Annotated in this window: 105 protein-coding genes, 1 tRNA gene and 1 riboswitch (2 of these 107 running past the window's edge); of the genes, 46 read left to right on the top strand and 60 right to left on the bottom strand. The window is 71.4% G+C overall.

Annotation, left to right across the window (positions count from 1 at the left end):
• From hpaD to ABXJ56_RS10485, 7 genes are all read left to right on the top strand, one after another.
• Positions 1-759, top strand: the 3' portion of a protein-coding gene (hpaD, locus tag ABXJ56_RS10515; protein ID WP_353999616.1) for a 3,4-dihydroxyphenylacetate 2,3-dioxygenase. The gene continues 387 nt to the left of window position 1, outside the view; the window shows 759 of its 1,146 coding nt (coding positions 388-1,146); its start codon lies off the left edge, out of view; it ends in the stop codon at positions 757-759.
• Between the two features lie 2 nt (positions 760-761).
• Positions 762-1,544 (top strand): 2-keto-4-pentenoate hydratase, encoded by a 783-nt coding sequence (locus tag ABXJ56_RS10510; protein ID WP_354000003.1) that lies wholly within the window; start codon positions 762-764, stop codon positions 1,542-1,544.
• Positions 1,529-2,308: an HpcH/HpaI aldolase/citrate lyase family protein gene (locus ABXJ56_RS10505; RefSeq protein ID WP_353999615.1), complete on the top strand. Its 780-nt coding sequence runs from the start codon at positions 1,529-1,531 to the stop codon at positions 2,306-2,308. The genes ABXJ56_RS10510 and ABXJ56_RS10505 overlap by 16 nt, the downstream gene beginning before the upstream one ends.
• A 34-nt stretch (positions 2,309-2,342) precedes the next feature.
• Entirely contained in the window at positions 2,343-3,140 is a 798-nt protein-coding gene (locus ABXJ56_RS10500) for a transglutaminase-like domain-containing protein (protein WP_353999614.1), read from the top strand.
• A gap of 128 nt (positions 3,141-3,268) precedes the next feature.
• The gene (locus ABXJ56_RS10495; RefSeq protein WP_353999613.1) at positions 3,269-4,123 is read left to right on the top strand and encodes an ABC transporter substrate-binding protein; all 855 of its coding nucleotides are present in this window, start codon (positions 3,269-3,271) and stop codon (positions 4,121-4,123) included.
• Positions 4,120-4,962, top strand: a complete 843-nt coding sequence (locus ABXJ56_RS10490) for an amino acid ABC transporter permease (RefSeq protein WP_353999612.1) — start codon at positions 4,120-4,122, stop codon at positions 4,960-4,962. Before ABXJ56_RS10495 ends, ABXJ56_RS10490 begins: the two co-directional genes overlap by 4 nt.
• Positions 4,959-5,693, top strand: a complete 735-nt coding sequence (locus ABXJ56_RS10485; protein ID WP_353999611.1) for an amino acid ABC transporter ATP-binding protein — start codon at positions 4,959-4,961, stop codon at positions 5,691-5,693. The genes ABXJ56_RS10490 and ABXJ56_RS10485 overlap by 4 nt, the downstream gene beginning before the upstream one ends.
• Here ABXJ56_RS10485 and ABXJ56_RS10480 read toward each other — a convergent pair.
• Genes ABXJ56_RS10480 through glyA form a run of 3 tightly spaced genes read right to left on the bottom strand, consistent with a single transcriptional unit; the run spans position 5,683 to position 8,191 of the window.
• A complete protein-coding gene (locus ABXJ56_RS10480; protein ID WP_353999610.1) occupies positions 5,683-5,991 on the bottom strand; it encodes a hypothetical protein in 309 nt (102 codons plus the stop codon). The two genes, ABXJ56_RS10485 and ABXJ56_RS10480, sit on opposite strands and share 11 nt — an antisense overlap.
• 38 nt (positions 5,992-6,029) lie before the next feature.
• Positions 6,030-6,920: a bifunctional methylenetetrahydrofolate dehydrogenase/methenyltetrahydrofolate cyclohydrolase gene (locus tag ABXJ56_RS10475; protein ID WP_353999609.1), complete on the bottom strand. Its 891-nt coding sequence runs from the start codon at positions 6,918-6,920 to the stop codon at positions 6,030-6,032.
• Positions 6,917-8,191, bottom strand: a complete 1,275-nt coding sequence (gene glyA, locus ABXJ56_RS10470; RefSeq protein ID WP_353999608.1) for a serine hydroxymethyltransferase — start codon at positions 8,189-8,191, stop codon at positions 6,917-6,919. The genes ABXJ56_RS10475 and glyA overlap by 4 nt, the downstream gene beginning before the upstream one ends.
• Positions 8,192-8,250: 59 nt before the next feature.
• Positions 8,251-8,333: riboswitch (ZMP/ZTP riboswitch) on the bottom strand.
• 46 nt (positions 8,334-8,379) lie between these two features.
• Between glyA and ABXJ56_RS10465 the strand changes: the two genes are divergently transcribed.
• The 4 genes from ABXJ56_RS10465 to ABXJ56_RS10450 are packed head-to-tail and all read left to right on the top strand — an operon-like array spanning position 8,380 to position 12,989.
• On the top strand, positions 8,380-9,927 hold the full coding sequence (locus tag ABXJ56_RS10465; RefSeq protein ID WP_353999607.1) for a family 20 glycosylhydrolase: 1,548 nt from the start codon (positions 8,380-8,382) through the stop codon (positions 9,925-9,927).
• Positions 9,924-11,087, top strand: a complete 1,164-nt coding sequence (nagA, locus tag ABXJ56_RS10460; RefSeq protein ID WP_353999606.1) for an N-acetylglucosamine-6-phosphate deacetylase — start codon at positions 9,924-9,926, stop codon at positions 11,085-11,087. The genes ABXJ56_RS10465 and nagA overlap by 4 nt, the downstream gene beginning before the upstream one ends.
• Before the next feature lie 10 nt (positions 11,088-11,097).
• Positions 11,098-11,580, top strand: coding sequence for a YrdB family protein (locus ABXJ56_RS10455; RefSeq protein WP_353999605.1), 483 nt, complete (start codon positions 11,098-11,100; stop codon positions 11,578-11,580).
• Positions 11,577-12,989 (top strand): FAD-binding oxidoreductase, encoded by a 1,413-nt coding sequence (locus ABXJ56_RS10450; protein WP_353999604.1) that lies wholly within the window; start codon positions 11,577-11,579, stop codon positions 12,987-12,989. Before ABXJ56_RS10455 ends, ABXJ56_RS10450 begins: the two co-directional genes overlap by 4 nt.
• Positions 12,990-13,002: 13 nt before the next feature.
• Here ABXJ56_RS10450 and ABXJ56_RS10445 read toward each other — a convergent pair whose 3' ends face one another.
• The 6 genes from ABXJ56_RS10445 to ABXJ56_RS10420 form a co-directional block, all read right to left on the bottom strand.
• Positions 13,003-13,782 (bottom strand): glucosamine-6-phosphate deaminase, encoded by a 780-nt coding sequence (locus ABXJ56_RS10445; protein WP_353999603.1) that lies wholly within the window; start codon positions 13,780-13,782, stop codon positions 13,003-13,005.
• On the bottom strand, positions 13,775-14,749 hold the full coding sequence (locus tag ABXJ56_RS10440; protein WP_353999602.1) for an ROK family protein: 975 nt from the start codon (positions 14,747-14,749) through the stop codon (positions 13,775-13,777). Before ABXJ56_RS10440 ends, ABXJ56_RS10445 begins: the two co-directional genes overlap by 8 nt.
• Positions 14,746-15,717 carry a carbohydrate ABC transporter permease gene (locus tag ABXJ56_RS10435; RefSeq protein WP_353999601.1) on the bottom strand — a complete coding sequence of 324 codons (972 nt, stop codon included), beginning with the start codon at positions 15,715-15,717 and terminating at the stop codon, positions 14,746-14,748. Before ABXJ56_RS10435 ends, ABXJ56_RS10440 begins: the two co-directional genes overlap by 4 nt.
• Entirely contained in the window at positions 15,714-16,649 is a 936-nt protein-coding gene (locus ABXJ56_RS10430; protein WP_353999600.1) for a carbohydrate ABC transporter permease, read from the bottom strand. Before ABXJ56_RS10430 ends, ABXJ56_RS10435 begins: the two co-directional genes overlap by 4 nt.
• Positions 16,650-16,726: 77 nt before the next feature.
• A complete protein-coding gene (locus tag ABXJ56_RS10425; RefSeq protein WP_353999599.1) occupies positions 16,727-18,019 on the bottom strand; it encodes an extracellular solute-binding protein in 1,293 nt (430 codons plus the stop codon).
• Positions 18,020-18,097: 78 nt separating this feature from the next.
• Complete coding sequence (locus ABXJ56_RS10420; RefSeq protein WP_353999598.1) at positions 18,098-19,276, bottom strand: ROK family transcriptional regulator; 1,179 nt, start codon at positions 19,274-19,276, stop codon at positions 18,098-18,100.
• A 187-nt stretch (positions 19,277-19,463) separates the two neighbouring features.
• On the opposite strand from ABXJ56_RS10420, the gene ABXJ56_RS10415 reads away from it, so the two are divergent.
• Positions 19,464-20,927: a L,D-transpeptidase family protein gene (locus ABXJ56_RS10415; protein WP_353999597.1), complete on the top strand. Its 1,464-nt coding sequence runs from the start codon at positions 19,464-19,466 to the stop codon at positions 20,925-20,927.
• A gap of 105 nt (positions 20,928-21,032) precedes the next feature.
• Positions 21,033-22,001: an acetylxylan esterase gene (locus ABXJ56_RS10410; RefSeq protein ID WP_353999596.1), complete on the top strand. Its 969-nt coding sequence runs from the start codon at positions 21,033-21,035 to the stop codon at positions 21,999-22,001.
• Positions 22,002-22,088: 87 nt separating this feature from the next.
• Here ABXJ56_RS10410 and ABXJ56_RS10405 read toward each other — a convergent pair whose 3' ends face one another.
• A complete protein-coding gene (locus ABXJ56_RS10405) occupies positions 22,089-24,308 on the bottom strand; it encodes an NADP-dependent isocitrate dehydrogenase (RefSeq protein ID WP_353999595.1) in 2,220 nt (739 codons plus the stop codon).
• A 153-nt stretch (positions 24,309-24,461) separates the two neighbouring features.
• On the opposite strand from ABXJ56_RS10405, the gene ABXJ56_RS10400 reads away from it, so the two are divergent.
• The gene (locus ABXJ56_RS10400) at positions 24,462-24,914 is read left to right on the top strand and encodes a GNAT family N-acetyltransferase (protein WP_353999594.1); all 453 of its coding nucleotides are present in this window, start codon (positions 24,462-24,464) and stop codon (positions 24,912-24,914) included.
• Between the two features lie 244 nt (positions 24,915-25,158).
• On the opposite strand, the gene ABXJ56_RS10395 is transcribed toward ABXJ56_RS10400, so the two are convergent.
• From ABXJ56_RS10395 to sucC, 12 genes are all read right to left on the bottom strand, one after another.
• Positions 25,159-26,976 (bottom strand): ABC transporter ATP-binding protein, encoded by a 1,818-nt coding sequence (locus ABXJ56_RS10395; RefSeq protein ID WP_353999593.1) that lies wholly within the window; start codon positions 26,974-26,976, stop codon positions 25,159-25,161.
• Complete coding sequence (locus ABXJ56_RS10390; RefSeq protein WP_353999592.1) at positions 26,973-28,769, bottom strand: ABC transporter ATP-binding protein; 1,797 nt, start codon at positions 28,767-28,769, stop codon at positions 26,973-26,975. The genes ABXJ56_RS10395 and ABXJ56_RS10390 overlap by 4 nt, the downstream gene beginning before the upstream one ends.
• A gap of 275 nt (positions 28,770-29,044) precedes the next feature.
• The gene (locus ABXJ56_RS10385) at positions 29,045-29,572 is read right to left on the bottom strand and encodes a methylated-DNA--[protein]-cysteine S-methyltransferase (RefSeq protein WP_353999591.1); all 528 of its coding nucleotides are present in this window, start codon (positions 29,570-29,572) and stop codon (positions 29,045-29,047) included.
• Entirely contained in the window at positions 29,569-31,086 is a 1,518-nt protein-coding gene (locus ABXJ56_RS10380) for a DNA-3-methyladenine glycosylase 2 family protein (RefSeq protein WP_354000002.1), read from the bottom strand. The genes ABXJ56_RS10385 and ABXJ56_RS10380 overlap by 4 nt, the downstream gene beginning before the upstream one ends.
• An 82-nt stretch (positions 31,087-31,168) precedes the next feature.
• Positions 31,169-32,773, bottom strand: a complete 1,605-nt coding sequence (gene purH / locus ABXJ56_RS10375) for a bifunctional phosphoribosylaminoimidazolecarboxamide formyltransferase/IMP cyclohydrolase (RefSeq protein ID WP_353999590.1) — start codon at positions 32,771-32,773, stop codon at positions 31,169-31,171.
• Between the two features lie 30 nt (positions 32,774-32,803).
• Positions 32,804-33,406 carry a phosphoribosylglycinamide formyltransferase gene (gene purN, locus ABXJ56_RS10370; protein WP_353999589.1) on the bottom strand — a complete coding sequence of 201 codons (603 nt, stop codon included), beginning with the start codon at positions 33,404-33,406 and terminating at the stop codon, positions 32,804-32,806.
• A gap of 9 nt (positions 33,407-33,415) precedes the next feature.
• Positions 33,416-34,855, bottom strand: coding sequence for a cell division protein PerM (locus ABXJ56_RS10365; RefSeq protein ID WP_353999588.1), 1,440 nt, complete (start codon positions 34,853-34,855; stop codon positions 33,416-33,418).
• A 31-nt stretch (positions 34,856-34,886) separates the two neighbouring features.
• Entirely contained in the window at positions 34,887-36,479 is a 1,593-nt protein-coding gene (locus ABXJ56_RS10360) for a polysaccharide deacetylase family protein (protein WP_353999587.1), read from the bottom strand.
• Positions 36,476-37,084, bottom strand: coding sequence for a hypothetical protein (locus tag ABXJ56_RS10355; RefSeq protein ID WP_353999586.1), 609 nt, complete (start codon positions 37,082-37,084; stop codon positions 36,476-36,478). Before ABXJ56_RS10355 ends, ABXJ56_RS10360 begins: the two co-directional genes overlap by 4 nt.
• Before the next feature lie 55 nt (positions 37,085-37,139).
• Positions 37,140-37,580: a nitroreductase family deazaflavin-dependent oxidoreductase gene (locus tag ABXJ56_RS10350; RefSeq protein WP_353999585.1), complete on the bottom strand. Its 441-nt coding sequence runs from the start codon at positions 37,578-37,580 to the stop codon at positions 37,140-37,142.
• Between the two features lie 99 nt (positions 37,581-37,679).
• Complete coding sequence (gene sucD, locus ABXJ56_RS10345) at positions 37,680-38,582, bottom strand: succinate--CoA ligase subunit alpha (RefSeq protein ID WP_353999584.1); 903 nt, start codon at positions 38,580-38,582, stop codon at positions 37,680-37,682.
• A gap of 25 nt (positions 38,583-38,607) precedes the next feature.
• Positions 38,608-39,774, bottom strand: coding sequence for an ADP-forming succinate--CoA ligase subunit beta (gene sucC / locus ABXJ56_RS10340; protein WP_353999583.1), 1,167 nt, complete (start codon positions 39,772-39,774; stop codon positions 38,608-38,610).
• A 154-nt stretch (positions 39,775-39,928) separates the two neighbouring features.
• Between sucC and ABXJ56_RS10335 the strand changes: the two genes are divergently transcribed.
• The 5 genes from ABXJ56_RS10335 to ABXJ56_RS10315 all read left to right on the top strand — a co-directional run bounded on the left by ABXJ56_RS10335 (position 39,929) and on the right by ABXJ56_RS10315 (position 45,027).
• Positions 39,929-40,600 (top strand): TetR family transcriptional regulator, encoded by a 672-nt coding sequence (locus tag ABXJ56_RS10335; protein WP_353999582.1) that lies wholly within the window; start codon positions 39,929-39,931, stop codon positions 40,598-40,600.
• A 273-nt stretch (positions 40,601-40,873) separates the two neighbouring features.
• On the top strand, positions 40,874-42,109 hold the full coding sequence (locus tag ABXJ56_RS10330) for an acyl-CoA dehydrogenase family protein (protein WP_353999581.1): 1,236 nt from the start codon (positions 40,874-40,876) through the stop codon (positions 42,107-42,109).
• 35 nt (positions 42,110-42,144) lie between these two features.
• A complete protein-coding gene (locus tag ABXJ56_RS10325; RefSeq protein WP_353999580.1) occupies positions 42,145-42,681 on the top strand; it encodes a GNAT family N-acetyltransferase in 537 nt (178 codons plus the stop codon).
• Positions 42,682-42,773: 92 nt separating this feature from the next.
• Positions 42,774-43,925, top strand: coding sequence for an AI-2E family transporter (locus ABXJ56_RS10320; protein ID WP_353999579.1), 1,152 nt, complete (start codon positions 42,774-42,776; stop codon positions 43,923-43,925).
• 58 nt (positions 43,926-43,983) lie between these two features.
• Positions 43,984-45,027, top strand: coding sequence for an ATP-dependent DNA ligase (locus tag ABXJ56_RS10315; RefSeq protein WP_353999578.1), 1,044 nt, complete (start codon positions 43,984-43,986; stop codon positions 45,025-45,027).
• 12 nt (positions 45,028-45,039) lie between these two features.
• On the opposite strand, the gene ligD is transcribed toward ABXJ56_RS10315, so the two are convergent.
• From ligD to ABXJ56_RS10295, 4 genes are all read right to left on the bottom strand, one after another.
• Positions 45,040-46,068, bottom strand: coding sequence for a non-homologous end-joining DNA ligase (gene ligD, locus ABXJ56_RS10310; protein WP_353999577.1), 1,029 nt, complete (start codon positions 46,066-46,068; stop codon positions 45,040-45,042).
• Positions 46,069-46,135: 67 nt separating this feature from the next.
• Positions 46,136-47,212, bottom strand: coding sequence for an SseB family protein (locus tag ABXJ56_RS10305; RefSeq protein WP_353999576.1), 1,077 nt, complete (start codon positions 47,210-47,212; stop codon positions 46,136-46,138).
• A gap of 63 nt (positions 47,213-47,275) precedes the next feature.
• The gene (locus tag ABXJ56_RS10300) at positions 47,276-49,138 is read right to left on the bottom strand and encodes a sunset domain-containing protein (RefSeq protein ID WP_353999575.1); all 1,863 of its coding nucleotides are present in this window, start codon (positions 49,136-49,138) and stop codon (positions 47,276-47,278) included.
• 156 nt (positions 49,139-49,294) lie between these two features.
• On the bottom strand, positions 49,295-51,802 hold the full coding sequence (locus ABXJ56_RS10295; protein ID WP_353999574.1) for an ATP-dependent helicase: 2,508 nt from the start codon (positions 51,800-51,802) through the stop codon (positions 49,295-49,297).
• A 74-nt stretch (positions 51,803-51,876) separates the two neighbouring features.
• Here ABXJ56_RS10295 and ABXJ56_RS10290 point away from each other — a divergent pair, with 74 nt between their 5' ends.
• The 4 genes from ABXJ56_RS10290 to ABXJ56_RS10275 all read left to right on the top strand — a co-directional run bounded on the left by ABXJ56_RS10290 (position 51,877) and on the right by ABXJ56_RS10275 (position 54,930).
• Positions 51,877-52,260, top strand: a complete 384-nt coding sequence (locus ABXJ56_RS10290) for a DUF6507 family protein (protein ID WP_353999573.1) — start codon at positions 51,877-51,879, stop codon at positions 52,258-52,260.
• Positions 52,261-52,899: 639 nt separating this feature from the next.
• On the top strand, positions 52,900-53,967 hold the full coding sequence (locus tag ABXJ56_RS10285) for a hypothetical protein (RefSeq protein WP_353999572.1): 1,068 nt from the start codon (positions 52,900-52,902) through the stop codon (positions 53,965-53,967).
• The gene (locus tag ABXJ56_RS10280) at positions 53,960-54,457 is read left to right on the top strand and encodes a hypothetical protein (RefSeq protein ID WP_353999571.1); all 498 of its coding nucleotides are present in this window, start codon (positions 53,960-53,962) and stop codon (positions 54,455-54,457) included. The genes ABXJ56_RS10285 and ABXJ56_RS10280 overlap by 8 nt, the downstream gene beginning before the upstream one ends.
• A 65-nt stretch (positions 54,458-54,522) precedes the next feature.
• Positions 54,523-54,930 carry a YccF domain-containing protein gene (locus ABXJ56_RS10275; RefSeq protein WP_353999570.1) on the top strand — a complete coding sequence of 136 codons (408 nt, stop codon included), beginning with the start codon at positions 54,523-54,525 and terminating at the stop codon, positions 54,928-54,930.
• Positions 54,931-54,966: 36 nt separating this feature from the next.
• On the opposite strand, the gene ABXJ56_RS10270 is transcribed toward ABXJ56_RS10275, so the two are convergent.
• Positions 54,967-55,926, bottom strand: a complete 960-nt coding sequence (locus tag ABXJ56_RS10270) for a hypothetical protein (RefSeq protein WP_353999569.1) — start codon at positions 55,924-55,926, stop codon at positions 54,967-54,969.
• Between the two features lie 88 nt (positions 55,927-56,014).
• Between ABXJ56_RS10270 and ABXJ56_RS10265 the strand changes: the two genes are divergently transcribed.
• Positions 56,015-56,491 (top strand): heme-degrading domain-containing protein, encoded by a 477-nt coding sequence (locus ABXJ56_RS10265; protein ID WP_353999568.1) that lies wholly within the window; start codon positions 56,015-56,017, stop codon positions 56,489-56,491.
• 2 nt (positions 56,492-56,493) lie between these two features.
• Here the strand turns inward: ABXJ56_RS10265 and ABXJ56_RS10260 are convergent, their stop codons facing one another.
• Positions 56,494-56,910 carry a hypothetical protein gene (locus ABXJ56_RS10260; protein WP_353999567.1) on the bottom strand — a complete coding sequence of 139 codons (417 nt, stop codon included), beginning with the start codon at positions 56,908-56,910 and terminating at the stop codon, positions 56,494-56,496.
• An 88-nt stretch (positions 56,911-56,998) separates the two neighbouring features.
• On the opposite strand from ABXJ56_RS10260, the gene ABXJ56_RS10255 reads away from it, so the two are divergent.
• Both ABXJ56_RS10255 and ABXJ56_RS10250 read left to right on the top strand, forming a co-directional pair.
• A complete protein-coding gene (locus tag ABXJ56_RS10255; protein ID WP_353999566.1) occupies positions 56,999-57,610 on the top strand; it encodes a MerR family transcriptional regulator in 612 nt (203 codons plus the stop codon).
• Positions 57,611-57,697: 87 nt separating this feature from the next.
• Positions 57,698-57,770: transfer RNA gene (locus tag ABXJ56_RS10250), tRNA-Met, on the top strand.
• 24 nt (positions 57,771-57,794) lie between these two features.
• On the opposite strand, the gene ABXJ56_RS10245 is transcribed toward ABXJ56_RS10250, so the two are convergent.
• The 5 genes from ABXJ56_RS10245 to ABXJ56_RS10225 are packed head-to-tail and all read right to left on the bottom strand — an operon-like array spanning position 57,795 to position 61,877.
• Entirely contained in the window at positions 57,795-58,100 is a 306-nt protein-coding gene (locus ABXJ56_RS10245; protein ID WP_353999565.1) for a biopolymer transporter Tol, read from the bottom strand.
• Positions 58,097-58,612 (bottom strand): metallophosphoesterase family protein, encoded by a 516-nt coding sequence (locus ABXJ56_RS10240; protein ID WP_353999564.1) that lies wholly within the window; start codon positions 58,610-58,612, stop codon positions 58,097-58,099. Before ABXJ56_RS10240 ends, ABXJ56_RS10245 begins: the two co-directional genes overlap by 4 nt.
• A gap of 31 nt (positions 58,613-58,643) precedes the next feature.
• Complete coding sequence (locus tag ABXJ56_RS10235; RefSeq protein ID WP_353999563.1) at positions 58,644-59,747, bottom strand: ABC transporter permease; 1,104 nt, start codon at positions 59,745-59,747, stop codon at positions 58,644-58,646.
• Positions 59,744-60,826, bottom strand: coding sequence for an ABC transporter ATP-binding protein (locus tag ABXJ56_RS10230; RefSeq protein ID WP_353999562.1), 1,083 nt, complete (start codon positions 60,824-60,826; stop codon positions 59,744-59,746). Before ABXJ56_RS10230 ends, ABXJ56_RS10235 begins: the two co-directional genes overlap by 4 nt.
• Positions 60,827-60,830: 4 nt before the next feature.
• On the bottom strand, positions 60,831-61,877 hold the full coding sequence (locus ABXJ56_RS10225; protein WP_353999561.1) for a glycerophosphodiester phosphodiesterase family protein: 1,047 nt from the start codon (positions 61,875-61,877) through the stop codon (positions 60,831-60,833).
• A gap of 136 nt (positions 61,878-62,013) precedes the next feature.
• Here ABXJ56_RS10225 and ABXJ56_RS10220 point away from each other — a divergent pair, with 136 nt between their 5' ends.
• Positions 62,014-62,940, top strand: a complete 927-nt coding sequence (locus tag ABXJ56_RS10220) for a Bax inhibitor-1/YccA family protein (RefSeq protein WP_353999560.1) — start codon at positions 62,014-62,016, stop codon at positions 62,938-62,940.
• Positions 62,941-63,051: 111 nt separating this feature from the next.
• A complete protein-coding gene (locus ABXJ56_RS10215) occupies positions 63,052-65,031 on the top strand; it encodes an alpha/beta hydrolase (protein WP_353999559.1) in 1,980 nt (659 codons plus the stop codon).
• Here ABXJ56_RS10215 and ABXJ56_RS10210 read toward each other — a convergent pair.
• The gene (locus tag ABXJ56_RS10210) at positions 65,021-65,566 is read right to left on the bottom strand and encodes a TetR/AcrR family transcriptional regulator (RefSeq protein ID WP_353999558.1); all 546 of its coding nucleotides are present in this window, start codon (positions 65,564-65,566) and stop codon (positions 65,021-65,023) included. The two genes, ABXJ56_RS10215 and ABXJ56_RS10210, sit on opposite strands and share 11 nt — an antisense overlap.
• Positions 65,567-65,645: 79 nt before the next feature.
• Here ABXJ56_RS10210 and ABXJ56_RS10205 point away from each other — a divergent pair, with 79 nt between their 5' ends.
• Positions 65,646-66,359, top strand: coding sequence for an MBL fold metallo-hydrolase (locus ABXJ56_RS10205; RefSeq protein ID WP_353999557.1), 714 nt, complete (start codon positions 65,646-65,648; stop codon positions 66,357-66,359).
• On the opposite strand, the gene ABXJ56_RS10200 is transcribed toward ABXJ56_RS10205, so the two are convergent.
• The 6 genes from ABXJ56_RS10200 to ABXJ56_RS10175 form a co-directional block, all read right to left on the bottom strand.
• The gene (locus tag ABXJ56_RS10200; RefSeq protein WP_353999556.1) at positions 66,341-67,786 is read right to left on the bottom strand and encodes a carotenoid oxygenase family protein; all 1,446 of its coding nucleotides are present in this window, start codon (positions 67,784-67,786) and stop codon (positions 66,341-66,343) included. The two genes, ABXJ56_RS10205 and ABXJ56_RS10200, sit on opposite strands and share 19 nt — an antisense overlap.
• On the bottom strand, positions 67,783-69,342 hold the full coding sequence (gene crtI / locus ABXJ56_RS10195; protein WP_353999555.1) for a phytoene desaturase family protein: 1,560 nt from the start codon (positions 69,340-69,342) through the stop codon (positions 67,783-67,785). Before crtI ends, ABXJ56_RS10200 begins: the two co-directional genes overlap by 4 nt.
• 87 nt (positions 69,343-69,429) lie before the next feature.
• Positions 69,430-70,896: a glycosyltransferase gene (locus ABXJ56_RS10190; RefSeq protein ID WP_353999554.1), complete on the bottom strand. Its 1,467-nt coding sequence runs from the start codon at positions 70,894-70,896 to the stop codon at positions 69,430-69,432.
• Complete coding sequence (guaA, locus tag ABXJ56_RS10185; protein ID WP_353999553.1) at positions 70,893-72,473, bottom strand: glutamine-hydrolyzing GMP synthase; 1,581 nt, start codon at positions 72,471-72,473, stop codon at positions 70,893-70,895. Before guaA ends, ABXJ56_RS10190 begins: the two co-directional genes overlap by 4 nt.
• Positions 72,470-73,000, bottom strand: coding sequence for a DUF3817 domain-containing protein (locus ABXJ56_RS10180; RefSeq protein ID WP_353999552.1), 531 nt, complete (start codon positions 72,998-73,000; stop codon positions 72,470-72,472). The genes guaA and ABXJ56_RS10180 overlap by 4 nt, the downstream gene beginning before the upstream one ends.
• 159 nt (positions 73,001-73,159) lie before the next feature.
• Complete coding sequence (locus tag ABXJ56_RS10175; protein WP_353999551.1) at positions 73,160-73,951, bottom strand: SDR family NAD(P)-dependent oxidoreductase; 792 nt, start codon at positions 73,949-73,951, stop codon at positions 73,160-73,162.
• 86 nt (positions 73,952-74,037) lie between these two features.
• Here ABXJ56_RS10175 and ABXJ56_RS10170 point away from each other — a divergent pair, with 86 nt between their 5' ends.
• Complete coding sequence (locus tag ABXJ56_RS10170) at positions 74,038-74,916, top strand: AraC family transcriptional regulator (RefSeq protein ID WP_353999550.1); 879 nt, start codon at positions 74,038-74,040, stop codon at positions 74,914-74,916.
• 35 nt (positions 74,917-74,951) lie between these two features.
• On the opposite strand, the gene ABXJ56_RS10165 is transcribed toward ABXJ56_RS10170, so the two are convergent.
• The 4 genes from ABXJ56_RS10165 to guaB all read right to left on the bottom strand — a co-directional run bounded on the left by ABXJ56_RS10165 (position 74,952) and on the right by guaB (position 79,211).
• Positions 74,952-75,797 carry an SURF1 family protein gene (locus ABXJ56_RS10165; protein ID WP_354000001.1) on the bottom strand — a complete coding sequence of 282 codons (846 nt, stop codon included), beginning with the start codon at positions 75,795-75,797 and terminating at the stop codon, positions 74,952-74,954.
• Positions 75,798-75,874: 77 nt separating this feature from the next.
• The gene (locus ABXJ56_RS10160) at positions 75,875-76,993 is read right to left on the bottom strand and encodes a GuaB3 family IMP dehydrogenase-related protein (RefSeq protein ID WP_354000000.1); all 1,119 of its coding nucleotides are present in this window, start codon (positions 76,991-76,993) and stop codon (positions 75,875-75,877) included.
• Between the two features lie 16 nt (positions 76,994-77,009).
• The gene (locus ABXJ56_RS10155; RefSeq protein WP_353999549.1) at positions 77,010-77,654 is read right to left on the bottom strand and encodes a TMEM175 family protein; all 645 of its coding nucleotides are present in this window, start codon (positions 77,652-77,654) and stop codon (positions 77,010-77,012) included.
• A 54-nt stretch (positions 77,655-77,708) separates the two neighbouring features.
• A complete protein-coding gene (gene guaB / locus ABXJ56_RS10150) occupies positions 77,709-79,211 on the bottom strand; it encodes an IMP dehydrogenase (protein WP_353999548.1) in 1,503 nt (500 codons plus the stop codon).
• Positions 79,212-79,546: 335 nt separating this feature from the next.
• Here guaB and ABXJ56_RS10145 point away from each other — a divergent pair, with 335 nt between their 5' ends.
• The 4 genes from ABXJ56_RS10145 (at position 79,547) to ABXJ56_RS10130 (ending at position 83,635) form a co-directional block, all read left to right on the top strand.
• A complete protein-coding gene (locus ABXJ56_RS10145; protein ID WP_435404975.1) occupies positions 79,547-80,908 on the top strand; it encodes an ABC transporter permease subunit in 1,362 nt (453 codons plus the stop codon).
• 9 nt (positions 80,909-80,917) lie between these two features.
• The gene (locus ABXJ56_RS10140; RefSeq protein ID WP_353999547.1) at positions 80,918-81,895 is read left to right on the top strand and encodes a branched-chain amino acid ABC transporter permease; all 978 of its coding nucleotides are present in this window, start codon (positions 80,918-80,920) and stop codon (positions 81,893-81,895) included.
• A gap of 85 nt (positions 81,896-81,980) precedes the next feature.
• Entirely contained in the window at positions 81,981-82,856 is an 876-nt protein-coding gene (locus ABXJ56_RS10135; protein WP_435404992.1) for an ABC transporter ATP-binding protein, read from the top strand.
• Complete coding sequence (locus ABXJ56_RS10130; protein WP_353999545.1) at positions 82,853-83,635, top strand: ABC transporter ATP-binding protein; 783 nt, start codon at positions 82,853-82,855, stop codon at positions 83,633-83,635. The genes ABXJ56_RS10135 and ABXJ56_RS10130 overlap by 4 nt, the downstream gene beginning before the upstream one ends.
• Positions 83,636-83,738: 103 nt before the next feature.
• On the opposite strand, the gene ABXJ56_RS10125 is transcribed toward ABXJ56_RS10130, so the two are convergent.
• Complete coding sequence (locus tag ABXJ56_RS10125; protein ID WP_353999544.1) at positions 83,739-85,022, bottom strand: ABC transporter substrate-binding protein; 1,284 nt, start codon at positions 85,020-85,022, stop codon at positions 83,739-83,741.
• Between the two features lie 237 nt (positions 85,023-85,259).
• Between ABXJ56_RS10125 and ABXJ56_RS10120 the strand changes: the two genes are divergently transcribed.
• The 3 genes from ABXJ56_RS10120 to ABXJ56_RS10110 all read left to right on the top strand — a co-directional run bounded on the left by ABXJ56_RS10120 (position 85,260) and on the right by ABXJ56_RS10110 (position 88,140).
• Complete coding sequence (locus ABXJ56_RS10120) at positions 85,260-85,475, top strand: heavy-metal-associated domain-containing protein (protein WP_353999543.1); 216 nt, start codon at positions 85,260-85,262, stop codon at positions 85,473-85,475.
• 62 nt (positions 85,476-85,537) lie between these two features.
• Positions 85,538-87,829 carry a heavy metal translocating P-type ATPase gene (locus tag ABXJ56_RS10115; RefSeq protein WP_353999998.1) on the top strand — a complete coding sequence of 764 codons (2,292 nt, stop codon included), beginning with the start codon at positions 85,538-85,540 and terminating at the stop codon, positions 87,827-87,829.
• A complete protein-coding gene (locus ABXJ56_RS10110) occupies positions 87,826-88,140 on the top strand; it encodes a metal-sensitive transcriptional regulator (protein ID WP_353999542.1) in 315 nt (104 codons plus the stop codon). The genes ABXJ56_RS10115 and ABXJ56_RS10110 overlap by 4 nt, the downstream gene beginning before the upstream one ends.
• A 33-nt stretch (positions 88,141-88,173) precedes the next feature.
• On the opposite strand, the gene rarD is transcribed toward ABXJ56_RS10110, so the two are convergent.
• A complete protein-coding gene (rarD, locus tag ABXJ56_RS10105) occupies positions 88,174-89,139 on the bottom strand; it encodes an EamA family transporter RarD (RefSeq protein ID WP_353999541.1) in 966 nt (321 codons plus the stop codon).
• Positions 89,140-89,164: 25 nt separating this feature from the next.
• A complete protein-coding gene (locus tag ABXJ56_RS10100) occupies positions 89,165-89,749 on the bottom strand; it encodes a helix-turn-helix domain-containing protein (RefSeq protein ID WP_353999540.1) in 585 nt (194 codons plus the stop codon).
• Between the two features lie 87 nt (positions 89,750-89,836).
• On the opposite strand from ABXJ56_RS10100, the gene speB reads away from it, so the two are divergent.
• From speB to ABXJ56_RS10080, 4 genes are read left to right on the top strand one after another with little or no spacing between them, the layout of a single operon-like run.
• A complete protein-coding gene (gene speB / locus ABXJ56_RS10095; protein WP_353999539.1) occupies positions 89,837-90,829 on the top strand; it encodes an agmatinase in 993 nt (330 codons plus the stop codon).
• Positions 90,826-91,233, top strand: coding sequence for a YybH family protein (locus ABXJ56_RS10090; protein ID WP_353999538.1), 408 nt, complete (start codon positions 90,826-90,828; stop codon positions 91,231-91,233). The genes speB and ABXJ56_RS10090 overlap by 4 nt, the downstream gene beginning before the upstream one ends.
• A 45-nt stretch (positions 91,234-91,278) precedes the next feature.
• The gene (locus ABXJ56_RS10085) at positions 91,279-92,691 is read left to right on the top strand and encodes a purine-cytosine permease family protein (RefSeq protein ID WP_353999537.1); all 1,413 of its coding nucleotides are present in this window, start codon (positions 91,279-91,281) and stop codon (positions 92,689-92,691) included.
• A complete protein-coding gene (locus ABXJ56_RS10080) occupies positions 92,684-93,319 on the top strand; it encodes a cyclase family protein (RefSeq protein ID WP_353999536.1) in 636 nt (211 codons plus the stop codon). Before ABXJ56_RS10085 ends, ABXJ56_RS10080 begins: the two co-directional genes overlap by 8 nt.
• 179 nt (positions 93,320-93,498) lie before the next feature.
• On the opposite strand, the gene groES is transcribed toward ABXJ56_RS10080, so the two are convergent.
• On the bottom strand, positions 93,499-93,795 hold the full coding sequence (gene groES / locus ABXJ56_RS10075) for a co-chaperone GroES (protein ID WP_053548534.1): 297 nt from the start codon (positions 93,793-93,795) through the stop codon (positions 93,499-93,501).
• A 480-nt stretch (positions 93,796-94,275) separates the two neighbouring features.
• Here groES and ABXJ56_RS10070 point away from each other — a divergent pair, with 480 nt between their 5' ends.
• The 4 genes from ABXJ56_RS10070 to ABXJ56_RS10055 are packed head-to-tail and all read left to right on the top strand — an operon-like array spanning position 94,276 to position 100,268.
• Positions 94,276-96,081, top strand: a complete 1,806-nt coding sequence (locus ABXJ56_RS10070; protein ID WP_353999535.1) for an Hsp70 family protein — start codon at positions 94,276-94,278, stop codon at positions 96,079-96,081.
• Positions 96,082-96,091: 10 nt separating this feature from the next.
• On the top strand, positions 96,092-98,704 hold the full coding sequence (locus tag ABXJ56_RS10065) for a LuxR C-terminal-related transcriptional regulator (protein WP_353999534.1): 2,613 nt from the start codon (positions 96,092-96,094) through the stop codon (positions 98,702-98,704).
• Between the two features lie 27 nt (positions 98,705-98,731).
• The gene (locus ABXJ56_RS10060) at positions 98,732-99,556 is read left to right on the top strand and encodes an IniB N-terminal domain-containing protein (RefSeq protein WP_353999533.1); all 825 of its coding nucleotides are present in this window, start codon (positions 98,732-98,734) and stop codon (positions 99,554-99,556) included.
• Entirely contained in the window at positions 99,543-100,268 is a 726-nt protein-coding gene (locus ABXJ56_RS10055; RefSeq protein ID WP_353999532.1) for a hypothetical protein, read from the top strand. Before ABXJ56_RS10060 ends, ABXJ56_RS10055 begins: the two co-directional genes overlap by 14 nt.
• On the opposite strand, the gene ABXJ56_RS10050 is transcribed toward ABXJ56_RS10055, so the two are convergent.
• From ABXJ56_RS10050 to ABXJ56_RS10035, 4 genes are all read right to left on the bottom strand, one after another.
• Positions 100,200-101,720, bottom strand: coding sequence for a dynamin family protein (locus tag ABXJ56_RS10050; RefSeq protein WP_353999531.1), 1,521 nt, complete (start codon positions 101,718-101,720; stop codon positions 100,200-100,202). The genes ABXJ56_RS10055 and ABXJ56_RS10050 overlap by 69 nt on opposite strands.
• Positions 101,717-103,636 (bottom strand): dynamin family protein, encoded by a 1,920-nt coding sequence (locus ABXJ56_RS10045; RefSeq protein WP_353999530.1) that lies wholly within the window; start codon positions 103,634-103,636, stop codon positions 101,717-101,719. The genes ABXJ56_RS10050 and ABXJ56_RS10045 overlap by 4 nt, the downstream gene beginning before the upstream one ends.
• Positions 103,633-103,869, bottom strand: coding sequence for a hypothetical protein (locus ABXJ56_RS10040; protein WP_353999529.1), 237 nt, complete (start codon positions 103,867-103,869; stop codon positions 103,633-103,635). The genes ABXJ56_RS10045 and ABXJ56_RS10040 overlap by 4 nt, the downstream gene beginning before the upstream one ends.
• A 118-nt stretch (positions 103,870-103,987) precedes the next feature.
• On the bottom strand, positions 103,988-105,028 hold the full coding sequence (locus ABXJ56_RS10035) for a hypothetical protein (RefSeq protein WP_353999528.1): 1,041 nt from the start codon (positions 105,026-105,028) through the stop codon (positions 103,988-103,990).
• Positions 105,029-105,224: 196 nt separating this feature from the next.
• On the opposite strand from ABXJ56_RS10035, the gene ABXJ56_RS10030 reads away from it, so the two are divergent.
• Positions 105,225-106,430, top strand: coding sequence for a class I SAM-dependent methyltransferase (locus ABXJ56_RS10030; protein ID WP_353999527.1), 1,206 nt, complete (start codon positions 105,225-105,227; stop codon positions 106,428-106,430).
• A gap of 249 nt (positions 106,431-106,679) precedes the next feature.
• Here ABXJ56_RS10030 and ABXJ56_RS10025 read toward each other — a convergent pair whose 3' ends face one another.
• The 8 genes from ABXJ56_RS10025 to ABXJ56_RS09990 form a co-directional block, all read right to left on the bottom strand.
• Positions 106,680-107,468, bottom strand: a complete 789-nt coding sequence (locus tag ABXJ56_RS10025; protein ID WP_353999526.1) for a DUF4190 domain-containing protein — start codon at positions 107,466-107,468, stop codon at positions 106,680-106,682.
• Positions 107,465-108,604, bottom strand: a complete 1,140-nt coding sequence (tsaD, locus tag ABXJ56_RS10020) for a tRNA (adenosine(37)-N6)-threonylcarbamoyltransferase complex transferase subunit TsaD (RefSeq protein ID WP_435404991.1) — start codon at positions 108,602-108,604, stop codon at positions 107,465-107,467. Before tsaD ends, ABXJ56_RS10025 begins: the two co-directional genes overlap by 4 nt.
• A 32-nt stretch (positions 108,605-108,636) precedes the next feature.
• Positions 108,637-109,158 (bottom strand): ribosomal protein S18-alanine N-acetyltransferase, encoded by a 522-nt coding sequence (gene rimI, locus ABXJ56_RS10015; RefSeq protein WP_353999525.1) that lies wholly within the window; start codon positions 109,156-109,158, stop codon positions 108,637-108,639.
• Positions 109,155-109,826, bottom strand: coding sequence for a tRNA (adenosine(37)-N6)-threonylcarbamoyltransferase complex dimerization subunit type 1 TsaB (gene tsaB, locus ABXJ56_RS10010; protein WP_353999524.1), 672 nt, complete (start codon positions 109,824-109,826; stop codon positions 109,155-109,157). The genes rimI and tsaB overlap by 4 nt, the downstream gene beginning before the upstream one ends.
• 69 nt (positions 109,827-109,895) lie before the next feature.
• Positions 109,896-110,396, bottom strand: a complete 501-nt coding sequence (gene tsaE / locus ABXJ56_RS10005; RefSeq protein ID WP_353999523.1) for a tRNA (adenosine(37)-N6)-threonylcarbamoyltransferase complex ATPase subunit type 1 TsaE — start codon at positions 110,394-110,396, stop codon at positions 109,896-109,898.
• 41 nt (positions 110,397-110,437) lie between these two features.
• Complete coding sequence (gene alr / locus ABXJ56_RS10000) at positions 110,438-111,562, bottom strand: alanine racemase (RefSeq protein WP_353999522.1); 1,125 nt, start codon at positions 111,560-111,562, stop codon at positions 110,438-110,440.
• Complete coding sequence (locus ABXJ56_RS09995) at positions 111,559-111,963, bottom strand: holo-ACP synthase (RefSeq protein WP_353999521.1); 405 nt, start codon at positions 111,961-111,963, stop codon at positions 111,559-111,561. The genes alr and ABXJ56_RS09995 overlap by 4 nt, the downstream gene beginning before the upstream one ends.
• A gap of 292 nt (positions 111,964-112,255) precedes the next feature.
• A protein-coding gene (locus ABXJ56_RS09990; protein WP_353999520.1) for an LPXTG cell wall anchor domain-containing protein crosses the window boundary here: on the bottom strand, positions 112,256-113,728 show its 3' end. The gene runs 3,879 nt beyond the window's last position; 1,473 of the gene's 5,352 nt are visible here — the last part of the coding sequence; its start codon lies beyond the right edge, outside the window; its stop codon occupies positions 112,256-112,258.

Here is a 113,728-nt window from a genome sequence, read left to right as displayed (position 1 = left end):
GTCACGGGCATCGGCGACGCGGTGCGGGTCACCGACCCCCTCGGCTTCCCCTACGAGTTCTTCTTCCAGGCCGAGCACGTCGAGCGGCTGTCGTGGCGCTACGACCTGCACACCCCGGGCGAGCTCGTGCGTCTCGACCACTTCAACCAGGTGACCCCCGACGTGCCGCGCGCGGTGAACTTCATGCAGTCGCTCGGGTTCCGGGTGACCGAGGACATCCAGGACGACGAGGGCACGGTCTACGCGGCGTGGATGCGCCGCAAGCCCACCGTCCACGACACCGCGATGACCGGCGGCGACGGCCCCCGCATGCACCACGTCGCGTTCGCGACGCACTCGACGCACAACATCCTCGCGATCTGCGACAAGCTCGGGGCGCTGCGCCGGTCGGACGCGATCGAGCGCGGGCCCGGCCGCCACGGGGTGTCCAATGCGTTCTACCTGTATCTGCGCGACCCGGACGGGCACCGCGTGGAGATCTACACGCAGGACTACTACACCGGCGACCCCGACAATCCCGTCATCACCTGGGACGTCCACGACAATCAGCGTCGCGACTGGTGGGGGAACCCCGTGGTGCCGTCCTGGTACACCGAGGCATCGCTCGTGCTCGACCTCGACGGCAACCCGCAGCCGGTGACCGCGCGTACGGATTCGAGCGAGATGGCCGTCACCATCGGCGCGGACGGGTTCTCGTACACGCGTCCGGCCGAGGGCGCGGCATCCGTCCCCGAGTACAAGCTGGGCAACCAGCTGTGAGCCTGCCTCCGGAGACCATCGCCCGACTCGCCGACGAGCTCGCCGAGGCCGATCGCACGCGCACGCTCATCCCCCGGATCACGGCGCGGCACCCGGACGCGACGGTCGAGGACTCCTACGCCATCCAGGGGGTGTGGCGCGACCGCATGATCGCCGACGGGCGCCGGCTCGTGGGCCGGAAGATCGGGCTCACCTCCCGGGCGATGCAGCAGGCGACGGGGATCACCGAACCGGACTACGGCGTGATGTTCGACGACACCGTCTACCGCTCGGGCGACGAGATCCCCGTCGAGCGCTTCTCGAACGTCCGCATCGAGGTCGAACTCGCGTTCGTGCTCGGCCGTCCCCTCGAGGGCCCGGACTGCACGCTCGCCGAAGCTCTCGCCGCCGTCGATTCGGTCGTCCCCGCGCTGGAGGTCCTCAACTCCCACATCGAGTTGGCGGGACGGACGATCGTCGACACGATCAGCGACAACGCCGCCTACGGCGCGATGGTGCTCGGGGACGCGCGCGTCCGGCCCGGGGAGGTCGATCTGCCCTGGGTGCCCGGCGTCCTCAGCCGCAACGGCGAGATCGAGGAGACCGGGGTCGCCGCCGGCGTCCTGGGCCATCCCGCGCGGGGCGTGGCGTGGCTCGCGAACAAGCTGCACCAGCACGACGCCCGCCTGGAAGCCGGAGAGATCATCCTCGCCGGCTCCTTCACCCGCCCGATGTGGGTGGAGCCGGGCGACGCCGTCCGGTGCGACTACGGCCCCCTGGGAGTGATCGAATGCCGTTTCGTCTGACCCCGACCTTCCGTGAGACCCTGGCCGCGGCATCCCGCCCCCTCGCGGGCATCTGGGTCTGCTCCGGCTCGCCGCTGGTCGCCGAGATCTGCGCCGGTGCGGGCCTGGACTGGACGCTCATCGACACGGAGCACTCCCCGCACAGCCTGGACTCCGTTCTCGCGCAGCTGCAGGCGGTCGCGGCGTACCCGATCACCCCGGTGGTGCGGGTGCCGGTCGGCGACGTCGTGACCATCAAGCAGGTGCTCGACCTCGGCGCGCAGAACATCCTGGTGCCGATGATCTCCTCGGTGACGGATGCCGAGCGGGCGGTGTCCGCGGTCCGCTATCCCCCGCGCGGCGTGCGCGGTGTGGGGTCGGCCCTCGCCCGGTCCGCCCGGTGGAACCGGGTGGACGGATACCTCGACGACGCCGACGGCCACGTGTCGCTCGTCGTGCAGATCGAGACGCGAGAGGGCGTGGAGGCCGCGGCCGAGATCGCCGCCGTCGACGGCGTGGACGGCGTCTTCGTCGGACCGTCCGACCTCGCCGCGTCGATGGGTCTCCTCGGCCAGCAGACGCATCCGGACGTCCGCACCGCGGTCCTGCGGACCTTCGACGCGGTGCGGGCAGCGGGAAAGCCCGTCGGGGTGAATGCGTTCGACCCCGACGTCGCCGACGGATATCTCTCCGCCGGAGCGACCTTCGTCCTCGTCGGCGCCGATGTGACCCTCCTCGCGCGCGGGTCGGAGGCCCTCGCGGCCCGGTTCGTCCCCCAGCCCTGACGTCGCCGGACCCGGACGTGCCATGCTGGCGGGCATGAAGAGAGATGTCGCGAGCCGGATCGAGCTGGACGTCACGGAGCCGGCGGAGCTGGTCTTCTCCACGGCGGTCAGCGGCCACCACACCCCCGTCACCGAGCACGTGTCGTTCACGGTCGACGGCGAGCCCGTGGCGTTCGAGCGGATCCCCGACGCCCACGGCACGCGGCTGTTCACCGTCGCGAGTCCCGCCGGGCGGCTCGTCGCCTCGTACGACGCCTCCCTGGAGGGGCTCGCGTCGGGCACCGTCGCGACCGCGACCGACCTCATCACCTACCGCCGGCCCAGCCGGTACGCCGAGTCCGATGCGCTCGCGCCGACCGCGTTCGCCGAGTTCGGTGCGATCACCGACCCCGCCGAGCTCCTCGCCGCCGTCTCGTCGTGGGTCGGCACGCGCCTCGCGTACGTCAGCGGCTCGAGCCTCCCGACCGACGGCGCGGTCCGCACCCTCCTCGGCCGCCAGGGCGTCTGTCGCGACTACGCGCACTTGACCGTGGCGCTGCTGCGCGCCCTCAATGTGCCGGCACGCCTCGTGTCCGTCTACGCCCCGGGCCTGCATCCGATGGATTTCCACGCCGTGGCCGAAGCGTGGGTCGAGGGCGGCTGGCACGTCGTGGATGCGACGACCCTCGCACCGCGCTCGACGCTCGTGCGCATCGCGACCGGACGGGATGCCGCCGACACGGCGTTCCTGACCGTGGTCTCGGGCCGCGCGGACCTGGTGGACATGACGGTCACGGCGGTCGCAGACGCGCTCCCCGACGACGATCTGAACACCCTGACGCAGATCAACTGACCCTCCGACGTGTGAAGAACCTGTAACAGAGCGTCTCGCGCGTGCACCGGATGCCCGCGGGACAGGGAAGATGGAGGGTGGGCTCGGCGCCGACAGCACGGCCCGCCCACCCCGATCTGGAGGCCCCCATGCACCGTCGTCGCTCCCTGTCCGCCGCCCTGGCGGGTGTCGCGCTCACCGCCCTCGCCCTGACCGGCTGCGCCGGCGGAACGGATGCCGGCGCAGGCGCCGGCGAGACGCCCGCCGCCGATGAGGGGTACCTCACCCCGGGGAAGCTCACCATCGCCACCGGTGAGATCGCGTACGAGCCCTACGTGGTCGACGACGACCCGGCCTCGGGCGAGGGGTTCGAGGCCGCGATCGCCTACGCGATCGCGGACGAGCTCGGATTCGCCCCCGAGGATGTCGAGTGGGTGCGGACGAGCTTCGAGGCGGCGATCGCCCCGGGTCCGAAGAACTTCGACTTCAACATCCAGCAGTACACGATCACCGATGAGCGCAAGCAGGCCGTGGACTTCTCCTCGCCCTACTACTCCGCGAGCCAGGCCGTCGTGGGCATCAACGGCGGCGCCGCCGACGGCGTCGACTCGATCGACGGCCTCAAGGACCTGACCCTCGGCGCGATGGCGGGTTCCACGAGTGCGCAGACGATCGAGGACGTCATCCAGCCGAACGTCGACCCGCTCCTCTACGGGTCGAACGAGGACGCCGTCGCCGCCTTCAACGCCGGCCAGTTCGACGCGTTCGTGATCGATCTGCCGACGGCCTACCTCGCGACCGCGATCTACATCGACGACTCGTTCATCGTCGGGGAGCTCCCCGCCGGCGGCGTGGCCGACGAGTGGGGCGTCGTCCTCGGCAAGGACTCGCCGCTGACCGACCGGGTGTCCGCGGCCATCGACACGCTGCGGGAGAACGGCACGCTCGCCGAGATCACCGACGAGTGGCTCGGCGCGGGCCAGGGCGTCACACTGTTGCAGTGACGCACACCCCCAGCGCTCTCGAGCTCGAACGACGGGCCTTCCGGGCACGGCAGTCCCAGCGGTCGGTCCTGGTGGCGATCGCCTCGTCGCTGGCCTTCGCGGGCATCGTCTGGCTGACGGTCGTGAACACCCCCGGGTGGGCCGCCGTCCAGCAGTCGTTCTTCAACGTCGAGATCGCCCTGGACTCCCTCCCCGAGGTGTGGGAGGGATTCCTGCTCAACCTGCAGGTGCTGGGCTGGTCTCTCGTGACGGTGTCGGTCGTCGCGGTCACGATCGCCGTGATGCGCACCCTCCCGGGTCCGGTCTTCCTGCCGCTGCGCGCCCTCGCGGCGGCGTACACCGACATCTTCCGCGGGCTGCCGTTCATCATCGTGCTCTACCTCGTGGGGTTCGGCATCCCGACCCTCCTGAACGAGCGGATCAACCTGATCTTCCTCGGCACGCTCGCCGTGACGCTGACCTACTCGGCGTACGTCGCGGAGGTCATCCGGGCGGGTATCGAAGCCGTGCACCCGTCGCAGCGACTCGCCGCCCGCGCGCTCGGGCTCGGGTACACGCAGACCCTGCGCCGCGTCGTGCTGCCGCAGGCGCTGCGGAAGATCACCCCGCCGCTCATGAACGACTTCGTCGCGATGCAGAAGGACGTCGGCCTCATCTCCATCCTCGGCATCACCGACGCGGTGCTCGCCGCGCGCATCGCATCGTCGCAGACGTACAACTTCACGCCGTACGTGGTGGCCGGCATCCTGTTCATCCTCCTGGCGATCCCCACGATCCGCCTCACCGACTGGTACGCCGCGAAGCTGCGCGCCCGCGAGCAGAGCGGGGCGATCGTATGAGCACGGTCCTGCGCGCCGCGGGCGTCTGGAAGTCCTTCGGCGAGCGCGAGGTGCTCCGGGGCGTCGACGTGGAGCTGGCGGCGCACGAGGTGGTCGCGCTCATCGGCGCCTCCGGCTCGGGAAAGTCCACGCTCCTTCGCTGCCTCAACCTCCTCGAGCCGATCGACGACGGGCAGATCTTCCTCGGCGACGAGGACATCTCGGATCCCCGCGTGAACGCCAACCGCATCCGGGCGCGCCTCGGGGCGGTGTTCCAGAGCTACAACCTCTTCCCGCACCTGTCGGTGCTCGACAACGTCACCCTCGCCACGCGCGTCGTGCACCGCGTCGGCAAACGCGATGCCGAGGCGCGCGCTCTCACCCTGCTCGAGCGGGTCGGACTCGCCGACAAAGCGCGAGACCACCCCGACCGGCTCTCCGGCGGACAGCAGCAGCGCGCCGCGATCGTCCGCGCCATCGCGACCGACCCGGAGGTGCTGCTCCTCGACGAGATCACCTCGGCGCTCGACCCGGAGCTGGTGGGCGAAGTGCTGGAGCTCGTGCGCCAGCTCGCCGCCGAGGGCACGACGATCCTCATGGCGACGCACGAGATGGCGTTCGCGCGCGATGTCGCGCACCGCGTGGTGTTCCTGGACGCCGGCACGATCGTCGAGCAGGGGCCGCCCGCGGACGTCTTCCGCGCGCCGCGCGAGGCGCGCACGCGCGCCTTCCTCTCCCGCTTCACCGCCTGAGATCGCCCTCGCCGAACAGGCGGTCCTGCCTCTCGAGCGAGGTCACCTGCACCGTCGTCGCGGCGACGCTGGCGTAATCCACGCTCAACCGGGTGAGGATGATCCGAACCTGAGGGAGCACCCACGCCTGCGCCTCGAGCGCGACCCGCTCGATCTCGGTGCGGGTCCGCAGCCACACCACGGGCGCGCCGTCCGGCGCCGGGAGCCAGTGCGCGTCGATGACGCCCCACGCGCCGATGGACGCGACCATCGGCAGCAGAGCCTGATCGATCGCGCGCCGCCTGGCCGCGTCGTCCACGGCACCACGCTAGCGCCCCGGTGAGGCGGGCGGCCCGATCAGGCCGAGGTCGCCACCGCGCGCTCGGCGGCCTCGACGACGTTGGTCATGAGGAGCGCGACGGTCATCGGCCCCACCCCGCCGGGGTTGGGCGAGACGAAGCCCGCGACCTCGGCGACGTCGGGGGCGACGTCGCCGAAGACCTTCGCCTTCCCCGTCTCCGGGTCGTCCTCACGCGTGACGCCGACGTCGAGCACGGCGGCTCCCGGCTTCACGTCCGCGGCGGTGATGAGGTGCTTCACTCCGGCCGCTGCGACGATGACGTCCGCCTGGCGGAGGTACTGCCCGGCATCCTTCGTCCCGGTGTGCACGAGGGTGACCGTCGCGTTGTACTCGCGGCGGGTGAGGAGGAGCCCGATCGAGCGGCCGATCGTCACGCCCCGCCCGACGACGACGACGTGCGCGCCGTCGAGGTCGTAGCCGTTGCGGACGAGGAGCTCGATGACGCCCCGCGGCGTGCACGGCAGCGGCGTCGTGATCGGCGCGTTGACGTTCAGCACGAGCCGGCCGAGGTTGGTCGGATGCAGGCCGTCGGCGTCCTTCGCCGGATCGATGCGCTCGAGGATCGCATCGGTGTCGAGGTGCTTCGGCAGCGGCAGCTGCACGATGTAGCCGTGGCACGTCGGGTCGGCGTTCAGCTCGTCGATCACCGCCTCGACCTCGGCCTGGGTGGCGTCGGCGGGAAGCTCGCGCTGGATGGAGTTCATGCCGATCGCCTCGGACTGGCGGTGCTTCATCCCCACGTACAGCTGCGACGCGGGATCTGCCCCGACGAGCACCGTGGCGATGCCGGGGACCACCCCCTGCGCGCGCAGTGCCGCGACCCGCTCGGTCAGCTCGGCCTTGATGGCCGCGGCTGCGGCCTTCCCGTCCAGGATCGTCGCGGTCACTGCTGCAGGCCCGGGTACAGCGGGAAGGCGTCGGTGAGCACCGCGACGCGCGCGCGGAGCGCCTCGACGTCGGCGTCCGGGAGGAGGGCCTGGGCGATGATGTCGGCCACCTCGGCGAACTCCGCGTCGCCGAACCCGCGGGTGGCGAGCGCCGGCGTGCCGATGCGCAGGCCCGAGGTCACCATCGGCGGCCGCGGGTCGTTCGGCACCGCGTTGCGGTTGACGGTGATCCGGATGTCGTGCAGGAGGTCTTCGGCCTGCTTGCCGTCGATCGCGGCCTCGCGGAGGTCGACCAGCACCAGGTGCACGTCGGTGCCGCCCGAGCGGACCGAGATGCCCGCGGCGGCGACGTCCGGTTGGGTGAGGCGCTCGGCGAGCAGCTTCGCGCCGCGGAGCGTGCGCTCCTGGCGGTCGCGGAACGCCGGCTGCGCGGCGAGCTTGAACGCCGTGGCCTTGGCCGCGATGACGTGCATGAGCGGTCCACCCTGCTGACCGGGGAAGACGGCGGTGTTCAGCTTCTTGGCGAGGTCGGCGTCGTTGGTGAGGATGATCCCCGACCGGGGTCCGCCGATGGTCTTGTGCACGGTCGAGGAGACCACGTGCGCGTGCGGCACGGGCGACGGGTGGACCCCGGCGGCGACGAGCCCGGCGAAGTGGGCCATGTCGACCCACAGGTACGCGCCGACCTCGTCGGCGATCTCGCGGAAGGCGGCGAAGTCGAGCTGACGCGGGTAGGCCGACCAGCCGGCCACGATGACCTTGGGGCGGTGCTCGCGCGCCAGGCGGCGGACCTCGTCCATGTCGATCAGCGAGGTCTCGGCATCCACCCCGTAGGCGACGATGTCGTAGAGGCGGCCGGAGAAGTTGATCTTCATGCCGTGCGTGAGGTGACCGCCGTGATCGAGCGACAGCCCGAGCAGCGTGTCGCCCGGACGGGCGAGGGCGTGCAGCACCGCGGCGTTGGCCGTGGCGCCCGAGTGCGGCTGGACGTTGGCGAACGCGGCGCCGAAGAGCGACTTCGCGCGCTCGATCGCGAGCTCCTCGGCGACGTCGACCTCTTCGCAGCCGCCGTAGTAGCGACGCCCGGGGTACCCCTCGGCGTACTTGTTCGTGAGCACGGATCCCTGCGACTGCAGCACCGAGACGGGCACGAAGTTCTCGGAGGCGATCATCTCGAGGAAGCCCTGCTGCCGGGCGAGCTCCCGGTCGAGGACGGCGGCGATCTCGGGATCGACCTCGGAGAGGGGGGCGGTGAAGGACGGATCGGTCATGGCGAACTCCTGACGACGGTGGGCGTGTGTCGAGGGCCGTCGCGAGGCGACGGCGGTCGAGGCCCGGCCCAGGCGTGCGGTCGATGCCGTGTCGGTCGCTCCCCGGTGGGTACCCACCTCAACGCCAGTCGCGACGCCACGAGCATAACGGATGCCGCGGGCCCAGGGTTTTTGTTAGGGTGCCTTACATGAACCTCGAGCTGGTTCCGGTCCCGCGCGCGGTCGCCGAGACCGAGGGTGCGCCCTTCCGCCTCCACCCCGATACGCCCGTTCTCGGTGACGCGCGGTCGGTCGCGGACGTGGTGGCGTGCATCGCGCGACGCACCGGGCTCGACCTCCCCGCGGCAGGCTCCGGCGCCGGGCGTCCCGGCATCCGGATCGAAATCACCGCGGACGGCGTTCCCGAGGGCTATCGCCTGTCGATGGACGACGGCGGGGTGCGCGTGCGCGCGCACGACGCGGCGGGGGCGTTCTACGCGGTCCGGACCCTCGAGCAGCTGCTCCGCGCGGATGCCGCGGGCTGGGTGCTGCCCGCCGCAGAGATCGACGACGCACCGCGGTTCGCCTACCGCGGCATGATGCTCGACGTCGCCCGCCACTTCTTCCCGGTCGACACGGTCGTCGCCGTCCTCGATCGCGCCGCGTCGCTCAAGCTCAACCACCTCCATCTCCACCTCAGCGACGACCAGGGCTGGCGACTCGCGCTGCGGGAACGACCGGCACTCACCGCGCGCGCGTCGGCGAGCGCCGTCGGCGGCGACGCGGGCGGGTTCTACTCGCGCGAGGACTACCGCACGATCATCGCGGCCGCGGCCGACCGCCACATCGTCATCGTCCCCGAGATCGACGTGCCCGGCCACACCCATGCCGTCGGCGTCGCCTACCCGGAGCTCGCCGCGGATCCGGTCATCTCCGACGACGTGCGCGAGACCGTCACCGCCTTCGGCGGCGGTCTCCCCCGCGCCGGAGAGCCCTACACGGGGCTGGCTGTCGGGTTCTCGTCGCTGCGCATCGACGATCGCGCCACCGACGACTTCCTCGCGGACGTCTTCGGCGAGCTCGCCGGACTCACCCCGGGTCCGTACCTGCACTTCGGCGGCGATGAGGCGCTCGGCACCGACCCGGTGGAGTACGCCGCCTTCGTGGCTCGCGCGAGCACGCTCATCGCCGACCTCGGGAAGATCCCCGTCGCCTGGCACGAGGCCGGCGCGGCGTCCGACCTGCATCCCGACACCGTCGGCCAGTACTGGGGGTTCGTCCGCCCCCGGGACGGCGCCGACGACCTCGCGCGCGCCTTCGCTCCGCGCGGCGGAGTGATCCTCTCCCCCGCCGACGCCGTCTACCTCGACATGAAGCCGCGCGACGACGCCGCTCTCGGACTCACGTGGGCCGACGGCGCGACGAGCCTCGCGCGCGCCTACGCGTGGGAGCCGGCGGATGTGGTCCCCGGACTGAACGAGGCGGACGTCCTCGGCGTCGAGGCGCCGCTGTGGACGGAGACGGTGCGCACCCTCGCCGACATCGACGCCCTCGCCTTCCCGCGCCTCGCCGCCGCCGCGGAGGCGGCCTGGTCGCCGGCCACGGGCGTCCATCCCGACCGCACGTGGGATTCGTTCCGTGCGCGGGTGCGGGCACTGCGCCCCCTGTGGGACGCCGCGGGCATCGCCTACGACGCAGCGACGCTGGACGACGCCTCGGCCGACGAGGGCGACGAGACCCGGGGCCTGCGACCGTGAGCACTCTCGTCCGGGACGTCCGCCTGGTCGACCGCGGCGTGATCGTCGAGGACGCGTGGGTGCGCTTCACGGACGGACGCGTCTCCGCCCGCGGCACGGGCCGGCCGCCGGCGGAGGTCGACGGGACCGTCGTCGACGGCGACGGCGGCGTGCTCACCCCGGGATTCATCGACATCCACGGGCACGGCGGCGGCGGTTCCGCGTTCGATGACGGGATGGATGCCGTCCGACGGGGCCGGGCGTTCCATCGCCGCCACGGCACGACCCGCGCCGTCGTCTCGCTCGTGACCGCGGGCCCGGCGGACCTCCTCGCACGACTCGCGATGATCGCCCGCCTCGCCGCCGAGGACGACACCATCCTCGGCTCCCACCTGGAGGGGCCGTTCCTGGATCCGGGCCACCACGGAGCGCACGACCCCGATCTCCTGCGCGCGCCCGCACCCGCCGCCGTGGAGGACCTCCTGCGCGCCGGGGCGGGCACGATCCGGCAGGTCACCCTCGCCCCGGAGCTCCCCGGAGCGGATGCCGCGATCGCGCGGCTGCGGGGCGCCGGCGTGACCGTGGCCGTCGGGCACACCGATGCCGACGCCGAAACCGCCGCACGAGCCTTCGACGCCGGGGCGCGCGTGCTCACCCATGCCTTCAACGCGATGCGGGGCATCCACCACCGTCACCCCGGTCCGGTGGTCGCCGCCCTCCGCGACGACCGGGTCGTGCTGGAGGTCATCGCGGACGGCGTGCACGTGCATCCCGACGTCGTCGCGATGCTCTTCGCCACCGCCCCCGACCGCATCGCGCTGATCACCGACGCGATGGCCGCTGCCGGCTCACGCGACGGCTCTTACACGCTCGGCGCGCTCGCGGTCGACGTCCGGGGCGGGGTCGCGCGCCTCCACGGCACCGACACGATCGCCGGCTCGACGCTGACGCAGGACGCCGCCCTCCGCCGCGTCGTCGCCGCGGGAGTCGCCCTCCCGGCGGCGGTGACCGCGCTCACCGCGACACCGGCCCGCACGGTCGGTCGGGACGACCTCGGTCACCTCGACGTCGGCTCGGCGGCCGACGCGGTGCTGCTGGACGCCGACCTCCGGGTGCGGCGGGTGTGGACCGCCGGTGTCGCCGATGCCGCGGCCGGGATCGAGCGGGACATCGCGCCGTAGACTGGAAGGCATGTCGGACGCCGCACGCCCCCCGGTCCCCGGCGCCGCAGACAGCGCCGCCGCACCGGTCCCCGCCACCGCGCCCTCGGCCGCCGCTGCGACCCCCGCCCCTGCACCTGCCGCCGCTTCCGCGCCGGGCGAGCTTCCCGCCGGCACCCGAGCACCCCTCTCGGCGGTCGACCTCCTCGCCTTCGCGTGCGAGCTGTTCGCCTTCGTCACCCTGGCGATCTGGGGCTTCGCGATGTGGCCGCTCCCGTGGAACATCGTCGTCGGCATCGGCGCGCCGGTCGCGGCGATCCTCGTCTGGGCGCTCTTCGTCTCGCCCCGCGCGGTCGTGCCGGTGCACCCCTTCGTCCGCGGCTTCGTCGAGCTGCTCGTCTACGCCTCCGCGACCGTGGCATGGTGGGGCATGGAGCAGCCCTGGGTCGGCGTCATCTTCGCGGTCATCGCGGTCACCGTGGGCGTGATCTCCGGACGCCGCCGCCTGGCATGAGCACCCCCGACGTCCGGTCCGCCGGTTCCTCGGACGTCGTCGACCTCCTCCGGGCGGCTCTGGGCGACCGTGTCGACACCGACCCCGCCGCACTCGATGCCGCGCGTGCGGACAAGTCCGGGCACGCCGCCCGAGGCAGCGCGCTCGCCGTCGTTCACGCCGAGAGCGTCGGGGACGTGCAGGAGACCCTGCGCATCGCCTCCGCCACCGCCACCCCTGTCGTCACGCGGGGCGCCGGCACCGGGCTCGCGGGCGGCGCCAACGCGGGAGAGGGCGAGATCGCCCTCTCGGTGCGGCGCATGAACCGGATCCTCGAGGTGCGGCCCGACGACCTCGTCGCGATCGTGGAGCCGGGCATCATCAACGCGGACCTCAACGCCGCGCTCGCCCCGCACGGACTCTGGTGGGCGCCCGACCCCGCGAGTCGGGCGATCTCGACCGTCGGCGGCAACATCGCCACCGGCGCGGGCGGGCTCCTCTGCGCCAAGTACGGCGTCGTCCGCGACGCGGTGCTCGGGGTCGACGTCGTCCTCGCCGACGGACGACTGCTGCACCTCGGACGCGGCACGGTGAAGGGGGTCACGGGGCTGGACCTCACGTCGCTCCTGATCGGCTCGGAGGGGACGCTCGGCGTCATCGTCGGCGCGACCCTGAAGCTGCGCCGTCGTGTGCCGGGCGAGGTGCGCACCCTCGCCGCGACGTTCGCCCGCGTGGGCGACGCCGCACGCGCGTCGGCGGCGGTCACCGCAGCCGGCATCCAGCCGGCCGTCATGGAGCTGATGGATGCCGCGGCGCTGGGCGCCGTCCACGATCTCCTCGCCCTCCCCGCGCCGACCCCGGGGGCTTCGCAGCTCACGGTGCAGACCGACGGCCCGGCGGCAGACGAGGAGGCGCGGGCGATCGCGGACGTCCTGCGCGCGGCCGGGGGGACCGTCGTCGTCGCCGCGGACGCGGCGGAGGGAGAACGGCTCCTGGCGGTCCGGCGGTCGCTGCATCCGGCGATGGAGCGCCTCGGCACCACGCTGATCGAGGACGTCTGCGTGCCGCGGAGCGCCCTTCCGGCGATGTTCGATGAGATCGCCCGCATCGAACGCGAGCGGGGCCTGCGGATCCCGACGGTCGCCCACGCGGGTGACGGCAACCTGCACCCCAACTTCATCTTCCACGCCGCCCCCGGGCTCGACGGCGTCGTGGAGGTGCCCGCCGAGATCTGGGAGGCGGCGGACGCGCTCTTCCGCGCCGCCCTCCGTCTCGGCGGCACCCTCACCGGCGAGCACGGCGTCGGCGTGCTGAAACGGCGATGGCTCGCCGACGAGCTCGGCGAGGATCAGTGGCGGCTGCAGCGGGACATCACCGCGGTCTTCGATCCCGCCGGCATCCTCAATCCGGGGAAGGTCTTCCCCGCCTGACGACCGGCGCCGGTCAGATGCCCTGCCAGTCCGGCTTGTGCGCCCACGCCTCGCGGTAGTACGCCGCACCCCGCAGGTCTCGCGCCGCGGCCTCATCGACGATCACCGTCGCTCGTGGATGCAGCTGGATCGCGGACGCGGGGACCCACGCGGTGAGCGGACCCTCGACGGCGGCGGCGACCGCGGCGGCCTTCCCTTCGCCGAACGCCAGGAGCACCAGGTGCCCGGCCCGCAGGATGGTGCCGAGCCCCTGGGTGATGCAATGCCGCGGCACCTCCTCCCCCGCGGCGAAGAAGCGCGCGTTGTCTCTCCGGGTCTGCGCCGTCAGCGTCTTGACCCGGGTGAGCGACGCGAACGACGACCCCGGCTCGTTGAATCCGATGTGCCCGTCGGTTCCGATCCCCAGGATCTGCAGGGCCACACCGCCCGCACCGCGGATCGCCCGCTCGTAGGCCTCTCCCGCGCCTCGAATGCGGGCGGGGTGCCCGTCGGGCACGTGGACGCGGCCCGCATCCAGCCCCAGCGGCACGACGACCTCGCGGTCGATCACCGAGCGATAGCTCTCGGGGTGCGCGGGATCGAGGCCGACGTACTCGTCGAGCGCGAACCCGCGCACGCGCGACAGGTCCACCCCCTCCCGGCGCGCGGCCAGCGCGCGATACACCGGCAGGGGCGTGGATCCGGTCGCCAGCCCCAGCACCGTCTCGGGGTCTTCGCGGACCCGGCGCACGATCTCGTCGGCGACCAGCGCTCCGGCGGTCTCCGGCGCGTCGACGATCACGACCTCAGCCACGGACCAGCTCCTCCCGCCGCCCACGCTCGGGCTCTCCGTTCGCGCCGACGAGCGCCGCGCCGAGAGCGGCCGCGGGAGAGTCCGCGGGGAGGAGTTCCAGCCGCTCGGCGAGGTGCAGCGACCGGAGGAACGCGGATGCCGTGGCGCTGTCGTCGAGCGCTGCGACGACGTCGCTGCGCAACCGCTCCCCCAGCGCGGTGAGGCCCCCGCCGAGCACGACCGTGTCCGCGTCCGCGGTGAGGACGAGGACGCGCACCGCAGCGGATACGCCGTGCGCGAGACCGCGGCGGAGCGCCAGGGCCTCGGGATCGCCGGCGTCGGCGGCATCGAAGACGTCGAGGACGGGGAGCGCGCAGGCCCGCCCCCAGCGCGCCGCGATCGCACCGCCGCCGGCGAGCGCTTCGATGCAGCCGCGCTGTCCGCACCGGCAGAGCGGGCCCGCGGGGTCGACCGAGATGTGGCCGATCTCCCCCGCGGCGCCGTTCGCGCCGCGCCAGAGCTCGCCGTCGACCACGAGACCCGCCGCCACCCCGGTGCCGAGGTTCAGGTACGCCAGGGATGCCGGTGCGGCGCTCGGCCGCAGCGGCGCGCGGAGCGCCTGCGCGCCGAAGGCGGCGGCGCGGACGTCGTTCTCCGCCCGGACCGGGACGCCGAGGACGACCCCCACCTGCGCGCGCAGGTCCAGGTGCGCCACCCCGAGGTTCACCGCGTGGCGGATGCGTCCGGTGCCCGGCTCGACCTGTCCCGGCATCCCGATCCCGATGGACCGCAGGGCGCGCGGCGCGATGCCCGCCTCCGTCGTGAGCGCGCGCACGACGCGGAGGATGGTCTGCACGACGGCGTCGGGACCCCACCCCGTCGCCTCGCGGCGACGGGCGATAACGACTCCGCCGTCGTCCACGAGCACGGCGTCGGTCTTGGTGCCCCCGACATCGAGTCCGATGCGGAGGCCGGAGATGTCGATCATCCCTTCACCGCCCCCGAGACCAGACCCCCGGTCATCCGTCCCTGCACGATGAGGAAGAAGATGATGACCGGCAGGGCGATGAGGGTGGACCCGGCCATGACGGCGCCCCAGTTCACCGCTCCGCCGACCGACGAGGACTGGAAGGCGTTCAGCCACGGCATCAGGGTCAGGTTGTACCCGCGCATGAGCAGCAGCGCCATGGTGAACTCGTTCCAGGCCTGGATGAACGCGAAGATGCCGGTGGCGACGAGCCCGGGGGCCAGAAGCGGGAAGGTGACGCGCCAGAACGCCTGCGATTTCGTGCAGCCGTCGATCATCGCGGCCTCCTCGAGGTCGGCGGGGACACCGGCGACGAAGCCGCGGAGGGTCCAGATCGTGAACGGGATCACCGCGGCGACGTAGACGATGCCGAGGCCGACGAGGGTGTTCATGAGGCGCCAGTCGTCGATCATCCCGTAGATGGTGAACATCATCGCCTCACCCGGGATCATCTGGACCACCAGCACCGACACGATGAAGGCCCGGCGCCCGCGGAAGCGGAAGCGCGCCACCGCGACGGAGGCGAGGAACGCGAACAGCAGGGTGGCGACGAGGACGCCGGCGGTGACGGTGACCGTGGTCCCGAGCGCGTGCGGGAAGTCGGTCTGACCGGGGGCGGCTTCGCGGTTCCACGCGGTGAGGTAGTTCTGCACCGTGAAGCTCCACGGGAAGAAGCTCGGGTCGCGCGAGACGATCTGGTTGTTCGGGGTGAACGACATGTTCACCATCCAGTAGACGGGGAACACGCTGAAGGCGAAGACGATCGCGGCGGCGATGTTCAGCAGCGTCCGGGTGAGGACCTTCCTCGTCGCGGGACGCCGGATCTGCAGCGAGCGGGTCCGGGGTGCGCGCGGCGCTCCCCCGTCGCCGAGGACCTCCTCGACACCGAGTGTGCCCAGCTGGTTGGCGGCGTTGATCTGCGTGCTCACAGCTCCTCCTCCTTGAGGGTGGTGCGGACGTAGCCCCACGACAGCGTCAGCAGCAGGATGACCATGACCACGCCGATGGCCGCCGTCGCGCCGAACTCCCCCACACCCTGGCGGAACAGGTACGTGCCGAGGACGTTGGTCTCGGCGGCGATGCCGCCGCGGCTCTGCAGCGCGTACACCTGAGTGAAGATGCGGAGGTTCCAGATGATCTGCAGGACGAGCACGACGGTGAGGACGCTGCGCAGATACGGGAAGACGATGAGGCGGAACCGCTCGAGCCCCGTCGCGCCGTCGAGGGAGGACGCCTCCAGGACTTCGGCGGGCACCTGGCCGAGTCCGGCGAACGTGGTGAAGGCGACGAACGGGACGCCCTGCCAGACGACGATGATCGTCAGCACGAAGAAGAAGGACCACGGGTTCAGCAGCCACGAGTGGTTCGTCCAGTCCGTTGTGCCGGTGAGGGCGTTCAGCGCCCAGTTGACGACGCCGTACTGCGTGTCGAAGATCCAGCCCCACACCACCGTCGCCGTCAGCGGCGGCATGGCCCACGCCAGCAGCAGGCCGACGGACACGGTGATACGCCATCCCCGCCCGAGCCGCGTCATCAGGACGGCGACGAGGATGCCGAACAGCATGATCAGCACCGTCAGGACCACCATGAGCCCGAGGCTCCGCATCAGCACGGCGGGGAAGTCGGACTGCGAGAACAGCGCGATGTAGTTCTCCAGACCGACGAAGGCGGGGAGCGTGCCCTGCACCTTGTTGCGGACGGTGTAGTCGGTGAAGGACTGGATCACCATCAGCACGGCGGGGTAGGCGACCATCACGCCGAGGATGATCAGGGACGGACCCAGGAGCACCAGCGCCCCACGGGTCTCCCGTCGTCCGCGCGCCCGCTCACGGGACCGCGCGAGCGTCAGCGTCTCGCTCATGTTCACTCCGGTTTCCGGGAAGACGGAGGGGTCCGATCCGGTGGACCGGACCCCTCGCGTCGCGTCGGGGGGACGACTCAGCCGTTGAGGATCGCCTCGATGGCGGCATCCAGCTCGGTGGCGATCTGGGTGACGTCACCGCCCTGGGCGATCTTCACCAGAGCATCGGGGATGATCTGCGCGGCCTCGACCTCGGCCCACTTCGGGCTGGTCGGGGTGGACTTCGAGTTCGCGAGCGCTTCGGCCTGCGCGGTGGCGATCGGGGTGTCGGGCAGGTACTGCGCCGCCGACAGGATGCCGGGGGTCAGGCCCTGCTCGGCGAGGAGCTGCTGATAGCCCTCGGACAGCATGATCGTCAGCGCGGCCTTGGCCTTCGCCGGCGCGTCGCTCTTCGTGGCGACGGCGACGTTCGAGCCCCCCGCGAAGATCGGCGCGGTCTCGCCGGCCTCGAGGCCCGGCAGCGCGAACGCGGCCAGGTCCTTGCCGAATGTGTCGGGGCACCCCTCGGAGACCTCTTCACCCGCAGCCTCGTCGCCCCAGGGCCAGTCGCCGGTGATGTTGCCGGCCGCCCACGCGGGGCTGGAGAGGAAGCCGACCTCGCCCGCGCAGAACGCGATGTTGCCGAGACGCTCGTTGCCGTCCACGGGTGCGACGGACGCGTCCGTGTAGACCGACTGCAGGAGCTCGAGGCCCGCCACGCTCTCGGAGCTGGAGAGCTGCGCATCCCAGGTGTCGCCGTCGGCGACGGCGATCTCCCCGCCGTAAGCCCAGACGTAGGGCAGCGCGTTGTACCAGTCCTTGCCGGGCGCGTAGATGCCCGACACGGTGTCGGTGGTCAGCGCGATCCCCTCGGCGACGTAGTCCTCGAGGGTCTCCGGCACCGCGTCCCCGACGACCGCAGGGCTGTAGAAGACGATGCGACCGCCCGCGTAGTAGGGCGCCGCGTACAGGGCCCCGTCGTAGGTCCCGGCATCCACGAGACCGGGGAGGAGGTCGTCGGCGCCGTTGCCGAGGTCGCCCTCGATGTCGCTCAGGTCCGCGAACAGGCCCGCATCGGCGAAGCCGAGCGCCTGGGTGTTGCCCACCTCGACGACATCGGGGGCGTCGTTGGAGCTCAGCGCTGCGGTGTAGGTGTCCGAGACGTCGGCCCAGGTCTTCTCCTCGATGGTGAGGGTCCATCCCTCGTTCTCGGACTCGAAGGTCTCCTTCAGATAGTCCCTGGCCGTCTGCGGGGTGTCCGCGCCGACGAGCCACACCGTCAGGTCGCCGGTCTCCGGCTCGCTGGGGGCGGCGCCGCTGCCGCCGGCACATCCGGCGAGCACGACAGCCGAAGCGCCGACGAGCGCGAGGGCTCCGAGCTTGGTGTTCATGTGTCTTCCTCTGTGTTCTCTTTCGTGGTGACGATGGGTCGGGTGACCCATCCGGGGGGGTCTGAGGGCGGGGAGTCGCTACGACACCCCGAGCTGGCCGGAGAGGACCATCACGGCCGCTCCCCGCAGGACGATGTCCTCGCCCTGGGCGCTCATGCGCACCCGCAGGCGGTCGTGGAACGGTGCGAGCGTGCGGGAACGGAGCGTCTCGGCCGTCTGGATCGCGAGCACCCCGTCGAGGAGCTCGGCCGGGCCGGACAGGACGATCTCGGACACGTCGAGCGCGCCGACCACGGGCGCCAGCGCGATCCCGAGGCGCTCACCGGCGTCGCGGAGGACACCGTCGCGCTCATCGGAGGTCGCCTCTGCCAGGCGCGCGGTCAGCGAGGGCACCGACAGCCAGGCCTCGAGGCAGCCGACCTTGCCGCAGACGCACTGCGGTCCGCCGTCGGTGCCGACGGTCACGTGGCCGATCTCCCCGGCGGCGAATCGGCTCCCCCGCATCGGCTGCCCGGCGGCGAGGAGCCCCGATCCGACACCGCGACCCACCTTGACCAGGAGGACGTCGTCGGCGGCCTCGCCGAAGGTGTACTCCGCCAGCACGGCGGCGTTCGCGTCGTTCGCCACCAGGACCGGCAGGTCGAGCGCCTCGCGGAGGGCGCCCTCGAGGTCGAAGCCCGCCCAGCCGAAGTTCGGGGCGGTGAGGATGACGCCGCGGTCGTCCACGACGCCGGGTGTGCCCACGCCGACGCCGAGGACCGGGGCGTGCGCATCGGCGACGAGATCCCGGGCGAGCGCCACGACGGTCTGGACGACGGTGTCGTGCGGAGGGAGGGGAACTTCGCGGCGGGCGACGACCTCGCCGTCGAAGGTGAGGACGGCGCCGATGATCACGTCGCTGCCGGAGAGGTCGATGCCCACGATCCGGTGCCCGTCGCGGTCGAGGTCGATCAGGATGGCGGGCTTCCCCGGCCCCGACGCCTCGCGCGTGCCGATCTCCGCGATGAACCCGTCCGTCATCAGCTCGGCGACGAGGTCGGAGATGGTGACCCGAGTGAGGCCGGTCTCCCGCGACAGGTCGGCGCGGCTCATCGCGCCCTGGTGGAACAGCGTCTGCAGGAGCAGCGCCCGGTTGTGGGCGCGGGCGTGCTCGGGCAGCACCTTGCGGCCCTGCCGAAGCGTCCGGCCGGGCGCGAAGGCCCCGGAGGAGGCGGTCGGGTCGAGAACGGCGCCGCGCGAGGCCTCGGTCGTGGTCATGTTTGTTAGTAGACCTTACGAACATGGTGGACGCAAGCGTTCGCGCCATTTTGCTCGGGGTGTTTACAAAACCGTTACGCACAAGCGCCCGGCCCGCCGCACAGGGGCGGACGCACCGTGATCTCGCCGTAACCTGCCGTCCCTTACCATGGAACGACACTGCGCGCAGAACCGGGGGGTGAATGACGTGACAGATCTCACGACCAGGACCGACACGGACGACTCCGTCGAGTCGGACCGGACCGACGGCGTCGACGCCTCGGGCGGCGACGCCGACGCTCCCGTCTACGCCTGGGCTCCCGCCGAGCCCGCGCCGCGCAAGCGCCGCACCGGCCTGTGGATCGGGGTGGGCGCCGCGGTCGCCGCCGTCGGTCTCGTCGTCTCGTCGCTCTTCCTCGTCGCCCCGGGGGCCGCGGTGGGCGGCGTCGGCGTGGGTCTGCACACCCCGGGCGCCGCCGTCGACGCCGTGAATCAGCGCCTCGCCGAGACCACCGTCGTCCTGACGGGCGCGGGCGGCGACGTCGAGGTCACCGGAGCCGACCTCGGGGCATCCGTCGACGCGGCGGCCCTCGTCGACGCGGCCTACGCCGCCTCGCCCGCGTGGAACCCGACCGCGTGGTTCCCGGCATCCGTCGACGCTCCGGTGGAGATCGACCCGATCGCCGCGACCTCCGCGCTCCGCGATGCCGCCCCCGACCTCTACACCGACCCGGTCGAGGCCACCCTCGCCTTCGACGCCGGCTCGACCACGTACGTCACGACCCCCTCCGCGGAGGGGACGGGGATCGACGTCGAGACCGTCCGCCTCGCCCTCCAGGACGCCTTCGCGGCCGGAGAGAGCAGCGTCAGCCTCGAGGCCGTCGCCGCTCCCGTGGACGCGATCACCACCACCGCGGCGGCCGATGAGGTCGCCGCGCGCCTCAACGGCATCCTCGACACCGCCGGCTTCTACGTCGGCGAAGAGCGCGTCGTCCCCGTCGACCGCGCGGTCGCGGCCTCATGGCTGACCGTCACCCCCGATGGCGCCGGCTCGTTCACGATCGACGCCGACGCGTCGGCGATCGAGGGCATGGTCGGGGGCCTCCCCGAGGCGGTGAACCGCGCCGCCGTCGACGCCCGCGTCATCACGAACTCCCGCGGCGACGTGCTGCGCGAGGAGATCGCCGGCGTCACGGGCCGCGAGCTCGGCGAGACCGCCGGCATCGCCGAGGACTACGCCGCGCAGCTCGCGGCGGGCGAGGGTGCGTTCGCCCTGCCGGTCACCGAGACGGAGTTCGCCACGACCTCGCTGGCCCGCACCATCGAGGTCAACCTCAGCTCGCAGATGACCTACATGTTCGAGAACGGCGAGGTCGTCTCGTCGTACCCGATCTCCTCGGGTCTGCCGGGGACGCCCACCCCCACCGGTCGCTTCGAGGTCTTCGCCCACGTGTCCATGCAGGACATGGGCTGCTTCGAGGGCGCCGAGTACTGCACGGAGAACGTGCCGTGGGTGGTCTACTTCGCCCCCGACATCGCCTTCCACGGCGCGTACTGGCACAACAGCTTCGGGCAGCAGATGAGCCACGGCTGCGTCAACCTCCCGGTCGCCACCGCCAAGTACCTCTACGACTGGACGCCCACCGGCACCGAGGTCTGGGTGCACTATTGACGCGTGCCGGATCAATGCCGCGCAGCGGCGTTGACGCGGCGCGGGTCAAGATCGAGTAGCCGCCAGAGGCGGCGTATCGAGATTCGTCCGTCCTAGAGTGGCGGGGTGCCCCGATTCGACCTGCCGCTCGACGAGCTCCAGTCCTATTACCCCGACATCCCAGAGCCGTCGGACTTCGACGCCTTTTGGACGGATACGCTGACCGCCGCGCGCAGCCATGACGCGCCGGCGACCGTCGCGCCTCACGCGACGCCGCTGACGCAGCTCGAGGTCTTCGACGTCACCTTCCCGGGATTCGCCGGCGACCCCGTCCGAGGCTGGCTGACCGTCCCCGCCGGGGCGGACGCCCCGCTCCCCGCCGTCGTCGAGTTCAACGGCTACGGCGGTGGACGCGGACTGCCCGTCGAGCGGCTCGCGTGGGCGGCATCGGGCTACGCGCACTTCTTCATGGACACCCGCGGCCAGGGAAGCGTATGGGGCACCGGCGGCGACACCCCCGATCCGCACGGGACGGGGCCGTCCGTCCCGGGCTTCATGACCCGCGGTATCGACGACCCCGCCGACTACTACTACCGGCGCGTGTTCACGGACGGTGTCCGCGCCGTCGACGCCGTCCGCACGCTCCCCGGCATCGATGCGGGCCGCGTGGCGGTCACGGGCGGCAGCCAGGGTGGCGGGATCGCCCTGGCCGTCGCAGGGCTGAGCACCGGTCTTCGCGCCTGTATGCCGGACGTGCCGTTCCTCTGCCACTTCCGGCGGGCTGTGGGGCTCACCGATCGCGACCCGTACCAGGAGATCGTGCGGTACCTCGCCGTCCACCGTGGCGCGGAGGAGCGTGTGTTCCGCACGCTGTCCTACTTCGACGGCGCGGCCTTCGCCCAGCGGGCCACCGCACCGGCGCTCTTCTCTGCGGCCCTGATGGATCTCACCTGTCCCCCGTCGACGGTGTTCGCGGCGTTCAACCGTTACGCGGCATCCGACAAGGAGATCCGGGTGTACTCGTTCAACGACCACGAGGGCGGACAGAGCCGCCAGTGGCTGGAGCAGGCCGCGTTCCTCGCGACGCGGATCTGACGACGCTCGAACACCACCACCGCGCGAACGCGGAAACGGTCGCCCGCGAGCTGCGGGCGACCGTTTCGATGTTGTGCGACGCGTCGCTCAGGCGAGCGCGTCGATGATGCCGTTGAAGGTCTGCGACGGACGCATGACGACGTCGACCCGAGCGGTGTCCGGACGGTAGTAGCCGCCGATGTCCGCCGGCTGCCCCTGGACGGCGCCCAGCTCTGCGACGATCGTCTCCTCGTTTGAGGCGAGAGCCTCCGCGACCGGCGCGAAGATCGCGGCGAGATCGGCATCCGCCGTCTGGCGCGCCAGTTCCTGCGCCCAGTAGAGCGTCAGGTAGAAGTGGCTGCCGCGGTTGTCGATCGAACCGAGCTTGCGGCCCGGCGACTTGTCGTTCTCGAGGAACGTCCCCGTCGCGGCATCCAGCGTGTCCGCGAGGACCTGGGCCCGCGCGTTGCCGGTCGTGGTGGCGAGGTGCTCGAGCGACGCGGCCAGGGCGAAGAACTCCCCGAGCGAGTCCCAGCGGAGGTAGTTCTCCTCCACCAGCTGCTGCACGTGCTTGGGGGCGGAGCCGCCTGCACCGGTCTCGAAGAGGCCACCGCCCGCGAGGAGCGGCACGATCGAGAGCATCTTGGCACTCGTTCCCACCTCGAGGATCGGGAAGAGGTCGGTGAGGTAGTCGCGCAGCACGTTACCGGTGACGGAGATCGTGTCCTCGCCGCGGCGCATGCGCTCCAGCGTGTACTTCGTCGCCTCGTCCGGGGGCAGGATGACGATCTCGACGCCGGCGGTGTCCAGCAGCGCGAGGCCCTGGTGCACCTTGGCGATCAGCTGGGCGTCGTGCGCGCGGTTGACGTCGAGCCAGAACACCGCGGGCACGCCGGTCGCCCGAGCGCGCGTGACGGCGAGCTTCACCCAGTCCATCACCGGGATGTGCTTGGTCTGGGTGGCACGCCAGATGTCGCCGGTGCCGACGACGTGCTCGAGAAGGACGGTGCCCTCCGAGTCGACGACCTGGACCGTGCCGGGGGCGGCGATCTCGAAGGTCTTGTCGTGGCTGCCGTACTCCTCGGCCTTCTGCGCCATGAGTCCGACGTTGGGAACCGTGCCGATCGTGGCCGGGTCGAGCGGCCCGTTCGCGATGACGTCCTCGATGACGGCCTGGTAGACGCCGGCGTAGGAGGAGTCGGGGATGACGGCGATGGTGTCGTCCTCGCCGCCGTCGGCGCCCCAGAGCTTGCCGCCGTTGCGGACGAGCGCGGGCATCGAGGCGTCGACGATCACGTCGCTCGGGACGTGGAGGTTGGTGATGCCCTTGTCGGAGTTGACGTAGGACAGGCGCGGGCCCTCGGCGAGGGCGGCCTCGATCGCCGCGACGATCTCGTCGCCGCCCTCGACCGTCGCAAGCCCCGACAGGATGCCGCCCAGACCGTTGTTGGGCGTGAGGCCGGCCTCGGCGATGCGGTCGCCGAACCGGGCGAACACGTCGGCGAAGTACGCCTTCACGACGTGCCCGAAGATGATCGGGTCGCTGACCTTCATCATCGTGGCCTTGAGGTGCACGGAGTACAGGACGTCGTCGGCGGATGCCGCGGCGAGCGTCTCGGCGAGGAAGGCGTCCAGCGCCGCCGCGGACAGGAACGTCGCGTCGATGATCTCGCGCGGAAGGACCTTGAGGCCCTCCTTCAGGACGGTCTCGGTGCCGTCCTCGCCGATGTGGCGGATGGTGAGGACGTCGTCGTGCGCCGCGACCCAGGACTTCTCGTTGCTCTTGAAGTCGTCGTGACCCATCGTGGCGACGCGGGTCTTCGACCCCTCGGCGAACGGCTTGTTGCGGTGCGGGTGCTTCTTGGCGTAGTTCTTCACAGCCAGCGGCGCACGGCGGTCGCTGTTGCCCTCGCGGAGCACCGGGTTCACCGCGGAGCCCTTGATGCGGTCGTAACGGGCGCGGATGTCCTTGTCCTCGACGCTCTGCGGGTCGTCGGGGTAGGCGGGGATGTCGTAGCCGAGACCCTGCAGCTCCGCGATGGCGGCCTTCAGCTGCGGGATGGACGCCGAGATGTTCGGCAGCTTGATGATGTTCGCCACGGGCAGCGTCGCGAGGCCCCCGAGCTCTGCGAGCGCGTCGCCCACCTGCTGCTCCGGCGTGAGGTTCTGGGGGAACGCGGCGAGGATGCGGCCGCCGAGCGAGATGTCGCGGATCTCGACATCGACGCCCGCCTGGCCGGTCACAGCCTGGATGATGGGGAGGAACGATGCCGTCGCCAGCGCCGGCGCCTCGTCGGTGTACGTGTAGATGATGGTCGAGTCAGTCACCTGTGTCGTCCTTCTTTCAGTCCCGCTCACCTTATCGCACCGACCTCAAAGTATCTCGACGTCGAGATATCTCGGCCCGCCCGCGCGCGATTGTGTGACGCCCTGTCCACACCCGCGCGTGACCCCGACGGGCATTGCCGTTAGCCTGGGGCCATGGGTGAACTGCGACTTGAGGAACTGTCCGCTTCGACGATCGTCGCCGTCAACAACATGTCCCTCAAGCCCGGACAGGAGGAGTTCCTCTCCCCCGTCAGCTACGGGATCGCGGCCACCGTGGTGAACCCGCAGACCTCCTGGCAGCGCGTCGTCCTCGACGGCGACGACGTCGTCGGTTTCATCAGCGGCAACTTCGACCCCGACTTCCCTCAGGAGCACTTCCGCTCGGTCCTGTGGCGCATCAATGTCGACGCCGACGACCAGGGCCGCGGTGTCGGCCGCTTCGCCGTCGAGGCTCTCCTCGGCGAGGCCCGCGAGCGCGGCATGTCGCACGTGAACGTCATCTACGAAGCCGGTGAGGGAGGGCCGCAGGCCTTCTTCCACCGTGTCGGCTTCGAGCCGGTGGGCGAGACGGAGTACGGCGAGGTCATCGCCGAAACCCGTCTCTGACCTCCGCGCAGACCGGCGGCGGGGCCTCGGATACCCCTCCCCCATCGGGGCCTCGCCGTCTACGTCCCCCACTCCCCGCAGAAGCCGCCGTCCTCGGACGGCGGCTTCTGTCACGTTCGCGTCCCCTCGCGCGAGCACGATCGCGGAGATGTGCACGATCGCGGACAGGATGCCCACGGGGCATCCGTCATCGTGCACATCTCCGTGACCGTGCACAGGGGATATGCGCGGTGCGCGCGCAGCGTCAGACGAGAGACTCCCGCCATGCCGCGTGCAGCTGGGCGAACTTCCCGGAGCCCTCGATGAGCGCGTGGGGTTCGTCGTCCTCGATGATCCGCCCGTGCTCCATCACCAGCACCCGGTCGGCGATCGCGACCGTGGACAGGCGGTGCGCGATGATGATCGCCGTGCGATCGGCGAGGAGCGTCTGCAGGGCCTGCTGGATCTGCCGCTCCGACGGGATGTCGAGCGAGGCCGTCGCCTCGTCGAGGATCAGCACCGCGGGGTCGGCGAGGAACGCGCGGGCGAAGGAGATGAGCTGGCGCTGTCCGGCCGACACGCGACCGCCACGCTTGTTGACATCGGTGGCGTAACCGTCCGGGAGCGCCTCGATGAACGCGTGCGCGCCGACCGCACGGGCGGCGTTCTTGATCTCCTCGAGCGTCGCGTCGGGCTTGCCCAGCGCGATGTTGTCGGCGACCGTGCCGCTGAACAGGTACGCCTCCTGCGTGACCATGACGATCGCCCGGCGGAGGTCCTTCGGGTGCAGCCGACGGAGGTCCACATCGTCGAGGGTGACCGCCCCCGCGCTGGGATCGTAGAAGCGCGACACGAGCTTGGCGAGCGTCGACTTGCCCGCCCCCGTCGTCCCCACCAGGGCGATCGTCTGCCCGGCGGGGATGTCGAGGGAGAAGTGCGGCAGGATCGTCGGCCCGTCGGCGTACCCGAAGGTCACGTCGCGGAACTCCACGTGCCCGCGCGCGGTCCACAGGTCGACCGGCTCGGCCGGGTCGGGCACGGTCGGCTCCTCGTCGAGGACGCCGGACACCTTCTCGAGCGCGGCCGTGGCGGATTGGTAGGAGTTCAGGAAGAACGCGACCTCCTGCAGCGGCGAGAAGAAGTTCCGCACGTACAGGACGGCCGCCGTGAGGACGCCGACCGCGATAGCGCCGTCGGCGACGCGGATGCCGCCCCACAGCACGATGAGGGCGAGCGACACGGTGGCGATCGCCATGAGGCCCGGCTCGAACGTCCCGAACAGACGGATCGAGCGCATGTTCACGTCCCGGTAGTGCTCGGCGAGTCCGCCGAACTCCTCGTCGTTGCGCGGCTCCTTGCGGAACGCCTTGACGGCGCGGATGCCGGTCATGGACTCGACGAACTTCACGATCACCGAGGCGCTCACCACCCGCGACTCGCGGTAGACCCGCTGCGAGCGCAGGTAGAACCAGCGCATCAGGAGGAACAGCGGGATCCCCATGACGGCGAGGATGACGCCCGACTGCCAATCGAGCAGCAGGAGGGCGACCAGGGTGAACAGACCGAACATCACGCCGGAGACGAGTTCGTTGAGGCCCCCGTCGAGCAGCTCGCGGATGGTGTCGAGATCGCTCGTCTGCCGGGAGATAATCCGGCCCGACGTGTACGACTCGTGGAACTCCAGGCTGAGCCGCTGGGTGTGCAGGAAGATGCGCTTGCGAAGGTCCAGCATGATCGCCTGCGTGAGGCGGGCCGCCACCACGACGTACCACCCGATGAGGGCGGCGCCGCTGACCGCGGTGAGCAGGTAGAGCCCGACGACGCCGATCGTCGGCATCCAGTCCATCTCGTCGAGGACCGCCGGCAGGGCGCTGTCGATGCCGAACGCGATGAGGGCGGGGCCGATCACCCGGAGGGCCGTGGAGACGACGAGCACGACACCGGCGAGGATCAGCTGGCCCCGCACGGGCGAGATGAGCGAGCCGAGGAGCCGCAGGGAGCGACGGCGGATCGCGCGGCTCTCCTCGCGGGTGTAGTCCGAGCGGTCCTCGCCGCTCGTGCCGGAGACGGTGGTGGGGGTCACGGGTTCGCCTCCTCGAGGCTGGAGATGACGTGCCGGTAGTGCTCGCTCCGGCGGAGGAGCTCCGAGTGGGTGCCGACGGCGGTGACGCGGCCGGCTTCGAGCAGCGCCACGCGGTCGGCGAGGGTGACGGTCGACGGGCGGTGCGCGACCACGAGCGCGGTGGTGGAGTGGAGGACTTCGCGAAGCGCGTCCTCCACCAGCTTCTCGGTGTCCACGTCGAGCGCGGAGAGCGGGTCGTCCAGCACGAGCACCGCGGGCCGCGCCGCGACCGCGCGCGCGAGGGCGAGTCGCTGACGCTGTCCGCCGGAGAGCGAGAGTCCTTCTTCGCCGATCACGGTGTCGACGCCCTCGGGGAGGTCGTCGACGAAGTGCGCCTGGGCGACGGCGAGCGCCTCCCGCATGATCGCCTCCCCCTCGGGCGAGGCGGGATCGAGGTCTTCACGCCCCAGGAGGACGTTCTCGCGCACGGTCTGCGAGAACAGGGTCGCATCCTCGAACGCCATGCCGATGTGGGTGCGCAGTTCCCGCAGCGACAGGTCGCGGATGTCGACGCCGTCGAGCGTCACCCGACCCCCCGTGACGTCGTAGAGACGCGTGGGCAGGGTCGTCAGCGTCGTCTTCCCGGACCCGGTCAGTCCGACGAGCGCCATCGTCTCCCCGGGCCGCAGCTGCAGGTCGATGCCGTCGAGCAGGTCGCGTTCGCCGGGCGCGGCATCCTGATACCGGAAGTGGACCCCCTCGAAGGCGAGCTCGCCGCGCGGCGCGGTGAGGGATGCCGGGGAGGCGGGGTCGGTGATGGTGTTCTCTTCGTCGAAGACCTCGAAGATGCGGTCGGTGGCGGTCCGCGCATCGAGGGTGAAGGAGAAGAGGAAGCCGATCGACTCCATCGGCCACCGGAGGACCACGGCCATGGCGAAGAACGCCACGAGCTCCGCGGTCTGCAGCTGCCCGAGCTGCACGAGGAAGATGCCGAGGCCGAGGCACAGCGCGAAGGCGATGTCGGGCAGGAGGACCAGCCAGAACCAGATCCAGCCCACCGCGCGGGCCTTGTCGAGCTCCGTCTCGCGGAGGGTCTCCGCCTGGCGCGCGAACTTGCGGAGGGCGTGCGTCCCGCGCCCGAACGCCTTCAGGACGCGGATGCCGTGCACGCTCTCCTCGACGCTCGTGGCGAGGTCGCCGGCCTGGTCCTGACTCTGGCGGGCGAGGGTGCCGTAGGTCTTCTCGAACCGATAGCCGGCGTACCACAGCGGCGCCGAGACGAGGAGGAAGAGGGTGCCGAGGGCCCAGTGCCAGCGGAAGAGCAGGGCGGTGCCGACGAGGATCGTGAGGGTGTTCACGACAAGGAGGACGACGCCGAAGGCCATCCACCGCCGGAGCATGCTGATGTCCTGCATCATCCGGCTGAGGAGCTGGCCGGACTGCCAGCGGTCGTGGAACGAGACGGGGAGTCGCTGGAGCCGGGCGTAGAAGCTCGTGCGCAGACCGAACTCGACCTTCGTCGACGGGCCGAGGACGAACCACCGCCGCAGCCACACCATGAGCGCCTCGGTCAGGCCGAGCCCGAGGATCGCGACGGCCCCCCACACGATCAGGACGGTGTCGCCCGAGGCGAGAGGGCCCGCGACCACCTGCTCGAGGACGAGCGGGATCGCCAGGGCGAGCAGGCTCGCGACCAGCGCGCTCGCGGCGCCGAGCGCGAGGCGCGGGAGCACGGGGCGTGCGAAGGGAAGCAGGCGCGCAAGGGCGCGCGGAGTGGAGACGGTCGGCCGTTTCGGGCTGGCGTTAGCGGTCATGATCCTTGTGGGAGGTGGAGCGGGCCCGAGACGGGCGAGGTGGGCGCGGGCGAGCGCGGACGCGGTCTCCCGGAGGAGAGAACACGGAAGTGGGCGGGATATGCCCGCGGGCGGAAGAGCGGAAGTTGCCCTAGCGGCGGGAGCCCGGTCCGAAACCGGTGAGGCCTGCGGGGAGGAGGGCGGCGGTCTTCGCGACGTCGGCGGCCTGGATCATGGCGTCCTCCTCAGGTGAGCGGGCAGGGCCCGAGCGCGCCCGGAGCGGACGCGACAGCCTTCTACCGTACGCGCGCCGCGACGGTCGGCGCAAGCGCTTTCTCGCGCGCGAGGAGACTCTCCTTCACTGCGACGCCCCACGCGAAGCCGCCGAGAGAGCCGTCGGCGCGGAGCACCCGATGGCACGGCACGAAGAGCGCCGGGGCGTTGCGCGCGCAGATGGAGGCCGCCGCCCGGACGGCGCGCGGGGCGCCGAGCGCGGCCGCGAGGCCGGTGTAGGTCAGGGGTGCACCCGGATCGATCCGGCGGAGGGCGTCCCATCCGGCACGCTGCAGCGGTGTGCCCCAGGCGCGGACGACGACGGTGTCGATCGCGCGGAGGTCGCCGGCGTAGTACGCGGCGACGGCGGCCGCGGCATCCGTCTCTCCGTCCTGGACCGCGAGCGGGCGGTGATCCGGCGACAGGCGCGTGACGAGGGCATCGCGGTCGTCGGTCCACCCCGAGGCGAGGACGGCACCGTCGCCCGCGTCCGCGAGGAGGGCGAACGGCCCGTCGGGGGTGTCGACGATCTGGAACAGGGCGGAGGTCATGCGGGCGCTCCTTGCATGGCGGAATCGGTGACCGGCACGGACCCCGGACCCGGGGTGCGCCACGCGCGCGTCACGGGGGCGGCGTACCAGAAGTGCGCCATGGCGTAGCTGCGCCACGGCGCGGTGCGCCCGGCCCACGCGGTGAACCCGGCCGGATCGGAGGGGAGCCCGAGGTGGCCCGCGCCGGTGCGAGCGGCCACATCTCCGGGCAGCAGGACGTCCGGATCACCCAGGACGCGCATGCGGACGTAGTCCGCGGTCCACGGGCCGACCCCGCGGAGGGCGAGGAGCCGCGCCCGCTGCTCGCCCGGGTCGTCCCCGGGACCGAGCGTGAGGGTGCCGTCGGCGAGGGCGGCGGCGGCGTCGATGACCGCCCGGATGCGGGCGCCGGGACCGCGCAGCACCTCGGCGCCCCGCTCGGCGATGACCGCGGGATCCGGGAAGAGGATCGACGCCTCCTCCCCGGTCTCGACCCGGTCGCCGAGTGCCGCAGCGAGACGCCCCTGGAGGGTACGGGCGGAGGCGACGCTGATCTGCTGGCCGATCATCGCCCGCAGGAGCATCTCGGGGGCGTCGATCGCGCCGGGGACCCGCACACCCGGGATGTCGGCGACCGCCGGCGCCAGCTCCGGATGCCGGGCGAGGGTCTCGTCGACGGCCAGCGGATCGGCGTCCAGGTCGAACAGGCGGCGCACCCGCGCGAGGAGCGGGGCCAGGTCGCCGAGCGCCGCGGGCCGCGCGCGCAGGCGGAGCCGCCCGTCATCGGTCTGGTGCACGGCGAACCATGCCGGGCCGCCCGCGAGGCGGACGGTGCGTGAGAAGCTCGTGCCGTCGCCGTGCTCGACCCCGGGGACGGCGTGGGCGCGCATCCATCCGAAGAGCCCCGCGGTGTCGATGGGTTCGCGCAGCGGCAGGGCCAGGTCGACCGTGCCCGCGACAGGGGCGTCGGTCGTCGCGCGCGCACGACGCGCGCGCAGCTCGGTGGGCGGCATCCCGAACACCTCGCCGATGGTCTCGGTGAACTGGCGGATGCTGGAGAAGCCCGAGGAGAAGGCGACCTCCGCCGCCGAGAGCTCCGTGCCGACGAGGAGGGTCCGCGCGGTATGGGCCCGCTGCGCCCTCGCGAGCGCGAGGGGGCCTGCGCCGAGCTCGCTGGTGAGCAGACGCGTCAGATGCCGGGACGAGTATCCGAGGCGGCGCGCCAGCCCCGGGACACCCTCGCGATCCACGACGCCGTCGGCGATCAGCCGCATGGCGCGGGCCGCCGCATCCGAGCGGAGATCCCAGGCGGGAGACCCGGGCGCCGCCTCGGGCAGACAGCGCCTGCAGGCGCGGTACCCCGCCTCGTGTGCGGCGGCGGACGTCGCGAAGAACGTGACGTTCTCGGCGCGGGGCGTGCGTGCGGGACAGCTCGGCCGGCAGTAGATGCCGGTCGTGCGCACCGCGGTGACGAACTGCCCGTCGAAGCGGCGGTCGCGCGCGTGGATCGCGCGGTACCGCTCGTCGAAGGTCATTCCGGGGTGCACTCCCCCAGCCTGACATGCCCCGCCGACACCGGCTGGCGGAAATCGGACACGACGGTGGCCGCCACTCGGGTCAGTGGAAGAAGTGCCGCTCCCCGGTGAAGAACATCGTCACTCCCGCCTGACGCGCGGCCTCGACGACCTCCGCGTCGCGGACCGATCCGCCCGGCTGCACGATCGCCGAGACTCCGGCGTCCAGCAGCACCTGCGGTCCGTCGGCGAACGGGAAGAACGCGTCGGATGCCGCGACCGCGCCCTGCACGCGATCGCCCGCGCGCTCGACGGCGAGGCGGCAGGAGTCCACCCGGTTCACCTGGCCCATGCCGATGCCCACGGTGGCGGAGTTCTTCGCGAGGACGATCGCGTTGGACTTCACCGCGCGGCAGGCCTTCCACGCGAAGATGAGGTTGGTCATCTCCTCCGCATCGGGCCGTTCGCCCGAGACCAGCTCCCAGTTGGCCGCGACGGATTCGATGTCGTCGGGGAAGCGGTCGGCATCCTGCAGGAGCAGTCCCCCCGAGACGAGCCGGACGTCCATGCGCTCCTGCTGCCAGTCCGCCGGCAGCTGCAGGATGCGGAGGTTCTGCTTCAGGCGGAAGACCTCGAGGGCCTCGGGCTCGAAGTCGGGCGCGACGATCACCTCGGTGAAGATGTCGCGGAGGTTCTCGGCCATCTTCAGCGTCACGGTGCGGTTGGCCGCGATGACTCCGCCGAAGGCCGAGACCGGGTCGCACTCGTGCGCACGCAGGTGCGCCGAGGCGATGGGGTCGAGCGCGTTGGGCGCCGTCACGGCGATGCCGCACGGGTTCGCGTGCTTGATGATCGCCACGGCCGGCTTGACCATGTCGAAGGCGGCGCGGAGCGCCGCGTCGGCGTCGACGTAGTTGTTGTACGACATCGCCTTGCCCTGCAGCTGCGTCGCCTGCGCGATGCCGTGGCCGCCCACCCGGGTGTAGATCGCCGCGCGCTGGTGCGAGTTCTCGCCGTAGCGGAGGGTCTCGAGCCGCTCGGCGGTGATCGTGAGGTGGTTCGGGAGGCCCTCGCCGGCGAGCGTCTCCTCGGCGAACCAGGTCGCGACCGCTCGGTCGTACTCGCTCGTGTGCGCGAAGGCGCGCGCGGCGAGGTCGCGGCGCTGATCGAGGTTCGTGCCGCCGGCGCGCACGGCGTCGATGATCGCCGGATAGCTCTCGGGCGAGACGGCGATCGCGACGTTGGCGTAGTTCTTCGCCGACGCGCGCACCATCGCGGGGCCGCCGATGTCGATCTGCTCGACGACCGCGTCGCCCTCGGCGCCCGAGCGGACGGTCTCGACGAACGGGTACAGGTTCACCACGACGAGCTCGAACGGCTGGATGCCGAGTTCGCCGAGCTGCGCGCGGTGGTTGTCGAGCCGGAGGTCGGCGAGGAGACCGGCGTGCACACCCGGGTGCAGGGTCTTCACGCGTCCGTCGAGCGACTCCGGGAAGCCCGTGACGGCCGAGACGTCGGTGACGTCGTGTCCGGCATCCCGGATCGTGGCGGCCGTCGACCCGGTCGAGACGATCTCGATGCCGGCCTCGGCGAGCGCTGCGGCCAGCACCAGCAGATCGGTCTTGTCACTCACCGACAGCAGCGCCCGACGGATCGGGACGACGTCACGGGCGGTGTAGAGAGCGGGGTCGTGCGTGGGGCCTGCCATGGCGGTCTCCTCGAAGGATCGGACGGGAGGTCAGGATGCCGACGCCCGGGCGGCGGCGGCGAGGTCGAGGTCGCCCGTGGCGACGCGGCGGACCACGTCGATCAGCAGGCGGCGTTCGACGGGCTTGATGCGGTCGTGGAGGGCGTGCTCGTCGTCGCCCGGGAGGACCGGAACGCGCTCCTGCGCCAGGATCGGGCCGGAGTCGACGCCGGCGTCGACGAGGATGACGCTGGCACCGGTCTCCTCCACCCCTGCGGCGAGGGCGTCGCGGACGCCGTGCGCGCCGGGGAACTCCGGCAGGAACGCCGGGTGGGTGTTGATGATGCGCGGGCTCCACTCGTCGACGAGACCGGCGGGGAGGAGGCGCATCAGCCCGCTGAGGACGACCAGATCGGGCTGCCACACCGCGAGCTGTGCGCCGAGCTCGGCCCCCCATGCCTCACGCGAGTCGAACTGCTCGAACGGGACGAGGAAGGTCGGGATGCCGAAGTACTCGGCGTGCCCGAAGCCGTCCGCCTCGCGGTCGGCACCGACGACGACCACGCGCGCGGGGAAATCCTGTTCGGCCGCCGCTTCCAGCAGAGCCCGCAGATTCGACCCGGCGCCCGAGATGAGGACGGCGACGGTGAGCACCGGGCAAGTCTAGCGGGGAGGGTCCTCGCCGCCCGGTTCGCGGAGATCGGAGAGGTCTTCGGTGACATCGTCCGCGGGATCGGACGGGGCCGGGGTCGCTGCCGGGGTCGCGGGGGCGAGCGAGGAGAGGTCCTCGGTCTCGCCGTCCGCGTCGGGCAGGTCATCGCCGAACGCCGTCGGTGTCTCCTCGCGGTACACGGCCTGCGCCTCTTCGCGGTACTCGCCCCGGTACGCCTCTGCTGCCTCGTCGTCGAGCGCCCGCGGCGACAGCAGGAGGATCGCGGCGCCGACGAGCACCTCGAGCCCCAGGCTGAGCGCGAGGGGCCCGGGTTCCGGCCCCACCCGCTCGAAGCGTCCGGGCCCCATCCCCCCGGAGGTGACGACGGCGAGGAGCGCGCCGAACCCGGCGGCGAGGAGTCCGAGCACCCCCGCGATGATCGCGCGCGGGGTGAGAGGGACGTCGGCGACGGCGCCGTCGCGGAGGCGGCGACGGACGATGAGGCCCGCGAGGGCGCCGACCCCGACGGGGAGCAGAGCGAGGAGGAGCAGCCACGGCGACGTCGCCGAAGGGAGCAGCCCGAGGAGCGGGATGCCGGGGACGACACCGGCATCCGTCCCGCCCGGTGCGATCGCGGTGCCCTCTCCCAGGGTGAAGCCGGGGCCGGCGACGAACGCGACGCCCCACCCCCAGAGGGTCGGGAGGTAGAGGAAGGAGCCGAGGGCGAGCACCACGGAGCCGATGAGATCGACCCCGGCGGCCTGTGTGAGCGAGATGACCTCGCCCATCCCCGCGACGACGGCGGCGGTGACGACGAGGCCGCCGAGTCCCACCAGCCCGGCCGCGATGACCGCGAGACCCGCGGCGGTCGCCCGCACCGCCTCCTCCGCGCGGGCGCGCTCGAGGCGGTCCCGGACTGCGGCGACGGGTCCGGCATCCGCATCGTCCCATTGCCCCGCCACGGCGCCCCCGAGCGCGGGAACGGCGAAGACGAGAGAGGGCAGGAGGATCGCGAGCGCGGGATCGGCCACCGCGACCTCGGTCCGCGCGCTCACGGCCACGAGCGTCGCGATGCCGGCGAACACGATGCCACCGACGGCCGCGCCGACGAGGCCCGATCCCGCGTCGGCGGCGCGGCGTCCGGATCGCGCGGCGAAGGCCGCGGTGAACACCGCGAAGGCGAGGGGCGCGAGGGAGAGCGGGAAGGATGCCGCGGCCGGGTCGATGCCCGTCACGGCGACGTACTCCGGCGGCAGGGTGATCGCCAGCGGCACGAGGTGTCCGAGCTGCCAGACCGTTCCCGCCGCGGGCCACAGTGTGCCGAGGTCGGGGAGTCCGTCGAAGCCGAACACCCACAGGAGCGTCAGCGGCGCGAGGGATGCCGCGAGACCCACGACGGCGGCGATGACGGCGTCGAAGGCGGCGAGGAGGGCGATGGTGAGGCGATACATGCCCGATCGACCCTACCCACGGGCGTGCCGCTCACGGTGCGGCGCGCCACGCTCCGGATGCCGGGAGATCGCCGTCGAAGAGCTGGGTGATCGTCGCGGTGGAGAAACCGCGGTCGCGGAGGCCGGAGACGATGGCCGGCGTCGCCGAGACGGACCGTTCCTGGGTGTCGTGGAGGAGGATGATGCCGCCGACGGTCGCCCCCCGCACGGAGCTCGCGACGATCTCGGACTCCGCCGGACCCGCCCAGTCGCGCGTGTCGACGGTCCAGATCATCGCCGGCTCGCCGGCGGCGGCGAGCACCTCCGCGGTGAACTCCCCGTAGGGCGGCCGGAAGGTCGCCACCGGCTGCCCGGACAGCGAGCGGAGGAGCGTCGCCGTCCGGCCCAGCTGGTCGCGCACCTGCTCGGGGGTGAGCGAGGGCAGCGAGGGATGGTTCCAGGTGTGGTTGCCGATCTCATGCCCCTCCGCCGCCGCTCGGCGCACCGTGTCGGGGGCGCCGGCGGCGTACTGACCGAGGACGTAGAGCGTGGCGCTCGCGCGGAGCGTGGCGAGTTCGTCGAGCAGACGCGGGGTGTGCACGGTCGGCCCGTCGTCGTAGGTGAGCGCGACGCACGGGACGAGGGCGCAGTCCAGCCGGTCGAGCCCGGCCGGCACCGCGGGCGGACCGGCGTACGGCTCGCCGACCGCGGCGAGGACGGCGGCACCGAGCGGGGTCACGAGGGTCTCGGCGCGGACGGCGGGAACGGCCACCGTCAGCGGCTCGGAGGTCTCGGCCGCCCCGAGCGCGGCGAGTTCGGGGGCGCGGAAACCCGCGGGGATCGTGAAGGCGAGCCCGTCGTCCAGGCCGGGAACCGTCGTCGCGAGCGCGGCCCGCAGCGCTTCCCGCTGCTCGTCGCCCTCGAAGGTCGCCGGGGCGAGGCTCAGCGCTCCCGCATCCCGTCGCAGGGCGTCCACGATGTCGGCGCCGAGGGCATCGACCGCGTCCTCCTGCCACAGACCTGCCGCCGAGGACACCTCCCCCGTCGCGGTGTCGACGTAGAGGAGCTCGGTGCGGTCCGACGCGACCTCGCCGGCGGCGCCGGAGACGACCCGCATCCTCTGTGCGAAGATCGACCCCGCGGCGAGGACGACGTCGCAGACCACGGCCGTCCCCGCTCCGCCCGCAGGACCGAGCGCGGGGTCGGCGAGGAGCTCGGCCGCCGGTCGCGTCGTGGATCCGGCGACGCACGTGCGGTCCTCGAGGCCTGATCCCTCGGGGTGGGCGACGGGCCGGTAGGCGACACCGACCGTCGCACTCTGGGCGGCCACCGCCTCGCGGACCGTCGCCTCGATCGCGTCGTTGAAGGGGGCGACCAGGGCGCTGCGGCCGGGAAGCACCGACCAGCGTGCCTGGATGCCGACCTCGTCGTTGCGGATCCGCTGGGAGGTGAGGGAGGTCGACACCGCCGCCGCGTCGACGTCGACGGCATCCGGCGCGGCCACGACCCGTACGGTCGCGGCGCTCCAGTCCGGGGGCGTCCACTGCGGGTCCCCGACGGGGGCGCATCCCGCGAGGAGGAGCGTCGCCGCCGCGGCGAGGGCGAGGGTGCGGCGGGCGGCCGGGCGTGCGGGCCGGCGGGTCATGGGCGCACCCCGTCGAGGAGCTGCGCGAGCGCGGCGCGGTAGCGCGTCGGGTCGGCGCCGTCGCGGACGCGCGCGTCGACGACGACGCTCGCGGGCGCCTCCGGGGACTTCGCGACGGCTGCGACGACGACCGAGGATCCGACATCGACGTGGACGGCGATGCTCCCGGAGGCGAGGGGTTCGCTCCGCTCCGCCCCCGGTTCCGCGCCGGTGTCGTCCGCCGCGGCGGTCGCGGCGGCGGCGAGCGCCTCCTCCGCCGGAGCGGATGCCGCGGACACGCGCGCCTCGAGGGCGCCGTCCGGAGTCCGCACGAGGATCTCCTGCTCCCCCTGGCGTACGACGATCCAGCCGGCGGGCACGACGATCGCCGCCTCCGCGGACGCACCGACGGGCGCGGCGGTCACGCCGTCCGCGGTGGAGCTGGCGAGATTGGCCATCGAGGGCGGCACGGCGATGAGCGCGGCCACGGCGATCAGCGCGATGACCGCCACGGCGCCGACGAGCGCGAACGCGAGCGACCAGCCCGGTGAGGGACGGAGCGGCGTCGACCCAGCGGCGGCCACCGGTGCGGCATCCGTCGTCGATGCGCTCGGACCCCCACCCATGGGGGAAGTGTAGGGGGTGACGCGGACGTCCGGACGGAAGCCGGACGGACCGTGATCAGTCCGTGAAGGGCTCGAGCAGGAAGATCGCGATCCGCCGCTCGGTGCGCTCCTGGTACGCGTCGTAGTCCGGCCACACGGCGGTCGCGCGCTGCCACCATTCGTCGCGCTCGGCGCCGTCGAGTTCGCGGGCGAGGTAGTCGCGCTTGTCGGCCCCGTCCTGCAGCTCGACGTGCGGGTTCTTGATGATGTTGAAGTACCAGGCGGGGTGCTCGGGCGCGCCGCCCTTGGAGGCGACGACGAGGTAGCGCCCCTCGTGCTCCACGCGCATCAGGGCGGTCTTGCGGAGCCCTCCCGACTTCGCCCCGACCGTGGTCAGCACGATGATCGGCACGCCTCGCAGGAGGTTGTCCTCGGTGCCGCCGGAGGCCTCGTAGCGCTCCGCCTGCGTGCGGGCCCATTCGGACGTGGACGGCTTGTACTCTCCGGTCAGCGGCATGGCCTCCACGTTACCCGCGTGGATGCCGCGGCGGAACGGCGAACGCCCCGCCGGCCGAAGCCGAGCGGGGCGTTCGCGCGGTGTCCGCGGTGTCGCGGATCAGAGCGACTCGATGATCTCCCGCATGAGCGACGCGGTCTCGGACGGGGTCTTCCCGACCTTGACGCCGGCGGCCTCGAGGGCCTCCTTCTTCGCCTGCGCCGTGCCCGCGGATCCGGACACGATAGCGCCGGCGTGGCCCATGGTCTTGCCTTCCGGCGCGGTGAAGCCCGCGACGTAGCCGACGACCGGCTTGGTCACGTTGGCCTTGATGAACTCGGCCGCGCGCTCCTCGGCGTCGCCGCCGATCTCGCCGATCATGACGATGGCCTTCGTCTCGGGGTCGGCCTCGAAGGCGGCGAGCGCATCGATGTGCGTGGTGCCGATGATCGGGTCGCCGCCGATGCCGATGGCGGTGGAGAACCCGAGGTCGCGCAGCTCGAACATCATCTGGTAGGTCAGGGTGCCCGACTTGGAGACGAGGCCGATGGGACCCTTGCCGGTGATGTTGGCGGGGGTGATCCCCACCAGCGCCTCGCCCGGCGTGATGATGCCCGGGCAGTTGGGCCCGATGATGCGGGTCTTCTCGCCCTTGCTCTTCGTGTACGCCCAGGCCTCGGCGGTGTCGCCGACGGGCACGCCCTCGGTGATGACCACCAGGAGCGGGATCTCGGCGTCGATGGCCTCGATCATCGCGTCCTTCGTGAAGGCCGGGGGGACGAACGCGATCGAGACGTCCGCGCCGGTCTTCTCCATCGCCTCGGCGACGGAGGCGAACACGGGGAGCTCGACGGCGTTGCCGGAGGCGTCGACGTGCGAGACGGTGGTGCCGGCCTTGCGTGCGTTGACACCGCCGACGACGTTCGTGCCGGCCTTGAGCATCAGCGCGGTGTGCTTGGTGCCTTCACCGCCGGTGATGCCCTGAACGATGACCTTGGAGTCCTTGGTGAGGTAGATCGACATGTTCTGGTCCTTTTCGTGGTGACGCTCAGGCGGCGGCCAGCTCGGCGGCCTTGTCGGCGCCCTCGTCCATACCGGCGGCGAGGGTGACCAGGGGGTGGTTGGCGCCGGCGAGGATCTCGCGGCCCTCCTCGACCTGGTTCCCGTCGAGGCGGACGACGATCGGCTTGGTGGCGGTGTCGCCGAGGATCTCGAGGGCCTTCACGATGCCTTCGGCGACCGCGACGCAGGACGTGATGCCGCCGAAGACGTTGACGAAGACGCTCTTGACCTGCGGGTCGCCGAGGATGACGTCCAGGCCGGCGGCCATGACGGTGGCCGAGGCGCCGCCGCCGATGTCGAGGAAGTTCGCGGGCTTGACCCCGTTGTGGTTCTCACCGGCGTAGGCGACGACGTCGAGCGTGGACATGACCAGGCCCGCGCCGTTGCCGATGATGCCGACCTCGCCGTCGAGCTTGACGTAGTTGAGGCCCGACGCCTTGGCCTTGGCTTCGAGCGGGTCGGCGGCGTCCTTGTCCTCGAGCTCCTCGTGCTCGGGGTGACGCACCTCCGAGGCGTTCTCGTCGAGGGTGACCTTGCCGTCGAGGGCGACGATGTTGCCGTCGCCGTCGAGGATCAGGGGGTTCACCTCGACGAGGGTCGCGCCCTCGCCCGTGTAGACGTCGTAGAGCTTGACGAAGACGTCGGCCACCTTCGGGGCAAGCTCCTCGCTGAACCGCGCAGCGCGCGCGATCTCGAGGGCCTTGGCCTGGTCGATGCCGGTGAGCGGGTCGACCTCGACGCGCGCGAGCGCCTCGGGCTTCTCGACGGCGAGCTGCTCGATCTCCATGCCGCCTTCGACGCTCGCGAGGGCGAGGTAGGAGCGGTTGGCGCGGTCCAGCAGCACCGAGAAGTAGTACTCCTCCTCGATGCGGGCGCCTGCGGCGACCATGACGCGCTTGACGACGTGCCCCTTGATATCGAGCCCGAGGATCGCCTGGGCGGCCTCGAACGCCTCATCGGGGGTCTTCGCGACCTTCACGCCGCCGGCCTTGCCGCGCCCGCCCGTCTTGACCTGTGCCTTGACGACGACGACGCCACCGAGCTGCTCGGCGGCCGCTTTCACCTCCTCCGGAGTGTCCGCGACGATGCCGGCAAGAACCGGCACCCCGTACTTCTCGAAGAGGTCTCGTGCCTGGTACTCGTACAGATCCACAGTGCAGTCCTTCGGTGGGGCGAATGTGGGTGGGTGACGCCGAAAGAATCTCGATGTCGAGAGATCGACAGGTTCCCCAGCCTACTACCGCGCGGGCGCGGGTCCGTCCCGCCGTCGAGCGGGCGCGGGACGGCCCCGGCGCTATGCTCGCTCCATGACCGAGTTGCCACCGTCGGGTGGCGCGAGCCACGACGTCGTGGCTGCCGCGCTGGACCTGTTCGCGCGTCAGGGCTTCGACCAGACCTCCGTGGAGCAGATCGCTCAGGCCGCGGGCGTCTCGCGCTCGACGTTCTTCCGCCAGTTCGGCGGGAAGGACGATGTGGTCTTCGCCGACCACGAGCTGCTTCTCGAACGGGTGCGCGCGTTCCTCGCGGGCCCGCACGACGATCCGTGGGATGCCGTGTGCGAGGCCTCGCTGCTGGTCTACTCCCACTTCGCGGCCGACCCCGAGCTCGCGCGCCGGCGCTACACCGTGGTCCGCGAGGTGCCGGCGCTGCGCGACCGCGAGATCGTGACGGTCTTCCGCTACGAGCGCCTGTTCGACGAGTACCTGCGCGCCGCGATCCCGGGCCTGGATCCGCTGGACGCCGTCGGCTTCGCCGCGGTCGTCACCGCCGTGCACAACCACGTGCTGCGGCAGCTGCTGCGCGGCGCGAAGCGGGTACCGGCATCCGTCCTCCGCGCCGCCCTCGACGACGCCCGCCGTCGGTTCGGCGTCCACCCGGACGCGGACCCCGCGCCCGACGACCTCGTCGTCGCCGCGTTCCCGCGCACGATGCCGCGCGCGGAGATCGCGCGCCGCCTCGCCGCCCGCCTCGACGGCTGACGCGGATCCCCCTTCCGGCCCTCTCCCTCGGCGGGGTCGGGCTCGCCCGGGCCGCGCGCGATGCCGGGCACCCGCCCTCCGTGTGAAAAACGCGGGAGAAACCGGCGCCCCCGCGGCGTGTCGGGGGCGGAGACGTCGAAAAGACCCCAGCGTTTCACCGCGCTTGGACGCGACCGTCCCGGCGTGGCGCAGGTGCGGCACTCAGTCCACCGCTTACTGACACTCGGTACCACTAGACTGACCAGCGCCCGCCGCCGACAACAGGAGCACCGCATGAGCGACGAATTCCAGCCCCGCCCCGGACAGAGCGTTCCCGGCTACGACCTCGCCGCTCGTCTGGACACCGACTACTACGCCGTCTTCGCCGACATCCCCGCCGCCGACCGCGAGGTGTGGGACCGCGCGAAGGTCTTCGTCGACGGCCTCGGCGATCGGATGCAGCGCGCCTGGGACGCGGCGGAGTATCCCCTGGATCTCGCGATGAGCCTCGGCGCGCACGACCTCTTCAACGACGGCATCGAACACCCCGACCTCACCTTCTTCTCCCCGCTCGCCGCGGGACTGGTGAACATGGAGATCTCCCGCGGGGACGGGTCCCTCGGGACGGTCGTCGCCGTCCAGGGCGGCCTCGCCCTCCGCACCCTCGCCGCCTACGGCAGCGCCGACCAGCAGGCACGGTGGCTCAGCCCTCTGGCCCTCGGCGAAGTGCCCGGCGCCTTCGCCCTCACCGAACCCGACCACGGCTCCGACTCTGTGGGGCTCGCGACCACCGCGCGCCGCGACGGCGACGAGTGGGTGCTCGACGGCGCCAAGAAGTGGATCGGCAACGGCGCGTCCGGCGGCATCACCTTCGTCTGGGCGCGCGTCGACGACCCCGACGCCCCCGAGCACGACGCCGTCCGCTGCTTCCTCGTCGAGCAGTCCACGCCGGGCTACACCGGCACGGTCATCGGCGGCAAGGCGTCGCTCCGCGGCATCCACCAGGCCCTCATCACCCTCGACGGCGTGCGCCTGCCCGCGGATGCCGTCCTCCCGGGTGCGCGGAGCTTCAAGGACGCCTCGCGCGTGCTCTACGCCACCCGCTCGGGGGTGGCGTGGTCGGCCCTCGGGCACGCCACCGCCTGCTACGAGGCGGCGCTGTCGTACGCGCAGCAGCGCACCCAGTTCGGCAAGCCCCTCGCCCGGTTCCAGATGGTGCAGGAACGGCTCGCGCAGATGCTCGAGGAGCTCACCGCGATGCAGCTCTACTGCCGCCACCTCGCCGATCTCGAGCGGTCGGGTGGGCTGCGTCCGACGCAGGCCTCGCTCGCGAAGTATCACAACACCCGCGCCGCGCGCCGCATCGCGCAGACCGCGCGCGACCTGCTCGGCGGCAACGGCATCCTCATCGAGTACGGCGTGATGACGCACATGGCCGACATCGAGGCGATCCACACGTACGAGGGAACCGAGTCGATCCAGGCCCTTCTCATCGGACGCGACATCACGGGGATGAGCGCCTTCGCCTGACCCCGCGACGCGCCGCGCGTCGATACTCTTCGGGCATGGTCCTGCCGCTGCACACCGAGCGCCTGACGCTGTCGGTCCTCACGGCAGCCGATCGCGCGGCGTTCGTCCGGTATCGCCGGGATCCGGATGTCGCGCGGTGGCAGTCGTGGAGCACGACGTACAGCGACGCCGACGCCGACGCCCTGCTGGCGGATCAGCCCGCCGGGATCGAGGCCGGATCGGGGCGGTGGGTGCAGATCGCGATCCACGACGCGGGGGGCGACCTGCAGGGGGACATCGCCGTCCGAGCGCTGGACGACCAGCCCGACACCTACGAGATCGGGGTGACCCTCGCCCCGGCGGCGCACGGACGCGGGATCGCGTCGGAAGCGCTGACCGCCATCATCGACGCGCTGTTCCGGGAGCTCGGAGCGCACCGTGTCTTCGCCGTGTCGGATGCGCGCAACGAGCCGGTCGCCCGACTCCTGCGACGGGTCGGGTTCCGTCACGAAGGCCGGAACATCGACGCCGATCGGTTCAAGGGCGAATGGACCAGTCTCGACACGTGGGCGATGCTCCGACGGGACCGGTGACCCCCGGATTCCGGGCCACGGCGACCTATCACCGTGCACGGGGCGCGGCAAGCCGTCGGGGCGTATCCGGCGCGGGGGCTACTCTCGCTCCCATGGGCCTGTTCAATCATGAGCCGAAGACCGTCCGCATCGAGTCCGACGGCATCGACCTGAAGGCGTCGCAGTCGCCGTGGCGGCAGTGGGCCGACGGCTTCGGGGTCCTCGCGACCCGTGCCCTGCAGGTGATCCTCGTCGTCGCGGTCGCCGCCGGCATCATCTTCGCCATCCAGCAGCTCACGCTGGTGACGATCCCGGTGGTCATCGCCCTCATCCTCGCCTGCGCGTTCGCCCCGGTGATGAAGTGGATGCGTGCGCGCGGGGTCCCCTCGCTCCTCGCGACGATCCTGGCGCTGCTGACGATCGTGCTCCTCCTCACCGGTGTCGGCTGGCTCATCGTCTGGGCGGTGCGCGACCAGTGGGACGACCTGTACGCGCAAGCGGAGGACGGGCTGCGGTCGCTCATCGACTGGGCTCAGCAGCTGCCCTTCGCGCCCACGCAGGAACAGCTCGACGAGTGGCTGGAGACGCTCGTCGACTTCGTCACGAGCGCGCAGTTCGGCTCGGGAGCGCTCGCCGGCGTGAGCGCCGTCGCGAGCTTCGTCACGGGTCTCGTGCTCATGGTCGTGACCCTCTTCTTCTTCCTCAAGGACGGCCCGCAGCTGTGGGAGTTCCTCCTCCGCCCGTTCCGCGGCGAGCACTACGCCCGGGGTCGCCGCATCGGCGACAAGACGGTCACGGTGCTCGGCTCGTACGTCCGCGGCACCGCGACGGTCGCCCTGGTCGACTCCATCGGCATCCTGATCGGTCTGCTCATCCTCCAGGTGCCGCTGGCCGTCCCGCTCGCGGTGCTCGTGTTCCTCCTCGCGTTCATCCCGATCGTCGGCGCGACGCTCGCCGGCACCCTCGCCGCACTCGTCGCTCTTGTGGCGAACGACTTCGTCACCGCTCTTCTCGTGGTCGGTGTGGTCGTGCTGGTGAACCAGCTGGAGGGCAACCTCCTTCAGCCGGTGCTGATGAGCCGGGCGATGAAGCTCCACGCGTTCGTCGTCCTGATCGCCCTGACCGTCGGCACCGTGCTCGGCGGCATCGTCGGCGCGGTCCTCGCGGTGCCGATCACCGCCGCGGTGTGGGGCGTCATCCAGGTGTGGGACGGCCCGAACACCCCGGCGCGGTGGGCGCGGCCGAAGAAGACCGTCGAGGCCTGACCGACGCGCGAGCGGCGGCCCCCTACCGGGCGTCCGTCGCCCGGGGCAGGATGAGGGGATGCCGTACGACATCCCTCCGCCGATGCTCGCCAAGTCCGTCCCCGCGGTTCCGGATCCGGCGAAGACTCCGGGTGGGCTGAGCTTCGAGCCGAAGTGGGATGGCTTCCGCGCCCTCATCTCGTGGGACGGCACGAACGTCGAGATCGGATCCCGCGGCGCCAAGCCCTTGACGCGGTACTTCCCGGAGCTCGTCGCGGCCTTCCGCGAGCTTCTCCCCGCGCCCTGCCTGATCGACGGCGAGATCGTGGTGCCGACGGGCCCGGCCGGAGCCCAGCGCCTCGACTGGGAGGCGCTCAGCCAGCGCATCCACCCGGCAGCCTCGCGGGTGGCCACGCTCTCCGCCGAGACCCCCGCGATGTTCATCGGATTCGACCTCCTCGCCCGGGCGGATGCCGACCTGACGGGGCATCCGTTCGCCGAGCGTCGCGCCGCGCTGGTCGATCTGCTCGCGGACGTTCCGCACCCGGTGCACGTGACGCGCACCACCGACGATCCGTCGGTCGCCGAGCGGTGGCTCACGGAGTTCGAGGGGGCGGGCCTCGACGGCGTCATGGCGAAGCCCCTGGCCGCGGCCTACGCCCCGGGGAAGCGGACCATGTTCAAGGTCAAGCACGCGCGCACCGCCGACGTCGTGCTCCTCGGCTACCGCATCCATCGGTCCGGCTCCGGTGTCGGATCCCTGCTCCTGGGGCTGTACGACGGTGACGGTGAACTCGTGTCGGTCGGCGGCGCGTCCGCCTTCACCGATCGCCGACGCCAAGAGCTGGTGGCCGAGCTCGAACCGTGGGTCGAGCGGGACGCCGACGGGACGGCCGTCACCGGCGAATCCGACCGGTCTCGCTTCAGCGGCTCGAAGGACGTCTCGTTCGTGCGCCTGCGCCCGGAACGGGTCCTGGAGGTGCGGTACGACCAGCTCGAGGGGCGGCGGTTCCGCCACACGGTGCAGTTCGACCGCTGGCGCCCCGACCGTGATCCGCGCTCGTGCACCTACGACCAGCTCGAGAGCGTGGCCGCCTACGACCTCGCCGACGTCCTGGTGTGACGGCTCCCGACGTCAGTCGGCGTCGGGAGTGCGGGCGCGCGAGGGCTGCACCCGGGGCGGCTCCCCCGGCATCTTCGGGAACTCCGGCGGGAACGGCAGTTCGCCGAGGCCGTCGGCGACGTCGCGCTCCCACCACTGCAGCAGCGTCTCGATGCGTCCGGGCGCGTCGAACATCGCCGCCCAGGGGTCGCCACGCTCGGCGAGACGGTCGGGCACACTGCGGACGGTGAAGTCGGCGGGATCGACGCCGGCGAGCTCATCCCACTCCAGCGGCGTCGACACACGCGCGTCCGGCAGCGCCCGCGGGCTGTAGGCGCCGGCCATGGTGCGGTCGCGGTTGGCCTGGTTGAAGTCGATGAAGACGCGCTCTCCCCGCTCCTCCTTCCACCAGGCCGTCGTGACGCGGTCCGGCATCCGTCGCTCGACCTCGCGGCCCGCCGCGATGACCGCATGCCGGACGTCCAGGAACTCGTGGGAGGGCTCGATCGGGCAGAACACGTGCAGGCCCCGATTGCCGCTGGTCTTCAGGAAGGCGGTCAGCCCGGCCTCTGCGAGCACCTCGCGCAGCACCGGCGCCACCCGTGCGGCATCGGCGAAGTCCGTGCCCGGTTGCGGATCGAGGTCGATCCTCAACTCGACCGGGTTGTCGGTGTCGGCGACGCGCGAAGCCCACGGGTGGAACACCACGGTGTTCATCTGGACCGCCCAGACCGCGGCGGCGGCTTCGGTGAGGACGAGCTGCGGATGCCGACGCCCGCTGTTGTAGGTGACCGTCACGGTCTCCACGAACGACGGAGCGCCCTTCGGGGGGTTCTTCGAGTAGAAGCGCTCCCCCTCGACCCCCTCGGGGAACCGCTCGAGCGACAGCGGTCGGTCGCCGTTCGCCGCGAGGAGCGGTTCCTGAACCGCGATGACGTACTCGGCGAGCTCGCGCTTGGTGATCCCGAGCGCAGGCCACAGCACCCGGTTCGGACTCGACAGCCCCACCTCGCGGTCGCCCTCGGGTCCCGGAACGGTCAGGGTGATGCGCTCTGACGCCATGGTCCGACCCTAGGACGTGGCGCTGCCTCGCACAGCCCCCGTGCGCGAACCGGTCACGCGGCGGGCGTCAGTCGGCGTCGGAAGCGGCGGTGGTGGGCGTCTCGTCAGGGAGCGCGAGAACCGGGGCGAGGTCATCGCGCCGCAGGCGGATCCACGGGCCGGCGGGATCGATCACGACACCGGCGAGCTGAGTGTCGCGGCGGAGCGCCGCGGCGAGCTGCGCGCCCGTCACGGGCGCCGCCCGGTCCTTGCGCTGGAGGACGGCGAGCTCGAGCGGGTGCGAGAAGAGCTCGAGGAACCTCTCCCCCTCCGCCGAACGCGCCTCGGCGAGGCCGGGCCGCCCATCGGGTGTCTGACCGACCGCGACCCACAGCGGCGCGCGGGTGAGGGCGTCGGCGACGGCGGACGGCGTCTGATCGGTGCGGGCACCGGCCAGAAGGGTCTTCACCGCGGCATCCGCGTCGTGGGTCTCGAGAGCCTTCGTGAGGAGCTCCGCGGGGATCACGGCGCGCGCGGGAGCCGAATAGTTGTCGACGATGAGGCCGTCGTACCCCTGCGCGATGACGTGGCGGAGGATGCTGAGGGACGGCTGCGCGAGAGCGGACGTCTCGGCCTCGCCGTCGGACTGGATGCTGGTCTGCAGCGCCGCACCCGAGGAGTAGGCCATGACGAACCGGCGCTCTCCGACGCTCGCGACCGCGAGGGGGATCTCGCGCCCTTCGGACAGGATGGCGCGCGCATCGCCCTTCACGCGCAGGAACAGGTGGCCCTGCAGGAGCTGGCGAGCGACCTGCAGGAGCTCCGTGGCCGCGGGCGGCGTGCTGAGCTCGGTCAGCGCGGTGCGCACGAGGATGTTGTCGCGGAGCCCCGGTACCGACTCGACCCCTTCGGTGGGCGCGGTCTCGGGGCCGAGCACGCGCTTCGTCGCCCCCTCCGGGGTGGCCGGCGCGGGTGCCGGCGGCGGGGTGGCGGGGCCGGAGCCGAGTCCCCCGAAGGACGTCATCGAGATCGACACCGAGGGTGCGGGCTCAACCGTGAGCGCCGCGTCGGCTGCGTCTGCGGTCGGCGTCGTGGCGTCGTCGGCCGGGGCCGCACCGTCGTCGGCGGGGCTGGAGTCTTTGGGTCGGCGCGAGAAGAGAGCCATCGCTCGAGCCTAACGGTCCCGCTCCGCCCCCGCGGCGCCGTTCCCCCTCCGTGACGGCGCGAGCTAGACCTTCGCTTTGCGGTAGCCCGCCGACACTGCCGCCGACTCGGTCCGGAAGCAGTCCTCCGGCTTCGTGCGGTCGTAGAAGCGCTGTCCCGGCATGTGATAGATCATCGAGCTCTTATTGCCCTTGATGGGGGCCCATGAGGGACAGTTCCACTCGCTCGTCGGTGTCGTCCGGGACGGATACCCGATGACAGCCGACGCGGCGGAGGTCTTTGTGACCGTCGCGTACCCGGAACGGGATCCGGTGACCTTGACGGTCAGGCGCTTCCCAGCGAGTCCCGACCCGATCTTGAGTGTCGACGACGTCGCACCCTTGATCGCGACGCCGTCCGCGAACCACTGGATACGCAACGAGCTACCCGACGTCCAGGTGCCCGTCACGACCTTCACCGTGCGGGTCACCTGCGCGGTGCCACTGATCGACGGAGTCCCGGCCCGCAACACGCGCACGGTAGACGCGGAGGTGAGGGACGTGGTGGCGTAACCGCTCTTCTTTCCCGTGACCTTCACGCTTATCCGCGCCCCCTCGTGGGCGGACGCCAGCCGATAGGTGGCCGCTGTGGCCTTCGCGATCGCGACACCGTCCGCGTACCACTGGTACGAGAGGGAGGTCCCCGAGAGCCAGGCACCGGCCTTCGCCGTGAGCGTGGAACCGACGGCCGCAGTGCCCGAGATCGTCGGCGTCGAGGCGGTCGTGATCTTCCCCGAGGCGGCCGAGGTCTTGGACACGGTCGGGTGACCCGGCTTCTTCGCCGTCACTTTCACCGACAGTTTCTTGTCGCGCATGGCACTTGAGATCTTGAGAGACTGCGCCGTTGCGCCTGAGATCGCCTTCCCGTCGAGATACCACTGGAAGGTGAAGACCGCCCCGGCCGTCCAGGTTCCGGGCTCGGCGCGCACCGTCCGATTCACCGCAAGTGCACCGCTGATCTTGGGCACACTGGAGCGCATGACGAGAGATGTCGGCTTAGCCGATCGCGTCACGGTCGCGTACCCGACCTTTGACCCTGAGACGTCGACGGTGATCGCGACACCGTCCTGGGCGGCGCCGGGCACGAAGGTCGCCGACGTCGCGCCGGGAATCTCCGCGCCGCCCGCGCGCCACTGATAGGCGAACGCCGTGCCTTTCGTCCATGTCCCCGTCGTTGCGGTCAGCGTGGACCCTGTCGCCGCCGTGCCGGTGATCGTCGGCGACCCCGCAACGATCACGCGCGCCGTCGGGCCGCTCGTGCGGGATGCATCCGCATACCCCTGGAGAGTCCCCGTGACGCGCACAGAGATGGTCTTGTCCCGATCCGCCGTCGTCAGCGGGTACTCCGCTGAGGAGGCGCCAGCAATCTCGATGTCACTGACGAGCCACTGATAGGTGAAGGACGTTCCCTCCGGCCACAGCCCCGGGTCGACCGTGAGAGTGCTCCCAACCGCGGCCTCGCCCACGATCGACGGCGTGCCCGCGGCGATGGGCGGCGGTGACAGAACCGCATCGAAGCAGCACCTGACCTCTGCCTCGGCGACGGGGATCCATTGCGCGTCGACGTCCGACGTCGCCCCGGCGTACCACTGCAGTGTCAGTCCGCTGCCTGAAGGAGGATCGAAACGCAGTTGGTAGTCCGCGGGCGGAAGCTCGGTGAGGACGAATGTCCCCGAAGAGCCCGAGCCCGTCGTCCACTCGGCGCCCGCGCGGTCTCGAGCCGTGATGGTCGTCCCCTCGACGGGCGCCCCGGTGGTGTCGGTCACCGTCCCTGACAGGGATCCGGGCTGCGGAGCCGGCGGCTCCGGCGTCTGCGCGGACGCGGCAGCGCCGAGCGGCAGCAGCGACACGGATAGGGCGAGCACCCCCGCGAGAGCGAGATCGCGCACCCACCCTCCGCGTCGAGCGCGCAAAAACGTCATCATGCGATCCCCCATCTCGTCGGCGGCGACGGCGCCGCGCGGCGATCCCCCCGGATCGCTGTCATATTCGTACCACGTGCGCGGGGGTCGCGCGTGCCGGACCCCGTCCCGGGCCCCCGCCGGTCAGAGCTTGGCGATCGGGGCGATCTTGATGAGCAGCTTCTTCACGCCCGCGCCGTCGAACCGGACATGGGCGACGCGCTTCGCGCCCTCGCCGGTGACGGCGTCCACCCGCCCCTCGCCGAAGTCGTCGTGACGGATGCGGTCGCCCTGAGCCAGCTCGAGGTCGCCGTTGTCGCGCACCTTGGCCGGGATCCGGTTGGCGAACTTGTCGATCGAGCCGCTCGATCCCGACGGCGAGCGCTTCGCGAGCGGGACCAGGTCGTCGCCGTACCGGTTGCCGGTGCCGAACCCGGACCCGCCGCCGGGCCGCCGCGCATTCAGCGCCCGTGATTGGGTCCCCCCGCGACTGTTGACGTCGCCGGGCGACTGACGCCACTGCAGCAGATCCGACGGGATCTCCTGCAGGAATCGACTCGGCATCGCCACCGTCACCTCGCCGAACTGCGCGCGTGTCATCGCGAGGGACAGGTACAGCCGCTTCCGAGCGCGCGTGATGCCGACGTAGAACAGGCGGCGCTCCTCCTGGGGTCCACCCGGCTCCCCCGCCGAAATACGGTGCGGGATGAGGTCCTCCTCGACGCCGGTGAGGAAGACCGCGTCGTACTCCAGCCCCTTCGCCGTGTGCAGGGTCATGAGCGAGACCGAACCCGAGGCATCCTCGAGGTCGTCGGCGTCCGAGACGAGGGCGACCTCCGTCAGGAAATCGAGCAGCGTCCCTTCCGGGTTGTTGCGCGCGAACTCGCGCGTGACCGCGACGAGCTCGTCGAGGTTCTCCACGCGCGCCTCGTCCTGCGGATCCTTGCTCGCGCGGAGCGCGTCGTAGTAGCCGCTCTTGTTCAGCAGCAGCTGCAGCCCCTCCGCGACGGCGGTCGGCGGAGCGAGCTCGCCGGATGCCGGGAGCATGACCTCCGCCGCTTCGGCGAGCACGGCATCCAGCCGCGCGATGGCCTGCTGGATCTTGGGGCCGACCCCGATCGCGGAGGCGTTGGCGAGGGCGTCGCGGAAGGTGATCTGCTCGCTCTGCGCGTACCGCGCGATCGTCTCGATCGTGACGTCGCCGATGCCGCGGCGTGGACGGTTGATGATGCGGCGGAGCGCCATCTCGTCGGCGGGGTTGGCGATGGCGACGAGGTAGGCCAGCGCGTCCTTGATCTCGGCCCGCTCGTAGAACTTCGTGCCGCCCATGATCTTGTAGGGCACGGCGGCACGGATGAAGATCTCTTCCAGGGCACGGGACTGCGAGTTCGTGCGGTAGAACACCGCGATCTGGTTGTAGTCGACTCCCGCGCGATGCAGCGTCTCGATCTCGTCGGCGATGAACTGCGCCTCGTCGTGCTGCGAGTACCCGGTGAAGCCGACTATCGGCTCGCCCGCCCCGACGTCGGTCCACAGCCTCTTGTCCTTGCGGTCGAAGTTGTGGCTGATGACGGCGTTCGCGGCGGAGAGGATGTTCTGCGTCGACCGGTAGTTCTGCTCGAGCAGAACCACCTTGGCCCCCGGGTAGTCCTTCTCGAACTCGGCGATGTTGCGGATGTCGGCTCCGCGGAACGCATAGATCGACTGGTCGGAGTCGCCGACGACGGTGAGCGAGGCGGGCTCGGGCGCATCGGCGGCCGGCGCATCGAAGATCATCATGCCGCTGTCGGCATACTCGTCCCCGCCGCCGCTCGACACCGGTCGCGTCAGTTCGTGGATGAGGGCGTACTGGGCGTGATTGGTGTCCTGGTACTCGTCGACCATGATGTGCCGGAACCGCCGCCGGTAAACGTCGGCGACGTGCGGAAACGCGCGGAACAGGAACACGGTCTGCCCGATGAGGTCGTCGAAGTCGAAGGCGTTGGCACGCTGCAGTTCGCGCTGGTAGGCGCTGAAGACCTCGACGAATACGCGCTCCGCAGGGTCGCTCATGTTCGCCGACCGGGCGTAGGACTCGGCATCCGCCAGCTCGTTCTTGAGCTTGGAGATGCGCCCCTGGGTCGCCGCCGGCGTCAGTCCGTAGGCGTCGGCCTCGTGCTCCTTCACCAGCCGCTTGATGAGCGCGCGGGAGTCGCCCGAGTCGTAGATCGTGAAGGACGTCGTGAACCCGAACTGGGCCGCCTCACGACGGAGGATCCGCACGCACGCGGAGTGGAACGTCGAGATCCACATGCCGCGCGCGCTCTCGCCGATGAGGTGCCCGACGCGCTCGCGCATCTCGCCCGCGGCCTTGTTCGTGAACGTGATGGCGAGGATCTGGCTCGGCCACGCCTCGCGGGTGCGCAGGAGCGACGCCACGCGCCGCGTGAGCACACTCGTCTTGCCCGACCCGGCACCCGCGACGATGAGGAGGGCGGGTCCGCGGTAGGTGACGGCCTCGCGCTGCTGCGGGTTCAGACCTTCGAGGAGGTCGTCGTCGGGTCGCGGACCGCCCGCGGGTCCGGCGCCCCCCGCACGCGGAGAACGGTCGTCGCCGACCACGAGAAGAGGGGCGGATGCCGCGCGGGGCGCGGGCGCAGAGGCGTCGGTCATGTCGCTCCCAGTGTAGGCGCGACCCCCGACACCGATCGGGGGAACCGGAGACCCGTATGCGTAGTCTGGAAGGCATGACGCGGTGGCGCATCGACGTGGGGTCCACCCACACCCTCCTCACCGAGGTGCTCGGTGCGGCCGACGACACCGCAGCGCCCATCGTCCGGGGCGAGCAGGCGCTGCGCGATGCCGCGGCCGCGCTCGCCGGCGTCGACGGTGTCGGGCCGGCCATGTCCGCGCTCGCCGAGGAGTGGGACGGGCACGGCGAACGCATCGCGTCCCTCGTGGACGCGGGCGTGACGGCGGTGAGCACGAACCTCGTGACCTACATCGACGCCGACGAGACGATGGCGGCCACGGCCGGACCCGCGGACGCGGCATCCTCTCCCGAATCCCCCCTCCCGGGGCGGGGCTTCGGTCCCCTCGGCTCCACCGGACCGCAGAGGTCTCTGCGATGACCGCGGGCTCGACCATCACGCTGGTCAGCGTCGGGCTGATCCCCGATCTCCCCGCAGATCCCGAGAGCGTCACCGCCGCCGCGACGGCGGTGCGCGGCGCCGTCGACGGGGTCGCCGACGCGGGACGCGACGTCGTCGGCCGCTGGGGCGGCCTCGGCGAGGTGTACGAGACGCCGGAGACCTCCATCGCGGTCGCGGGCCTCGCACCCGTCGACGACGCCGCGAGCGAATGGGCGACCGCCGCCACCGCGATCGCCCGCGCGCTCGAGGACTACGCCGAGACCCTCGCGCAGCAGAAGCGCGAGATCGATCAGCTCCACCGCGAGATCCCGGCCTTCCTCGCCGGCGTGCGTTCCTTCCAGCGAGCCCAGCGCGAGCAGTTCGCCACCGAGGGCGAGACCCTTCCGAACCACCTGCTGTTCGACCCATCGCACCTGGCCTACAACGACGACCTCCGCGCCCGCTGCCAGCACGTCGCCACGATGCTCGAGGTCGCCGCCGACACGTGCCGGAGCGACCTCGGCGCGGTGTCCGGTCCGCAGACGCGGCTTCCGCCGCCGTCCGCTCCCGCGGCGCTGACCACTCTCGGCTCCGCCGGTGTGGCCACCCTCGACGACCGCCTCACCGCGGCGATCCTCGATGCGCTCGTGCGGGCACGCCGATGCCGTCGCCGCCGTGCTCGCCGCGCATCCGGACTACCTCGATGTCCTCGCCGAGAGCACCGCAGACCCCGACGCCGTCGCCGAGTGGTGGGAGTCCGACGTCGTCTCCGGTTCGCCCCTCGCCGCGGCGCTCATCTCCGGTGCCTCGCTCGCCATCGGCGGGCTCAACGGCATCCCCGCACCGGCGCGCGTCGCCGCCAATCGCGAAACGGCGGTCCGCCGGCTCGCCGACGCCCGCTCCGAGCTCGAGAACACCCCCGAGTACGTGTACCAGGGACGCACGCTGCGGTCGAACGCCTCCGCGCGGGAGGCGCTGGAGGCCGAGATCGCGTACCTCGAACGCGTCGCCTCGGGAGAGCGGTCCCTCTACCTCTACGACCCCGAGCGGCGACGGATCGTCGAGATGATCGGCGATCCGTCGCGGGCGAGGTATTCGATCACGTACGTCCCGGGAACGGGCACCGACATGGCGAGCTACTACTCGGGCGGCGTGCAGTCCGTCGCGCAATACCTGGTCGAGCAGGACACGACCGGCCGCTCGGTCGCCTTCGTGTACACGGACGGCCCCTGGGCATCGTGGGGGCTGCCCTTCCAGGAGACCAGCAACGCCAACCGCGACTTCGCGCTCCGCGAGGGCGCGCAGCTCGCCCGGTTCGAGGAGGGGCTGCGCACCGACGCCCAGCTCGCCTCCGCGTCGAGCGTCGCCATCGCGCACAGCGCCGGGATGAGCGTGCTCTCCAGCGCGGAGGTGGCGGGAGCCGAATACGACCAGGTGAAGTCGCTCGCCGGGTCGTGGCTGCAGGACGGATGGAGCGCGCGCGACGGCACGGACTACGCTCACCACCAGTACGGCTTCGACGCGATCAACTATCTGAACCCGTTCTACGACACCCCTCGGGAGTCGGACGCGTTCGTGCAGCACGACTACGCCCCCTCGACGTTCCTCGGCATCCAGAACGAACTCGACAACCACCTGCGCGTGGCCGAAGGGCCACGACGCAACACGGAGGTCCTCCGCGACCTGTACAGGGAGATCCATGAGTAGGCGGTTGCCCCTCGCCGTCGCGGCCGTCGCCCTGGTCGCGACACTGACCGCCTGTCAGCAGCCCACGGAAGGCACCCCCATGACCCTCGACGAGGCGAAGTCCGACTATCTGGCAGCGCAAGCGGAGCTGCGGGCGTCGATCCCGGCGGAGGTCGTGCTCGAAGACCTCGGGACCGTCGAGACCGCCGCGCTCCTCCCCTGCGACGCGGACCCCGAGCTCTTCGTCTGGCCGGGTGCGATGACGGTATCCATCGCCCCCGACACCGACACGGATGCCGTGCTCGACGAGATCGCCGCGGTATGGGCCGCGAAGGAGGGCTGGACGCAGGAGCGGAGCGCGACGTCCGGCGGCGCGCCGACGCTGGACCTCGCCCGTGGTGACGGACTCTCGCTCGGAGTCGCCGCGCTCGAGGGCGAGACCGTCCTGCAGATCTCCGGCTTCAGCCCGTGCTTCGCGATGGTGGACTACGACCCTCTGGAGAAGTACTGAGGTCGCGGGGCTCGGCCCCGCCTCGCGCCCAGCCGGGCATCGGGTGCGGGTGACACAATGAGCCGGTGCGCACCCTCCTCAACATCATCTGGCTGATCTTCGCCGGTTTCTGGCTCTTCGTCGGCTACATGCTCGCGGGGGTGCTGCTGTGCATCTTGATCGTGACGATCCCCTGGGGCATCGCCTCGTTCCGCGTCGGCCTGTACGCGCTCTGGCCGTTCGGTCGCGAGGTCGTCTCGAAGCCGACCGCCGGCGTCGGCTCGTTCCTCGGCAACGTCGTCTGGGTCATCCTGGCCGGGTGGTGGCTTGCGCTCGGACACATCATCTCGGGCATCGCCCTGTGCATCACGATCATCGGGATCCCGCTCGGGATCGCCGATTTCAAGCTCGTCCCGGTCTCTCTCATGCCGCTCGGCAAGGACATCGTCTCGACCCGCCGCGGCGCGTTCGACCGCACCCTCACCACGCGCTGACAGACTCCGCCGGCGCGATCGACCGACGCGGGGACCTCAGGGAACGCGGAGGCGCTCCGGTTCCGGCATCCGCGCGAGCACCACGCCGACGACCGCGATGACGACGGCGACGCCCGCGGCGATCCAGGGCGCTCCGACCGGGAGCAGAGCGATCGCGTCGAGGACGCGTGCCAGCCCCGCGGGGAGGAGTTCGACGTCGGCGGCGGTCGCGGCGGCGAAGCGGATGCCGACGAAGCCGAGGATCACGGCCGGCACGGCGAGGCCTGCGCCGAAGGCCGCGAGGACGGCCCCGGCCGCGCGGCGCGCGCCGATCTGCACCTCGATCGCCCACCCGGTGGCGATGAACAGCCACCCGAACAGCGCGACACCCACGGCGACGACCAGGGTCGAGGTCGCGGGTGCGGCCCACACGACCGTCCATGCGACCTCGGGGCCGGCGACGGCGATCACGGCGAGCTCGACCACGCACTGGAGGACGACGACGCCGCCGGCTGCCGCGATCGCCGGCCACGGCGAACGGTGCCAGATGAACAGGCGGAGCACCACGGCGAAGGGGATCAGCGCCGCCGCGCTCAGCAGGAGCGGCATCCAGAGCACGAACGAGGCCTCGATGAGGCGCGTGGCGATGAGGAGCGCCAGCGGCACGGCGAACATCAGCCACCGATCGAGCTCCAGCATCCCGAGAGTCGACTCCCGCGCGCGCCAGGGGCGGGTCGACGCGAGCCACGAGGCCCGGGCGGCCGCCGCTCCTGGCCGGGCGACGAGGCGCGTCCGTGCGGCGAGCATGCCGATCACGAGCCAGGCCACGGCGAGGACGAGCACGCCGCGGGCGAACCAGGTCATCAGCGCATTGCGTTCGGGGTCGCGCAGGCCGGTCGGCTCGGACACGGTCGGGGCGAACGCGCCCGCCGCGAGCACGCCGAGGAACAGGCCCACACCGAGGAGGAAACCGGCGGTGGCGACAGCGAGGATGATCCGCTGTGTCGCCCGCGCCATGGGTCAACGCTACTCCGATCGAACCTGTGCGTTGACCGCGCGCCCGGTCGAGGCGGCAACGGTTCGGCAACAGCGCTAGATTCGGCGTATGTTCGAGGCCGCCGCGACCCTATCCCGCATCGAGGACGAGGAGCGCGAGCTCGTCTTCCCCCGCTTCGACCTGGAGGATGCCTGGATCCTCGGGTCCGCGCTCCGGGAGAGCGCGCGGGAGCGCAGCCTTCCGATCGTGATCGGCATCTCGCTCGGCGAGGCGCGGGTGTTCCACACCGCTCTCCCCGGCTCGTCGTCCGACAACGACGAGTGGCTGGAGCGCAAAGCCCGGGTCGCACGGCGGTACGGGCGGTCGTCCTACGGCGTGGGGATGCTCTTCCGCAGCCGCGATCAGGACTTCGATATGCACTCGCGACTCGACCCGAGCGTCTACGCCGCGGCGGGCGGGGTCTTCCCGATCCTCATCGCCGCCGTCGGCATGGTCGGCACCGTCGGGGTCTCGGGTCTCCCCCAGGCCGACGACCACGCGCTCGTCGTGGAGCACCTGCGAGCGCACCTCGCCTCACCCCGCTGACCTCAGCCGAGGGCGGACGCGCCCGCGATGATGATCGAGATCCCCACCGCGAGGAGCGCGACGGTGAGGACGGTCACCCCGATCCAGAGGATGGCGATCGCCCGCCCGGGGCGCTGCGGATCACGCCCGAGGACCGACAGGAAGAATCCCGCGGAGATCAGGATCGCCGCGACGAGCACGCCGACCGCGGCCCATTCCCAGCCACCGCCCACCCCGGCGGCATCCTGAGCGAGCACGCACACCAGGCCGAGGATGACGAGGACGCCGGCGTGGGCGTGCCCGGCGCGGAAGAACGACTTCTGCAGATCGTTGAAGGGGTAGCCGCCGGTGGCGACGCGGAGGAGGAAGGTGCCGCCGTAGGCGATGGTGACGACGGTGAGAAGCGTCGCGCCGACGACGATGGCGAGGATCGGGTTCATGGAGTGCTCCGGGGGACGAGGGCCGCGGCCCACTGGATAGTGGCACTACCGAATATAAGATAGTGGCGATATCTAGACAAGGAGCTCCATGCGCATCTCCGAACTCTCGCTCGCCTCCGGCATCCCGGTCGCGTCGATCAAGTTCTACATGCGCGAGGGGATGCTGCCGAGAGGCGCATCGACCTCGGCGACGAGCGCCGACTACGGCGACGACCACCTCGCGCGGCTGCGCCTGATTCAGGCGCTCAGCGAGGTGCGGGCTCTCCCCCTCGCCCGGGTGAAGGAGATCCTCGACCTGGTCGACCATCCCGCCGACACCGCCTACGCCACCCTCGGCCGCGCCGTGAACGCCCTCCCTCCGTACGTCGAGCAGCCCGACGCGGAGTACGCACGCGACACCATCGAGGCCCTCGGTCTCACCTGGGACCCGGAGTACGGTGCCGTCGCGCAGCTGGGCGCGGCGATCCGAGCCGTCCAGGGCGCGGGGCTCCGCTGGGACGCCGAGCTCGCGTCGCACTATCTCGCGCCGATCCGCACGATCGCCGCCGGCGAGATCGCGCCCCTCGAGGACATGCCGCCCGCGGATGCCGTCGCCCACGCCGTCCTCGGCACCGCCCTGTACGAGCCCGTCATCCTCGCCCTTCGGCGCCTCGCGCACCAGCAGATCCTCGCGGAACGGATCCTCGATCCTTCCGCGTGACGTCGTGCGACCGCGCGTGACCACGCATGACGCGGTGCCGGCAACCCCCCTGGTCCGTGTCGGCGCTCCGGATTAGCGTGGGGACATCGCGGCGACCCGGGTGGTCCCGGACCCCGGCTCATACCCGGTGGTGTTGCGGGTTCGACTCCCGCCGTCGCGTCGATGGATCACCGCTGAGTGCGGGTCAGCCCACGCCGTCCAGGTCATCGAGTTCGGCGAGCGCATCTGCCGCGCGCCGACGGCGGTCTGCGAGCGTCATCTCCCACCACGGGTCGCCGCGCTCCCCCAGTCCGTGTTTGGCCAGCCCCACACGACGCCGGGCGAGCGCGACAGCATCGTCGTCACCGGCGGACTTCGCCGCGCGCACGCCGGACCTCCCGCGACCGAGGTGGGAGGTGAGCGCGCGCACGGTCTCCTCAGCGAGCTCGGGGTCGGTGCGGCGCCAGCGGCGGCCGTTCACGACGAGCCAGCGTTCGTCGTCGACGCTCATCCCCTCGTCGCCTCACGGGAGACCGGGGTGAGCGAGACGCCGCGCAGGACGCCGGCATCCGCGATGGCAGTCATGATCGTGCACTCCGGCTGCCGGCGACGATCGGTGGGCGAGCCGGGATTCAGGAGCCGGAGGCCGGCGGGCGTCAAGGAGTCCCACGGGATGTGCGAGTGGCCGAAGACGAGCACGTCGGTGTCGGGGAACGCGGCGTCCATCCGCCCCTCCCGCCCCGTCGCCACACCGGTCTCGTGGACGACGGCGATCCGGACACCCTCGACGTCGCGGCGGGCGACCTCCGGAAGGCGGGCTCGGAGGTCCGGACCGTCGTTGTTCCCCCAGACCCCGAGCACCTCTCCGTGCTGGGCGAGGTCGTCGAGCACGGCATCCGTCACCCAGTCGCCGGCATGGACGATGAGGTCGGCGGCGTCCGCTGCTCGTCGCACCGCATCCGGGAGGGCGCGCGCCCGGGCCGGAATGTGCGTGTCGGCGAGGAGGAGCAGACGGGTGGGCACGCGCTCACCCTAGCCGCGGGTCCGCACCGCGTCAGGCGATGCGGGTGCCGGGCGGCAGACGGCGGGCGGGAGTGTCCGTGCGACGCCAGGCCCACCACAGCAGGAGGGCCGCGAGCGCGATCTGCAGCGCGAGGCCGACGAACCAGCTCGGGGTCGACCCGGCGATGATCTCCTCCGGCGTCGGCTGATCGGTCGGCGGTGTGGGCGCGCAGTCGTCCCAGCGCGTCTCGGTCTCGGGCGCCTGCTGCGCCGAGCGGATGCCGAGCTTGATCTGCCCGAACAGGTCGACCGGGTACCCCGACGCATCGAAGGTCGTCGGGGTCGCGTCGGCGAGGATCACGAAGGGGTTCGCCGCCAGCATCCACCACACGGTGTCGAAGCGCGGCGCATCGTAGACCGTCGTCTGCCACGGCCCGCAGGTGATCTCGGCGTCCTCATCGCACGGGTAGCCGGGCGTGGAGACCTCGCCGGGGAAGCACGGCGGGATGCCGTCGGGTTCCACCGTCGTGTATTCGAACGACCGGTAGGAGTTCGTGACCTCGGTGCGGACCGAGGCTCCGACCAGCAGGAACGCCACCATCGTGCCGATCACGAGCGCCGCGACGATCAGATAGGTCGTCGCCACGGAGAACAGCGGCCGCGCCAGGATGCCGCTGACGGCCACCCCGATGGCCGCGACGACGCCGATCTCGACGATCAGGACCGCGAGCGACACGATCACCGTCGCCGCCGATGTGCCGCCGGCGAGCGTGGCGATGAGGAGGAACGGGATCGAGACCGCCACGAACGCCAGTCCCGTGATCCAAGCGGTGAGGAACTTGCCGAGCAAGATCTCGGCGGTCGTGGCGAGGGTCACCTGCACCGGCGCGAGCGTGGCCGCCTCCCGGTCGCCGTTGATCGCGTTGCCGCTGAGCGTGGGAGAGACGAGCACGACCAGCAGCAGCGTGATGTAGACGATCGTCGAGAAGACGCCCGAGCCGGCCTGCTGCGGCGCGACGCCCCACGCGAGGAACGACAGCGCGGTCACCAGCACGAGCACGAGCGCGAAGACGCCGAGCAGCACGTACCAGGCGACGCTCCGCGTCCGCTGCATCAGTTCGAGGCGGACGATCGTGCCGAGTCTTTGCGCGTTCATGAGGTCTCTCCGTCCGGACGGGCGGCATCCGGGGCGGCATCGCCGTCCGGACGGGCGGCCTCCGCGGCGGTCCCGTCCGCGCCGGTGTCGCGGACGGGATCCACTCCGCTTCCGACCCCGAGGTCGAGGAAGGTGCGCTCGAGACTGCCCTGGGCGGCGGCGAACTCGACGACGGGCACGTCGGCCGTGACGAGGGTGCGGAGCGCCTGGGCGGCTTCGGACTCCGACGCGAAGGCGATGAGGAGGTCCCGGCGATCGACCGTGACGCTCTCGGCGTCCCGTCCGAGGACGTCGGCGATCCATGCGGCACTGTTCGCCGCGGCGGATTCGGCGACGGCGGCGTCGCCCGCGATCCGGATGCGCCACGGGCGGGTGCGGGAGGCTGCGGCGGCGACGCGCTCGGCATCCACGCTCCGGCCGTCGACGAGGAAGACCGCGTCGTCGACCACCTCCTCCAGCTCGGAGAGGATGTGACTCGAGACGAGGATCGTCCGGCCCTCGGCCGCCATGCGCCGCAGGAGCACGCGGAGCTCGACCCGCGCCTGGGGGTCGAGACCCGAGGCCGGTTCGTCGAGAAGCAGGACCCGTGGATCATGGACCAGCGCACGGGCGAGCCCCAGACGCTGCTTCTGCCCGCGAGAGAAGACGCGGGCGGGCGCATCCGCGAGAGGGACGAGCCCGACCTCGCGCAGAAGCGTCTCGGCGCGAGCCGCGGCATCCGCTTTCGTGAGGCCGTAGAGGCGCCCGGTCATCACGAGCGTCTCACGAGCGGTGAGGGTCCCCCAGGCGCCCAGCGCGTCCGGCATCCATCCGGTGCGAGCGCGCGCCGCGTGCGGATCGGCGATCGGGTCGACGCCGTCGAGCCGGATCCGGCCCGCGTCGGGGGCGAGCAGGGAGGCGAGCATAAGCAGAAGCGTCGTCTTCCCCGACCCGTTCGGGCCGACGAGGCCGGTCACGGCCCCGGGGCGGGCGTGGAGGGTCACGTCCTGCACGGCGTGCACCGAGCCGAAAGACCGGCGCACCCCCGTCACTTCGATCCCCTCGGCGACGGCGGTCGGGGCGGTTCCGGCGCTGGTCATGCGCTCACCCTAGGCGGCGGTCCCTGAGGTCGTCGCTCTCCGCGCCGAAGAAGCGCACTCCGAGGTCGGCGTGGTCGACGAACACTCCGTCGACGCCGGATGCCGCCAGCAGCGCCCACTCCCCCTCCCAGTCGCCGAACGCGGCCTTGCCGCCGCGCGTGCGGAACTGCGGGATCAGGAAGGCGTTCTCGCACCGCGCCGTCCACGTGAAGACGCGCAGGCCCCGCGCGTGCGCGTCGGCGACGACGGCCGACGGGCCGGTCGCCCGCCCGAGCCGATCGGGAGCGAGGATCATGCGCTTGTCGACGCTGATGCCGTCCACCGAACCCACGAGGGCATCGAGGCCGTCGGGCGACACCGTCTGCGCGTATGTGGGCGCCGCCCTCCCCTGCGCGGTGGTCAGATCGAACGGGCTCCCCGACGCCTCGAGCAGATAGATGTACGTCGCCGGCACCCCGCGATCGCGCAGATCGGCGAGCACGGTGGACTCGAACGACTCGATCGTCAACGGCAGCTGCCCCGCACCCCACCCGGCCGCGTCCAGCTCGTCGGCGACGAGGCGGGCGACGTCCCACCCCAGGGCGGCGAAGTAGGTGGGGTGCTTGATCTCGAGCACCACGCCGATCTCGCGTCCCGCCTCGAGCGATCCGCGCCGCACGAGATCGAGCACGTCGCGCAGCAGCAGCACCGGCTGGACGTCGTCGAAGGTCGCACTGGTGGAGCGGATGCCGGGAATACGCTCGCGGCACCGGAGGGTCAGCAGCTCGGCGGCGGTGAAGTCCTCCGTGAACCACCCCTCGAGCTCGTCGCCGTCCACGCGCTTGCGCGCGCGACGATCGGCGAACTCGGGCCGGTCGGCGACATCCGTGGTTCCGGAGATCTCGTTCTCGTGCCGGACCACCAGCACGCCGTCCCGTGTCACGACGACGTCGGGCTCGACGGCATCCACCCCCATCGCGAGGGCGAGGTCGTACGAGGACCGCGAGTGCTCGGGACGGTAGCCGGGGGCACCCCGATGGCCGATGACGAGCGGGCGGGATCGTCGCGACACGCTCACACAGTACCCGCGTGCCGCGAGCGCGAAGCGCACTCCCAGCGGGAACAAAGGCGTTCGGGGCGGCGTTCGGATATCGTGGATCCACAGCACAGCGCTGTGAGCAGATCCCGACTTTGGAGTGTGAGAGCAAGTGGCCCTCAACAACCCCGCGTTCAACAACCCCGCGTTCCAGGACCCGAAGGCCGTGCAGACCTATCCCGGTGGTGCGCAGGCGGCGAACCTGGGTGGTCCCACGCAGTTCGCCACCGCGCAGCACGCGGGAACGGATGCCGCGGCCAACGCCCGACTGGAGGGCATGTACGCCGCCCCCACCGCCGGTGCGACCGAGACCGATCGCATGACCGTCGAGGACACCGTCATGAAGACGGTCGGCCTCTTCGCGATCCTCCTCGTCACCGCCGCCGTCGGCTGGGTCTGGACCCTCGGCGGCCTTTCGATCACCGGTGACACCGCGCAGCAGATCTCGATGGCCCCGTGGCTCATCGGTCTCGCCGGCGGGTTCATCCTGTCGATGGTCGTCATCTTCACCTCGCGCAAGAAGATCCGTCCGGCGCTCATCTGGGCGTACGCGGCATTCGAGGGCCTCTTCGTCGGTGGCATCTCGGCGTTCTTCGAGGTGCTCTACCCCGGCATCGTCGTCCAGGCCACGCTCGCGACCTTCGCCGTCGTCGGCGTCACCCTCGCCCTGTTCGCCAGCGGCAAGATCCGCGCGTCGAAGAAGGCCACCAAGATCTTCATGATCGCGATGATCGGCTACATGGTCTTCGCACTGCTGAACCTGGTCCTCATGTGGACCGGCGTCCTCCCCGCCGACCAGGCGTTCGGCCTCTACAGCGCCACGATCATGGGCATCCCGCTGGGTCTCATCATCGGCGTCTTCGTCGTGATCCTCGCCGCGTACTCGCTGGTGCTCGACTTCGACATGATCCAGCGCGGCGTCCGCAACCGCGCCCCGCGTCAGTACGCGTGGCTCGGGGCCTTCGGCATCATGGTCACCGTCGTCTGGCTGTACGTCGAGATCCTCCGCATGATCGCGATCATCCGCGGCAGCAACTGACATCCCGCGCGATCCTCGGGTCGCGAGAACGAAGGGGTCGCCCATTCCGGGCGGCCCCTTCGTCGTCCGCCCGCGTCCGCCGGCACGGTCGGCGCTGGTTAGAGTGTCAGAATGGCCGCGTTGCTGCGCACCACCGTCGCTCTGACCCTTCTGGCACTCGGTGGCGCGCCCGCGGCATCCGCCGCCGGGATGCCCTCCACGGTCGACACGGTCGTGGCGCCTGCCGCCGTCACCGAGGAGATCGACGAGGTCCGCTGCCCGGTGCCCGTCCCGAACGGGCAGGGCGCACGCCTCACATGCGGCATCCTGACCGTGCCCGAACGGGGTGCCGGCGACCCGGAGAACACCGTCGCACTGCCCCTCATCGTCATCGACAGCCTGAGCGAGACCCCTTCCGACGACCCGCTGGTGGTGCCGGTCACCGGCGACGCCGACGCCTTCGCGCAGGCGCTGCGCACCTTCACCGGCGCGCGCTGGGTCGGCGACCGCGACGTGATCCTCGTCGCGCACCGCGGCACCGAGCTCTCCCGCCCGGCATTGGACTGCCCCGAGATCGGGCGGGGCCTGGTGATCGAGGAGGGTCGGCTCGTCACCGGAGCGGCCGCGCAGGGCGCGCGGGTCTCCGACATCACCGCGTGCCGCGACCGGCTCGCCGAGGAGGGCATCGACGTCGCGGCGTACTCCACGCGGGCGATGGTGGATGACCTCGGCCAGCTGCGCACGACCCTCGGCTACGACCGCTGGAACCTCTACGCCTCCGACGAGGCGACGCGCGTGGCCCTGGCGACGATGCGCTTCGCCCCCGCCGGCCTTCGATCCGTCGTCCTCGACGGCGCCCAGCCGCCCGGGGTCGATGCCCTGGCCGAGGAGCAGACGGCGTTCCTCGCCGCCGCGGCGAGCGTGGCCGAGGCCTGTGCCGCCCAGTCCGAGTGCCGCGAGCGCGCTCCCGGGCTCGACGCGGCCCTCGGCGACGTCCTCGCGGCTGCCGCCTCCGACCCTGGCACTGTCACCGCCGTCTCCCCCGTCGACAGCGCGCGGCTGGAGGTGCGCCTCGACGCCGCCGAGATCGCTCGGACGCTCGGGTGGGCGATGGCCGACGCCGCGTCGGTCCGCGCGGTCCCGTTCGTCATCGATCAGCTCGCCGCCGGCAACGCCGAGGCGATCGTCCCGCTGCTGCAGCGTCGGCTCGACGCCCTGCCCGCCACCGGCGAAGGCCTCGACCTCACGCTGACCTGCGCCGAGCAGGTGCCGTTCACCGCGGCCGAAGGACTCGACGCCGTCGCCGAATGCGAAGCGTGGGGCGTTCCTCCGCGCGACGGCAGCGAGGCCGAGCGGGTCACGAGCGGCATTCCGACGCTCCTCCTCGCCGGCACGTACGACGCACGGGCGGCACCGGCATGGTCGGATGCCGCGGCCGAGGGTCTCGAGCGCGGAACGGTCGTCCGGATCCCCCACGCCGGAAACGGCATCCTCACCGGTTCCGGGTCGAGCGCGGAGTCGCTGACGCGCAGCTGTGCCGCGCGGGTCGCCGGGGACTTCCTGCAGGACCCCGCCGAAGTGCCGGATGCCGCGTGCACCGAGTCGCTGCGTCCTCCCGCCTTCCTCACCACCGCGCAGATCGATCCGACGACGGCGCTGTTCCGGGCCGATCGCGACCTCGTGCAGCAGCGGGCACCCGTGCCGCTCGCCATCCTCGGGGCCGCCCTTCTCGCGAGCGTCGGAACGCTCGTCTACGCCGGTCTCTACCTCGTGCGCGGAGCCTCCCGACGATCGGGCGATGCCCCCGCGGGAACGATCCTCGCCGCGAGCGTGGCGGCCGGCGGCAACCTCCTCTACGCCGGCATCCTCGCCCTGATCGCCGCGAACACCGATCCGCTCGTCCTCGCCTTCGGTCTGCCCCCGGCGGTCTGGCCGATCCTGCTCATCCCCTTCGTCGCCGCGGGCGCCGGCATCCTCCTGGCGGTCCTCGTCGTGCGGGCGTGGATCGTGGAAGAGGGAACCCGTGCCCACCGCATGGCGGTCACCGCGTCCGCGGTCGCCTCGCTGGGCTTCACGCTCTGGCTGCTCGCCCGCGGCCTGCTCATGCTCTGACCGGCTGATCCGGCGTGCGCAGGGCGGACTGGAGCCTGTCGAGCCCCCAGGAGAACGCCGCCTCGACGTCTCCACCGAGCCGGAAGGCGCCGGCACGCTCCATCGCGATGAAGCCCGTCATCCATGCCGTCAGGAGGCGGGCACCCGCAAGAGCGTCGCGATCCCCGACGAGCGCCGACACAGCCGCGAGAACCGGAGCCGCCGCGTCCGCGAGGCGATCCACCGAGGCGCGGGAGCCCAGGATCAGCGCGAAGGCCTCAGGGTTCTCCGCGGCGAAGGTGCGGTAGGCGTGGGCGAGCGCGGGGAGCGTCCCCTCGGCGCCGCGCAGGCGCTCCGCGAGATCCTCGACTGCCGAATCCGTGACGAGCACCAACATCTCCTCCCGGTCCCGGACGTGCTTGTAGAGAGACGGGGCGCGGATTCCGACCCGGGAGGCGACGGCAGCCATCGTCACGGCGTCGACGCCGCCGGTCGCGAGGAGGGTACGCGCGGCGTCGACGATGTCGGCACGCGTCGTCCGAGCAGGAGCGGGCATGATCTTCCTCCAAAGCTATGCCGCGTAGCTATCATAGCTACGAGACATAGCCATCATTGAACCGACACCCGGAGATCCCATGCAGATCGCACCGCACCTCCACCGCATCGGCAGCGACATCGTCGCCGCGTACCTCATCGTCATGCCGGACGGCATCACAGTCATCGACGCCGGACTCCCCGGCCACTGGCGGGAGCTCCTGCGCGAACTCGCCATCCTCGGCCGCCCACTGTCCGACATCCGGGGCATCATCCTCACGCACGGCGACAGCGATCATCTCGGCTTCGCCGAGCGCCTGCGCCGCACCACAGGTGCGTCGATCTACATTCATCCCGCCGACGCCGACCGCGCGCGCGGCGGGGAGAAGCCGAAGACGCCCCTCGGTCGCTTCCGCGCACTCCCCCTGGCCTCCTTCGCCGCGTACGCCCTGAAGATGGGCGGCGCGCGGACCGCCTACGTCACCGAGACCGCCGACCTCACCCACGACCAGGTGCTCGATCTTCCGGGAGCCCCCCGGGTGATCGCCCTCCCGGGTCATTCGCCCGGAAGCGTGGCGATCCTGAGTCAGACCGTCCGCGCCGTCTTCGTCGGCGATGCGCTCACGACACGGCACGTCCTGACCGGCGACCTCGGGCCCCAGCCGGCACCGTTCACCGACGAGCCTGCGGAGGCCGTCGCGATCCTCGACCGCCTGCGCGGCATCGATGCGGAGTGGATTCTGCCCGGACACGGCGCTCCGTGGCACGGCACCCCCGATGCGGCGATCGACGAGGTTCAGGCGCGCGTGTCGTAGCGGCCGTGGTATCCGAGGAGCACGGGGTGCGGCAGTTCCGCGCGCGCGACCTCGGTGAACGCCTCGGCATCGAGCACCAGGAGGAACGAGGTGCCGCGCTCGGCGTCGAGGACGACCGACAGGACGACGCCGTCGTCTTCCCGCTCGCGTCCGGGCCGGCCGGCGAACACGCCCTCGCCCGGGAAGCACCCGGTCTCGGACCAGATCTTCGTCGATCGGCCGGAGCCGTCGGGGGCTCCGGAATCGATCTTGACGAGCTGATCGTAGAAGCCTCGTTCGCCGCTCAGACCGACACCGTAGACGTACCGCTGGTCGGGGCGGGTGTTCATCCGGTCGTAGTCGAGGCTCGGCAGCTCGATCCCCGTGGGCGAGAGCTCCTCCCCGTGCACGGAACCGTCGCCTCCGTGCAGGGGCAGGCGGAAGCGCCGGAGCGTCCCCGGAGGAATGCGGGCGTCCGGCTCCTCGAGGCGGTGCAGGTAGAACGCGCCGATGATGTCGGCGTCGTCGTAGCCGACGAGGTCGACCACCACGTCGTCGCCGTCGTCATAGGCGTTGACGTGGTGGAACGCGAAGAAGGCCGGCGCACGGAGGGTGCGCACATGTGAGCCAGTTTCGCGGTCGAAGAGGTGGAACCGCGCGCCGCGGCGAGGCTCCCATCGGAAGTTCTCGATGTACGGGCGGAGCCACAGGAGGAGGGAGACGGGGTTCACCACGAGCGGGAACTCCGCCAGCACCAGGTATCGACCCGACATCCCGAACGAGTGGATGTACGAGGGCTTCGCCACCCGCCGCGTCGCGAGATCCGTACCCCCGAGGGAGCCGCCGTCGGCGAGGTCGATGCGACGGAAGACGTACTGGCTCGACGCGCCGTAGCGGACCACGAGGTTCACCGCCTCGTCGCGTGCGGCGTCGACGTGCGGGTGCACGGTGGTCATCCGCCCGAAGGTGGAGGTGTCCCAGCTGTCGACGCCGACCGTCTTCAGCGTCTGGGGATCGAACTCGACCTGGACCGGGGTCTCGGCGAGGGCCAGATAGCGCTCGGCAAGGCGGGTGATGTTGACCTTGGCACTGTCGGTGACCTGCGGGTCGAACACCGCCATCGCGCGCGCGAAGAGCGATCGACAGGGGTCGGTGGCGAACTCGGGATAGGCGATGCGCTCCTCGTCGCGCGCGGCAGAGTACGCCTTCGTCTCGAGGAACCGGTTCGCGTACGACACGCGGCCGCCCTGCAGGGTGAACCGGTGCAGCATCGCGAGCCCGTCGAACCAGTGCCGATACCGGCGCTCCCCCACCTGGAAGGTGCCCGGACCGTTCCGCAGCAGGGTCCCCTCGAGCCAATCCGGAAGGATGCCGCGCACGGGCACATCGTCGAGCTCGACCTCAGGGCTGTCGCCGAAGCCGTGGGTGAGGAAGTCCGGGGTGGTCACGAGGCGCTCCGCGCGGATCGGGTCGATCGGGCGGAGGTGCCCGTACCCACGCGCTCGGCGATGAGGGTGGCCGCGATCTTTCCGGACGCGAGGACCGCGGGGACGCCGGCGCCCGGGTGCGTTCCGGCACCGACGAGGTAGAGGCCGTCCACCTTCGGCGAGCGGTTGTGCGGGCGGAACCAGCCGGACTGGAACAGCGTCGGGCGCAGGGAGAAGGCGGCACCGCGCGGGGTGTTCAGCACGTCGCGGAAGTGCTCCGGTCCGACGGCGTGCTCGACGACGAGGTGCTCGCGCAGGCCCGGGAGATAGCCGGCGTCGAGGACGTCGAGCACGCGGTCGCGCACACGGGCGTCGACGGTGGCCGCGACATCCGGTCCCTCCGGTCGCGAGGGCAGCGGCGGCGATGCGACCAGGACGTACAGCGCCTCGCACCCGGGCGGTGCCACGCTCGCGTCGGTCCGGGTGGGGACGTGCACATAGAGGAAGAGATCGTCGGCGGCGTCGGGTGCCGCGCGGCGGGCGCTGCCCGAGCGACCGAACACGCGCCGGAGCGCACGGTCGGGGTCGCCGCGGAACAGCAGGTTGTGGTGGTGGAGCGGGGACGACGGCCATGTCCGATCGGCGCCGAAGTACAGCACGTGCAGCGACATGCTCGGCTCGACGGGGCGACGGGACGTCGGTCGTCGTGCGGTGGAGACGGGCTCCTTCTGCAGGAGCTCGCCGTAGGTGTGGCCCGGGTCGGCGTTGGAGACGACGACATCCGCCTCCCACTCCCGCCCGTCTCGCGCGCGCACTCCGCGGACGGTGCCGTCGTCGACGAGGATGCGCTCGACCTCGACGTCGCACACGGTCGTGCCGCCGAGGCGGGTGAACAGGGCGCCGAGGGCGTCGACCAGCGCTCCTGTCCCCCCGACGGCGTAGTGCACGCCCCAGCGGCGTTCGAACTCGGCGATGAGTTCGTAGAGCGCAGGAGTGGAAGCCGGGTCACCGCCGATCAGAAGCGGATGGAAGGAGAGGGTGCGGCGCAGGAACGGATCGCGGATGCAGCGGTCGACCACGCGCCGCACACCCAGCGCGGCACCGTGACGGAGGAGGTACGGCAGCATCCGCACCATGGCGCGCAGCTGCATCAGCGGACGCTCCGTGTACGGGTAGAACACGTCGAAGATGCGGTGGATGTGCTCCTGCAGGCGGCGGAAGCCGGCGGCATCCCGCGGGCTCCGCCGCGCCACCTCCGCCTGGAGCGCGTCGTCGTCGGCGTGGAAGTCGAAGGGAGCCCCGTCCGGGTCGAACGCCCGGTAGAAGGGATCGAGCGGCACGAGGGTCACATGATCGGACAGGGTCTCCCCCGCGAGGGCGAACAGCTCCTCGAACATGAACGGCGCGGTGAGCACCGTGGGACCGGCGTCGAATCGGAATCCGTCGAGGTCGTACTGGTAGGCGCGACCTCCGATCCGATCGCGCTTCTCGAGCATGGTCACGTCGTGACCCGCGGCGGACAGCCGGATGGCGGCGGCAAGACCACCGAATCCGGACCCGACGACGACCGCCCGCATGAGGGAATGCTAGTGGCGGAATCCGCGCGCCGGGGCGGCCGGAGGAAAACCTCAGGGGAACCGGCCGGATCCTCCGGGCATAGGGGATCAGCCCCGCAGTCGACGCGCCGGGTGTGCGAGCGCCATCGAGCAGGCCGCGGCGAGTGCGGCAGCGGCGTGCGCGGGATCGACCGCGCGGGCCGCCGTCACCGCCTCGGCCGACAGTCGCGCGCGGAGGGCGGCATCCTGCAGGACGCGGAGGAGCGCCTCTGCGAGAGCCCGCTCGTCTCCGTCGGGCACGAGCACGCCACCTCCCCGAGCGAGGAGTTCGCGCGGGCCGTACGGCGCGTCGTACGAGACGACGGGGCACCCGGTCGCGAGGGCCTCGGCGAGCGCGAGCCCCTGGCCCTCGTAGGCGGACGTCGACACGAACACCGTCGCCTCGGCGAGGACGACGGCCGGATCGTCCGTTCGGCCACGGAGGCGCACCGACGGGGCGAGGCCGAGGTCGTCGATGAGTCGCTGCAGGGACGCCTGCTCGGCTCCTTCGCCGTACACGTCGAGGGTGGCCTGCGGGACCACGGAGCGCACGGCCTCGAACGCGCGAATCGCGTGGTCGACGCGCTTGCCCGGGGCGAGGCGGTTCAGCATGACGACGCGGCTCGCGGCGCGTTCGACCGCGACGGCCGCGACGGCCGCGCCTCGGCTAGGGACCTCTACCCCGTGCGGCGCGACGACGTACCCGGGAGCGTCACCGAACCGGCGCACGACATCGGTGCGCTGCGCCGCGGTCGGCCACAGCACCGCGTCGAACCGGTCGGCGACGGCGAGCCAGCGGGTCCACAGCGCGTTGACCGCGGCATCCGGAGTGTGGGGCGGCTCGAGATGGATCGTGTGGATGGCGTGCACGATGCGCGCGTCCGGCTCGGGCCACGAGACGAGGAGTTCGCCCAGCTGCCGCGACTCGCACACGACGACGACCTGGGCCGGGGTCGCGGTGGTATGCGCGCGCTCCCCCGCCACGACGTGGTCGAGCCACGCCCGGTAGAGGGCGCCGAACCCGGCGAGGGTGCCGACGAGGGCACCGCCCGCTCCGTACACGCGCACCGCGGCGGTCGAGATGTGCCAGTCCGGGTCGCCGGCGATGACCGGCAGCCCGACCACCGGGGCGCCGTCGGTTCCGAGGATCGTGCGGTACTCCCCCGCGCCGGCGGGGGCCTCGGCCGCCGGATCGGCTGCGGGCGTGAGCGCGGCCTGCCGCAGCCAGTCCGCCGCGCCCCCGCGCGCATCGGCGGCCTCGTCGAAGAGATTCCGCATCCGCTCGGGATGCCGCACGAGGCCCCGCTCGGCGAAGACGGCGCGGTGCCTCGCGTGCTCGGCCGGCGTCCCCGGATCCACCGTCAGCAGGAGGGGCCCGGCGCCGCCGGCGACACCGGCATCCGCCAGCTGGCGCGCCCGCGCGAGGGTCGCCAGGGTGAACCCGCCGTCGAGATCGGGGATGAGCCGGCTCGACAGCACAAGGTATGCGGCATCCGGGAATGACGCGTGAGGGGTGGAACCCTCCGGGGGGATCACTCCCACTCGATGGTGCCCGGGGGCTTGGAGGTCACATCCAGCACGACGCGGTTGACGTCTCGCACCTCGTTGGTGATGCGGTTGGAGATCTTCGACAGCACGTCGTACGGAAGCCGTGTCCAGTCCGCCGTCATGGCGTCTTCGCTCGAGACCGGTCGCAGCACGATCGGGTGACCATAGGTGCGGCCGTCGCCCTGGACGCCCACCGAGCGGACGTCGGCGAGGAGGACGACCGGGCACTGCCAGATCTCGGTATCCAGTCCTGCCGCCGTCAGCTCCGCGCGGGCGATGGCGTCGGCATCACGCAGGATCTCGAGACGGTCAGCGGTGACCTCACCCACGATCCGGATGCCGAGGCCGGGCCCCGGAAACGGCTGGCGCCCCACGATTGCCTCCGGCAGGCCCAGCTGGCGGCCGATCGCGCGGACCTCGTCCTTGAACAGGGTCCGCAGCGGCTCCACCAGCTCGAACTGGAGGTCTTCGGGGAGGCCCCCGACGTTGTGGTGGCTCTTGATGTTGGCCGTGCCGGTGCCGCCGCCGGACTCGACGACGTCGGGGTAGAGGGTGCCCTGCACGAGGAAGCGTATCGGGTCGCCCTCGGCCGCCGCATCGGCGATGAGGTCGGCCTGGACCTTCTCGAACGCACGGATGAACTCGCGTCCGATGATCTTGCGCTTCTCCTCCGGGTCGCTGACGCCGGCGAGGGCGTTCAGGAACGTCTCGCGCGCATCGACGGTGATGAGGCGCACACCGGTGGAGGCGACGTAGTCGTTCTCGACCTGCTCGCGCTCGCCCTTGCGAAGGAGGCCGTGGTCGATGAACACCGCGGTGAGCTGGTCGCCGACGGCTTCGTGCACGAGCGCGGTCGAGACGGCGGAGTCGACGCCGCCGGACAGCGCCGACAGCACGCGACCGGATCCCACCTGCGCGCGGATCTTCTCCACCTGCTCGGCGATGACGTTGCCGCTGTTCCAGTCGGCGGGAAGGCCTGCGGCCTTGTGCAGGAAGTTCTCCAGCACCTGCTGGCCGTGGTCGGAGTGCTTGACCTCGGGGTGCCACTGCACGCCGTACAGGCGTCGCTCGTCGTTGGCGAACGCGGCGACCGGGGTCGCGGCCGTGCGGGCGAGGACGGTGAAGCCGGCCGGGGCGGCGGAGACCTGATCGCCGTGGCTCATCCACACGTTCTGCTCGACCGGCTGGCCGTCCAGGAGGACGCTGTCGGTGACGATGGTGGCGTCGGTGGCGCCGTACTCGCGAAGGCCGGTGTTGGCGACCTCGCCCCCGAGGGTGCGGGCCATCACCTGGAAGCCGTAGCAGATGCCGAGCGTCGGGACCCCGAGCTCGAACACGCCCGGGTCGAGGCGCGGAGCGCCCTCCTCGTACACCGACGACGGACCGCCGGACAGGACGATGCCGACGGGGTTGCGGGCGGAGATCTCCTCGGCGGTGGCGGTGTGCGGGACGATCTCGCTGTACACCCCCGCCTCGCGGACGCGACGCGCGATCAGCTGCGCGTACTGCGCGCCGAAGTCGACGACGAGGACGGGACGTTGCGACGTCTCGGTCTGTTCGGTCACCGGGTGCCTTCCGAAGCGGGGACGGTGGACGACGCGGATGCCGCGGCCGCGGCCTCGCGCTCGGAGAGGTAGCGGCGGACCTCGCGGGCCACCCGCGCCTCCATGAAGAAGGACAGCAGCGGCACGACGCCGCCCAGCGCCAGGGTGATGAACCGCAGGAACGGCCAGCGCATGAGGCTCCAGATGCGGAAGCACGCGAAGAGGTACACGACGTAGAACCAGCCGTGGGCGACGAGGATGAACAGCGAGATGTTGAATCCGTCGCCGGTGGAGATCATCTCGCACGAGTTCGTGCTGGGGAAGAACAGCGACCACCATTGGCAGTCGGCGCCGGCGATGACCGGAGCGAACCACAGGAACCCGCCCGACCCGCCGGCGAACAGTTCGATGTGCATCGGCGTGTACTTGAGGATCATCTCCGCCACGAGAAGCAGCAGTCCGACGCCGGTGATGATCGAGGCGATCTGGTAGAACTTCAGCGCACCGCGGATGGCAGGGAAAGACGCGAGTTTGGGGGCGCGGGGCATGCCCCCCAGTCTAATCGCGCGCGCGTATTGCCCCGCCCCCGCGGACGGGGTTGGGCGTGTTCAGTGGCGCCGTGATGCGGGTGCGGGGGGCTCGCACCCGCCGGTAGGCGCCACCGAAACGTCGCCCCACCCCGCGAGGACGGGACGACACGCGTCGGGTCAGACGCGCGCGGCGATGATCCCTCCGTCGACATCGATCGTCGATCCGTGGATGTAGGCCGATTCGTCCGAGGCGAGGAAGCGCACGGCGAACGCGATGTCGACCGGTCGGCCGGGTGTGCCGGCCGGCGATCCACTGGTCATCGCCTCGAGTATCGCCACAGCGTCCGCGTTGCCGGGAGTCAGGGTGGCGCCGGGGGCGACGGCGTTCACCCGCACACCGTGCCGACCGTACTCCGCCGCCCAGGCCATGGTGAGATGGCTCAGCGCGGCCTTCGTCGCGGGATAGAGCGCCACGCCCGGGGTTCCCACGTTCGCCATCCACGAGGTGATGTTCACCACAACACCCTCACCACGCGCCGCCATGGCGGGAACGAGAGCGCCCACCAAGTCATGCGGGACGCGGATGTTGGTCGCGAGGAGCGCCGCGACATCCGCGTCGGAAAGATCAGCGGTCGGGCCGACCGGGAAGATCCCCGCGTTGTTCACCAGGATGTCCACCTGCCCGCCGAGCGCCTCGACCGCACGCGCGGCGAAGGCTCGTGCGGCGGCAGGGCTCTCGGCGAGATCTCCTGTGACCACGCTCGCTCTGCCGCCGCGCTCGGTGATGTCGGCGGCGACGGCCGTGGCGCGCGCCGCACTCCGTCCGTGGACGACGACGTGTGCACCTGACAGGGCGAGGACGTGCGCTATCGCTTCACCGATCCCGCTGGAGGAGCCGGTGACGATCGCTGTCCGACCGGAGAGACGGTCGTCGCGGGAAGGGGTGAGAGAAGAGGAGGTGAGCGTCATTGTTCCAGACTTCCGCGGTGGAAGACGGGCGGTTTGATCCTCGTCGGCACGACCTTGACGGAAACCGTCTGGGATTGAATGGTCGAATGGATGCTCGCACGTCGGCGATTATCGAGCGTGCTGCCGACAAGGCTCGCCGCCATATCGGCAACCCTGCCCGCGCAGATGCGCTTGCGGTGACGCTCGGGCGCACAACAGCGCCGACCCCGATGATGTTCGTGCGGTACCCGCCCTGCCTCGCAATGGTGCTCCACGGTCGCAAGCGCACGCTCGACCCGGACGCCCTCGAGACGGAGTGGGGCCCGGAAAGCTTTCTGATCACCCCGGTCAACCTGCCCGTGATCGCCCGCGTGATCGAGGTGGGCGAAGAGGGCGACTTCCTCTCGCTGAACTGGCGGCTCGACCCCGCCGTCGTCAGAGAGGTCTCCGGTGCGCTTCCGCGGGACACTCGAAGTGCACCGCCCGATCGGTTGGGAGCGACGACAGCCGAGATCGCCGACGCCGTCGACCGGCTTATCGGCCTGCTCGACGCTCCGGAGGATGCCCCGGTCCTGCTTCCGCTGATCACCCGGGAACTCACGCTGCGATTGATGCGAAGCGATCAAGCGCCACGTCTGCACGCCGCAGCACAACACGCGCACGCGGACTCGGTCTCGGCAGCCATCGATCACTTCACGGCTGATCTCGCACGCTCATGGACGATCGATGACGTGGCTGCCCTCTGCCATGTCAGCACCGCGACTCTGACTCGACGATTCCGCGACATCACCGGGCTCACCCCGATGCGCTATCTCAAGCGACTCCGCCTGGGTGAAGCGCGTCGCGTCCTGCTGACCGAAGGCCGATCGGCATCGCACGCGGCGTCGGCCGTGGGCTACCTCAGCGCGGCGCACTTCTCTCGCGACTACCGCGCGGCGTACCAGGTGCCGCCCAGCGAGGATCTGCGGCGCATGTCCCGCGGGTGACACCGCACCCGCCCGCCGAAACCTCCTGCTCCCGTTCAGTGGCGCCGTGATGCGGGTGCGGGGGGCTCGGAACCGCCGGAAGGCGCCACCGAAGCGTCACCCTCGGGGTCAGCACCCTCGGGGTCGTCCTCGAGGTCTTCGAGCTCCTTCTCCCACTGGTCGCGGGCGAGGCGGTACCAGAGGTAGAAGGCGAAGCCGGCGAAGATCGCCCATTCCAGCGCGTAGAAGATGTTCAGCCAGTTGACCGGCGACGACGCCTCGGGCGCCGGCGAGTCGATCTCGACGAGTCCTGGAGCGGCCAGGTCATCGACGATGAACGAGCGGTAGACCGCGAGCCCGTCGGTGTCGCTCCACTGCGCGAGGAGCGCGGGGGGCGACATCCGCGTGATCGTCTGCGGGTCCTCGCCGCTGTCGGGGAGCGCCGGGCCCTCGTCGGAGATGAGGCGCCCCGTGATGTCGACGACCTCTCCCTCGGATGCCGCGGCGGCGTCGTTCAGGGCGACGACCGCCTGCTGCGCGATGGCGGCATCCGGAGCCCAGCCGACCGCCACCGCGATCGAGGTGGGGACGGCGGTGTCGGCGAGCCGCAGCTGGCCGGTCACCCAGTACCCCTCGACGCCGCCGTTGAAGCGTGAGGACACGACGAGGAAATCGCCGGGCACCCACGATCCGCGCGTCTCGACGCGCTGGCCGACGAACGGCTCGGGAAGGTACTCGCCCGGCTGGTTGATCTCGTCGAGCGGCTGCACCTGCTCGGTGGCTCCCGGCGGCGGTGGATCGGTGTCGATGGCACGGGAGAGCTGCCACTGTCCGAGCCAGGCGAAGATCCCCGCGATGACGAGGCACAGCACGAGCAGGGCGATCCACTGTGGCCGCAGCATCACCTCGCGGAGGGTCGGCGGAAAGATCTCCACGTCGCCCGGTTCGGCCGGCGGCGCGTCCGGGGTGCGGGTCGCGCTCATCCGGTTCCGTAGGGGGCGACGACGACCTCGACGCGCTGGAACTCCTTCAGGTCGGAGTAGCCGGTCGTGGCCATCGACTTCTTCAGCGCGCCGATCAGGTTCGCCGTACCGTCGGCGACCGGGGCGGGGCCGTAGAGGATCTCCTCCAGGGGCGCGACCTGGTCGACCCTGACGCGGCGACCGCGCGGGAGCTTGGGGTGATGGGCCTCAGGACCCCAGTGGTAGCCCTGACCCGGCGCGTCGGTGGCGCGGGCGAGCGCGACGCCGAGCATGACGGCATCCGCTCCCATCGCGAGGGCCTTGACGATGTCGCCGGAGGTCCCGACACCACCGTCGGCGATGACGTGCACGTAGCGTCCGCCGGACTCGTCGAGGTAGTCGCGTCGCGCACCGGCGACGTCGGCGACCGCCGTCGCCATCGGGGCGTGGAGGCCGAGGGTCGCGCGGGTGGTGGATGCCGCGCCCCCGCCGAAGCCGACGAGGACGCCCGCGGCGCCCGTCCGCATGAGGTGGAGGGCCGCGGTGTAGGTGGCGGCCCCGCCGACGATGACGGGGACGTCGAGGTCGTAGATGAACTTCTTGAGGTTCAGCGGCTCGTCGACGCTCGAGACGTGCTCGGCCGACACCGTGGTGCCGCGGATCACGAAGAGATCCACCCCGGCGGCGACGACCGTCTCGTACAGCTCCTGCGTGCGCTGGGGGGTGAGGGACCCGGCGACGGTGACGCCCGCGGCGCGGATCTCGGCGAGGCGGTCGCGGACGAGCTCCGGACGGACGGGCTGCGAGTACAGCTCCTGCATGCGACGGGTCGCCGCTGACTTCTCCATGCCCGCGATCTCGGCCAGCAGCGGCTCGGGGTCGTCGTAGCGGGTCCACAGGCCCTCGAGATCGAGGACGCCGAGGCCGCCCAGCTGGCCGAGCATGATGGCGGTGCGCGGGCTCACGACGGAGTCCATGGGGGCGCCGAGCACCGGGATGTCGAACTGGAAGGCGTCGATCGACCACGCCGTCGAGACATCCTCGGGGTTGCGTGTGCGCCGGGAGGGCACCACGGCGATGTCGTCGAACGTGTACGCGCGACGGGCGCGCTTGGCGCGGCCGATCTCGATCTCCATGGTCACGCCCTCCAGCCTACCCGGCGCCCCCGACGACATCGCGGGGCCCGCGCGTGCGGCGGGAGAGCAGGGCCGTGAGCGGGCCGTTGAGGAAGTAGAGGAAAAACGCCCACGAACCCACCCACGGCGAGATGACCGCCACGACCGCGGCGATCATGACGGCCGCGCGCCCACCCACCCCCTGCGCACGGGCATCGGCGATGCCCTCGCGCAGCAGGCGCCCGCCGCGGGAGGCCCACTCCCACGAGAGGAACCCCATGAGCGCGGCGAAGAAGAAGTTGATGGGGAACAGCATCCGACCGGCGTAGTACTCGGAGTACTCGGCGGTCAGCGACGTGGTGAAGGGGATGAGCACGATGAAGAGCAGCCGGGCGTTGTTCAGCCACAGCAGCGGCTCGTCGACCCGCGCGATGTCGCGGAACTGGCGCGCGTGGATCACCCACAGCATGCTGAGCAGCGCGAAGCTCACACCGAAGGCGATGAAGTTCGGCATCATCGCGCCGAGGGCCGCCCACAGCTCCGCGTCGGTGGTGACCCGCCCGATGGTCGCGGTGGTCAGGTCGAGGACCAGGAGGGTCGCCGCGATGGCGAAGACGGCGTCGGAGTAAGCCTCGGTGCGCGCCGTCGACATGATCGACGGATCGTCGGGGTTCTTCGCCATGAGGTCAGCGTAGGGGCCTTCGTCGTCGCGGCGACACCCGGCGCCCCGCGCGGATCAGCGCTTGTAGTTCGGCGCCTCGACGACGATCTGCACGTCGTGGGGGTGCGATTCCTTCAAGCCCGCCGCGGTGATCCGGACGAACCGGCCCTTCGCCTTGAGCTCGTCGATGGTGCGGGCGCCGACGTAGAACATCGACTGCCGGAGGCCCCCGACGAGCTGGTAGGCCACCGCCGAGACGGGGCCGCGGTAGGCGACCTGCCCCTCGATGCCCTCGGGGATCAGCTTGTCGTCGCTCGGCACGTCGGCCTGGAAGTAGCGGTCCTTCGAGTAGGAGGTCTTCTTCCCACGGGTCTGCAGCGCCCCGAGCGACCCCATGCCGCGGTAGAGCTTGAACTGCTTGCCGCCCTGGAAGACGATCTCGCCCGGCGACTCGTCGGTGCCGGCGAGGAGCGAGCCGAGCATGACGGTGTCGGCTCCGGCGACCAGCGCCTTGGCGATGTCGCCCGAGTACTGCAGTCCGCCGTCGGCGATGACCGGGATGCCGGACTCGCGCGCCGCCTGGAAGGCTTCCCAGATCGCGGTGACCTGGGGAACGCCGACACCGGCGACGATGCGGGTCGTGCAGATGGAGCCCGGCCCGACACCGACCTTGACGGCATCCACTCCCGCGTCGATGAGCGCCTGCGCGCCCTCGCGGGTGGCGACGTTCCCGCCGATGACGTCGATGTGGGCGAAGGAGGCGTCCGCCTTGATGCGGCGGACCATGTCGATGACGCCCGCCGACTGGCCGTTGGCCGTGTCGACCACGAGGACGTCGACGCCGGCGTCGCGCAGCGCCTCGGCACGCTCCCACGCGTCGCCGAAGAAGCCGATGGCGGCGCCGACGCGCAGGCGTCCGTGCTCGTCCTTCGTCGCGAGGGGGTACTTCTCGCTCTTGTCGAAGTCCTTGATGGTGATGAGTCCGGCCAGCTTCCCGGCGTCGTCGATCAGCGGCAGCTTCTCGACCCGGTGCTGCGCGAACAGGGCGATCACCTCATTGGCGCCGATGCCCACGCGGCCGGTGATGAGACCCTCGCGGGTCATGACGTCGCGCACCTTCGTCGTCTGGCGCTCGAAGCCGGAGACGAAGCGCATGTCGCGGTTGGTGATGATGCCGAGGAGGATGCCGTCCGCGTCGACGACCGGCAGGCCCGAGATCCGGTAGGTCGCGCAGAGCGCGTCGACCTCCTCGATCGTGGCGTCAGGAGTGGTCGTGATCGGGTCGGTGATCATGCCCGACTCGCTCCGCTTGACCCGGTCGACCATCGACGCCTGCTCGGCGATCGCGAGGTTGCGGTGGATGATCCCGAGGCCGCCCTCGCGGGCGATCGCGATCGCCATGCGCGCCTCGGTCACGGTGTCCATCGCGCTGGAGATCAGCGGCGTGGCCACGGTGATGCGACGCGTGACCCGCGACGAGGTGTCGGCCTCGCTGGGGATGACGTCGGTGTGCCCGGGCAGGAGCAGCACGTCGTCATAGGTGAGACCGACGAAGCCGAAGGGGTCGTGCTGATCCATGGTTCTCCTGCGCTCGGGGGCATCGCGGGCACGCTCGCGCGCGTGCGCGGGCCGTGCTGACGATTCTAACGTCGGCGCACGAACCGTATTCCCGGCGCGTCGCGCCCATGCACTCTGCTCGCGCGGCACCGCTCCCAGATCACATCTCGGTATCCGCATCGATCGGAAAGTAGGCGAAACACCGACGAAACAGTAACCTCATACCGTCGTTCATCACGGCCGATGCGACCCGGGCTTCGGTGTGCGCGTGGTGCTGAACTGGAGGTTCCGTGGGTCCTACGACTGTGACCGCAAAGCGGCTGTCGCGTGGGCGACCGCTGCACCGGGCGGTGATCATGGCCGGTGCGCTGATGGCCGCAGCCATGATGCTGCTGGCGACCCCCACCGGGGCGAACGCCGCACCACCCCCCTCGGCCGGCGTCGCGGCGTCGACCGAGACCGAGACGGCGCTCGTCGCGCCCGATGAGCCGGGTGGAGACCAGGAGCAGACGCAGTTCTACTTCTCGGGCCTCATCGACTTCGAGGGCGCGCCGGTCGACGGTGTCGAGGTGTCGATCGAGGGCGGCGGATTCGACGCCACCACCGTCACCGACGCCGACGGCCGCTGGCGGCTGTACGTGCCCGAGAAGGACACCTACACCTTCATCGTCAACGAGGACACGCTGCCGGACGGGGTCATCGTCGACCCGACCCTCCTGCCGGAGGGCATCGCGCCGGTGCAGGGGACGTCCGCGTCGTTCGAGGTGGAGTTCGGGCTCACCAACTCCCGCGTGCTCAACCTCTTCCTCGGCGAGGGAACGCGGGTGACCACGTCGTTCGTCGACCAGTTCACCGAGCGCCTCGTCAACGGCGTGAACTTCGGCCTGCTGCTCGCCCTCGCCGCCGTCGGCGTCTCGCTGATCTTTGGAACGACGGGCCTGACGAACTTCGCCCACGCCGAGATGCTGACCTTCGGCGCGGTGATGGCGTTGCTCTTCGCGGGCTTCGGCTTACCGATGTGGATCGTGATCCCCCTCGTGCTCGTCGCCGGCGTCGCGCTCGGCTGGGGATTGGATGCCGGGCTCTGGAAACCGCTGCGGCGACGCGGCATCGGGCTGGTGCAGCTGATGATCGTGAGCATCGGCCTGTCGCTCGCCGGCCGGTACGCCTTCCAGTTCTTCATCGGCGGCGGCACCTACCAGCTGCCCGGAGCCGGATCGCCCAAGATCGACCTGATCGGCCCGATCAGCCTCTCGGTGATCGACATGTGGTCGATGGGCATCAGCATCCTGGCGCTGGCGGGCGTTGCCTACTGGCTGCTGCGGACCCGCATCGGAAAGGCCACGCGCGCCATCTCGGACAACCCGGGACTCGCCGCGGCATCCGGAATCAACGTCGACCGGGTCATCCGCGTGGTGTGGATGCTGTCGGCCTCGCTGGCGGCGATCGCCGGCGTCCTGTGGGCCTACTTCCGCCCCGGCGTGAAGTGGGACATGGGCATGCAGGTGCTGCTGCTCATCTTCGCCGCGGTGACCCTCGGCGGTCTCGGGACGGCGTTCGGCGCCCTCATCGGCTCGCTGATCGTCGGCATCCTCGTGGAGATCTCCACCCTGTGGATCCCGTCGGACCTCAAGTACGTGGGGGCGCTGGTGGTGCTGATCCTCATCCTGCTGGTGAGACCTCAGGGAATCCTGGGTCGCAAAGAGAGACTCGGGTAGGGGCCGACCGTGGACTTCGGACAGATCATCAACCTCAGCCTCGGCTACATCTTCAGCCCGGTCACCCTCGCGTACGCGCTGGCGGCCGTGGGACTGGCGGTGCACTTCGGCTATGCGGGCCTGCTGAACTTCGGCATGGCCGGCTTCATGGCCATCGGCGCGTACGGCTACGCCATCTCGATCCTCAGCTTCGGCCTCCCCTGGTGGGTGGGCATCCTCATCGGCTGCGTCGGCGCGATGATCTTCGCGGTCATCCTCGGCATCCCGACGCTGAGACTGCGCGCGGACTACCTCGCGATCGTGACCATCGCCGCCGCCGAGATCGTGCGCCTGCTGTTCACGACGCAGGTCTTCGACGAGTACACCAACTCGGCCGACGGGCTCGGCGGGTACCACGCGGGCTTCCGCGGGGCGAACCCCTTCCCGCCCGGGACCTACGGCTTCGGCCCCTTCACGTACTCGGCCGACCAGCTGTGGGTGCGCGTGTTCGGCCTCGTCCTCCTCGCGATCGCGGTCTACCTCGTCTGGGCGCTCATGCGCAGCCCCTGGGGCCGTGTCCTCAAGGGCATCCGCGAGGACGAGGACGCCGTGCGCTCGCTCGGGAAGAACGTCTTCGCGTACAAGATGCAGGCGCTCATGATCGGCGGTGTCTTCGGCGCCCTGGGCGGCGTCGTCTTCGCCCTGCCGTCGGCGGTCGTCCCGGCGGTCTACCAGACGTCGCTGACCTTCTTCATCTGGACGATCCTGCTCCTCGGCGGCGCCGCGACCGTGTTCGGTCCGGTCGTCGGCGCGGTCATCTTCTGGGTGCTCATGGCGTTCCTCGACGCCTTCCTCCCCGCCCTCGCCGCGGTCGGCGTCCTGCCGATCACCTCTATCCAGGCGGCGACCCTGCGATTCATCCTGGTCGGTGTGGCGCTCATGCTCATCGTGATCTTCCGCCCCCAGGGCATCTTCGGAAACAAGAGGGAGCTGACCTTTGTCAAGTAACCCCACCCCGGGCGCCCGGCGCCCGAAGACCACCGGCCTCGCCACCGGCGAGGCGGTCCCCGGTGTCGCCAAGACCGACCCGATCATGGTCATCGACCACGTCACGCGTCGCTTCGGCGGACTCACCGCCGTCGACGTGGACCACCTCGAGATCCCGCGGAACGCGATCACCGCGCTCATCGGACCCAACGGCGCCGGCAAGACGACCCTGTTCAACCTGCTGTGCGGCTTCGACAAGCCGAACTCCGGGAACTGGTCGTACGACGGCAAGCAGCTCTCCGGCATCCCGTCGTTCAAGGTGGCCCGCATGGGTCAGGTCCGCACGTTCCAGCTGACGAAGGCGCTGTCGCTGCTGACGGTGCTCGAGAACATGAAGCTCGGCGCCTCGCATCAGAAGGGCGAGAGTCTCTGGGCGAGCATCATTCCCGCCATCTGGCGCAAGCAGGAGACCGACATCGAGGCGAAGGCCCGCGAGCTCCTCGCCCGCTTCAAGCTCGACGCGAAGGCCGACGACTACGCCGCCTCGCTGTCGGGCGGCCAGCGGAAGCTGCTGGAGATGGCGCGCGCGCTCATGAGCGACCCGCAGCTGGTCATGCTGGACGAGCCGATGGCGGGCGTGAACCCCGCGCTCACGCAGTCGCTCCTGGACCACATCCTCGATCTCAAGGACCTCGGGATGACCGTGCTGTTCGTCGAGCACGACATGCACATGGTCCGTCACATCGCCGACTGGGTCGTCGTCATGGCCGAGGGCCGCGTCGTGGCCGAGGGTCCGCCGGAGACCGTCATGAACGACAAGGCCGTCATCGACGCCTACCTCGGCAGCCACCAGGATGTCGACCTCGGTGTGGTGACCGGCCGCGTCCCCGGCGAGATGAACACCGAGGCGATCCAGCTGATGGAAGAGATCAAGGAGGCCGAGGAGGCCGCCGTGCACGAGGCCGAAGAGGAGCAGAAATGACCGCCGATCCCACCGCCTCCCCCACTCCGCCCGCCGCCGCGACGGCGACCGAGGATCTGGTCGTCAACGTCAAGGACCTCTACGCGGGATACCTCCCCGGCATCAACATCATCAACGGTGCGAACCTGACCGCCCGCAAGGGCGAGCTGATCGGCATCATCGGCCCGAACGGCGCCGGGAAGTCGACTCTCCTCAAGGCGATCTTCGGCATGGTGAAGGTCCGCGAGGGCGAGATCACCGTCGACGGGAAGAGCGTCGTCGGGCTGAAGTCCGACAAGCTCGTCGCCCGGGGCATCGGATTCGTCCCGCAGAACAACAACGTGTTCCCCTCCCTGTCCATCGAGGAGAACCTGCAGATGGGGCTGTACCAGAAGCCCAAGGCGTACGCCGAGCGCCTCGAGTTCGTCACGGGCATCTTCGCCGAGCTCGGCAAGCGCCTCAAGCAGCGCGCGGGGTCGCTGTCGGGCGGTGAGCGCCAGATGGTGGCGATGTCGCGCGCCCTGATGATGGACCCCTCCGTGCTGCTCCTCGACGAGCCGTCCGCGGGCCTGTCCCCCGTGCGGCAGGACGACGCGTTCATCCGTGTCTCCGACATCAACAAGGCCGGCGTCACCACGATCATGGTCGAGCAGAACGCCCGCCGGTGCCTGCAGATCTGCGACCGCGGCTACGTCCTCGACCAGGGCCGCGACGCCTACGAGGGCACCGGGCGGGAGCTGCTGAACGACCCGAAGGTCATCGGCCTGTACCTCGGCACCCTCGGCTCCGAAGAGGACTGACCGCGGCGACGTCGCGCGTCGCTCACACGGGCCGAAACCACGCACGAGAGGAGCCCCCCGGGAATCATCCCGGGGGGCTCCTCTCTTACTGTGTCAGCGCGACTCAGAGGTCGATGCGGTTGAAGATGTTGTCCGCGTCGAACTCGAAGATGCCGATGGTCGCACCGGTCGGGTCGCCGTTCTCGTCGAACGAGATCGGTCCGGAGTAGCCGTCGTAGTCGGCCACGCCACCGGCGAGGATGATGTCGGCGCACTCCTCGTACGTGGTGCAGGTCTCACCGTCACCGGTGCCACCGGAGACCTCCTGGAGCTTGCCGGCGATGTCGGCGGCGTCCGTGGAGTTCGCGGCGAGCGAGGCGAGGGCGAGCAGCACGACGGCGTCGTACGACTCGTTGGCGTACGCGAACTCGGCGAGGTCGGAGTTGCCCTCGCCGACCCACCACTCGTTCAGACGCTCCTGGAAGTCCTCCGGCGTGTTGGGGCCGGCGGGCGTGGTGCCCTTGGCGCCTTCGAGGCTCGCACCCTCGGGCCAGTCCTCCGACTCGCCGAACTGGGCCAGGTTGCCGTCGACGAAGTAGAGGTCCTCGCCGGGGAAGCCGGCGTTGATCAGCGCGGGGGCGATCGTGTAGACCTCGTCGAAGGTGATGAGGACGATCGCCTCGGGGTCCTCGGCGAGGACGGCCGAGATCTGCGCGTCGAACGTGGTGTCACCCGCGTTGAACGACTCGGAGGCGACGACCGTGCCGCCGGCGGCCTCGAACGCGTCGGTGAAGAACGTGTTCAGGCCGGTGCCGTAGGAGTCGTTGAGGTAGATCGTGGCGACGTTCTGACGACCGTCTTCGGCGACCAGGTTGCCGAGGACCTCGCCCTGGAGGACGTCCGAGGGAGCGGTGCGCCAGTACAGGCCGTTGTCGTCCCACGTGGTGAACTCGGCCGAGGTGTTCGCCGGCGAGAAGGTGATGACGCCCGCCGCGACGTGGTCGTCGAGGAACAGCTTGGTCACACCGGAGGATGCCGCACCGATGGCCGCGGTCACGCCCTCCGAGATGAGGCGGGGGCTCGTGGTCTGCCACGCGTTGTTCGCCGCGTCGCCCGAGTCGCCCCAGACGATGTCGTCGATGGTGAGGCCGGTGGTCTCGGAGTAGGCGTTGACATCGGCGGCGGCGAGGCCGACACCCGCCTCCTCGGGCGGGCCGAGGAAGGCCAGCGCACCGGTCTGCGGCAGGATCGTGCCGATCTTGAGGGTGAGGTCGCGCGTGTCGACGGGCTCGCCGGTGGCTCCGCCGCCCGAGTCGCCACCGGCGCAGCCGGCGAGGACGAGGGCGCTGGCGCCGGCGAGCGCGATGCCGCCGAAGGCTGCCTTGCGCGAGCGGGTGAAGACGCTCATCTTGCTCCTTGTGGGTTGTGATCGCGGGAACGGCTCGGGCGCCGACCCAGTGCCCTAAACCTAGTGCGGGGCCCGCGTCGGGAATGTTGCCATTCGTTAACGATGTGTAACGCACCCGAATCGTTACTTCGCGGGCCACGGTTGCGCAGATCGCTCGATTCCTGCCCGCCATACCCAGGAGGGGTATACGATGGCTTGCTGTACCCCCCTCCCGTATTCCCCACAAGGAGACGCACGATGACCCAGACGACGACGTACCAGGTGACCGGAATGACCTGCGGCCACTGCGAGACGGCGGTCCGCTCCGAGGTGACGAAGATCGAGGGCGTCCGCGAGGTGGCAGTCGACGCCGGCACCGGTGTCCTGGCGATCACGAGCGACGCGCCGCTGACCGACGAGGCCGTCGTCGCCGCGGTGGACGAGGCCGGCTACGAGGCGGTCCGCGCGTCGTGAGCACCCTCCCGCCCGACAGCCTGACCGAGCCCCGCGCGCGGATCGGGCTCGAGATCGGTGGGATGACGTGCGCCTCGTGCGCAGCGCGGGTCGAGAAGCGCCTGAACCGGATGCCGGGGGTCTCGGCATCCGTCAACTTCGCCACCGAGCGCGCCGTCGTGACCGCCCCGGTCGACCTCGACCCGGCCGACCTCGTCGCCGAGGTCGCCCGCACGGGGTACTCGGCGACGCTCCCGGCCTCCACGGGCGGCGCGGAGACCGGGGCCGCCTCGGAGCCGGAGCCCGCCGCGGGCGTCGGCGCCTCGCGCGAGGGCGCCGAGCTCCGCGCGCTCCGGCAGCGCCTCATCGGGGCCGTCGTCCTGTCGGTGCCGGTGATCGTGCTCGCGATGGTGCCCGCGTTGCAGTTCACGTACTGGCAGTGGGCGAGCCTCGCCCTGGCGGCCCCGGTCGTGGTGTGGGGCGCGTGGCCGTTCCATCGGGCGGCGGCGATCAACCTGCGACATGGCGCGGCGACCATGGACACCCTCATCTCGATGGGGGTGACGGCGGCGTTCCTGTGGTCGCTCTACGCCCTCTTCCTCGGGCACGCCGGGATGCCGGGCATGACGCACGCCTTCGAGTGGACCGTCCAGCCGAGCGACGGCGCCGGCGACATCTACCTCGAGGTCGCCGCGGGGGTCACCACCTTCGTCCTCGCCGGCCGCTACATCGAGATGCGGGCCAAGCGCCGGGCGGGCGCCGCACTCCGCGCGCTCCTCGACCTCGGGGCCAAGGACGCCGCGGTCCTCCGCCCCGACGCCGACGGCGTGCTGGTCGAGGCCCGCGTCCCGATCGCGGCCCTCGCCGTCGGAGACCGGTTCGTCGTGCGACCGGGCGAGAAGGTCGCCACCGACGGCGTCGTGGAGGCGGGGATCTCCGCCGTCGACGTGTCCATGATCACCGGGGAGTCCGTTCCCCGCGACGTCGAACCGGGCGACGCCGTCGTGGGCGCCACGGTGAACACCGCGGGCCGCCTCGTCGTGAGGGCCACCCGCGTGGGATCCGACACCCAGCTCGCGCAGATGGCGCGGCTGGTCGACGAGGCCCAGTCCGGTAAGGCCCGGATCCAGCGCCTCGCCGACCGGATCTCGGGCGTCTTCGTGCCGATCGTGCTCGTGCTCTCCGCCCTCACCCTCACCGCGTGGCTCGTCCTCGGCTACCCCGCCTCGTTCGCCTTCACCGCCGCGGTGACGGTGCTGATCATCGCGTGCCCGTGCGCGCTGGGCCTCGCCACCCCCATCGCGCTCCTCGTCGGCACCGGCCGCGGCGCGCGGCTCGGCATCCTCATCAAGGGTCCGGAGGTGCTGGAATCGACGCGGCGCGTCGACACCGTCGTCCTCGACAAGACCGGCACGGTCACCACGGGGCGGATGTCGGTGACCGAGGTCCGCGCCCTCTCCCCCGTCGCCGAGGCCGACCTCCTCCGCGCGGCCGCCGCCCTCGAGGACGCATCCGAGCACCCGATCGCCCGCGCGATCGCCGCGGCCGCGCCCGGGGAGACCCCGCTGCCTCCGGTGGAGGCGTTCCAAAGCGTCCCCGGCCTGGGCGTCTCGGGGATCGTCGAGGGCCGGACGGTGCTCGCCGGCCGCGCGGGCCTCCTGCGCGAGTGGGCCGTCACCGTGCCGGATGAGCTTCTGGCGGCGCAGACCGCGGCCGAAGCGGCGGGACGGACCGCCGTGCTGGTCGCGCTCGACGGGGCCGCGGCGGGCATGATCGTCGTGGCCGACACCCCGAAGCCGGACGCCCGGCAGGCCGTCGCCGATCTCCGCGCCCTCGGGCTCACCCCGATCCTCCTCACCGGAGACAACGCCGGAGCGGCGCACGCGGTCGCTCGCGAGGTCGGCATCGACGAGGTGGTCTCGGACGTCCTCCCCGCCGACAAGGTCGATGTCGTCCGGAAGCTCCAGGAATCCGGCCGCGTCGTGGCGATGGTCGGCGACGGCGTGAACGACGCTGCGGCCCTTGCGCAGGCCGACCTCGGCATCGCGATGGGCACGGGAACGGATGCCGCGATCGAGGCGTCGGACCTCACCCTCGTCCGCGGCGACCTGCGCAGCGCCGCCGATGCCATCCGCCTCTCCCGTGCCACTCTCCGCACCATCAAGACGAACCTCTTCTGGGCCTTCGCGTACAACGTCGCCGCCCTGCCGCTCGCGGCTCTCGGACTGCTTAACCCGATGATCGCGGGGGCCGCCATGGCGCTATCCTCGACGTTCGTCGTCGCGAACAGCGCACGGCTCCGCTCGTTCCGGGCGCTGTCCGCGACGCCGCGCTCCTCCGCACCCTCGCCCGCTCCGATGAAGGAGTCCTCGTGACCGACGCGCACGAACCCGCCCACGACCACGCCCACCACGGCTACATCACCGACAAGGAGAAGTATCTGGCGCGCCTGAAGCGCATCGAGGGGCAGGCGCGGGGCGTCCACCGCATGGTGGACGAGGAGAAGTACTGCATCGACATCCTGACCCAGATCAGCGCGCTCACGAGCGCGCTCGAGGCGGTCGCCGTGGGCCTCCTCGAGGACCACCTCCGGCACTGCGTCGTCGACGCCGCACGCCTCGGCGGTCCCGAGGCCGACGAGAAGATCACCGAGGCGACGCAGGCGATCGCGCGGCTGGTCCGCTGAGGAGCGCCGCCGCGGGCGCGACGGGGCCCGCCGTCAGGTCAGCTCGGCGACATCCGACACTCCGCGCCGTCGCGCGTTCACGAGCGAGTCGACGGTGAGGACGGCGAGCGCGACCCAGACCAGGGCGAATCCGATCCATCGCTCCACCGGCATCGGCTCCCCGAGGATCCACACGCCGATGAGGAACTGCAGGATCGGCGCGACGAACTGCAGCAGGCCGATGACGGTGAGCGGAACGCGTCGGGCCCCGGCCGCGAAGAAGAGCAGCGGCACGGCCGTGACGGCTCCGACGCCGACGAGGAGCACGGTGTGCAGGGTCCCCGCGGTGCCGAGGGTGAGGCCGGTCGTCATGGTGACGACGGTGAGGAGCACGACGGCCACCGGCATCAGCCACGCCGACTCGAGCGTGAGGCCGCTGACAGCATCCACCGTCGGTCCCACCCGCTTCTTCACGAGCCCGTAGAGGCTGAAGCTCGCCGCGAGGGTCAGCGCGATCCACGGGAAGCTCCCGTAGCCGACGATGATCACCATCACCGCGACGCCTGCCAGGCTGATCGCGATCCACTGGGTGATCCGCAGCCGCTCCTGCAGCACGAGGACACCCAGGAGGACGGTCGCGATCGGGTTGATGAAGTAGCCGAGGCTCGTCTCGATCACGTGCCCGGTGAGGGCGCCGATGATGAAGACCTGCCAGTTGACGTAGATGAGGCCGCCCGCAAGCGCGGTGAGCCCGAGGAGCCTCGGCTGCCGGACGATCCGCGCGAGGCGCCGCCACGACCGCGTCACCGACAGCAGGACGGCGCAGAAGACGAGCGAGAAGACGATCCGCCAGGCGACGAGCTCCCACGGCCCGGTGGGGGCGAGCAGGACGAAGTAGAGCGGCAGGAAGCCCCACAGGAGGTAGGCGCTGAAGGCGTAGACGCCGCCGAGGGTGCGCTCACGCGGGGTGTCGCCGGGGGCGGCATCCCGCGTGCCGGGGCCGGCCGATTCCGCGTTCACCGGATCAGCCTAGGTGTTCCGGGCGTCACGCCGAGCCGCTCCAGGGAGCGGGGACGATGACCCAGAGGGCGACCGCCGGCTCGCCGCCCTCGACACGCCACGTGTGCGGCTCGCGACCCGGGAAGGTGAGGGCGTCGCCGGCGGTCATCGTGATCGTGCGGTCGGCGAAGCGGACGCTGACGGTGCCGGAAACGATGTGCAGGGTCTCGACCTCGCAGTTGATCGTGTAGAGGTCCGCACCGCCGTGCGCGTCGGGCGCGAGATCGGAACGCAGCAGCTGCACGCGTTGCTCCCCGCGCGGCGACAGCAGCCGCTCATCGGCGTTGACGCCGCCGAGGTTGATCCGCGGCGCCTCCGCGAGGGTGACGTGCTGGACGTCGGGCGCGGCGAAGAGGGCCCCGACCGGCAGCGAGAGCACCTGGCAGAGCTGAACCAGGGTCGCCACGCTCGGCGATGTCTCGTCACGCTCCACCCGACTCAGGAACCCCTTGCTGAGCCCGGTGGTCTGCGCGACCTGCGCGAGCGACATCCCCTGGGCGGTGCGGGCGGCGCGCAGCTTCGCGCCGATCGGGGTCTGCGCCGCATCGGCGGTGGGGTGGATGGCGCGCACGGAACTCCTCGGCGGGTTGACGGCGACGCGCACCGCGCGTACGGTGAGCGACAATCGTTGACCACAGAGTACCGAAGGTTGCCAAATATGCAACACCCCTCCTCGCCGGACGAGAACCCGACGCCGGACGCCTCCGCACCCGTCGGCCCCGTGGACGCCAGCGTCGTGCCCCGCTTCGCCGGGATCGCCACCTTCGCGCGTCTCCCCCGGCTCGACGAGGTCGCCCACGCCGACATCGCGGTCGTCGGCGTCCCCTTCGACAGCGGCGTCAGCTACCGCCCGGGCGCCCGCTTCGGTCCGGCGCACGTCCGTGAGGCCTCGCGACTGCTCCGCCCCTACAACCCGGCGCAGGACGTCTTCCCCTTCGGCAGCCAGCAGGTCGCCGACGCCGGTGACATCGCCGCGAACCCGTTCGACATCACGGATGCCGTCGCCCACGTCGAGGCCGGGGCGCGCGAACTCCGCACCCGCGCCGACCGACTCGTCGTCATCGGCGGCGACCACACGATCGCCCTCCCGCTCCTGCGGTCGGTGCACGCCGAGCACGGCCCGGTCGCCGTCCTCCACTTCGACGCCCACCTCGACACGTGGGACACGTACTTCGGCGCCCCGACGACCCACGGCACCCCCTTCCGGCGCGCGTCGGAGGAGGGACTCATCGACATGACGGCGAGCATGCACGTCGGCATCCGCGGCCCGCTGTACTCGAAGGGCGACCTCGAGGACGACGCGCGCCTCGGGTTCGCCGTCGTCACGTGCGAGGACGTCGAGGAGCGCGGGCTCGACGCCGCGATCGAGCGCATCCGCGCGCGCATCGGGGACGCCCCGCTCTACATCTCGATCGACATCGACGTCCTCGACCCCGCGCACGCGCCCGGCACGGGCACCCCCGAGGCCGGCGGGCTCACCAGCCGCGAACTGCTGCGGATGATCCGAGCGCTCAGCGACCGGCGGATCGTCGGCGCGGACGTCGTGGAGGTCGCGCCCGCATACGACCACGCGCAGCTGACCGCGGTGGCGGCGAGCCACGTCGTCTACGAGCTCCTGAGCGCCATGGCCCCCCGCGGCGGTGCGCGATGAGCGGCACGGTGCCGCCGGTGCCGGCCGAGGACGACGTGCGCGCCGCGGCGGCCGCGATCGTGCGTGCGTTCGCGGCGAACGACGGCGACGCGTACTTCGCGCTCTTCAGCGACGACGCCACCTTCGTCTTCCACACCGAACCCGCACGCCTCGACATCCGCTCGGCGTACGAGGAGCTCTGGCGCACCTGGATCGCCGAGGGCTGGCGGGTCGCGTCCTGCCGCTCGAGCGACGCCCGCGTTCAGACCTTCCCCGGAGGTGCGGTCTTCACCCACACCGTGCACACCGCCGTCGACACCCCCGACGGGCCGGAGTCATCCATCGAGCGCGAGACCATCGTCTTCCGCGTCACGGATGCCGGGTCCCTCGTCGCCGTGCACGAGCACCTCTCCCCCCAGCCCTGACCCCCTCGTCGACCCGACCCACCCGATCCCCTGAGGAGCCCGAAGATGTCGCTCTATTCCCGACTGGAGACCCGACTCCAGAGCAATGCCGATGACGCCGGGCCGGTGAAGGGGACCTCCTCCACCGGGCGGATCCTGATGATCTGGCTCGCCGCGAACCTCGTGGTGACGACCCTCCTCACCGGCACGCTGTTCGTCCCGGACGTGTCCTACCCGCTCGTCATCGGACTCATCGTCGCCGGCACCGTGCTCGGCGCCGGCGTCCTGGTGACGATCGGCGCGATCGGCACCCGCACCGGCCTGCCGACCATGGCTCTGACACGCGGACCGTTCGGCATCCGCGGCAGCCTGCTCGCGGTCGCGGCGAACGTCGTCATCCTCATGGGCTGGAGCTGGGTGCAGGCGATGCTCGCCGGCATCGCCCTCAACTTCCTCGTAGCGACCCTCACCGGCTTCTCGAGCCCGGTCCTGTTCGCCGTGCTCTGCCAGACGATCGTGGTGATCCTCGCGATCTTCGGACACGCCGGCGTCGCCCGCGTCGAGCCGTGGTTCGCCGCGGCGATCCTCGCGCTCGCGGCGTACATCTTCGTCGTGGCGTTCACCACGTACGCGCCGGCGGACTTCGCGTCCCTCGCCGCACCGACGGAGCCGTTCTACACGCCGGGTCTCGCGTTCGACGTGGTGCTCGCGACCGCGATCTCGTGGACGGTGCTGTCGGCCGACTTCAACCGCTTCGCCTCGTCGCCGCGGCGCGGCGTGGTCGGCTCCGGAATCGGCTACACGCTCTCCACCGTCATCGCCATGACGCTCGGCGCCACGGCGATCGGCTACGTCGCCCTGCAGGGGCTGGAAGTCATCCCCTTCGACCCGGTGACGATCATCGAGCCCTTCGGTGCGCCCCTGGCAGTGGCGATCTTCCTGTCGGTGATGGCGACGAACACCATGGTCGTCTACGGGATGGTCACGAGCGTCGTCAACGCCCTCCCCGGGAAGCGGGTCCGGTTCCTCCCGACCGCGCTCGTCCTCGGAGTCATCTCGGTGATCGGGGCGACGTTCTTCGGGCTCCTTGACCAGTTCACGACCTTCCTCGTGACGATCAGCGCACTGTTCGCCCCGGTGTTCGCGATCATGATCGTCGACTACTACGTCATCCGGCGCGGGCGGTACGGCGCCGACATCCTCTCCGCTCGCGGCGGGTCGTTCTGGTACACCGGCGGCGTCAACGTCTGGGCGGTGCTGTCGTGGCTGGTCGGCGCCGTGTCGGCGTACGTCTGGGCGTACGTCTGGCCGCTTCCCTTCGGCGCGACGGTGCCGGCCTTCGTCCTCACCTTCGTCGTCTACCTCCTGGTGTCGCTGCCGCGACGCTCGCGGGAGCCGTTCGGGCCGGCGGTCCACCTCGCGGACGCCGTCGACGACGCATCCGAGCCGGGACCACGCCGGGCGGCGAAGCGTGCGTGATCTGTCGCACCCCGTCCGGGGCGGCATGACGGTCTACCCGGGCGACCCCGCGGTGTCGTCGGAGGAGGCCCTGACGCTGCCGCGCGACGGGGTCGCGGTGACGTCGTGGCATCTCGGGTCGCACGCGGGGACGCACGTGGACGCGCCCGCCCACACGGTCGCGGGCGGGCGCACGATGGCCGAGGTGACGCTCGACGAGCTCATCGGCGAGGCGCTGCTCGTCCGGGTTCCCGGGCTCGACGAGGGGCAGCGGTACGGTCTGGCCGAGCTGGAGGCCGTCGGGCCGCTCCCGGACACCGTCCCGTCGATCGTCCTGATCGACACCGGCTGGGCGGCGCATTTCAACGGCGACGCCGCCGTGCGGCATCCGCACCTGGATCCGGATGCCGCGCGGGAGCTCCAGGCGCGCGGGATGCGCGTGCTCGCGGTCGACACCCTGAGCCCCGACCCGACGGAGCCGGCGACGGACGCGTTCCCCGTGCACGAGATCGTGCTGGGCGCGGACGGGCTGATCGTGGAGAACGTCTGCGGTCTGGAGGGTCTCCCCCAGCTCCTGCGCGTGGGGTTCTTCCCGCTGCGGATCGACGGCGACGGCGCTCCCGTCCGCGCGGTCGCCTTCGTCCCCTGATCCGCGTCTCGGGAGCCGCTCAGCGGCCCCGCGTCTCGGGAGCCGCTCAGTGGCGCCTTCGTGTGGGTGCAGGCCGACAGAACCCGCGCGAAGGCGCCACCGAACACGGGCGGACGCACGAAAGAGGGCCGGATGCCGAAGCATCCGACCCTCTCTGCGAGAAACGCGAAGAACGCGGATCAGCGGACGACGACCGCCAGGACGTCGCGCGCCGACAGGACGAGGAACTCGTCCGCACCGAACTTGACCTCGGTGCCGCCGTACTTGCTGTAGATCACGCGGTCGCCGACGGCGACGTCGAGCGGGACGCGGTTGCCGTTGTCGTCGATGCGACCGGGGCCCACCGCGACGACCTCGCCCTCCTGGGGCTTCTCCTTCGCGGTGTCGGGAATGACCAGACCGCTGGACGTGGTCTGCTCGGCCTCGACCTGCTTGATGACGATGCGGTCCTCGAGCGGCTTGATGGAAACCGACACGGGTCTACCTCTGCTTTCCTGTGAGACTCAAGACTCGTTAGCAACCTCACGGTGAGAGTGCTAACGCAAGTGTAGGCAAACCGCTGGCACTCATGCAACGTGAGTGCCAACTTCATGACGCCGGGTATCAGGCGCGACCGACGACCCTCCTCCTTTCGCGAGAGGCCTCCCTCTCACATGTCGATCGGTGACGGAAGAATCCGATCGGGCCTCGCGCGGACGGGGCAGGCGTGGTAGACAGTTCCCGGGGGAGGCCGACGCCGAATCGTCATGGGGGACGAAATGCCGAGGCCCTACATATTGGCTGTCGATGCGGGCACAAGCCGCACCGCAGCCGCAATATCGCACACAACAGAAGATGAGGGGAAACCGCAGGTACACATCCTGCCTCTGGGGAGGCATGCGGATGCGGCACCGAGCTCGATCTACGTCTCCGCCGGGGACGTGCTCTTCGGCGATGCCGCAGAGCGCAGAGGGCTGGTGCAGCCGGAACGTCTCGTCCGCGAGGTCAAGCGCCGCGTGGGCGACGAGGTTCCGGTCAACGTCGGCGGGCGCACGTTCGCGCCCGAAGATCTGCTCGCCCTCCTCGTCGACTGGGTGTCCACGGTGGCGACCGAGCGCTTCGGACGCCTGCCGTCGTCCGTGGTCGTGACCGTCCCGGTCTCCTGGGGCACGTACCGCACCGACCTCATCCGCGCAGCGCTCGTGCGCGCCGGCATCGGCCAGGTGGAGATCATCGCCGAACCGGTCGCGGCCGCCCGCCACTACGAGGCGACGAATCCGCTCGCTCCGGGATCGACGCTCGCCGTGTACGACTTCGGCGGCGGCACCTTCGACGCCGTGCTGTTGCGCAAGACCGCGTCGGGTGCGCTGACGATCATCGGCTCGCCGACCGGCATCGAAGACCTCGGCGGCGCCGACTTCGACGACGCCGTCCTCCGCCACGTCTTGTCCGCCGCGCGACTGGATGCCGCCACCCTTCTCGGCGACACCGACGCGCGCGTCGCCCTCGCGGGGCTCCGACGCGAATGCGTCGAAGCGAAGGAAGCCCTGTCCTTCGACTCCGAGGCCACGGTTCCCGTCCTCCTCGGCGGCGCCTCGACCGCCGTACGCCTCACCCGCGACGAGTTCGAGGCGATGATCGAGGACGACATCGAGCGCACCATCGAGGTGCTCGGCGACGCGATGGATGCCGCCTCGGTCGAGGCATCCGATCTCGACGCGATCCTGCTGACCGGCGGATCTTCGCGGATCCCCCGCGTCGCACAGCTGCTCTCGGAGCGGTTCGACCGGCCGATCGCCGTCGACACCGACCCGAAAGCGGTCATCGCGCTCGGCGCTGCGCTGGAGGCTGCCGACGCGGCGATCCTCTCCGCCGCGGATGCCGCGGCCGAGGCCGAAGCGTCCGAAGCCGCGGCTGCGGCCGCCGCGGAGGACGAGGCCCCGCCGACCCGCCCGCGCCTGCCGTGGCTCCGCCGCGTGCCCGCGGCCGCCTACGTCTCCGGTGGAGCGATCGCCCTCGCGACCGTGGTCGCCGTCAGCGGCGCCGCAGCGGTGTACGCCCCGGAGGTCTTCGGCGGCGATGCGCAGCTCGCGAGCGAGAACGGCCTCGACCGCGGGGGCTACAGCATCGGCGCGCCGCTGCCGACAAGCGACGCCCTCGCCGCTCCGCTCCGCATCGACGGCGCGCTCTTCACGGGTGACACGACGGATGCCGAGAAGAAGGTGGATGCACCGAAGACGGCGGAGAAAGCCGACGTGCCGGTCCCGCTCGCCCCGGTCATCGAGTCGCCCTTCCGACGGATCGACCCGCCCCGCGAGCGCGCCAACCCGCGGGCGACGCCTTTCCAGGGCCGAGGGGTGACGCCGAGCGCGGCGCCCCGCGGTGGCAGTGGCGGCAGCGGCGGCTCGTCGTCGTCGCCGTCGAAGAGCCCGTCGTCCCAGCCGACGAAGAAGCCGTCCGCCTCGGCGTCGCCGAAGCCCAGTGCGTCGTCCTCGCCGAAGCCGAGCACGGGCCCGACGACACCCGCGCCCGGCCCCACGACGCCCGCTCCGACGACCAACCCGGATCCGACGACCGAGCCGGATCCGACGACCGAGCCGGAGCCCACGTCGAACCCGGAGCCCACGTCGAACCCGGAGCCCACGACGGACCCGCAGCCGGAGCCTCCGGCACCGAGCGACCCGCCGCCCCCGGCGCCCGAGCCCGAGCCCGAGCCCCAGCCGACGTCGGAACCCACCTCGGAGCCGACCGGCTCGCCCGACGCCACACCCGGCGCCGAGTAAGGGACGGACGATGAGCATCACTCTCCACTCGCGCTCCGTCGCGCCCGCGACCGTCACGCCCCTCCCGCGACTCGTACGTCACCAGATCGACGACATCCTCGCCGACGCCGATGATGCACCCGTCCGGGCCCTCATCCTCGGGCCGGCCGGATCCGGTCGCTCCTCGCTCGTGCGCTCGGTCTCGGCCGCGCTCCGGGGGGACGGCATCCGTGTCGTCGACCTCGGCGCGGCAGGGCCGATCGAGACGGTGCCGGCGAACACCGTCCTCATCGTGGACGACGCCCACCTCCTCGATGACGCCACCCTGCAGGCCCTCCACGCGCGGGCTGAGCGAACGGATGCCGCGCTCGTGGTCGCCGTGCGCCCGGACCCGACACGGCCCGCGCTCGCCGCGCTCACGCAGGAGCTCGAGCGATCCCACCCGCCCCTCGTCCTCGGGACGATCCGTGTCGAGGACGTCCTCGCCGACCCCGCGACCGCACACGTGTCCCGCGCCTGCGTGCAGGGGATGGTCGATCGGGCGGGCGGGCTGGCCTGGCTCGTATCGACTTCGCTCGCACTCCACGACGACGACTGCGCCGGCCCCGTCGGCCACCACGCCATCGACGAGGCCCTCGCCGACGCGATCGCCCATCGCGCGGCATCCCTCGACGACGACCTGCGCGGATACATCGAGGCCGCGTGCTTCGCGGACGCCCCGCTCGGGGGCGACGAACTGATCGAACGCGGTCACGCCGCCGGACTGCTGCGGCGGAACGGCACCCCGCCCCCGACGGTGAAAGCCGCGGTCTGCGCGAGCGCACCCGCCGAGCGTGTGCTCGCCGGGTGGCACGGCGGGGCCGCGGACGACGAGGTCGGCGAAGCCCTCGCCGGCGTCGGTGACGGGCGCGTCGCCGCTTTCCTCCTCGACCGGGCAGAGACCACGCTGCCGAGCGATCCGCAGCGAGCCATCGGCCTCTTCCACGACGCGCAGGCGGCGCACGCGCCGCTGGCCGCAACGACGCGCGGTGTCCTCATCGCCCATCACCTCCTCGGCGACCTCGACGCGGTGAGCGCGGGCCTGGATGCCGCGCTCGACGACCCCGACGAGCAGGTGACCGACCTGGCCGCCGCGCACTGGATGGCGCGGGGTATGGCGGCGCAGGCGGATGCCGTGTACCGCACGCGTCCGCCGCGGACCTTCAGCGGTCGGGTCCAGGCCGCGCTCGCCGCCCTCGCCGTCGGCGACGGGACACCGCTGGACGCGCTCACCGCGGAGCACGCCCCGGCCTCGCTCTCGACCGCCGACACCGCCGCCCAGCTGCTGCTGCGCGGTCTCGCCGCCACGCTGGGCGGCACGCCCGGAACGGCGCTGGGCGACCTCGCCCGCGCATCCGACCTCTGCACCGCCGCCGGATGCGGGCGGTTCCTGCCCGAGCTCCCCGCCGTCATCGCGGCGCAGTGCGCGATCAACGTGGGCGAGCTCGATATCGCGAAGACGGTGCTGGCCGATGCGCTCCGGGGCGGTCAAGGCGGCATCGCCGGACGCGACCGCCTGCGCCTCTGGTCGGCGTGGGTGGCCCTCCAGCGTGAGCGGGCGCACGACGCCGAGGCGTTCCTCGCCGACGCCGTCGGATCGGACCGTCCGCTCGACCCGCGTGATCGGCTGCTCGCCGACGCGCTGCGCCTCGCGACGGCACGGCGGTACGGGGACGCGACCGACCTCACCATCGCCTGGAACGCGGCGCGTGACGACCTGCTGCGCACGTCCTTCGACCTGTTCAGCCTGCTGCCGCTGACGGAGTTCGTCGTCGCGTCCGCGCGGGTGAAGGACCCGACCCGCGTGGAGGGCTTCTTCACCGAGGCGGCCGCCCTTGTCGAAGGACTCGGCGCGCCGATCGGATGGGGGGTGCACCTGCACTGGGCGGGTATCCAGCGCGGCATCCTCTCCAGCAAGCCCGAGGATCTCCCGCCGCACGCGCGGGTGCTCGTCGCCGCGGCCGCGCGCAACCGTATCGCCGCGATGATGGCCCACGCGGGACGGGTGTGGATCGCGGTCCTCGCCGGGTCGGTCGATGCCGATGCCGTGGAATCGGCTGCGATGGGACTGTCGTCGGTGGGACTCGCCTGGGACGGCGCCCGCATGGCCGGCCACGGCGCACGCCGGACGGACGACAAGCGGATCGCCGCGCGCCTGCTCGCCTGCGCACGGCAGCTGCACCCGCGCGAGGAGCAGGTGCCGGTCGACACCGGCGCGACGACGCCGACCGGCTCCGTCTCGGAGCCGAACGGACCGCTGTCGCCGCGGGAACGCGAGGTCGCCGAACTGGTGCTCCAGGGCAAGACCTACACGGAGATCGGGGCGACGATCTTCATCTCGCCCCGGACCGCAGAGCATCACATCGCCCGCATCCGCCGGCGGCTGGGGGCGACCTCGCGGTCGGACCTGCTGGCCAAGCTCCGCGCTGCCCTCGCGGGGGAGGATACGTCCGGCGCACCCTACTCGGCGACGACCGAATCCGACACCCGTTCCCCTGCATTCCCGCTGATTCCGGGATCCCCCTCCCCCGACCCCCTAGTGGGCGGCGATGGACAAGGGGGCATCCACCGACGCGGTGACAGCCGCACCAGTCTTACTGTCTAAATCAGACCGATATCTAAGGAGCCAACCATGAGTATGACGCTCGCGACAGTGGCCGATGCCCTGATCGAGTTCATCCTCAGCCTGCTGCGCGACCCCGCGCTGTCGGATGAGTTCGATGAAGATCCCGAGGCGACGCTGGCCAGCAACGGTCTGAGTGGCGTGACGGCCGAGGATGTCTGCGCCGTGGCGCCGATCATCGCCGACCGCCCGCAGGTCGCGCCGAAGCCGGCGCCGGACCACCCGATGCCGACGCCGCCGAAGCCCCCGGGACCCCCGGAGCCGCCGGCCGTCCACGAGATCATCAACATCAAGAACAACCTCACGTGGATCGACGACCGCGACACCATCGTCGACCAGTCGGTCAACCAGAACATCTGGGCCGGTGGCGACGTGACGCAGGTCTTCGACAACGAGGCCATCGTCGCCTCGGGCGACGGCTCCATCGCAGCGGGCGACGACGTTGACGCGTCGAAGAACCTCGACAACTCGACCAACATCGGCAACGGCGCGGGGGGCGATGTCAACGTCGGCAACGACACCGACACCACCACGATCGAGGACTCGTTCAACGACGAATCCGACAACTCGACGAACACCGAGAACAATGCCGACATCGATGTCGACGGGTCGTTCAACGAGAACACCGAGACCACGAACACCGAGGGGTCGAACAACGAGACCACGGTCGTCGACACGACGGTGAACTCCGCCGAGACGACCGTCGTGGTCGACAACTCCAGCGAGGTCGCGGTCGTCGCCGAGAGCGACATCTCCACGTCGAGCGACGAGCCCGTCTTCGAGACGGATGACAGCGCCATGACCCAGGAGTACGTCGCGGATGACGAGTTCTGACGTCACGGGACCCCGCGACAGCCCCGCGAAAGCGTCAGGCGCCACCGAACCCGCCGAGAGCACGGACATCGTGCCCTCGGCGGGTTCGCCCGCGCCGGCGCCCGTGGTGAAGGTGACGCCGGCGCGTCCTCCCTTCGCAGCGCCCACGCGGGATGCTCCGCTTCGCCCGGCCCTCTACAACAAGGAGGGGATGCCGGTCCTCGTCAAGATGCCACCCCCCGCATCCGTGCGGCTGGCGATGGTCTGCTGGGTGCTGAGCCTCATCGCGGGGGCGGCCGGGGCCGCCTACCTCTTCATCATCCGCATCCCGCAGCTCCCCGAGATCGCGGACGTCTTCCGGGAGGTCGAACCCGACCGCGCGGACGAGACGTACGAGATGGCGGCCGACATCGTCTTCTGGAGTATGTTCGGCGTCCTGGTCGCCGTCCTGCTCATCCAGATCACGCTGCTGGTGGCGTTCTCGAACCGTCGCCCGAAAATGCGCTGGTGGATCTTCGGCAGCACCATCCTGCTCGGCATCGTGTTCGTGCTCTCCCGCGAGATCATCGCGGTCACCGAACGCGGAGTGCCGCTCGAGCGCATCCTGCTGATCCAGCTGGCGCTGCTGGTGCTCGGCATCCTGCTGAGCATCCTGCCGGGGGCTCTACGCTGGACCGCCCGCAAGCACGATGTCCGGCGCGGATCGGATCTTTCCGCGGGCAGCGAGTTCTGACGCCACGCCCTCGATGCTCCGGACGACCGTCCGGCAGGCCTCGGCCGTGGCGCGCGTAGCCAGGGGCGACTCGCCCAGCGTCCGCCAGCGGGCGAGGAGCTCCTCCACCCGCGCGATGATGTCGGGTGCGTCGGCGGTCTCGGGCAGGCCGAGCCGCGTCAGCGCGGCGGTGCCCGCGCCTCCCACGATCTGCTCCGCCTCGGCGATATCGGATGCCGGCAGCACGCCGGTGCTGGTGCGCAGGCCGGAGAGGAGGGTGAGCTCGCGAAGTTCGTGCGTCGCGGCGATCTGCCGCTCGATGCCCGCCAGCAGCTCGGCGTCGCCCTCACGGCGACGGGCGCGGACCAGGGTGTCGAGCCCCGTCAGCACGCCACGGCTCTTCAGTGCGGCGGCCCGCGAGCGGAACTGCGCGGTGATGAAACGCTGGACCTCCAACAGGCCGCTCTGCTGCACGAGGCGCTCGGCGAGGTCGGTGGAGGTCGTGGCGCCGGCGCGGATGAGGGCCGCTGAGAGACGCACGCCGAACAGGCCGAACCGTTGCAGCAGGCGCCGTCGGTCGGGCACGCTGACCCCGACCTCGTCGGAGCGTCGGCAGAACCGGTCGACCGAGATGAGGAGGCGCTCGCGGACGTCGCGATCGAGGTCGGCGATCTGGCGGAGGGCGGCGAACTCGCTCTCTCGGAGCGTCCGTGCCCCCTCGGCGAGGAGGCCGGCCACCGGGATGACGTCGAGGGCGAGGGACTGCAGCTCGCCGTCGCGGCGATAGCGGTCGGCGATGCGGGATGCGGAGAGGAGCGAGTCGATGCGCGCCGACCCGATCTCGTCGGCCCGCGAGAGGACGGCGAGCGCGTTGACGGTCTGCGACGGTCCGGCAGCCGTGTCGCGGAAGGCTTCGAGGAAGCCGAGGTCTTCGGCGTGCACGTGACGCAGCAGGTAGACGATGGCGTCCGCGACACTCGGGGCGTCCTGCGGGAGGAAGAAGTCGGTCGACCGCTGCGAGGTGTGCGTCGACAGGGACGCGATTCCCGGGGTGTCGATCAGCACGGTCTGACGCAGGTGCTCCGAGGGCCACTCGATGTCGATCCAGGCGACCTCGTCGGCGGTCCGCTTCCCGAGATCGAGGCTGAGCCGTCCGTCGACGCGGCGCACCGGCATCCGCACGGGCTCGCCCTCGTGCAGGTGCACCGTGATCTTGGGCGTTCGACCGTAGCGGTACCACGTGATCGTACGGGTGCACTCCCCGGCGTCCGTGGGCGCGATCTGTTCGCCGATGAGGGCGTTGAGGAGCGTGGACTTCCCGGCCTTCACGATGCCCGCCAGGGCGAGACGCAGGGGCTCGCGCATGCGCTGGTCGTAGGCGTCGAGGATGTCCATCGCCTCCGGGTCGTCGGCGTACAGCTCGCGGGCCCGGTCGACCAGCCCGGCGACGTCGGCGATGTCGCTGCGGCTCATGAGCGGTCTCGACCGGCCTCTACCGCCTTCGCGGGCGGGGTGCCGCGGAGCTCCGCCGCGGGGACGTCCCGAGCGCCGGGCACCTCTGCGCGGATGGCCTGGATGCGCTCGATCTGTGCGCGGAGCTGACGGACGCGGGCGTCGCGGTCGTTCTCGTACATCGCGGCGGCGCGCTTGGCGGCGAGCACCGAGTCGGAGAGCGAGCGGTGGAGCTCCTCGGCGAGGGCGCCGAAGTGGTCGCGCGAGGCTCGCTGGACGAACCGCAGGCGATCCTTCAGCTGTTTGCCGACCTGGAAGACGACGTCTTCGATGTGCCGGCGGACGATGTTCTTCGCCTCCATCTGGCGGCGAGCCAGACGCGAGGACATGTCCTCCTTGTAGGCGCGACGCCCGACGAGGACACCGGCGAGGAGCGAGAGCGGGTTGAGCAGGGTGAGCCCCACGACGCTCGTGGCGAGGCCCACCATGAGGACACCGCCGTAGGAGCCGCGGACGCCGATGTAGATCTTCTCCGCGGCCGACAGGCGCCCCTCGTCGAGCCCGCGGATGTCTTCGACGGGGTCGAGCACACCGTCCATCGCGGACACCTCGATGGCGGGGATCTCGAGCTCGCCGGCCGCGAACTCCTGCGCGACCTGCTCGGCGAGCCACGTGGAGCGCTCGTCGGTCCAGACGAAGGTCTCGGACACGGCGGCCGCGACGCGCTGGTCGAGCCACTCCGCGATCTGCTCCCAGATCGGACCGGGGTCGCCCTCTTCGATGGAGTTCTCCGCCTCGCGCTGCACCTTGCGGAGGCGGTCGCGCAGGTCGTGCTCGGTGTCGGAGATGAGGTCGGCGATGCCGTCGCTCAGCGTCACCTGCCAGCGGGAGGAGCGTCCGCGGAAGTCGTCCGCGCGCTCCTTGGCGTACTCGAGCTGAGCGATGAGGTGCGGGGTCTCCTCCGGGTGGAGGAGCGCGTTGAGCTCGGTGGAGAGCGAGAGGGTGAGCTGGTCGACCACCGAGAGCAGGTCGTGGGACGCCGCGCGCTGCTGGATGACCTCGGCACGCCCGACGACGTCACGCCGGAGATGGGACACGAGGGCGGGGAAGCCGGATTCCTCGTTCAACTCGCGATCCTGATGCCCGGCGGCGAGCAGTCGGAGGTCGCTCGAGATCGAGAACAGGGGGATCTTGCCCACCTCTCCGAGGTGGCTGCGGTCGATCTGCTCGATCTCCCGCCACTGCGGGTACACGTCGGTCTTCGAAAGCACTGCCGCGACGTTCGGGGAGATCCGCATCGCGTGCTTGAGGAACTGCACCTCCGGCTCGGTGTACTCCTGAGAGGCATCCGAGACGAGGAGCACCGCGTGCGCACCGGACAGGGCGGCGAGCGTGCTGAGCGATCGCGTGGACTCGAGGCCGCCGACACCCGGGGAATCGACCACGCGAAGGCCGCCCTTGAGGATCTCGCGGGGCAGCGAGACCTCGGCGCCGACGACGTGCTGGCCGTCCTTGGGCTCCTGATGCTCGGCGAGGAAGCGCTGCAGGTCGTCGATCGGAACGGGAACGCGGTCGACGACGACGTCCTCGCCGGACTCGGTCTTCACGACGACGAACGCCTCGGGCTGTTCGCCGTAGCCGACGGCGGTCGGGACGCTGGTGGCGACGTCGTCGTCGACGGCGCAGATCGGCGCGTTGATGAGAGCGTTGACGAGCTTGCTCTTGCCCTGTTTGAACTGGCCGACCACGATGACGCGGATGTCGGGATCCTGCAGACGCGCCTTGGTCTGGTCGAGGCGCTGCGCAAGGTCGCCGCGGCCGATCTGCTCGGTGACGAGCTTGGTCCGCTCGACGATCGAGACCAGCGCGGAGGGGTCGGTGGTACTGCCGCTGGGAACGGCGACGGGTCCGGGGTTCGATCGTGGGGAAGACGTCACGGCAGCGGCAGGTCCTGATCGGTGTCGGCGGCGGCTGGTCCGGTGTCGGCGCTGCCCCAGATGAGGTCGGCGTCAATATCCCAGTCGTCGGCTTGGATGCCGACGAGCTCGTCCGCGAAGGGGTCGGTGGTGAAGAGGTCCGACGTGAAGACGTCGGACAGGGGTGCGTCGGCGGCCGGGACGTCGTCGAACGAACCGTCGGCGAGCGGGTCGCGCGGGTCGTCGATGTCCATGGCGTCGGTCACTTTCGGGTCGGGGGGAGTCTACGCCGCGGGGGCGGAAGACGGGAGGGGCCCGCTCGGCGAATGGGGGTTCGCCGAGCGGGCCTCTTCGTGCCGGGGAGGGCTCGAATCAGAAGTTGATGTCGTCTCCGGCCAGTGCGACGTTGATGCTGTTGTCGACGATCTCGGTGACATCGATGTCGGTGTTCAGCTCGGTGAAGGTGAAGTCCGCCGTGTTGAACGAGTCCGCAACGTCGACGTTGGTCTCCCAGGTGTTGAAGGAGTCGTCGATGTCGACGTCGATCGAGTTCCACGTGTTGGTCGAGTTGTCCGAGAAGTCGTTGTACGAACCAACGATGTTCTGCGTCCAGGTCTCGTTGCCCACGTTGACGTCACCGTCGGCGAAGTTGCCGATGTTGGTCGACTGGTCGAGGTTGACCGACGCGTCGACGTCACCGCCGGCAGCGATCGCACCCTCGGCCGACGCGACGACGGCCTCCGAGGCCGAGCCGACCGCGACGTCGCCACCTGCGGCGATGTTGTTGTTGAGCGACTGGTCGACGATCGTGGTGTTCGACGTCACGTGCGCGGCACCGGTCGCGGCGGCAGCGGCGCCACCGTCGAAGTTGATGCCCGTGTTGTACTGACGGACACCCGCGTTGATCGACTCGTCGGTCCAGGAGTTGTCGGTGTTGTACGAGTCGTCGACGTTGAAGGAGTCTTCAGCGTTCGTGGAGTTGTCCGAGTTGTCCGAGTTGTCGGAGTTGTCGGAGTTGTCGTTGAACGAGTCGGTGATGTCGACCGCGAGGTTCTCCGAGTTGTCGTTGAACGAGTCCTCGGCGTTGTTCGAGTTGTCCGAGTTGTCGTTGAACGAGTCCTCGGCGTTGTTCGAGTTGTCCGAGTTGTCGGAGTTGTCCGAGTTGTCGGAGTTGTCCTCGGCGTTGAAGTCGACGTTCGTCGAGTTGTCGTTGAACGAGTCCTCGGCGTTGTTCGAGTTGTCCGTGGCGTCGACGTCGATGCCGACAGCGGTGTTGGTCGAGTTGTCGGTGTTGCCCGAGTCGACGATGTTGAAGGAGTCTTCGACGCCGACGTCGATCGAGTTGTCGGTGTTGAACGAGTCGTCCGCCGCGGCGACCAGGGAGTCGTCGACGAATCCAATTTCGTTGGCCATGAGAGTGTCCTTTGTTCCCGGGGCCCGGCCCCGACGTGCGGTTGGTAGCTACAACGTATGACCGGCACCTTGCCCCCCACATCGGGGATGCCTACGGGGATCCCCCGGGGCACCCCCGGGGTTTCGGGGTACGGGGTGCGGGGTGGGAGGGGGATCGGGAATTCCCCGGGTGGGCCCGGAGCCTAGGGTGGGACGGGTGGACATGGCCGAACTCACCGCCCTGCTGACCCCCGACGGCCTGCGCCTCCTCGACGAGATCCCGCTCGTCGAATCGGCCGACGACGTCGCGCGCACCGTGTCGCGGCTGCGGGCCGCCGGGCACTCCCCCGACCTGGTGTCGGCCGTCGTGGGACAGGCGAGGCTCCGCGCGCGCGGCCGCGCGAAGTTCGGCGACTTCGCCTCCCGCATGCTGTTCACCCGCGCGGGGCTCGAGCAGGCCACGCGTCTATCGATCGCGGCCGCTCACGCCGGACGCTTTCAGGATGCCGGCATCCGTCACGTTCTCGATCTCGGGTGCGGGATCGGCGGCGACGCGCTGGGGCTCGCCGCGCTCGGGATGTCGGTCGACGCGGTCGACGCCGACGAGGTGACGGCCGCGATCGCCGCCTACAACCTCGCTCCGTTCGGCGCGGACGTCCGCGTGCGGCATAGGCGCGCGGAGGACGCCGTCGCAGACCTCGGCTCCGAAGTCCCCGAGGCGACGGCGGTGTGGCTGGACCCGGCGCGCCGGACGGCCGGGCACTCCGAGACGTCGCGCACCCGACCCGAGGACTGGTCGCCGTCGCTGGAGTGGGCGTTCGACCTCGCCGCGCGCATGCCCGCGGGCATCAAGCTCGGGCCGGGCCTCGACCGCGCGCTCATCCCCCACGAGGTCGAAGCCCAGTGGGTGAGCGTCGACGGGTCGACCGTGGAACTGGTCCTCTGGTCGGGCGCGCTCGCCCGGGACGGTGTGCGTCGCGCGGCGCTGGTGTTCCGCGGGAAGACGGTGAACGAGATCCGGGCCGCGGAGGACTCCCCGGACGAACCCGCGCGGGAGCTCGGCGCGTATCTGCACGAACCGGACGGCGCGGTGATCCGCGCGCGCCTGATCGGGGAGGTCGCGCGGTCGCTTCAGGCCGGGATGCTCGATCCGCAGATCGCCTACCTGACCTCGGATGCCGCGCTGACGAGCCCGTTCGTGCAGTCGTTCCGGGTGCGGGAGGAGCTGCCGACGGACGTGAAGGCGCTGGCGCGTGCGCTGCGCGAGCGCGGGATCGGGACGCTGGAGATCAAGAAGCGCGGCGTCGACATCGATCCGGCCGCCCTACGGACGAAGCTGAAGCTCCGGGGCGATGCCTCCGCGACCCTCGTCCTCACCCGCGTCGGCACCCGACGCCGCGCCATCCTCGCCGACCGCGTCTGACGATCCGGAGGGCGGCGGGTCCGGGCGCGCGCGGCCGATCGGACGGCCCTCGCGTCGGAAACGCGGGACGACACGCGACGCCGGGGCCTTCCCCGGGCCCGCTGCGCCGGAATCTCCCGCGCTTTCGACGGGGTCCGAGCCGTGACGCGTGAAACCGCGGGGAGAAATCGACGCGAACACCCCTTCGGCGGGCCCGACACGCAGAAATCACCCCAGGGTTTCACCGCGGGGACCCGCGGCGGCGCGAGGTCAGTCGAAGAGGTTGGTCTGGGTGGCGGCGAAGTACAGCCATCCGCCGCTGTAGACCAGCGACAGGGCGCCGAGGGCGATTGCCCACCACGCCAGTGTCGTGCTCTCGAGCGCCCGGCGGAGGGCGAGGAGTCCGGCGACGATGGCGACGAGGCCGAGGGGGAACCCGAACCCGACGAAGAGCGACACGACGAGCCCCAGGAGCGCGAAGACCAGCGCCCAGGCGGCGAGTCCCCGGCGCGGAGGCGCGGGCGACGCCATGAGCCACTGCGCGGTGACGGTGGGGGTGGGTCCGGATTCGGTTCCCGGCTCGCGCGGCGCGATCTGCTCCGTGATCCCGACCGGCGCCGTGGGAAGGCGGTGGAAGCCGCCGCGGTGGGCGCCGGGGAGCGGCGACGCCTCTTCGGCGAGCGTCACGTCGGGCGACGGCGGTTCGACGACGGCCGGGACGGCGGCGACAGCGGGCGGGATCCCGGGCGGCAGCGGCGGGACCGGGGGCCGGGCGGGGATCGGCGCGGCGGGCGCGGCGGGGTCGGATGCCGCGGGAGTGGTGACGTCGAGCGTCATGTCGGAGGCAAAGGCAGCATCGGATGCCGCGCGGGCGGGCACGGCAGGCGACGCGGGCGCAGGCGACGCGGGCGCAGGCGACGCGGGCGCCGCCGCGGCCGGGATCGGACCGGTCGGCAGCGGCGGGATGGGTCCGGTCACCAGCGGGGGAAGCGAGGGCACGGGCGTCGGCTGCGCGCCGCGCGAGCGGCGGCGGAGGGGCGGGTCGCCGGCATCCGTCACGGGTGCGCCTCCGCCGCCTCGCGCGCTGCGACCTGGATCTCGGTCACGGGGAGCGTGGAATCCGCCCCGAACTCGAGAGTGGATGCCGGTCGCCCCGAGCGGATGAGTTCGGCGGCGAGCGCGGCGATCATCGCGCCGTTGTCCGTGCAGAGCGACAGCGGCGGGATCCGTACGGCGACGCCCGCCTCGGCCGCCCGTTCCAGCGCGACCTCGCGGAGGCGCCGGTTGGCGATGACTCCCCCGCCGAGCAGCAGGCGGGGCACCCCGTGATCGCGGCACGCGGCGAGCGCCTTCGTCACCAGCACGTCGACGACCGCTTCACGGAAGGATGCCGCGACGTCGGCCACCGGCACCTCTTCGCCTGCCGCCTCGCGCTGCTCGACCCACCGGGCGACGGCGGTCTTGAGGCCCGAGAAGGAGAAGTCGTACCGGTGCGCGGCCATGTCGGACGCCCGTGACAGCCCTCGAGGGAACGGAATTGCGCGGGGATCGCCGGTCGCCGCCGCGCGGTCGATCTCGGGGCCGCCGGGGTAAGCGAGCCCGAGGATGCGGGCGATCTTGTCGAAGGCCTCCCCCGCGGCGTCGTCCATCGTCTCGCCGAGCATCTCGACGTCGGAGGTGAGGTCGCGCACGAGAAGCAGCGACGTGTGGCCGCCGGAGACGAGGAGGGCGACGGTCGGATACTCCACCGGCGCGGCATCCGGGCCCACGGCATCCGGGTCCACGGCATCGGTACCCGCGCCGTCGCCGTCCGTGGCCGGGCGCAGGATGTCGGCGGCGATGTGTCCGACGAGGTGGTTGACGGCGTAGAGAGGTGTGTCGAGGGCGACGGCGAGCGCCTTCGCGGCACCGACGCCGACCATGAGCGCCCCGGCGAGTCCCGGTCCGCTCGTGACCGCGACGGCGTCGAGGTCGGCGAGAGAGACTCCCGCTTCGGCGAGGGCGGTGTCGATCGCCGGCTGCAGCGCCTCGAGGTGCGCGCGAGCGGCGACCTCGGGGACGACGCCACCATAGCGGGCGTGATCATCCATCGAGCTCGCGATGGTGTTCGACAGGAGCGTCCGCCCCCGCACGATGCCGATGCCGGTCTCGTCGCAGCTCGTCTCGATCCCGAGGACCAGGGGTTCGCGCACCACCGGCACCGCCGGGGCCGCCGGGGCCACGCCGCTCACGTGCACACTCCCCCGGATGTCGCGACACCCGCGCCCGTCCAGGCACCGGCCCCCGCACCCTGCGCCTTCCAGCCGGCGAGGTCGACCCTCATGATGATCGCGTCGACGTCGTCCGGCTGGTAGTAACGCGGGCGCCGGCCGATCTCGACGAACCCTTCGCTGCGGTAGAGCTGCTGGGCGACGGGATTGTCGGCGCGCACCTCGAGGAACACCGTCCGTGCACCGCGCTCGTCGGCGGTGCGGAGGAGTTCGCGCAGCATCGTGCGGCCGCGCCCCCGTCCGCGCGCCGCGCCGTCGACGGTGATGGTCTGGATGTCGGCATCCGCTGCCCCGGAGACCGCGCGCAAGCCCGCGTACCCGAGCAGACGTCCGGCCTCCTCGTCGACGATGTAGCGCCCGTGCGGCGACATCAGTTCAGCGCGCATCATCTCGGCGCTCCACGCATCCGTGGGGAACGACGCGCGCTCGAGCGCCATGATCCCGTCGAGATCGGATGCCGTCGCGGTGCGGAGGCTCACGCGATCACCTTCTTGCGCGGTGCGGGCAGGGTCACGTCGGGCGAGCGGAGGTAGAGGGCGTCGTCCGGTCCGATGACGCGTCGCGCGGCGACGGCGCGGGCGGCGGCCACGGCGAGGAGGGAGGCGGGGATCCGCTCGGCATCCCGGCGGAGGATCCGCCCGGAATCGAGCACCCCGTCGATCTCGGTGCGGAGGGCGAGGGCGGGTTCGGCGACGCGGCGCGGCAGCCCGTCGTCGTCGAGCCCGCGGTAGACGGTGTAGGCGACCTCGCGACGCCGGGCGTCGGTGACCACGGCGAACGCCTCGTCGTCGGCGTCGTCGAGCCCGCCGGTGAGCGCGCTGTGCAGGAGAAGCTCGAGGGCGACGGCGTCGTGACTCACGACCGGCACCACGCGGATGCCGCGCCCGCGGTCGCCGCCGAGGGCGAAGGCGCGCGCGGCGGCGATGCCGACGCGGAGCCCGGTGAAGGGTCCGGGGCCCATGCCCGCGGCGACCCGGGTGATGTCGGCGGAGACCGCGCCGGCCTCGGCGAGCACGCGCTCGAGGAGCGAGCCGATGACCTCTGCGTGGCCGCGGGGATCGATGCTCTCGACCTCGGCGCGGACATGGCCGTCGTCGTCGACGACCGCGACGGCGGTGCCGAGGGAGGTGTCGATGCCGAGGATCACGGTTCCCAGGGTAGTCGGGGTGCCCGCGGGGATGCGCTCGGGGACGGGCGGGGCGGGCGGAGCCCGCGCTCAGGGCCGCCGGGTCACCGTCACCCGCCGCGGGGCCGCCGCGTCGAGCTCGTTCTCGCGCCCGATCGTGCCGCACGCGTTGTCGACGCCGTGGCCGTGCCACTCGCGACCGATCTCCACGTCCCACCAGGTGTCGCGGAGACCGTCGACCATGCCGCGTCCCCACTCGACGATGGTGACCGAGCGGTCGAGGTCGAGGTCCAGGTCGTCGAGCTCGGCGGGTGAGCCGAGCCGGTAGGCGTCGACGTGGATGAGCGGCATCCGCCCCACCAGCGAGGGGTGGGTGCGCGCGATGACGAACGTGGGGCTCTGGATCGGCCCGCGCACGCCCAGCGCTTCGGCGATGCCGCGGGTGAGGGTGGTCTTCCCCGCGCCGAGCGGACCGGTGAGGACGACGAGGTCGCCCGGGCCGAGGAGAGCGCCGATCTGCCGGCCGAGGTCTTCCATCGCCTCCGGCGAGGCGATCTCGCGCTCACCGATCAGCGCGTCGAGTCCCGTCATGGTGCGCTCCTCTCCCGTATCGGACGTCACGCTGTCGCCGGTCACGACGCCACGGGCCTTCGGACGACGCGCGGACCGATCCGCGTGACGATCTCGTAGTTGATGGTGTCAGCGGCGCGCGCCCAGTCGTCGGCCGACGGCATCCCGAGCGTGGGGTCGCCGAAGAGCACGGCCTCGTCGCCGACCGCGACGGGGTGGTCGCCGACGTCCACGACGAACTGGTCCATGGCGATCCGCCCGCTCACCGTGAAGCGGCGCCCGCCGATCGAGATGGGGCCCGCGTTCGACGCCTGGCGCGGAACGCCGTCGGCGTAGCCGAGGGGCACGAGCGCCAGGGTCGTCTCGGCATCCGTGCGATGGGTGTAGCCGTACGAGACGCCGGTGCCCGCCGGCACCCGCCGCACCGCGGCGACCGGCGCGCGGAGGGTCATCGCGGGCCGGAGCCCGAGGTCCGCCGAGCTCTGGTCGTCGAACGGCGACAGCCCGTAGATCGACACCCCGAGCCGCACGCAGCCGAACCGCGCCTCGGGAAGGGCGATCGCCGCGTGCGAGGCCGCGAGGTGCCGGAGCGGCGGGGCGAGACCGGCGACGGCCGCGGCGCCGAGGCCCTCCTCGAACCGGCGGAGAGCTGCCCGGTCGTCGTCGGCGGAGGTGTTCGAGAGGTGGCTGAAGATGCCGCGGACGCGCAGGTGGCCGATCCGCTCGAGCCGCGCCGCCTCGGCGAAGAGGACCCGCCACTCGGCCGGGGCGACGCCGTTGCGCGAGAGTCCCGTCTCGATCTTCAGGTGCACGGCGACCGGATGATCGGCGGATGCCGCGGCCGCGGCCTGCTGCAGCTGCTCGTAGCGCGAGATCCCGAGCTCGATGCCGTGGGCGGCGGCCTCGCGGAAGTCCTCGCCGGGCGCGTGCAGCCACGCGAGGATCGGCGCGTCGATGCCGCCGCGGCGGAGCGCGAGCGCCTCGCCGATGTCGGCGACGCCGAGCCGGGCCGCGCCGCCCGCGAGCGCGGCGGCGGCGGAGCGCACCGCGCCGTGGCCGTATCCGTCGGCCTTCACCACGGCGATGACCTCGGAGTCGGTGAGGGCGCGGAGGTGCCGGACGTTGTGCTCGATCGCCGAGACGTCCACGAGCGCTTCGCGGAACGGCGGGGTGGTCGGCATGGTCATGCGGGCTCCCCCGGCACGGTCGGTGCGGTCTGCCCGGCTTCGGCGACCCGCCCGGCTTCGGCGACGACGTAGGCAGTGGCGAGGTTCGCGTCGTGCGACATCGACAGGTGGAGCGTCGTGATGCCGCGGGCCGCGACGACCTCGGCGGTCGACCCGGTGAGCGTGAACCACGGGCGGCCGGACTCCTCGGGGGTGATCTCGATCTCGGTCCAGTGCACGCCGTCCGAGCCGCCGAGGGCCTTGATGAGCGCCTCCTTGGCGGCGTAGCGGGCGGCGAGAGAGCGGGGTTTGCGCTCCCTCTCGGATGCCGAGAAGAGGCGCTCGGCGAGGCGCGGAGTCCGCGCGAGGGTGCGCTCGAAGCGGTCGATGTCGACCAGGTCGATGCCGATCCCCACGATCACCGGGGCCTCCCTCCGCGCCGCGGCGCGGCATCCGCCACTGTATCGCGCGCTGCGCCCCGAGCCTCCGGCGCGGAGCCGGTGAAAGCGTGGGGTCGAATCGACACTCCGGGCCCTGTCGAGGGCTGGACGCGTCGATTCCACCCCGTCGTTTCACGGACGACACCGGGGACGGCCGGCTCGCGCGTCGACATCGCGGGAGATCCGGGCCCTCCGGCCGACCGCCGGGGCCGGCGACCGCGTGACGCCCCGCGTTTTCGACGCGGGACCGCGGTGCCGGCCCAGGTGGTCGCCGTCAGGCTGCGCGGCGGCGGCGGATGACCAGGAACGCCCCGAGCGCCAGGAGGAGCAGCGCCCCGCCCGCGGTGAGGCCGAGGGCGAGCCCGTCGGTACCGGTGGCCGGGAGCGCGCCCGGTCCGGCGGCGTTCCCGGAGTCGGCCGGCGCTCCGGTCACGGGCGGGTCGACCGGGTCGACCGGGGCCTCGCCGGCGGCGGGGAGGACCTCGAGGCCCGCCCAGCCGAGGACGCCGTCCACGGTCTGCCCCACGAGGGTGTGCTCTCCGGTGGCGGTGCCGGCCGGGATCACGGCCCAGACGGTGCCGTCGGCGCCGACCTGCGTCCACGTGCCGAGGGCGACCGGGTCGGAGTGCAGCCACAGCTGCACCCAGCTGCCGGCGTGCGCGGCATCCATGCGGACGGTGAACGGGTCGCCGATCCGGACCGCTTCCTGAACCGTGATGGCGCCTTCGAGAGCCGGGTCGATGTCGTCGAGCGCGATCGGGGTGGACGGGGTCTGCGGACGTCCGTCACCGGGCTCGCCGTCACCGGGGCCCTCGCCGTCGCCCGGACCCTCGCCGTCACCCGGGCCCTCGCCGTCGCCCGGGCCCTCGGCGGCTTCGACGACGAGCGTCCGCACCTCCGAGTCAGCCGTCGCCCCGTAGGGGTCGACCGATGCGAGGTACCAGCCGTGCGTGCCGAGTCCCGGCTGCCACGAGGCGGTGACATCGGCACCGCTCTCGACGTCGGCGATCTCCGCGATCGGGGTGGAGGTGAGGATGTCGGCCCGGAACGCGTCGGTGGCCAGCACCTTCTGCATCGGCTGGATGCCGAGCCCCGCGTAGGGCATCGAGAACTCCTGGTGCTGCAGCTCCAGCGTCGGGTCGTCTGCGTTGTAGTCCGCCAGCGACGGGCTGTAGGTGCGCGAGATGATCTGCTGGCCGACGTTGTCGAAGTGCATCAGGCGGATGTAGCCCATGCCGCCCTCGGCGAGCCCCTGGTAGTCGAAGAGGATCTGGTAGACCTCGCGCTCCTCGACGCCGTCACCGTCGTCGTCGAACGTGTCGATGCGCGTGAAGGCGTCGTGGTAGTGCCCGGAGAACACCGTCCGGACGTTGGGGTTCGGCGCGACGACCTCCTCGAGGATCCGCTGCGGCATGGGTCCGAGACCGCCGGTGGTCAGCATGTACTCGTGCAGGTTCAGCATGACCGTGCGCTCGGGGTACTGCGAGATGACCTCGTTCATCCAGTCGATCTCGGCGTCCGCCGGTCCCCAGCCCATGTAGAGCATGAGGAAGTCGATGCCGCCGGCGGTGATCAGGTCGTAGTGCCCGCGGTTGTCGAGGTAGTCGCCGCCCCACCAGGGGTTGTCCTGGAACCGCGCCGCCCCGAAGAACCGGCTGAAGTTGTCGTAGTTCGCGTCGAACGCGCCCACGTCGTGGTTGCCGGCGAGGACGCCGTAGGGCAGGCCCGCCTCATCCAGCAGCGCGTA

It is taken from the genome of Microbacterium aurantiacum (genome assembly GCF_040532595.1).
Classification (GTDB): Bacteria; Actinomycetota; Actinomycetes; order Actinomycetales; family Microbacteriaceae; genus Microbacterium; species Microbacterium chocolatum_B.
This window is presented reverse-complemented; position numbering and strand designations above follow the sequence as displayed.

Excerpts from the sequence above, each read along its gene's own strand:
- ABXJ56_RS10505 (WP_353999615.1), top strand. The coding sequence starts at position 1,529 with ATGCCGTTTCGTCTGACCCCGACCTTCCGTGAGACCCTGGCCGCGGCA.
- ABXJ56_RS10500 (WP_353999614.1), top strand. The coding sequence starts at position 2,343 with ATGAAGAGAGATGTCGCGAGCCGGATCGAGCTGGACGTCACGGAGCCG.
- ABXJ56_RS10495 (WP_353999613.1), top strand. The coding sequence starts at position 3,269 with ATGCACCGTCGTCGCTCCCTGTCCGCCGCCCTGGCGGGTGTCGCGCTC.
- ABXJ56_RS10485 (WP_353999611.1), top strand. The coding sequence starts at position 4,959 with ATGAGCACGGTCCTGCGCGCCGCGGGCGTCTGGAAGTCCTTCGGCGAG.
- glyA (WP_353999608.1), bottom strand. The coding sequence starts at position 8,191 with ATGACCGATCCGTCCTTCACCGCCCCCCTCTCCGAGGTCGATCCCGAG.
- ABXJ56_RS10465 (WP_353999607.1), top strand. The coding sequence starts at position 8,380 with ATGAACCTCGAGCTGGTTCCGGTCCCGCGCGCGGTCGCCGAGACCGAG.
- ABXJ56_RS10455 (WP_353999605.1), top strand. The coding sequence starts at position 11,098 with ATGTCGGACGCCGCACGCCCCCCGGTCCCCGGCGCCGCAGACAGCGCC.
- ABXJ56_RS10450 (WP_353999604.1), top strand. The coding sequence starts at position 11,577 with ATGAGCACCCCCGACGTCCGGTCCGCCGGTTCCTCGGACGTCGTCGAC.
- ABXJ56_RS10440 (WP_353999602.1), bottom strand. The coding sequence starts at position 14,749 with ATGATCGACATCTCCGGCCTCCGCATCGGACTCGATGTCGGGGGCACC.
- ABXJ56_RS10430 (WP_353999600.1), bottom strand. The coding sequence starts at position 16,649 with ATGAGCGAGACGCTGACGCTCGCGCGGTCCCGTGAGCGGGCGCGCGGA.
- ABXJ56_RS10425 (WP_353999599.1), bottom strand. The coding sequence starts at position 18,019 with ATGAACACCAAGCTCGGAGCCCTCGCGCTCGTCGGCGCTTCGGCTGTC.
- ABXJ56_RS10420 (WP_353999598.1), bottom strand. The coding sequence starts at position 19,276 with ATGACCACGACCGAGGCCTCGCGCGGCGCCGTTCTCGACCCGACCGCC.
- ABXJ56_RS10400 (WP_353999594.1), top strand. The coding sequence starts at position 24,462 with ATGGGTGAACTGCGACTTGAGGAACTGTCCGCTTCGACGATCGTCGCC.
- ABXJ56_RS10390 (WP_353999592.1), bottom strand. The coding sequence starts at position 28,769 with ATGACCGCTAACGCCAGCCCGAAACGGCCGACCGTCTCCACTCCGCGC.
- ABXJ56_RS10385 (WP_353999591.1), bottom strand. The coding sequence starts at position 29,572 with ATGACCTCCGCCCTGTTCCAGATCGTCGACACCCCCGACGGGCCGTTC.
- ABXJ56_RS10380 (WP_354000002.1), bottom strand. The coding sequence starts at position 31,086 with ATGACCTTCGACGAGCGGTACCGCGCGATCCACGCGCGCGACCGCCGC.
- purH (WP_353999590.1), bottom strand. The coding sequence starts at position 32,773 with ATGGCAGGCCCCACGCACGACCCCGCTCTCTACACCGCCCGTGACGTC.
- ABXJ56_RS10365 (WP_353999588.1), bottom strand. The coding sequence starts at position 34,855 with ATGTATCGCCTCACCATCGCCCTCCTCGCCGCCTTCGACGCCGTCATC.
- ABXJ56_RS10360 (WP_353999587.1), bottom strand. The coding sequence starts at position 36,479 with ATGACCCGCCGGCCCGCACGCCCGGCCGCCCGCCGCACCCTCGCCCTC.
- ABXJ56_RS10355 (WP_353999586.1), bottom strand. The coding sequence starts at position 37,084 with ATGGGTGGGGGTCCGAGCGCATCGACGACGGATGCCGCACCGGTGGCC.
- ABXJ56_RS10350 (WP_353999585.1), bottom strand. The coding sequence starts at position 37,580 with ATGCCGCTGACCGGAGAGTACAAGCCGTCCACGTCCGAATGGGCCCGC.
- sucD (WP_353999584.1), bottom strand. The coding sequence starts at position 38,582 with ATGTCGATCTACCTCACCAAGGACTCCAAGGTCATCGTTCAGGGCATC.
- ABXJ56_RS10335 (WP_353999582.1), top strand. The coding sequence starts at position 39,929 with ATGACCGAGTTGCCACCGTCGGGTGGCGCGAGCCACGACGTCGTGGCT.
- ABXJ56_RS10330 (WP_353999581.1), top strand. The coding sequence starts at position 40,874 with ATGAGCGACGAATTCCAGCCCCGCCCCGGACAGAGCGTTCCCGGCTAC.
- ABXJ56_RS10325 (WP_353999580.1), top strand. The coding sequence starts at position 42,145 with ATGGTCCTGCCGCTGCACACCGAGCGCCTGACGCTGTCGGTCCTCACG.
- ABXJ56_RS10320 (WP_353999579.1), top strand. The coding sequence starts at position 42,774 with ATGGGCCTGTTCAATCATGAGCCGAAGACCGTCCGCATCGAGTCCGAC.
- ABXJ56_RS10315 (WP_353999578.1), top strand. The coding sequence starts at position 43,984 with ATGCCGTACGACATCCCTCCGCCGATGCTCGCCAAGTCCGTCCCCGCG.
- ligD (WP_353999577.1), bottom strand. The coding sequence starts at position 46,068 with ATGGCGTCAGAGCGCATCACCCTGACCGTTCCGGGACCCGAGGGCGAC.
- ABXJ56_RS10305 (WP_353999576.1), bottom strand. The coding sequence starts at position 47,212 with ATGGCTCTCTTCTCGCGCCGACCCAAAGACTCCAGCCCCGCCGACGAC.
- ABXJ56_RS10295 (WP_353999574.1), bottom strand. The coding sequence starts at position 51,802 with ATGACCGACGCCTCTGCGCCCGCGCCCCGCGCGGCATCCGCCCCTCTT.
- ABXJ56_RS10290 (WP_353999573.1), top strand. The coding sequence starts at position 51,877 with ATGACGCGGTGGCGCATCGACGTGGGGTCCACCCACACCCTCCTCACC.
- ABXJ56_RS10285 (WP_353999572.1), top strand. The coding sequence starts at position 52,900 with ATGCGCTCGTGCGGGCACGCCGATGCCGTCGCCGCCGTGCTCGCCGCG.
- ABXJ56_RS10280 (WP_353999571.1), top strand. The coding sequence starts at position 53,960 with ATGAGTAGGCGGTTGCCCCTCGCCGTCGCGGCCGTCGCCCTGGTCGCG.
- ABXJ56_RS10270 (WP_353999569.1), bottom strand. The coding sequence starts at position 55,926 with ATGGCGCGGGCGACACAGCGGATCATCCTCGCTGTCGCCACCGCCGGT.
- ABXJ56_RS10265 (WP_353999568.1), top strand. The coding sequence starts at position 56,015 with ATGTTCGAGGCCGCCGCGACCCTATCCCGCATCGAGGACGAGGAGCGC.
- ABXJ56_RS10260 (WP_353999567.1), bottom strand. The coding sequence starts at position 56,910 with ATGAACCCGATCCTCGCCATCGTCGTCGGCGCGACGCTTCTCACCGTC.
- ABXJ56_RS10255 (WP_353999566.1), top strand. The coding sequence starts at position 56,999 with ATGCGCATCTCCGAACTCTCGCTCGCCTCCGGCATCCCGGTCGCGTCG.
- ABXJ56_RS10245 (WP_353999565.1), bottom strand. The coding sequence starts at position 58,100 with ATGAGCGTCGACGACGAACGCTGGCTCGTCGTGAACGGCCGCCGCTGG.
- ABXJ56_RS10235 (WP_353999563.1), bottom strand. The coding sequence starts at position 59,747 with ATGAACGCGCAAAGACTCGGCACGATCGTCCGCCTCGAACTGATGCAG.
- ABXJ56_RS10230 (WP_353999562.1), bottom strand. The coding sequence starts at position 60,826 with ATGACCAGCGCCGGAACCGCCCCGACCGCCGTCGCCGAGGGGATCGAA.
- ABXJ56_RS10215 (WP_353999559.1), top strand. The coding sequence starts at position 63,052 with ATGGCCGCGTTGCTGCGCACCACCGTCGCTCTGACCCTTCTGGCACTC.
- ABXJ56_RS10210 (WP_353999558.1), bottom strand. The coding sequence starts at position 65,566 with ATGCCCGCTCCTGCTCGGACGACGCGTGCCGACATCGTCGACGCCGCG.
- ABXJ56_RS10205 (WP_353999557.1), top strand. The coding sequence starts at position 65,646 with ATGCAGATCGCACCGCACCTCCACCGCATCGGCAGCGACATCGTCGCC.
- crtI (WP_353999555.1), bottom strand. The coding sequence starts at position 69,342 with ATGCGGGCGGTCGTCGTCGGGTCCGGATTCGGTGGTCTTGCCGCCGCC.
- ABXJ56_RS10180 (WP_353999552.1), bottom strand. The coding sequence starts at position 73,000 with ATGCCCCGCGCCCCCAAACTCGCGTCTTTCCCTGCCATCCGCGGTGCG.
- ABXJ56_RS10175 (WP_353999551.1), bottom strand. The coding sequence starts at position 73,951 with ATGACGCTCACCTCCTCTTCTCTCACCCCTTCCCGCGACGACCGTCTC.
- ABXJ56_RS10170 (WP_353999550.1), top strand. The coding sequence starts at position 74,038 with ATGGATGCTCGCACGTCGGCGATTATCGAGCGTGCTGCCGACAAGGCT.
- ABXJ56_RS10165 (WP_354000001.1), bottom strand. The coding sequence starts at position 75,797 with ATGCTGCGGCCACAGTGGATCGCCCTGCTCGTGCTGTGCCTCGTCATC.
- ABXJ56_RS10160 (WP_354000000.1), bottom strand. The coding sequence starts at position 76,993 with ATGGAGATCGAGATCGGCCGCGCCAAGCGCGCCCGTCGCGCGTACACG.
- ABXJ56_RS10155 (WP_353999549.1), bottom strand. The coding sequence starts at position 77,654 with ATGGCGAAGAACCCCGACGATCCGTCGATCATGTCGACGGCGCGCACC.
- guaB (WP_353999548.1), bottom strand. The coding sequence starts at position 79,211 with ATGGATCAGCACGACCCCTTCGGCTTCGTCGGTCTCACCTATGACGAC.
- ABXJ56_RS10145 (WP_435404975.1), top strand. The coding sequence starts at position 79,547 with ATGGCCGGTGCGCTGATGGCCGCAGCCATGATGCTGCTGGCGACCCCC.
- ABXJ56_RS10135 (WP_435404992.1), top strand. The coding sequence starts at position 81,981 with ATGGTCATCGACCACGTCACGCGTCGCTTCGGCGGACTCACCGCCGTC.
- ABXJ56_RS10130 (WP_353999545.1), top strand. The coding sequence starts at position 82,853 with ATGACCGCCGATCCCACCGCCTCCCCCACTCCGCCCGCCGCCGCGACG.
- ABXJ56_RS10125 (WP_353999544.1), bottom strand. The coding sequence starts at position 85,022 with ATGAGCGTCTTCACCCGCTCGCGCAAGGCAGCCTTCGGCGGCATCGCG.
- ABXJ56_RS10120 (WP_353999543.1), top strand. The coding sequence starts at position 85,260 with ATGACCCAGACGACGACGTACCAGGTGACCGGAATGACCTGCGGCCAC.
- ABXJ56_RS10115 (WP_353999998.1), top strand. The coding sequence starts at position 85,538 with ATGACGTGCGCCTCGTGCGCAGCGCGGGTCGAGAAGCGCCTGAACCGG.
- speB (WP_353999539.1), top strand. The coding sequence starts at position 89,837 with ATGCAACACCCCTCCTCGCCGGACGAGAACCCGACGCCGGACGCCTCC.
- ABXJ56_RS10090 (WP_353999538.1), top strand. The coding sequence starts at position 90,826 with ATGAGCGGCACGGTGCCGCCGGTGCCGGCCGAGGACGACGTGCGCGCC.
- ABXJ56_RS10085 (WP_353999537.1), top strand. The coding sequence starts at position 91,279 with ATGTCGCTCTATTCCCGACTGGAGACCCGACTCCAGAGCAATGCCGAT.
- ABXJ56_RS10065 (WP_353999534.1), top strand. The coding sequence starts at position 96,092 with ATGAGCATCACTCTCCACTCGCGCTCCGTCGCGCCCGCGACCGTCACG.
- ABXJ56_RS10060 (WP_353999533.1), top strand. The coding sequence starts at position 98,732 with ATGAGTATGACGCTCGCGACAGTGGCCGATGCCCTGATCGAGTTCATC.
- ABXJ56_RS10055 (WP_353999532.1), top strand. The coding sequence starts at position 99,543 with ATGACGAGTTCTGACGTCACGGGACCCCGCGACAGCCCCGCGAAAGCG.
- ABXJ56_RS10050 (WP_353999531.1), bottom strand. The coding sequence starts at position 101,720 with ATGAGCCGCAGCGACATCGCCGACGTCGCCGGGCTGGTCGACCGGGCC.
- ABXJ56_RS10040 (WP_353999529.1), bottom strand. The coding sequence starts at position 103,869 with ATGGACATCGACGACCCGCGCGACCCGCTCGCCGACGGTTCGTTCGAC.
- ABXJ56_RS10035 (WP_353999528.1), bottom strand. The coding sequence starts at position 105,028 with ATGGCCAACGAAATTGGATTCGTCGACGACTCCCTGGTCGCCGCGGCG.
- tsaE (WP_353999523.1), bottom strand. The coding sequence starts at position 110,396 with ATGACGGGACTCGACGCGCTGATCGGTGAGCGCGAGATCGCCTCGCCG.
- alr (WP_353999522.1), bottom strand. The coding sequence starts at position 111,562 with ATGACCATGCCGACCACCCCGCCGTTCCGCGAAGCGCTCGTGGACGTC.